Annotated in this window: 120 protein-coding genes, 1 tRNA gene and 1 pseudogene (1 of these 122 only partly in view); 94 read left to right on the forward strand and 28 right to left on the reverse strand. The window is 56.4% G+C overall.

The genetic code is table 11. From position 1 onward, the window contains the following. The first annotated feature begins 94 nt into the window (after positions 1-94). Complete coding sequence (locus tag EL26_RS07830; protein WP_038086435.1) at positions 95-538, forward strand: hypothetical protein; 444 nt, start codon at positions 95-97, stop codon at positions 536-538. A gap of 72 nt (positions 539-610) precedes the next feature. Here the strand turns inward: EL26_RS07830 and EL26_RS23575 are convergent, their stop codons facing one another. Beyond that, positions 611-1,252 (reverse strand): hypothetical protein, encoded by a 642-nt coding sequence (locus tag EL26_RS23575; RefSeq protein WP_052036126.1) that lies wholly within the window; start codon positions 1,250-1,252, stop codon positions 611-613. Positions 1,253-1,710: 458 nt separating this feature from the next. Between EL26_RS23575 and EL26_RS07840 the strand changes: the two genes are divergently transcribed. Further along, on the forward strand, positions 1,711-3,219 hold the full coding sequence (locus tag EL26_RS07840; RefSeq protein WP_038086438.1) for a malate:quinone oxidoreductase: 1,509 nt from the start codon (positions 1,711-1,713) through the stop codon (positions 3,217-3,219). A 57-nt stretch (positions 3,220-3,276) separates the two neighbouring features. Here EL26_RS07840 and EL26_RS25895 read toward each other — a convergent pair. Both EL26_RS25895 and EL26_RS25900 read right to left on the reverse strand, forming a co-directional pair. Then, positions 3,277-3,726, reverse strand: a pseudogene (locus EL26_RS25895) (RraA family protein); the annotation flags it as partial. 54 nt (positions 3,727-3,780) lie between these two features. Beyond that, positions 3,781-4,419, reverse strand: a complete 639-nt coding sequence (locus EL26_RS25900; RefSeq protein ID WP_052036127.1) for a lysoplasmalogenase — start codon at positions 4,417-4,419, stop codon at positions 3,781-3,783. 224 nt (positions 4,420-4,643) lie between these two features. Between EL26_RS25900 and EL26_RS07855 the strand changes: the two genes are divergently transcribed. The 5 genes from EL26_RS07855 (at position 4,644) to EL26_RS07875 (ending at position 8,274) form a co-directional block, all read left to right on the forward strand. Then, positions 4,644-5,111: a cupin domain-containing protein gene (locus EL26_RS07855; protein WP_162835158.1), complete on the forward strand. Its 468-nt coding sequence runs from the start codon at positions 4,644-4,646 to the stop codon at positions 5,109-5,111. A 64-nt stretch (positions 5,112-5,175) separates the two neighbouring features. Next, a complete protein-coding gene (locus EL26_RS24470) occupies positions 5,176-6,006 on the forward strand; it encodes a DUF4850 domain-containing protein (protein ID WP_161780679.1) in 831 nt (276 codons plus the stop codon). Between the two features lie 60 nt (positions 6,007-6,066). Continuing rightward, positions 6,067-6,531 (forward strand): hypothetical protein, encoded by a 465-nt coding sequence (locus EL26_RS07865; RefSeq protein ID WP_038086443.1) that lies wholly within the window; start codon positions 6,067-6,069, stop codon positions 6,529-6,531. A gap of 106 nt (positions 6,532-6,637) precedes the next feature. Beyond that, positions 6,638-7,231, forward strand: a complete 594-nt coding sequence (locus EL26_RS07870; protein WP_038086446.1) for a GNAT family N-acetyltransferase — start codon at positions 6,638-6,640, stop codon at positions 7,229-7,231. After that, positions 7,228-8,274, forward strand: coding sequence for a phosphotransferase enzyme family protein (locus tag EL26_RS07875; RefSeq protein ID WP_038086449.1), 1,047 nt, complete (start codon positions 7,228-7,230; stop codon positions 8,272-8,274). The genes EL26_RS07870 and EL26_RS07875 overlap by 4 nt, the downstream gene beginning before the upstream one ends. A 105-nt stretch (positions 8,275-8,379) precedes the next feature. On the opposite strand, the gene EL26_RS07880 is transcribed toward EL26_RS07875, so the two are convergent. Beyond that, positions 8,380-8,991: a transglutaminase-like domain-containing protein gene (locus EL26_RS07880; protein WP_038086452.1), complete on the reverse strand. Its 612-nt coding sequence runs from the start codon at positions 8,989-8,991 to the stop codon at positions 8,380-8,382. 126 nt (positions 8,992-9,117) lie between these two features. Here EL26_RS07880 and fumC point away from each other — a divergent pair, with 126 nt between their 5' ends. The 6 genes from fumC to EL26_RS07910 all read left to right on the forward strand — a co-directional run bounded on the left by fumC (position 9,118) and on the right by EL26_RS07910 (position 16,420). Then, the gene (gene fumC / locus EL26_RS07885; RefSeq protein WP_038086455.1) at positions 9,118-10,494 is read left to right on the forward strand and encodes a class II fumarate hydratase; all 1,377 of its coding nucleotides are present in this window, start codon (positions 9,118-9,120) and stop codon (positions 10,492-10,494) included. Positions 10,495-10,624: 130 nt separating this feature from the next. Continuing rightward, the gene (locus tag EL26_RS07890; protein ID WP_038086458.1) at positions 10,625-13,465 is read left to right on the forward strand and encodes a lipase/acyltransferase domain-containing protein; all 2,841 of its coding nucleotides are present in this window, start codon (positions 10,625-10,627) and stop codon (positions 13,463-13,465) included. Between the two features lie 76 nt (positions 13,466-13,541). Beyond that, a complete protein-coding gene (locus tag EL26_RS07895; protein ID WP_038086460.1) occupies positions 13,542-14,270 on the forward strand; it encodes a polysaccharide deacetylase family protein in 729 nt (242 codons plus the stop codon). A 102-nt stretch (positions 14,271-14,372) separates the two neighbouring features. Beyond that, a complete protein-coding gene (locus EL26_RS07900) occupies positions 14,373-15,113 on the forward strand; it encodes a glucosamine-6-phosphate deaminase (RefSeq protein ID WP_038086463.1) in 741 nt (246 codons plus the stop codon). Positions 15,114-15,183: 70 nt separating this feature from the next. Further along, a complete protein-coding gene (locus tag EL26_RS07905; RefSeq protein ID WP_038086465.1) occupies positions 15,184-15,720 on the forward strand; it encodes a GNAT family N-acetyltransferase in 537 nt (178 codons plus the stop codon). Positions 15,721-15,814: 94 nt separating this feature from the next. Beyond that, the gene (locus tag EL26_RS07910; RefSeq protein ID WP_038086468.1) at positions 15,815-16,420 is read left to right on the forward strand and encodes a nuclear transport factor 2 family protein; all 606 of its coding nucleotides are present in this window, start codon (positions 15,815-15,817) and stop codon (positions 16,418-16,420) included. Positions 16,421-16,495: 75 nt separating this feature from the next. On the opposite strand, the gene EL26_RS07915 is transcribed toward EL26_RS07910, so the two are convergent. Together EL26_RS07915 and EL26_RS07920 are read right to left on the reverse strand one after the other, a co-directional pair. Continuing rightward, the gene (locus EL26_RS07915) at positions 16,496-17,278 is read right to left on the reverse strand and encodes a C40 family peptidase (protein WP_052036128.1); all 783 of its coding nucleotides are present in this window, start codon (positions 17,276-17,278) and stop codon (positions 16,496-16,498) included. A gap of 105 nt (positions 17,279-17,383) precedes the next feature. After that, on the reverse strand, positions 17,384-18,361 hold the full coding sequence (locus EL26_RS07920) for an asparaginase (protein ID WP_152559204.1): 978 nt from the start codon (positions 18,359-18,361) through the stop codon (positions 17,384-17,386). Positions 18,362-18,490: 129 nt separating this feature from the next. Here EL26_RS07920 and EL26_RS07925 point away from each other — a divergent pair, with 129 nt between their 5' ends. The 4 genes from EL26_RS07925 to ypeB all read left to right on the forward strand — a co-directional run bounded on the left by EL26_RS07925 (position 18,491) and on the right by ypeB (position 21,690). Next, entirely contained in the window at positions 18,491-19,177 is a 687-nt protein-coding gene (locus tag EL26_RS07925; protein WP_052036129.1) for a PrsW family glutamic-type intramembrane protease, read from the forward strand. A 98-nt stretch (positions 19,178-19,275) separates the two neighbouring features. Continuing rightward, positions 19,276-19,440 carry a hypothetical protein gene (locus tag EL26_RS25805; protein ID WP_162835159.1) on the forward strand — a complete coding sequence of 55 codons (165 nt, stop codon included), beginning with the start codon at positions 19,276-19,278 and terminating at the stop codon, positions 19,438-19,440. Between the two features lie 120 nt (positions 19,441-19,560). After that, positions 19,561-20,340, forward strand: coding sequence for a spore cortex-lytic enzyme (gene sleB, locus EL26_RS07930; RefSeq protein WP_038086474.1), 780 nt, complete (start codon positions 19,561-19,563; stop codon positions 20,338-20,340). A 24-nt stretch (positions 20,341-20,364) separates the two neighbouring features. Beyond that, complete coding sequence (gene ypeB / locus EL26_RS07935) at positions 20,365-21,690, forward strand: germination protein YpeB (protein ID WP_038086477.1); 1,326 nt, start codon at positions 20,365-20,367, stop codon at positions 21,688-21,690. 133 nt (positions 21,691-21,823) lie between these two features. Here ypeB and EL26_RS07940 read toward each other — a convergent pair whose 3' ends face one another. Beyond that, positions 21,824-22,540, reverse strand: coding sequence for an N-acetylmuramoyl-L-alanine amidase (locus EL26_RS07940; RefSeq protein ID WP_052036130.1), 717 nt, complete (start codon positions 22,538-22,540; stop codon positions 21,824-21,826). A 158-nt stretch (positions 22,541-22,698) separates the two neighbouring features. Between EL26_RS07940 and EL26_RS07945 the strand changes: the two genes are divergently transcribed. The 12 genes from EL26_RS07945 (at position 22,699) to EL26_RS08000 (ending at position 38,992) form a co-directional block, all read left to right on the forward strand. Next, a complete protein-coding gene (locus tag EL26_RS07945) occupies positions 22,699-23,376 on the forward strand; it encodes a flagellar brake protein (protein ID WP_081857058.1) in 678 nt (225 codons plus the stop codon). Between the two features lie 68 nt (positions 23,377-23,444). Continuing rightward, positions 23,445-23,951 (forward strand): hypothetical protein, encoded by a 507-nt coding sequence (locus EL26_RS07950; protein ID WP_038086482.1) that lies wholly within the window; start codon positions 23,445-23,447, stop codon positions 23,949-23,951. Between the two features lie 178 nt (positions 23,952-24,129). Beyond that, entirely contained in the window at positions 24,130-24,810 is a 681-nt protein-coding gene (gene cmk / locus EL26_RS07955; protein ID WP_038086485.1) for a (d)CMP kinase, read from the forward strand. A gap of 14 nt (positions 24,811-24,824) precedes the next feature. After that, entirely contained in the window at positions 24,825-25,433 is a 609-nt protein-coding gene (locus EL26_RS07960; protein WP_038086488.1) for a lysophospholipid acyltransferase family protein, read from the forward strand. Between the two features lie 110 nt (positions 25,434-25,543). Then, on the forward strand, positions 25,544-26,758 hold the full coding sequence (gene rpsA / locus EL26_RS07965; RefSeq protein WP_038086491.1) for a 30S ribosomal protein S1: 1,215 nt from the start codon (positions 25,544-25,546) through the stop codon (positions 26,756-26,758). Positions 26,759-26,792: 34 nt separating this feature from the next. Then, positions 26,793-27,851: a type 2 isopentenyl-diphosphate Delta-isomerase gene (fni, locus tag EL26_RS07970; RefSeq protein WP_038086494.1), complete on the forward strand. Its 1,059-nt coding sequence runs from the start codon at positions 26,793-26,795 to the stop codon at positions 27,849-27,851. Positions 27,852-27,889: 38 nt separating this feature from the next. Further along, positions 27,890-28,603 (forward strand): DUF1028 domain-containing protein, encoded by a 714-nt coding sequence (locus EL26_RS07975; RefSeq protein ID WP_238546077.1) that lies wholly within the window; start codon positions 27,890-27,892, stop codon positions 28,601-28,603. 221 nt (positions 28,604-28,824) lie between these two features. Further along, on the forward strand, positions 28,825-30,468 hold the full coding sequence (locus EL26_RS07980; protein ID WP_238546078.1) for a hydroxysqualene dehydroxylase: 1,644 nt from the start codon (positions 28,825-28,827) through the stop codon (positions 30,466-30,468). 36 nt (positions 30,469-30,504) lie between these two features. After that, positions 30,505-35,835 (forward strand): AAA family ATPase, encoded by a 5,331-nt coding sequence (locus EL26_RS07985; RefSeq protein WP_038086496.1) that lies wholly within the window; start codon positions 30,505-30,507, stop codon positions 35,833-35,835. A 7-nt stretch (positions 35,836-35,842) separates the two neighbouring features. Continuing rightward, positions 35,843-37,519: a hypothetical protein gene (locus tag EL26_RS07990; RefSeq protein WP_152559205.1), complete on the forward strand. Its 1,677-nt coding sequence runs from the start codon at positions 35,843-35,845 to the stop codon at positions 37,517-37,519. Between the two features lie 8 nt (positions 37,520-37,527). Next, the gene (locus tag EL26_RS23580; protein ID WP_052036131.1) at positions 37,528-37,869 is read left to right on the forward strand and encodes a DUF3307 domain-containing protein; all 342 of its coding nucleotides are present in this window, start codon (positions 37,528-37,530) and stop codon (positions 37,867-37,869) included. A gap of 4 nt (positions 37,870-37,873) precedes the next feature. After that, positions 37,874-38,992, forward strand: a complete 1,119-nt coding sequence (locus tag EL26_RS08000; RefSeq protein ID WP_038086501.1) for an HD-GYP domain-containing protein — start codon at positions 37,874-37,876, stop codon at positions 38,990-38,992. Positions 38,993-39,030: 38 nt separating this feature from the next. Here the strand turns inward: EL26_RS08000 and EL26_RS08005 are convergent, their stop codons facing one another. Further along, positions 39,031-39,687 (reverse strand): HAD family hydrolase, encoded by a 657-nt coding sequence (locus EL26_RS08005; RefSeq protein WP_161780680.1) that lies wholly within the window; start codon positions 39,685-39,687, stop codon positions 39,031-39,033. Between the two features lie 35 nt (positions 39,688-39,722). On the opposite strand from EL26_RS08005, the gene EL26_RS08010 reads away from it, so the two are divergent. After that, the gene (locus EL26_RS08010) at positions 39,723-40,856 is read left to right on the forward strand and encodes a phosphotransferase enzyme family protein (RefSeq protein WP_038086506.1); all 1,134 of its coding nucleotides are present in this window, start codon (positions 39,723-39,725) and stop codon (positions 40,854-40,856) included. Positions 40,857-41,370: 514 nt separating this feature from the next. Here the strand turns inward: EL26_RS08010 and EL26_RS08015 are convergent. The 3 genes from EL26_RS08015 to EL26_RS08025 are packed head-to-tail and all read right to left on the reverse strand — an operon-like array spanning position 41,371 to position 44,486. Then, positions 41,371-41,805, reverse strand: coding sequence for a DUF4760 domain-containing protein (locus EL26_RS08015; RefSeq protein ID WP_238546079.1), 435 nt, complete (start codon positions 41,803-41,805; stop codon positions 41,371-41,373). 6 nt (positions 41,806-41,811) lie between these two features. After that, complete coding sequence (locus tag EL26_RS08020; RefSeq protein ID WP_038086509.1) at positions 41,812-43,065, reverse strand: MFS transporter; 1,254 nt, start codon at positions 43,063-43,065, stop codon at positions 41,812-41,814. Positions 43,066-43,124: 59 nt separating this feature from the next. Next, a complete protein-coding gene (locus EL26_RS08025) occupies positions 43,125-44,486 on the reverse strand; it encodes a coproporphyrinogen-III oxidase family protein (RefSeq protein WP_038086511.1) in 1,362 nt (453 codons plus the stop codon). A 278-nt stretch (positions 44,487-44,764) separates the two neighbouring features. On the opposite strand from EL26_RS08025, the gene EL26_RS08030 reads away from it, so the two are divergent. The 26 genes from EL26_RS08030 to EL26_RS08145 all read left to right on the forward strand — a co-directional run bounded on the left by EL26_RS08030 (position 44,765) and on the right by EL26_RS08145 (position 66,627). Continuing rightward, on the forward strand, positions 44,765-45,415 hold the full coding sequence (locus tag EL26_RS08030) for a hypothetical protein (protein WP_038086514.1): 651 nt from the start codon (positions 44,765-44,767) through the stop codon (positions 45,413-45,415). Beyond that, positions 45,408-46,304, forward strand: a complete 897-nt coding sequence (locus EL26_RS08035) for a YIEGIA family protein (RefSeq protein WP_038086518.1) — start codon at positions 45,408-45,410, stop codon at positions 46,302-46,304. The genes EL26_RS08030 and EL26_RS08035 overlap by 8 nt, the downstream gene beginning before the upstream one ends. A gap of 15 nt (positions 46,305-46,319) precedes the next feature. Beyond that, positions 46,320-46,514, forward strand: coding sequence for a capping complex subunit for YIEGIA (locus tag EL26_RS08040; RefSeq protein ID WP_052036132.1), 195 nt, complete (start codon positions 46,320-46,322; stop codon positions 46,512-46,514). Beyond that, positions 46,514-46,963: a DUF3189 family protein gene (locus tag EL26_RS08045; protein ID WP_038086521.1), complete on the forward strand. Its 450-nt coding sequence runs from the start codon at positions 46,514-46,516 to the stop codon at positions 46,961-46,963. Before EL26_RS08040 ends, EL26_RS08045 begins: the two co-directional genes overlap by 1 nt. A 10-nt stretch (positions 46,964-46,973) precedes the next feature. Next, positions 46,974-47,453, forward strand: a complete 480-nt coding sequence (locus EL26_RS08050) for a DUF3189 family protein (RefSeq protein WP_238546081.1) — start codon at positions 46,974-46,976, stop codon at positions 47,451-47,453. Between the two features lie 122 nt (positions 47,454-47,575). Then, entirely contained in the window at positions 47,576-48,913 is a 1,338-nt protein-coding gene (gene der / locus EL26_RS08055; RefSeq protein WP_038086526.1) for a ribosome biogenesis GTPase Der, read from the forward strand. Positions 48,914-48,962: 49 nt separating this feature from the next. Further along, the gene (locus EL26_RS08060) at positions 48,963-50,006 is read left to right on the forward strand and encodes an NAD(P)H-dependent glycerol-3-phosphate dehydrogenase (protein ID WP_038086530.1); all 1,044 of its coding nucleotides are present in this window, start codon (positions 48,963-48,965) and stop codon (positions 50,004-50,006) included. 77 nt (positions 50,007-50,083) lie between these two features. Next, on the forward strand, positions 50,084-50,464 hold the full coding sequence (gcvH, locus tag EL26_RS08065) for a glycine cleavage system protein GcvH (protein ID WP_038086532.1): 381 nt from the start codon (positions 50,084-50,086) through the stop codon (positions 50,462-50,464). A 21-nt stretch (positions 50,465-50,485) separates the two neighbouring features. Then, the gene (locus tag EL26_RS08070; RefSeq protein WP_038086535.1) at positions 50,486-51,313 is read left to right on the forward strand and encodes a lipoate--protein ligase family protein; all 828 of its coding nucleotides are present in this window, start codon (positions 50,486-50,488) and stop codon (positions 51,311-51,313) included. A 314-nt stretch (positions 51,314-51,627) separates the two neighbouring features. Next, positions 51,628-53,106, forward strand: coding sequence for a stage IV sporulation protein A (gene spoIVA / locus EL26_RS08075; RefSeq protein WP_038086538.1), 1,479 nt, complete (start codon positions 51,628-51,630; stop codon positions 53,104-53,106). Between the two features lie 140 nt (positions 53,107-53,246). Next, entirely contained in the window at positions 53,247-53,519 is a 273-nt protein-coding gene (locus EL26_RS08080; RefSeq protein WP_038086541.1) for an HU family DNA-binding protein, read from the forward strand. 143 nt (positions 53,520-53,662) lie between these two features. Continuing rightward, positions 53,663-55,252: an acetate--CoA ligase gene (locus EL26_RS08085; protein WP_038086545.1), complete on the forward strand. Its 1,590-nt coding sequence runs from the start codon at positions 53,663-53,665 to the stop codon at positions 55,250-55,252. Between the two features lie 47 nt (positions 55,253-55,299). Beyond that, positions 55,300-56,178 (forward strand): DUF1028 domain-containing protein, encoded by an 879-nt coding sequence (locus tag EL26_RS08090; protein WP_038086548.1) that lies wholly within the window; start codon positions 55,300-55,302, stop codon positions 56,176-56,178. A gap of 34 nt (positions 56,179-56,212) precedes the next feature. Continuing rightward, positions 56,213-57,544 (forward strand): hypothetical protein, encoded by a 1,332-nt coding sequence (locus tag EL26_RS08095; protein WP_152559206.1) that lies wholly within the window; start codon positions 56,213-56,215, stop codon positions 57,542-57,544. Between the two features lie 111 nt (positions 57,545-57,655). Beyond that, positions 57,656-58,423, forward strand: coding sequence for a fumarylacetoacetate hydrolase family protein (locus EL26_RS08100; protein WP_038086554.1), 768 nt, complete (start codon positions 57,656-57,658; stop codon positions 58,421-58,423). A gap of 85 nt (positions 58,424-58,508) precedes the next feature. After that, positions 58,509-58,730 (forward strand): hypothetical protein, encoded by a 222-nt coding sequence (locus EL26_RS25750; protein ID WP_038086557.1) that lies wholly within the window; start codon positions 58,509-58,511, stop codon positions 58,728-58,730. A 261-nt stretch (positions 58,731-58,991) separates the two neighbouring features. Further along, a tRNA-Pro gene (locus EL26_RS08110) sits at positions 58,992-59,068 on the forward strand. 161 nt (positions 59,069-59,229) lie between these two features. Continuing rightward, positions 59,230-60,270: a tyrosine-type recombinase/integrase gene (locus EL26_RS08115; RefSeq protein ID WP_038086560.1), complete on the forward strand. Its 1,041-nt coding sequence runs from the start codon at positions 59,230-59,232 to the stop codon at positions 60,268-60,270. 532 nt (positions 60,271-60,802) lie between these two features. Beyond that, complete coding sequence (locus tag EL26_RS24475; protein ID WP_081857061.1) at positions 60,803-61,516, forward strand: DNA primase family protein; 714 nt, start codon at positions 60,803-60,805, stop codon at positions 61,514-61,516. 110 nt (positions 61,517-61,626) lie between these two features. Beyond that, complete coding sequence (locus EL26_RS26665) at positions 61,627-61,878, forward strand: primase-like DNA-binding domain-containing protein (RefSeq protein ID WP_420802057.1); 252 nt, start codon at positions 61,627-61,629, stop codon at positions 61,876-61,878. Positions 61,879-62,426: 548 nt separating this feature from the next. Further along, positions 62,427-63,833 (forward strand): pre-toxin TG domain-containing protein, encoded by a 1,407-nt coding sequence (locus EL26_RS26170; protein WP_081857063.1) that lies wholly within the window; start codon positions 62,427-62,429, stop codon positions 63,831-63,833. An 11-nt stretch (positions 63,834-63,844) separates the two neighbouring features. Continuing rightward, positions 63,845-64,231 carry a CDI toxin immunity protein gene (locus EL26_RS08130; RefSeq protein WP_038086568.1) on the forward strand — a complete coding sequence of 129 codons (387 nt, stop codon included), beginning with the start codon at positions 63,845-63,847 and terminating at the stop codon, positions 64,229-64,231. Positions 64,232-64,356: 125 nt separating this feature from the next. Then, positions 64,357-64,629, forward strand: coding sequence for a transposase (locus tag EL26_RS08135; RefSeq protein WP_052036134.1), 273 nt, complete (start codon positions 64,357-64,359; stop codon positions 64,627-64,629). A gap of 47 nt (positions 64,630-64,676) precedes the next feature. After that, positions 64,677-65,003, forward strand: a complete 327-nt coding sequence (locus EL26_RS23590) for a helix-turn-helix domain-containing protein (RefSeq protein WP_161780682.1) — start codon at positions 64,677-64,679, stop codon at positions 65,001-65,003. A 21-nt stretch (positions 65,004-65,024) separates the two neighbouring features. Beyond that, positions 65,025-65,279, forward strand: a complete 255-nt coding sequence (locus EL26_RS26670) for a DDE-type integrase/transposase/recombinase (RefSeq protein WP_420802058.1) — start codon at positions 65,025-65,027, stop codon at positions 65,277-65,279. Positions 65,280-65,562: 283 nt separating this feature from the next. Beyond that, complete coding sequence (locus EL26_RS08145) at positions 65,563-66,627, forward strand: alpha/beta fold hydrolase (RefSeq protein WP_038086574.1); 1,065 nt, start codon at positions 65,563-65,565, stop codon at positions 66,625-66,627. A gap of 129 nt (positions 66,628-66,756) precedes the next feature. Here the strand turns inward: EL26_RS08145 and EL26_RS08150 are convergent, their stop codons facing one another. The 3 genes from EL26_RS08150 to EL26_RS26675 all read right to left on the reverse strand — a co-directional run bounded on the left by EL26_RS08150 (position 66,757) and on the right by EL26_RS26675 (position 68,189). Then, the gene (locus EL26_RS08150; protein ID WP_038086578.1) at positions 66,757-67,200 is read right to left on the reverse strand and encodes a protein-tyrosine phosphatase family protein; all 444 of its coding nucleotides are present in this window, start codon (positions 67,198-67,200) and stop codon (positions 66,757-66,759) included. A gap of 173 nt (positions 67,201-67,373) precedes the next feature. Continuing rightward, positions 67,374-67,808 carry a hypothetical protein gene (locus EL26_RS08155; protein WP_038086581.1) on the reverse strand — a complete coding sequence of 145 codons (435 nt, stop codon included), beginning with the start codon at positions 67,806-67,808 and terminating at the stop codon, positions 67,374-67,376. A gap of 228 nt (positions 67,809-68,036) precedes the next feature. After that, on the reverse strand, positions 68,037-68,189 hold the full coding sequence (locus EL26_RS26675) for an FDLD family class I lanthipeptide (RefSeq protein ID WP_420802056.1): 153 nt from the start codon (positions 68,187-68,189) through the stop codon (positions 68,037-68,039). A 297-nt stretch (positions 68,190-68,486) separates the two neighbouring features. Here EL26_RS26675 and EL26_RS08160 point away from each other — a divergent pair, with 297 nt between their 5' ends. The 10 genes from EL26_RS08160 (at position 68,487) to EL26_RS08205 (ending at position 75,056) form a co-directional block, all read left to right on the forward strand. Then, positions 68,487-68,756: a tautomerase family protein gene (locus EL26_RS08160; protein ID WP_038086585.1), complete on the forward strand. Its 270-nt coding sequence runs from the start codon at positions 68,487-68,489 to the stop codon at positions 68,754-68,756. Positions 68,757-68,781: 25 nt separating this feature from the next. Next, positions 68,782-69,114: a GNAT family N-acetyltransferase gene (locus EL26_RS08165; protein ID WP_052036137.1), complete on the forward strand. Its 333-nt coding sequence runs from the start codon at positions 68,782-68,784 to the stop codon at positions 69,112-69,114. A 61-nt stretch (positions 69,115-69,175) separates the two neighbouring features. Further along, a complete protein-coding gene (locus EL26_RS08170) occupies positions 69,176-70,015 on the forward strand; it encodes a hypothetical protein (RefSeq protein WP_038086587.1) in 840 nt (279 codons plus the stop codon). Positions 70,016-70,030: 15 nt separating this feature from the next. Further along, positions 70,031-70,330 carry a putative quinol monooxygenase gene (locus tag EL26_RS08175; RefSeq protein WP_038086589.1) on the forward strand — a complete coding sequence of 100 codons (300 nt, stop codon included), beginning with the start codon at positions 70,031-70,033 and terminating at the stop codon, positions 70,328-70,330. A gap of 187 nt (positions 70,331-70,517) precedes the next feature. Then, positions 70,518-71,369, forward strand: coding sequence for an RNA polymerase sigma factor (locus EL26_RS08180; RefSeq protein ID WP_052036138.1), 852 nt, complete (start codon positions 70,518-70,520; stop codon positions 71,367-71,369). Between the two features lie 29 nt (positions 71,370-71,398). Next, entirely contained in the window at positions 71,399-71,983 is a 585-nt protein-coding gene (gene clpP / locus EL26_RS08185) for an ATP-dependent Clp endopeptidase proteolytic subunit ClpP (protein WP_038086591.1), read from the forward strand. Between the two features lie 127 nt (positions 71,984-72,110). Then, the gene (locus tag EL26_RS08190) at positions 72,111-73,100 is read left to right on the forward strand and encodes an aromatic ring-hydroxylating oxygenase subunit alpha (RefSeq protein WP_038086593.1); all 990 of its coding nucleotides are present in this window, start codon (positions 72,111-72,113) and stop codon (positions 73,098-73,100) included. Between the two features lie 227 nt (positions 73,101-73,327). Next, entirely contained in the window at positions 73,328-73,534 is a 207-nt protein-coding gene (locus tag EL26_RS08195; protein ID WP_038086596.1) for a hypothetical protein, read from the forward strand. A gap of 22 nt (positions 73,535-73,556) precedes the next feature. Next, positions 73,557-73,907 (forward strand): spore coat protein, encoded by a 351-nt coding sequence (locus EL26_RS08200; RefSeq protein ID WP_038086599.1) that lies wholly within the window; start codon positions 73,557-73,559, stop codon positions 73,905-73,907. 12 nt (positions 73,908-73,919) lie between these two features. Further along, positions 73,920-75,056, forward strand: a complete 1,137-nt coding sequence (locus EL26_RS08205; RefSeq protein WP_038086602.1) for a zinc-dependent alcohol dehydrogenase — start codon at positions 73,920-73,922, stop codon at positions 75,054-75,056. On the opposite strand, the gene EL26_RS08210 is transcribed toward EL26_RS08205, so the two are convergent. Beyond that, positions 75,053-75,454 carry a hypothetical protein gene (locus EL26_RS08210; RefSeq protein WP_052036139.1) on the reverse strand — a complete coding sequence of 134 codons (402 nt, stop codon included), beginning with the start codon at positions 75,452-75,454 and terminating at the stop codon, positions 75,053-75,055. The two genes, EL26_RS08205 and EL26_RS08210, sit on opposite strands and share 4 nt — an antisense overlap. Beyond that, positions 75,451-75,777 (reverse strand): hypothetical protein, encoded by a 327-nt coding sequence (locus EL26_RS08215; protein WP_038086605.1) that lies wholly within the window; start codon positions 75,775-75,777, stop codon positions 75,451-75,453. Before EL26_RS08215 ends, EL26_RS08210 begins: the two co-directional genes overlap by 4 nt. A gap of 154 nt (positions 75,778-75,931) precedes the next feature. On the opposite strand from EL26_RS08215, the gene ylbJ reads away from it, so the two are divergent. Beyond that, the gene (gene ylbJ, locus EL26_RS08220) at positions 75,932-77,158 is read left to right on the forward strand and encodes a sporulation integral membrane protein YlbJ (RefSeq protein ID WP_052036140.1); all 1,227 of its coding nucleotides are present in this window, start codon (positions 75,932-75,934) and stop codon (positions 77,156-77,158) included. Positions 77,159-77,296: 138 nt separating this feature from the next. Beyond that, on the forward strand, positions 77,297-78,589 hold the full coding sequence (locus tag EL26_RS08225; RefSeq protein WP_152559211.1) for an NCS2 family permease: 1,293 nt from the start codon (positions 77,297-77,299) through the stop codon (positions 78,587-78,589). A 40-nt stretch (positions 78,590-78,629) separates the two neighbouring features. On the opposite strand, the gene EL26_RS08230 is transcribed toward EL26_RS08225, so the two are convergent. The 7 genes from EL26_RS08230 to EL26_RS08255 form a co-directional block, all read right to left on the reverse strand. Further along, positions 78,630-78,968, reverse strand: a complete 339-nt coding sequence (locus tag EL26_RS08230) for a hypothetical protein (protein ID WP_038086614.1) — start codon at positions 78,966-78,968, stop codon at positions 78,630-78,632. Positions 78,969-78,990: 22 nt separating this feature from the next. Next, the gene (locus EL26_RS23600) at positions 78,991-79,896 is read right to left on the reverse strand and encodes a class I SAM-dependent methyltransferase (RefSeq protein ID WP_052036141.1); all 906 of its coding nucleotides are present in this window, start codon (positions 79,894-79,896) and stop codon (positions 78,991-78,993) included. A 115-nt stretch (positions 79,897-80,011) separates the two neighbouring features. Continuing rightward, entirely contained in the window at positions 80,012-81,514 is a 1,503-nt protein-coding gene (locus tag EL26_RS08240; protein WP_038086617.1) for a M36 family metallopeptidase, read from the reverse strand. A 171-nt stretch (positions 81,515-81,685) separates the two neighbouring features. Then, complete coding sequence (locus tag EL26_RS08245) at positions 81,686-81,913, reverse strand: DUF378 domain-containing protein (RefSeq protein WP_038086620.1); 228 nt, start codon at positions 81,911-81,913, stop codon at positions 81,686-81,688. A 79-nt stretch (positions 81,914-81,992) separates the two neighbouring features. Continuing rightward, the gene (locus EL26_RS25395) at positions 81,993-82,133 is read right to left on the reverse strand and encodes a hypothetical protein (protein WP_161780683.1); all 141 of its coding nucleotides are present in this window, start codon (positions 82,131-82,133) and stop codon (positions 81,993-81,995) included. 72 nt (positions 82,134-82,205) lie between these two features. Next, positions 82,206-83,276 (reverse strand): tetraprenyl-beta-curcumene synthase family protein, encoded by a 1,071-nt coding sequence (locus tag EL26_RS08250; RefSeq protein WP_038086621.1) that lies wholly within the window; start codon positions 83,274-83,276, stop codon positions 82,206-82,208. Between the two features lie 195 nt (positions 83,277-83,471). After that, positions 83,472-84,332: a GNAT family N-acetyltransferase gene (locus tag EL26_RS08255; RefSeq protein WP_038086624.1), complete on the reverse strand. Its 861-nt coding sequence runs from the start codon at positions 84,330-84,332 to the stop codon at positions 83,472-83,474. Positions 84,333-84,443: 111 nt separating this feature from the next. Between EL26_RS08255 and EL26_RS08260 the strand changes: the two genes are divergently transcribed. After that, the gene (locus EL26_RS08260) at positions 84,444-85,139 is read left to right on the forward strand and encodes an SDR family oxidoreductase (protein ID WP_052036142.1); all 696 of its coding nucleotides are present in this window, start codon (positions 84,444-84,446) and stop codon (positions 85,137-85,139) included. Positions 85,140-85,212: 73 nt separating this feature from the next. On the opposite strand, the gene EL26_RS08265 is transcribed toward EL26_RS08260, so the two are convergent. Continuing rightward, positions 85,213-85,791, reverse strand: coding sequence for a flagellar brake protein (locus tag EL26_RS08265; RefSeq protein ID WP_038086627.1), 579 nt, complete (start codon positions 85,789-85,791; stop codon positions 85,213-85,215). 203 nt (positions 85,792-85,994) lie between these two features. Between EL26_RS08265 and mtrB the strand changes: the two genes are divergently transcribed. The 11 genes from mtrB (at position 85,995) to ndk (ending at position 95,966) form a co-directional block, all read left to right on the forward strand. Beyond that, positions 85,995-86,225: a trp RNA-binding attenuation protein MtrB gene (gene mtrB / locus EL26_RS08270; RefSeq protein WP_152559209.1), complete on the forward strand. Its 231-nt coding sequence runs from the start codon at positions 85,995-85,997 to the stop codon at positions 86,223-86,225. Between the two features lie 139 nt (positions 86,226-86,364). After that, positions 86,365-86,841 carry a hypothetical protein gene (locus tag EL26_RS08275; RefSeq protein ID WP_038086659.1) on the forward strand — a complete coding sequence of 159 codons (477 nt, stop codon included), beginning with the start codon at positions 86,365-86,367 and terminating at the stop codon, positions 86,839-86,841. Between the two features lie 111 nt (positions 86,842-86,952). Further along, positions 86,953-88,785 carry a molecular chaperone HtpG gene (gene htpG, locus EL26_RS08280; protein WP_038086662.1) on the forward strand — a complete coding sequence of 611 codons (1,833 nt, stop codon included), beginning with the start codon at positions 86,953-86,955 and terminating at the stop codon, positions 88,783-88,785. Positions 88,786-89,025: 240 nt separating this feature from the next. Further along, positions 89,026-89,919, forward strand: a complete 894-nt coding sequence (locus EL26_RS08285) for a heptaprenyl diphosphate synthase component 1 (RefSeq protein WP_161780684.1) — start codon at positions 89,026-89,028, stop codon at positions 89,917-89,919. 15 nt (positions 89,920-89,934) lie between these two features. After that, the gene (locus EL26_RS08290) at positions 89,935-90,660 is read left to right on the forward strand and encodes a demethylmenaquinone methyltransferase (RefSeq protein ID WP_038086665.1); all 726 of its coding nucleotides are present in this window, start codon (positions 89,935-89,937) and stop codon (positions 90,658-90,660) included. Between the two features lie 9 nt (positions 90,661-90,669). Continuing rightward, on the forward strand, positions 90,670-91,287 hold the full coding sequence (locus EL26_RS08295) for a UbiX family flavin prenyltransferase (protein WP_038086667.1): 618 nt from the start codon (positions 90,670-90,672) through the stop codon (positions 91,285-91,287). A 23-nt stretch (positions 91,288-91,310) separates the two neighbouring features. Next, positions 91,311-92,474 carry an aminofutalosine synthase MqnE gene (mqnE, locus tag EL26_RS08300; protein WP_052036143.1) on the forward strand — a complete coding sequence of 388 codons (1,164 nt, stop codon included), beginning with the start codon at positions 91,311-91,313 and terminating at the stop codon, positions 92,472-92,474. Position 92,475: 1 nt separating this feature from the next. Then, positions 92,476-93,318, forward strand: a complete 843-nt coding sequence (locus EL26_RS08305; protein ID WP_038086670.1) for a menaquinone biosynthetic enzyme MqnA/MqnD family protein — start codon at positions 92,476-92,478, stop codon at positions 93,316-93,318. Then, positions 93,315-94,409: a cyclic dehypoxanthinyl futalosine synthase gene (mqnC, locus tag EL26_RS08310; protein ID WP_081857067.1), complete on the forward strand. Its 1,095-nt coding sequence runs from the start codon at positions 93,315-93,317 to the stop codon at positions 94,407-94,409. Before EL26_RS08305 ends, mqnC begins: the two co-directional genes overlap by 4 nt. Before the next feature lie 12 nt (positions 94,410-94,421). Then, positions 94,422-95,387, forward strand: a complete 966-nt coding sequence (locus EL26_RS08315; protein WP_038086676.1) for a polyprenyl synthetase family protein — start codon at positions 94,422-94,424, stop codon at positions 95,385-95,387. Positions 95,388-95,519: 132 nt separating this feature from the next. Further along, the gene (gene ndk / locus EL26_RS08320) at positions 95,520-95,966 is read left to right on the forward strand and encodes a nucleoside-diphosphate kinase (RefSeq protein ID WP_038086678.1); all 447 of its coding nucleotides are present in this window, start codon (positions 95,520-95,522) and stop codon (positions 95,964-95,966) included. A gap of 68 nt (positions 95,967-96,034) precedes the next feature. On the opposite strand, the gene EL26_RS08325 is transcribed toward ndk, so the two are convergent. After that, entirely contained in the window at positions 96,035-96,952 is a 918-nt protein-coding gene (locus tag EL26_RS08325; protein ID WP_038086680.1) for a patatin-like phospholipase family protein, read from the reverse strand. 104 nt (positions 96,953-97,056) lie between these two features. Between EL26_RS08325 and EL26_RS08330 the strand changes: the two genes are divergently transcribed. After that, a complete protein-coding gene (locus EL26_RS08330; RefSeq protein ID WP_038086835.1) occupies positions 97,057-97,830 on the forward strand; it encodes a CheR family methyltransferase in 774 nt (257 codons plus the stop codon). A 401-nt stretch (positions 97,831-98,231) separates the two neighbouring features. Here the strand turns inward: EL26_RS08330 and EL26_RS08335 are convergent, their stop codons facing one another. Then, positions 98,232-98,582 carry a c-type cytochrome gene (locus EL26_RS08335; protein ID WP_052036144.1) on the reverse strand — a complete coding sequence of 117 codons (351 nt, stop codon included), beginning with the start codon at positions 98,580-98,582 and terminating at the stop codon, positions 98,232-98,234. A gap of 245 nt (positions 98,583-98,827) precedes the next feature. Between EL26_RS08335 and EL26_RS23605 the strand changes: the two genes are divergently transcribed. The 7 genes from EL26_RS23605 to EL26_RS08370 all read left to right on the forward strand — a co-directional run bounded on the left by EL26_RS23605 (position 98,828) and on the right by EL26_RS08370 (position 106,467). Then, on the forward strand, positions 98,828-103,468 hold the full coding sequence (locus EL26_RS23605; RefSeq protein WP_161780685.1) for a diguanylate cyclase: 4,641 nt from the start codon (positions 98,828-98,830) through the stop codon (positions 103,466-103,468). Positions 103,469-103,592: 124 nt separating this feature from the next. Continuing rightward, a complete protein-coding gene (locus tag EL26_RS08345) occupies positions 103,593-103,955 on the forward strand; it encodes a hypothetical protein (RefSeq protein WP_038086681.1) in 363 nt (120 codons plus the stop codon). Between the two features lie 34 nt (positions 103,956-103,989). Beyond that, positions 103,990-104,508, forward strand: coding sequence for a GNAT family N-acetyltransferase (locus tag EL26_RS08350; RefSeq protein ID WP_038086683.1), 519 nt, complete (start codon positions 103,990-103,992; stop codon positions 104,506-104,508). Continuing rightward, positions 104,505-104,945 (forward strand): OsmC family protein, encoded by a 441-nt coding sequence (locus EL26_RS08355; protein WP_038086685.1) that lies wholly within the window; start codon positions 104,505-104,507, stop codon positions 104,943-104,945. Before EL26_RS08350 ends, EL26_RS08355 begins: the two co-directional genes overlap by 4 nt. Beyond that, positions 104,942-105,148, forward strand: coding sequence for a hypothetical protein (locus EL26_RS08360; protein WP_038086688.1), 207 nt, complete (start codon positions 104,942-104,944; stop codon positions 105,146-105,148). The genes EL26_RS08355 and EL26_RS08360 overlap by 4 nt, the downstream gene beginning before the upstream one ends. 60 nt (positions 105,149-105,208) lie before the next feature. Then, positions 105,209-106,177 (forward strand): RluA family pseudouridine synthase, encoded by a 969-nt coding sequence (locus EL26_RS08365; RefSeq protein WP_038086691.1) that lies wholly within the window; start codon positions 105,209-105,211, stop codon positions 106,175-106,177. Between the two features lie 17 nt (positions 106,178-106,194). Beyond that, positions 106,195-106,467 carry a YuzB family protein gene (locus EL26_RS08370; protein ID WP_038086694.1) on the forward strand — a complete coding sequence of 91 codons (273 nt, stop codon included), beginning with the start codon at positions 106,195-106,197 and terminating at the stop codon, positions 106,465-106,467. Between the two features lie 76 nt (positions 106,468-106,543). Here the strand turns inward: EL26_RS08370 and pyrH are convergent, their stop codons facing one another. Together pyrH and EL26_RS08380 are read right to left on the reverse strand one after the other, a co-directional pair. After that, positions 106,544-107,287 carry a UMP kinase gene (gene pyrH, locus EL26_RS08375; RefSeq protein WP_338010853.1) on the reverse strand — a complete coding sequence of 248 codons (744 nt, stop codon included), beginning with the start codon at positions 107,285-107,287 and terminating at the stop codon, positions 106,544-106,546. A 166-nt stretch (positions 107,288-107,453) separates the two neighbouring features. Further along, positions 107,454-107,660 (reverse strand): hypothetical protein, encoded by a 207-nt coding sequence (locus tag EL26_RS08380; RefSeq protein WP_038086699.1) that lies wholly within the window; start codon positions 107,658-107,660, stop codon positions 107,454-107,456. A 128-nt stretch (positions 107,661-107,788) separates the two neighbouring features. On the opposite strand from EL26_RS08380, the gene EL26_RS08385 reads away from it, so the two are divergent. The 6 genes from EL26_RS08385 to aroB form a co-directional block, all read left to right on the forward strand. Next, a complete protein-coding gene (locus EL26_RS08385; protein WP_038086702.1) occupies positions 107,789-108,109 on the forward strand; it encodes a hypothetical protein in 321 nt (106 codons plus the stop codon). An 88-nt stretch (positions 108,110-108,197) separates the two neighbouring features. After that, entirely contained in the window at positions 108,198-109,274 is a 1,077-nt protein-coding gene (locus tag EL26_RS08390) for a zinc-binding metallopeptidase family protein (protein WP_238546080.1), read from the forward strand. Further along, positions 109,256-110,281: a M42 family metallopeptidase gene (locus EL26_RS08395; protein ID WP_038086711.1), complete on the forward strand. Its 1,026-nt coding sequence runs from the start codon at positions 109,256-109,258 to the stop codon at positions 110,279-110,281. The genes EL26_RS08390 and EL26_RS08395 overlap by 19 nt, the downstream gene beginning before the upstream one ends. Continuing rightward, positions 110,278-111,270: a M42 family metallopeptidase gene (locus EL26_RS08400; RefSeq protein ID WP_038086714.1), complete on the forward strand. Its 993-nt coding sequence runs from the start codon at positions 110,278-110,280 to the stop codon at positions 111,268-111,270. Before EL26_RS08395 ends, EL26_RS08400 begins: the two co-directional genes overlap by 4 nt. 105 nt (positions 111,271-111,375) lie before the next feature. Then, a complete protein-coding gene (aroC, locus tag EL26_RS08405; RefSeq protein WP_038086718.1) occupies positions 111,376-112,536 on the forward strand; it encodes a chorismate synthase in 1,161 nt (386 codons plus the stop codon). Beyond that, a protein-coding gene (gene aroB / locus EL26_RS08410) for a 3-dehydroquinate synthase (RefSeq protein ID WP_038086721.1) crosses the window boundary here: on the forward strand, positions 112,536-113,304 show its 5' portion. 323 nt of this gene lie beyond the right edge of the window; 769 of the gene's 1,092 nt are visible here — the first part of the coding sequence; it begins with the start codon at positions 112,536-112,538; its stop codon lies beyond the right edge, outside the window. The genes aroC and aroB overlap by 1 nt, the downstream gene beginning before the upstream one ends.

Consider the following 113,304-nt stretch of genomic DNA (forward strand, 5'->3'; position numbering starts at 1 on the left):
TACGAGTCCCACAACGATTGTCAAAGTGCCTTGCGAGTGATGCATGAGATGTGGTCATTCACTCAACAGAATCAATCCAGTAGATCGGACAAACATGGAGCGCGAGTACGGTCATGATTTGACAGTTGAATTGGACTTGGAGGAATTGATCAACCACCTCTCTCTGATTCGTGTGGTCTCGAATCTAAACAGTCGGGCAGAGGAAAGCCTGATCAACTACTGGGCATCGGATGATGGTGCTGTTTTTTTTGCAGACGCAAGGAGATATGTAGCGGATGCATTACGGATTGCACCACAAGGGCACCCGGAGAGAGGGAGGGCGTACAAAAACTTTGCGTACCTTCTGTTGGCACGAAATAAAACGAGTGCTGCCTGTGAGCTGATTAAGCGGGCAACGGAAATCTTCCGGCAAAACGGGCTTTTGGAACCGATTGACGAACTTCTAGAAATGCTCTCGACTCGAACGGAAACCGAGTGCAAGTTGTTGCAGGTTCGCATTGCAGCGGTGCTCAGAGAGATGGAAGCTGCGGGATTATAAGAGACATTGTGGGCTACCGTCCATTCCATAAAAAAGGGCAGAAACCGTCACTCGCGGTTCCTGCCCTTTGCATCAATCGGTGATTTCGTTGATCGCGTTGATCGTGAAGATCGGGTGTTGGTTCCCGTCTACATCCTGAACGAGCTGTTGGTCTTCGTCTGTATGTACAACTTCATTGATCCAGATTTCACCGCGCCCCACCATTACTCCACGGTCATTCACAAAGAGGTCTTCTGCTTTTTGGTTGATCAAAGCTGTTTTTACCCGAGTCGTCATGATTTCATCATATTGATTGAGAAACTCCTCTCGTGTTGCGTTCTTGTAATTTTTTCCCGAATCATTGACACGCAAAGGGAACCTCAATAAATCTGCTACGGCCTCGTGATTCTCTTCTTGAACCATCTGTTGTAACTTTTTGAAAAACGCTTCGAATTCCTTAGGGTAATAGATTCCCGCATCTCGGTAAGGATTGCCAGCACTGATGTCAGCTTCTTCCGGTGCATTTGCCGGGGGAAGGGTTGCAGAGGCGGGTGCTTTCGTCTTCGTATGGATTGGTACGTGGAAAGGATCATCGACCGGCACAGATGCTTCTATCGTATGTGTTGGACTCTGGGAAGGCAATAAATTCCAAGTGGCCACCCCGATAAAAATGACCCCAGCTACGAGCACCAGCGAAATAAAAAATCTACGTTTCGTTCTTTGTTTCCTCACCACGATGATCCGCTCCTCGAACTACTTTGATCTAGGATATCAAAAAATAGACGTTTCACGGGGTGTTTTCATTACACCAAGAAATTCCGCAGCACGATTTGTTTGCGGCGGTGCTTGAGAAACCTTGGTTTCCGCTCGGGAATACGAGGATTTTGCACTAAACAGTCGAAAAAGAACACTAGCATTCGCCTAACCGCCGTCAACAAACGCATAGAATTCTTGAGGAGCGGGCGATTCAATCCGCTCTTTGTTATTGTAGAGATAGAAAGATTTACGGGAAAAAATACTTTTTCCATATGCTGTAAAAATCATTTTCTATCTACGAAAATAGTGTTACACTATTACGAGGTTATAATTGATCCAGAAAAGGTGTGTTTCCAGGACGCGCCCTGGCTTGCTGTGTGCTGAGCAAGGACCGCCCGCCTCCTTTCTGTAAATCTTAATGTGTAAGGATGGTTAAAATGAGTGGACAAACTGGAACAGACGTAATCTTAATCGGTGCAGGGATCATGAGTGCGACGCTCGGCACTCTCCTGAAAGAACTGGTGCCGGACTGGAAAATTACCGTGTTTGAGAAGCTCGGAAGCGCTGGTGAAGAAAGTTCGAACGAATGGAACAACGCAGGGACAGGTCACGCGGCCCTGTGCGAGCTGAACTACACCGTCGAAAACCCGGATGGATCCATAGATATCACCAAAGCGATCAAAATCAACGAACAGTTCCAGCTGTCCAAGCAATTTTGGTCCTATCTGGTCAACCGCAACCTGATCCAAAACCCGAAGGACTTCATCATGCCGCTGCCCCATCTGAGCATGGTGCAAGGGGAAGAGAACGTCGCGTTTTTGAAAAAACGCTTCGAAGCACTCTCGAACAATCCCCTGTTCGAAGGGATGGAATTCTCCGATGAAACGGAAAAACTGAAAGAATGGATTCCGCTGATCATGAACGGTCGCGACTCGAACGACCCGATCGCGGCAACCAAAATCGATTCTGGTACAGACGTTAACTTTGGAGCTTTGACTCGCATCTTGTTCGATCACCTGAAGAAGCAAGATGTAGAGATGAAGTTTAAACATAGTGTAGATGATATTAAGCGTGCCGCCGACGGCTCGTGGGAATTGAAAGTGCGCAACGTCAACACCGGCGCGGTCGAACGCCACACGGCGAAGTTCGTGTTCATCGGCGGCGGCGGCGGCAGTCTGCCGTTGCTGCAAAAGTCGGGGATTCCGGAAAGCAAACACATCGGCGGGTTCCCGGTCAGCGGCCTCTTCATGGTGTGCAACAACCCGGAAGTTGTGGAGCAGCATCATGCGAAGGTCTACGGCAAAGCGAAAGTCGGCGCTCCGCCGATGTCGGTTCCGCACCTTGACACTCGTTACATCGACAACAAAAAATCGCTGCTGTTTGGCCCGTTTGCAGGCTTCTCTCCGAAGTTCTTGAAAACCGGCTCCATGTTTGACTTGTTGGGCTCCGTGAAGCCGAACAACGTCTTCACGATGCTGGCAGCCGGCGCGAAAAACGTTCCGCTGACCAAGTACCTGATCCAGCAGGTCATGCTGTCGAAGGAAAAGCGCATGGAAGAACTGCGCGAGTTCATCCCGAACGCCAAGAGCGAAGATTGGGATATCGTCGTTGCAGGCCAACGCGTACAGGTTATTAAAGACACGGCTGACGGCAAAGGAACGCTGCAATTCGGTACGGAAGTCGTCAGCGCGGCGGACGGCTCGATTGCGGCACTGCTCGGCGCATCTCCGGGTGCTTCGACAGCCGTTCACGTCATGCTTGAACTGATCAAGAAATGCTTCCCGCAAGAGCTCAAAGCATGGGAACCGAAGATCAGGGAAATGATCCCGTCTTACGGCGTGTCCCTGCTGAAGAACCCGGACCTGATCCGCGAACTTCATGCCTCCACGGCGAAGACGCTGGGTCTGAGCGAAGATTCTTCGTTGCAGACGGCAAGCGTGTCCTAAGAGATAAGATTCGGACGAAAAAACTCCCTTTTCCTGAGAGGAAAGGGAGTTTTTGTGTTACTTAGAGAGCATGTTGTCGATGCAGCGCAGGATCTCTTCGCGCTTGCCGGAGACCTTCGCGACGCGTTGCTCTTCCGACTTCATGCGCTCCAGCGCTTTTTCCAAAACTTCGTTCTCCATCGTCTGCGGGATGACGACGACACCGTCCGCATCGCCTACGATGAGGTCACCGGGGGAGATGGAAACACCGCCGCACGAAATCGGAACATGGAGTTCGCCCATCCCGGCTTTGCCGCAGGGGGCCACCGTGGTTCCTTTGCAGAAAACGGGGAAGTTCAGCGCTTTGCAGCCGCGAACATCGCGAATGACGCCATCGACGACGACGCCCGCGATGCCCAAGGTTTGCGCCATCCCAAGGATAAAGTCGCCGGTCATCGCTCGGTACATGTCGCCTTTGACGTCGACGACGAGGACATCGCCCGGTTGCGCTTCCCGAATGGCTTTGAGAAATAGCGAAATAGCATAGCTTGCTTTCGAGTTTTCGATAACGGGGACGTTCCATCAAGAAACAGACCACGCCAACAGAACCTGCGCCGCATAGTACGTCACCATCACCAGCACTTCAAACACCCGCGAACCCTTCACAAATCGATTCCACGCGAGCACGGAATCCGAGATCATAAACAGCACCGCTCCCGTGAAAATCCACGCGTCGCCCGACGTGGCGGCCCGCCAAACCATGCCGAGAATGACGAGGATGTAGCAGGCGACCGCCACGAGCAGACCCCGACCGCCGGAGCGCAAAACCCCTTTTGCCAGCAGAAAAAAATACACCGCTCCAAACGCGGCCAACACCCCCGCGACGATCCCCTGATGCTCCGCCAACCCCTGCAAGGAACCCCCGCGCCCCGGCGCAAAAGCCGCCATGTAACAAACATGCGCCGCAAAAAACGCAAGCAATCCCGAGAGAAACCTCTCCTTCGGCAGTACCAAAAAAACATCCCCCGCAAGCGACAGCACCAATCCCGCCAGCAACCACCGATCCAAGGCGTCTCCAAAATCCGCCCCGAGCACCGCCAGCAGGAGGATCACAACCATCGTTCCCGGCTTCCACCCATACCTCGCCTTCTCCCATCCACGCGCAATCGCCAGCAAATCCATCAACCCGCACGCCATCGCAACCGCTGTCAGTGCTAACATCTCCGAGTTGTCCCCTCTCGTTTAAATCGAAAACCGAAAATCTTCATTTCGATCATGAAACTTCTACACTCACACGCAAGAAGCCTTCCAAAAACCCCCACTCCAAAAACAAAAAAACACCACAGCCACATCCACGAAGACTCGTAACGGTGATCATTTTACTTTTTTGAAAAGTGTGAAATAATAGGGACTGATATTTCACTCGAAAGCGAGGACTTTCATACTTGGCAAACATCATGAACCTTCAAAACCTTCCCGGTGAATTCAGCGAACACTTCGACGACTTCATGGGCAAAATCAGCACGCTCTATCTCGGGGGAGCCGCAGGAAGTCAAAAAATCTACGTGAACATCGACCGCCTCGAACCCGGTGCGACCAGCACCGTCTATCACAGCCACTCGCTTCAGGAGGAGTTTTTTCTGATCTTGCAAGGCTCGGGGACGCTGCGCTGGAACGGGGAGGAGTATCCGGTGAAACAGGGCGACTTCATCGCGAAGCCTGCAGGACAAGGAATCGCGCATACGTTCCTCAACACCGGCGAGACCCTGTTGGAGATCCTCGACGTCGGCACGAACGAAATCGGCGACGTTGCGCACTACCCGGACGAGGATGTGTACTACCTCCGCGATCAAAAGCTGAAGTTTAAAGGGCAAGACGCCATCGACTTTGAAACGGAGCCGAATGCGAAGTAGGCAAACTTTTTCCTCGTCTTGCCAGTTTGTTACAGGCGCGGTATGCTGTTTCTGGAGGTATTCCATGAAGCAGTATTTACTCGCGCTTTTTACAATTGCTGTACTTTGTGCGGGCTGTTCGTCCAACGCGACGACGGCGTCCACCTCAACGCCCGCAAGGCCCGCGGCAACTCCCGCCTCTCAACCCAGCGACAATCCACCGTCCGCACCGGAAAAAACCGCACCGGCCCCAACCAACACCGACGTGGATCACGTTCTGCTCCTCGACGAGGAAAATACACCCACCGTTTTACCGCTCACGCCAGTCCCTGCCGAACACGCACTGGTCAGCGGCCAAGGAGTGCTCTCCCTGAAACCGCTCCAACCGATTTCCGCCATCCATTTCACCGTCCCGCCCGCTCTGGCAAATCAACTTGCGGCGTACTGGGTGAACGAGGGGGACAACGTGCACAGTTTGCTTTTTTTAGGTCCCAAGGGTTGGAACGTGCAGAAAGCCTCCTTCGCAACTGACGGCTCGATGAACATCCGTCTCGTGTCCCCGCAGGACCCGAAGCAATACCTGAATTTGCTTGGAGACGGCGGGTGCGCGGGTTGTGCGCTGCGCCATCTCGGGACGGTGTTCCCCAATCGCACAGCCGCCGCCAGCGAATTTGCAGGCCAACCGGTTGAGCTGGGGAACTTCCCGCACACCTACGCGATCACCCCAAGGGTCATGGCGATCTCGCTCGGAAGCGCGGAGGCGGGTTATGAAGCGAACGCCGTCGACCTCGACCGCACGGAGGACAACCAATACAGCTTCGACGTCGTCGAAATCAAAACGAAATCCACCGACCTCCCGCTGCAAACGGTGATTTTGAACTTCTACTGGCAAGAGAGCTACGGCATGAAATCTTGAAACTTTTTCCGAACTTCCCCGTATATACCAAGTAACACCGACTTCTCAAGGAGAACTGCCATGTTCGGAAAAAAACCAACTTCACCCGACCCGCAGCTGGAAAACAGCTTTACCTGCTCCTCGATGCTCATGGTCATCGTGTTGGCGGCGATGGAGCTCCTACATAATATCTACCAGAGCGATATCGACCAACTGCTGATGAAGTGGACGCACGCAGATCACGTGCCGTCTTACATTTCCATGATCGTCACCTTCGTGATCCTGGTTCTCATCGGGCTCCTGTTCGACCGTCAGCAAGACGTGGTGATCGAGGACGAGTACATCCAGATCGGCAACTCGCCGCTGCACTTCTACCGTACGGATGAAATCCGCGAAATCAAGCTCAAGGAAGGCCGGCTCACCATCTACACCCGTCGGCTGCGTTTCTTGACGTCGTACCACGTTCGAAAACCGCAACGCACCGCCGCGCACCGTTTACTCTGCGAGTGGGCGAACCAGCACGGCATCGTGTATAAGATCATGTAAAAACCGCCCTGCCACGAGAGCAGAGCGGTTTTTTCTATTGCCGAACAGGAAAAAATCCCCTATACTAGCGGAAACTCTTACCATTTATCCGAGAGAGGACGATCACATGACAACCAAACCTACACATCCGATCTTGATGGAATTTCCCGACCGCTTCGAAACGGAGCGACTGCTCGTGCGCTTGCCGCTGCCCGGCGACGGCAAAGAAGTCTATCAATCCATTCTGGAGAGCTTGGAAGAATTAAAACCGTGGATGCCCTTCGCGCATCTCGACCAGACGGAAGCAGACGTGGAGCTTAACATCCGGGAAGCGCACGTGAAGTTTTTGCAACGTTCGGACTTGCGCTTGCTGGCGTTTCATAAGGACACCGGCGAATTGGTGGTCAGCACCGGATTGCACCGTTTGGACTGGGAGGGGCGCCTATTTGAAATCGGCTATTGGGCACGCACCAAGTACGCAGGGCAGGGACTTGTCACGGAAGCGGTCCGCGGTCTGGAGGAGTTTGCGATCAGCCATTTGCAGGCGAACCGCCTCATGATCCGTTGCGACGAGCGCAATGTCCGCAGCGCGGCGGTGGCGGAGCGTCTCGGGTACACGCTGGAAGGCATCCTGCGCAACGAAAGCCTCGACATCGTGGACGGCAAGACGCTGACCAACACCAAAGTCTACGCGAAAGTACGAGGGCACGAATTCGCATGATGATGACGCTGGCGGGAATGGTGCGTTTTTTTGCAGCGACAGGGGAGGCGGGGCCGGATGCTGAGATGGTGCCGCAACTGCTGGAGCGCTGGGGGTATGACGCGGGCACGATTCGCTTCGTGCGCGCTTCGCAGAATGTTATCTTGAAGTTTCAGCGGGACGGGCAGGATTTCATCTTGCGCTTGAGCCACGAGAGCGAGCGAAGTTTGCAGGAGATCGAAGCGGAGTTGGCGTTCTTGAACTTCCTCGCCCAGCGGGATGTACCCGTTCATCAGCCGGTCGCATCAAAAGCAGGGCGTGAGATCGAGACTTGCGACAGCTCGCTCGGCGTGTTTCACGCGGTGGTGTTTACGTACTTGCACGGCGAGCATCCGGAGCTGGAAGACTTGGACGAAACCGGGTTCGCCCGCTGGGGAGCGGCAATGGGGCGTCTGCACCAAGTTGCAAGTCAATATGAAGCCGAGTGCGAACGCCTGCCGCGAGACGCTGACACCGATCAAGCCAAGACGGGTCGGCGCAAGACCTGCTTTGAGCAACTGGCGCTCGCCAAAGCTGCTTTGCCCGCTGAGGAAACGGCGGCGTTGCAAGAAGTGACCCGCCTCGAAACGTGGCTGCGCTCCCTCCCGCGCACCGACGACAACTTCGGCATGATCCACTTCGACTTCGAACTCGACAACCTGATCCGGCGCGAAGACGGGGAGTTGCAAATTCTCGACTTTGACGGCTGCTCCTGCAATTGGTTTGCCGCCGACATCGCGTTTGCTCTGCGCGACTTGTACGTCGCGGGCGCAGAAGCAGACGAGGAGGACCCGCGCATCCGCGCCTTCCTCCAAGGCTACCGTACGAAAAAAACACTCCTTCCCGCAGACGCCGCGCATCTCCCGATGTTTTTGCGCTTCCATCAACTGTTGATGTTCGCCAAATTGCTCGACGTCGTGCGCCTCGAATCCGGCCCGGAGTGGGCGATGAACTTGAAAGCCCGCTTGGAAGGCAAACTGCAAGCTCTGCGCGAGTGTTTTTCGCAGCGAGGAGCAAGCAAATAAAAAACCGCAATCGTCCTCTTCCTGGAGGCGAGCGGTTTTTTTCTTAGAATGCAGAGGGAGGCTGTGAACGTGCATTTTCATAGCGAACAGGACATCGTATTGACTCTATAAAGCGGCGGGCAGTCCGTGAAGGTACATCTCCAAACCGTTGCCGTCACGAAAGCTTTCCAACGTGTCGGTGATGGGAGCAGGGGGGACGGCGAAGTTGGTCTCATAGTCCACCTCGTCATAGATTTTGCGAACGGGGAAGGCGAGCTTCTCCTCGTCCAGCGAAAACCGGGCGTCCACTCCCGGTTTGTTTCCGCGCGCATCCAGACGAATCCACTTCTGATGTTCGCTCAGGTAGACGGTGTTCAGCGCATGCACGCAATGCCCGTCCTCCGGCTTGTCAAACAACGTCAGCCGCTGGTAGCAAAAACCCGACGGAATCCCCGCCGCCCGCAGGAGCGCCGCGAGCAGATGGGATTTGGCATAACAGATGCCGTGCCCGTTCTGAAGCACCTCCGACGCGGTCGCTTGCACATCGGTCGCTTGAATGTCCCACGAGTGTGCGATTCGATCCCGCACAAATTCATAGATGTCGCGCACGAGTTCCGTCTCGCTCTGCCCTGATTGAAGCTCTCGAACCAATTCCTGAATCGCGGCGTTGTCAAAATCAACGTACCGATCCGACTGCAAAAAGGCATCCATCGGCTCCGTGGTCTTCAGTTTGATCATGGCGCACCTCTCTTCAAACGATGTAGTAATGATACTTATTTTTGCATTTTTATGCAATGTGAGTTTTGACCGTACGAGAAATGGAAATCCTGAATCTGTTTGAGCAAACAGGAGGAGGACCCTCGCATGGACACCAGAATCGAAAGAGACACCCTTGGTGAAATACAAGTCCCGGCCGACAAACTCTGGGGCGCGCAAACGCAACGGAGCGTGGAAAACTTCCCGATCGGCACGGAACGGATGCCGATCGAAGTCATCCGCGCGTTCGCCATCCTCAAGCGCAGCGCCGCTCTCACCAACCGCAAACTCGGCAAACTCTCCCAAGAGAAAGCCGACGCCGTCGTTCGCTCTGCAGACGAAATTCTCGCCGGGCGGTGGGATGAGCACTTCCCGCTGGTCGTCTGGCAAACGGGCAGCGGCACCCAATCGAACATGAACGTCAACGAAGTGATCGCGCACCGCGGCAATCAACTGTTGGAGCAATCCGGCAGCGACGCCCGCCTGCACCCGAACGACGACGTCAACAGGTCGCAGAGTTCCAACGACACGTTTCCGACCGCGTTGCACATCGCCGGCGTGCTCGCCGTGGAAGACCGTCTGTTGCCCGCCCTGCAAAAGCTCAAAGCCACCCTCGATGCGAAAGCCAACCAATTCGCCAACCTGATCAAAATCGGACGCACCCACCTGCAAGACGCCACGCCGCTCACGCTCGGCCAAGAGATCTCCGGCTGGGCGCACATGCTGGAAAAAAGCGAGCGGATGATCTCCGACAGCGTGCGCTCGATGAAGGAACTCGCCATCGGCGGCACCGCCGTCGGCACGGGCCTCAACGCGCCGCCCGGGTTCGGAGACGCCGTCGCCGAAGAGATCAACCTCTATCTGAATCAATCGTTCTCCTCCGCCGTCAACAAGTTTCACGCGCTGACGTCCCACGACCAAGTCGTCTACACGCACGGCGCGCTCAAAGCGCTCGCCGCCGACTTGATGAAGATCGCCAACGACGTGCGCTGGCTGGCGAGCGGTCCGCGCAGCGGGATCGGCGAACTCACCATCCCCGCCAACGAGCCGGGCAGCTCGATCATGCCGGGAAAAGTCAATCCGACGCAAAGCGAAGCGATGACGATGGTCGTCACGCAAGTCATGGGCAACGACGCGACGATCGGGTTTGCGGCAAGCCTTGGCAATTTCGAACTCAACGTGTTCAAGCCGGTGATCATCTACAATTTCTTGCAAAGCGTCCGGCTGTTGGCGGACGCGATGATCACGTTCAACGACAAGTGCGCCGTCGGCATCGAGCCGAACGTCGAGCGCATCGAACACAACTTGCACAATTCCTTGATGCTCGTCACCGCGCTCAACCCGCACATCGGCTACGAAAACGCCGCCAAAATCGCCAAACTCGCCCACGCCGAAGGATTGACGCTCAAGGAAGCGGCGCTGCGGACCGGCTTGCTCACCGAAGCGGAATTTGATCAATACGTAAAGCCGGAAGACATGATCTAACCCCTGAACGAAAAATGAACGGGCTCTCGACGGGCTCGTTCTTTTTTTATCATTGGAACTTGATGTTTAAAATATTTAGATATATGCTAATGTCGTGACAAAAGGTAAACGAATAAAGGGAGGGAATTTCATGAAACTTGTACAGAAGCTTGCGTCATCGCTTCTGATCGCAGCCCTTGCGGTGTTGCCAGTGCAACTCAGCACCCCGTCGGCTGCGCAAGCGACGGTTTCAACAGAGACCGTGCAAGCGGTGCAAACGTTGCAAGCGCCCCAAACGGGGGAGACGGTTCCGGCGCAGACCGACACGCCGTTCACGATCCAAAGCGTGTTGGGCGCCCAAGGACGTGTGCAGGCGGTTTTTACCTACACGGGCACGTTGGAGAAAGGGCAGCAAGTGGAACTGGCGGTCTCCAAGCGCGGCAGCAAGCAAAGCGTCTATGAAGGCAAACTGAAAGCCACCGCCAAGACGCTGAAACTCGACGGCCTCGCCCCCGGCGACCTCTACAGCTTCAACGTCAAAATCACCGGCAAGAAAAAAGACACTCTGCCCGCGACCGAGTCTTACACCGGCGACCTCGTTGTCCAAGTGAAGCAGGACGCCAAGGGCAACGTCACCAACTCCAACTTGCAACTGAGTCGCGTGGAAGCGCATAGCTCGCTGAACCTCGCCGACGGGCAGGTGCAATCGCTCCTCTCCGTGTATGAAACCGAATCGAACAACACGTTCGGCACGGCGAACCGTGTGATCACGGGCGACGACATGTTCGGCAAGATCGACAGCTCCACGGACGTCGATTTCTATAAAGTCCAGTTCTACAACAACGGCATCGGCCGCTTCTGGTTGGGCGGCATCCCGACGGGGTGCGACTACGACCTCTATGTATACGACCAGAACTTCAACCAGATCGACTACTCGATGTGGGGCAGCAATTACGATGAAGTAATCACCGACTTGCCCGTGACGGCGAACCAATGGTACTACGTGAAAGTCGTCGGGTACAACAGCACTTATAACACTTCGAACTCTTACGATTTGCAAGTCACCGGCTCGACGACGCCGGCTTTGAATTCTGATTCTTATGAAAACAACAACACGTTCGACACGGCGGTGGCAGTCGGCAAGTCCGACACGATTTACGCCAACTTGCCGAGCGCGGCCGACGTGGACTACTACCGCATCTATGTGCCGCTGCGTTCGACGTTCGCGCTGAACTTGAGCAACCTCCCGACGGGCACCGACTACGACGTGGTACTGTACGACGCTTCGCAAAACTGGGTCGATTCCTCGATGAACTGGGGCACGGCACCCGAGTCGATCTCAGACACCCTGAACCCCGGCTATTACTACATCAAAGTCACGCCGTACAGCGGGTCGTCCACGTCGAACTACAAACTGGATCTCTCGACGAACACGATTCCGGTGATCCTCTTTCCGGGGATTGGCGGTACCGAACTGAACAACAATGGCAGCCTCACGTGGTTCGGCCTCTGGGACGCGCTGTTGATCAACGAGCCGATCAAGCACAACCTCTCGCTGAATCCCGCCTGCTCCGGCTGCACGGACGTCGTCGCCAAATATTCGGACGTTTCGATCTCGCCGGTGTCGAGCAACTACGGACTTGACGGCATCTCGTACGTCTCCAGCATCCATCTCAGCATGACGTCGTACTACAACGACATGATCAACGACCTCGTCAAAGCGGGCTATGTGCCGGGCAAGACGCTGTTCGGCTTCCCGTACGATTGGCGTCTCGACAACCACTGCCAAAACACCGCGCTCACCAATAAAATCAACGAAGCTCTGAACGCGTCGGGTGCCACGAAAGTGCAAGCGGTCGCGCACAGCATGGGCGGTCTCGTCGTGAAAGACTATCTCTTGAACCAAACGGGGATGGCGGGCAAGTTTGACCAAGTGACAACGCTCGGCACGCCGTACCTCGGCGCGGCGCTGGCTTCGAAAGCGCTGGCGCTTGGCGGATACAATTTCGGCGTGCCGATTCTCATGAACTCTACGGGCGAAGCGATCGCGCAAAACGCCCCGGCGGTCTACCAACTGGCACCGTCGAATGAATACAACAACCAAGTCAACGCCAAACTGGGTCGCTCCACGTACCAGTACATCGACATCCTCGGCCATGCCACGAATTACACGCACGCGCAATTGAACGCGAAATACCCGAACCAAGCGCTGGCCGCGCAAGCGGATCAGCGCCACAGCCAATGGGATACGTCGTATCCGGGCGTGACGCAATACCACATCGTCGGCGACACGGTCGACACGATCACCGCGTACAACTACTGGGAAATGAAAGACATCTTCCACTGGTTCTACTTGGAGTACGTCATGACCAAGGGAGACGGCACCGTTCCGTCGTTTTCGGCGATGAAACCGGGCTCTTCCGGCGCGTCGTTCTACTTCTCCGGCGCAGACCACATGGGCTTGGTGAAGGACGCCGCGACCCGCGCGCAAGTCCTGAACATCGTCAAAGGCACGCCGAACACTGTCGCAAGCGGCATCCGCACGTCCGCGTCGACCGGCGCGATGACGATGTTGACGGCGAATTCGCTGACGGCCGCTCCGACGAGTTTCAACAACATGACAGTCGAACTGACGAATCTCAAAGACAATTCCACCTCCGTCATCAAATTCCGCAGCGACGGCACAATCGACGACGAAAATTCCACGGCGGGCTTGATGGCGCAAGTGGCGCGTCTGGAGGACGGCACGAACAACTTGCAGTTTTTCATCAACAAGTACGACAACTACAGCATCGTCGTGAAAAGCACCGACGGCACCGAGTTTATCGTCGCCAAGTACGACCTCAACGACTCGGGCGCAAGCAACCGGTTCTCCTACGGCAAACTGCAAAACTTCGCGTCCGCGCCGCTGACGATCCGTCAAATCAACGGCAACACGATGATCTACCAAGGCAACACCTTGATTTCCGGGCAGCAACTGACCATCAAGTAAAGCAAATTTATCAGCTTGCCGTCATTGAATCCGAAGCCCTCCCGTGGTGTGATAAAGCCATGAGGAGGGTTTTTTGGTGAACAAGAAAAAAATCGGCATCATCTCGCTCTGTATCGTTCTGCTGCTCGCCATCTATTGCGTGACGACGTACAAACTGATGAATTCCCGCACCTATCAAGTGTTCGGCGAACTCGTCCCGCGCGTGGAAACTACGAAGAAAGTCGTTGCCCTCACGTTTGATGACGGCCCGAACCCCGAACACACCGGCGAGATTCTCAAGGAGCTGGACGCCAAAGGGGTGAAAGCGACGTTTTTTCTGATCGGGCAAGAGATCGAGAAGCATCCGGGCGAAGCGAAGCAGATCATCCAAGCCGGGCATGAGGTCGGCAATCACTCCTATTCGCACAACCGCATGATCTTCAAATCTCCGTCGTACCTCTCAAGCGAAGTGGAAAAAACGGATGCGCTCCTCCGCGACGCCGGGTATCAGGGCGACATTCTCTTCCGCCCGCCCAACGGGAAGAAACTGCTCTACCTGCCATACTACTTGAAGCAACACGACCGCACCACGATCATGTGGGACCTCGAACCGGACTCCTACGAAGACATCGCCTCGTCCGCCGACAAGATCGTCGACTACACCGTGCAGCACGTCCGACCGGGCTCGATCATCCTCTTGCACGCGATGTACGATTCCCGCGGCGAATCGATGAAAGCGATCCCCGGCATCATCTCCAAGCTGCAAGCGGAAGGGTATGAGTGTAAGACGGTTTCCGAATTGCTGAAAGCTGCGGATCGTCCGTAACGTCCGCAGCGCAGCCATTACTACCCTTACAACTATTAAATAGAACCCCGCATACGGTATACTGTGGATATCAAATCCAGCACGAGAGAAGGAGTGACTCTGATGGAAATCCAAGTAAATCCGACATGGGAAGAAGCCAGCCGTCACGCGGCCGACGTGATCGTGGAACTGCTTCGCCGCAAGCCGAACGCCGTGATTTGCTTTGCGACCGGCAACACGCCGAAGTTGATGTACCGCGAGTTGGTGCGCTGTGTGCGCGAGGGACGGGTATCGCTGGCCGACATCCGCGCGTTTGCCCTCGATGAACCCGGCACGGTCTCGGAAACGAACGTGCCGTTTTTTCGAGCGTTTTTGGACGAGCATGTGTATGAGCCGGGCGGTGTGCAGGACTTCCAGATCGACTCGCTGAATCCGCTGGCGGACGATCTGGACGCGGAGTGCCGCCGCTATCAAGCGGCGATTCGAGAGGCAGGCGGGTTCGATCTGGTGATTCTCGGCATCGGGCTCAACGGCCACCTCGCGTACAACGAACCCGGCAGTACGCGTTCTTCCCGCACCCGACGGGTGCAGTTGGCTCCGTCGACGTCGCAAGTGACCGCGGCGTACTACACGGGGGAGTCGGCGTTCGAGTGGGGCTTGACGGTGGGTCTTGCCGACATTCTCGATGCGAAACAACTGCTCGTGCTGGCAAACGGAGAAAGCAAAGCGGCGATCGTGCAACAGGCGTTGGAAGGCGCTGTGAGCGAACGGGTGCCGGCGTCGTTTTTACAAGAACACGGGGCGGTGCGGTGGTTTTTGGACCCGGCAGCCGCCTCACAATTGCGCGGAAAAACCCTCTCTTAGGAGAGGGTTTTTGAATAGCATGAAGGTGACGCACGAGCCAGCCTGCACAGCAGATTGAGGAGGGACCTTCATGCCAGCCAAACCGCGCAAGTCCAAACCGGCCCGCAACACGAAAGTCCAAGCCAAAACCAAAGCAAAACCCCGCGCTGAAAAAAAATCCCCGCCGCCCGTCTCGTTTCGCGAGTTAAAGCCGGGAGACGACGCGTTTTTGTTGCAAGTGACGCGGGAGACGATGGGGGAAGTGTTTGAAAAGTCGGTGGGCACCAAACTCACCGACCAGATGATCTTGCAGCAGATCAAATCGAGCGGCACGTCGCTGATCATCGAGCAAAACGGCCGCCCGATCGGCTACACCTCGTACACGGTCTACAAGCCCGGCACGATGTACTGGGGCGCGTTGGTGCTTGCCAAATCGGCGCAAGACCAAGGCATCGGTTCAGGCATCTGCCACGAGATGTTCGCGCACGCCAAGACCCTCGGTTGCCAAGTGATCCAAGGCCACGTGCAAGTGGAAAATACGGTCGCCGTCAAGTTTTGGAAGACGCACGGTTTTGAAATCGTCGGCGGCCCGACCCAAGGGTCGTATGAAATCGAAAAAAAACTTTAATGAATTGGATTTCCCCTCTTTCAATGTAACAATGTTTCATGTAAAATGAGTTGTAGAAGGACGCTACAATTTCAATGAGAGAGGGAGAAAACCCATGCATCCGAACAAGCAATTGTTGATCGATTTCTTTACCGCGATTCAGAACAACGATGTGCAAGCTCTGTCGGACTGCTACCATGAGAACGTACACGACTCGGACGACATTCTGGATGATCTCTACGGCGAAGACGCGCGCGCGATGTTGAACTGGGTGGTTTCCACCCGCGAGAGAGCCCGCGTGCTGGGCTTCCGCATCCTCGACGTAACCGAAACCCACGGCCGTGCCCGCTGGGAATTGGAATACCGCTCCGCACGCTCCGGCCGCTTGCGCCACCGCGAAATCGAATCGGAATTCCGCTTCGAGAACGGCAAGATCGTGTGGCACCACGACTACTTCGACTGGGGCCGTTGGGCGCGCCGGGCGTTCGGGCCGCACGGCACGTTCGTCTCCTGGCGTCCGATCGTCAACCGCGTCGAAGAGCGCGTGGAGCACGTGGTGGACTGCGTCGAAGATCGTGTGGAGCACGCGGTGGACCGCATCGACCGCAAAGTGCGCCGCGCCGTGGATCACTATCGACATAACTGGAACTACGGAATCGACATCAACGTAAACGGCAGAGAAATCCGCATCACAACGGGCAGAAGAAGATACGACAGATAGAGCATGGATACGCACAAGAAGAAAGACCGCAGGCATTCGCGCCGGCGGTCTTTTTTATCAAACGGGTTACGCGAATCAGTACACGCGCCGGGCGCCCCTGTAGTGCGGAGCCCAATAGCGGTTGGAAAGCGAGTAGACGTAGATGCCGCGCGAGTTGGTGGCGGAGATGAACTTATTATGCCCGATGTAAAATCCGACGTGCGAGATATGATGGCCGTTCTCCAGCGAGAAAAACACGAGATCCCCCGGCTGCAATTGCGATTTGTAGACGCGCTTGCCCATATTAAACATCTGATTTGCCGTGGCGCGCGGTATGTGCACGCCGAATTTGTGGAACATGAAGTAGACGAATCCGGAGCAGTCAAAGCCGCTCGGGTTGTCGCCGCCCCATTTATAACGGATGTGCATGTAGCGGTAGGAATCGTGGACCAAGCGGTGTTTCACCAACGCTCTCGACAACGCATGGCGCGTCGCCGGGCCGTATGTACCGGTGACCGGAACTCCGTAGGCGCGCTGGAAGCGTTTCACGGACGATTTGGTGTACCAGCCGTAATACCCGGTCGTCTGGTGCGGGTATTTAAAAAAACCAAGCACCGCCAAGTTGCGTTGCAGCTGCCGTACCGAAGGGCCGCGCTGCCCGTGATGCAGATTGTGCGCCGCTGCGGGAATCGCTTCATCGTCGCTGCTTTCCACTTCGCCCTTTTCAAAACCGGGCATGAATTCGCCGGCTTCCGCTTGTTCGGGCGAATCGACTTCCGGCTCAACAGCAGCCGTTGCCGCCCATGCGTTGCTTCCGCCGTCGAACAGGAGGGCGAGGGTCAGCAGCAGGCTGATCAGTGTTTTTTTCGTGCATTTCATGATGGCAGACCTCCTCGCTCCCTACGTTGCCCACCATCGTTTTTCAACATGCAGAAAAAAAGCCGGCAGCCACGCGGCGGTGGCAACCGGCTTGCAGATATGGTATCATTCGAGGTCGAAGTATTTGCTGAGTTCCTGCACGTCGTGTGTTTCCTTCAACGCGGTCATTAATTTGATGCGCGCTTTTTGCCCGTTCAGTCCGTTGGAGAACAGCACGCCGAGATCGAGCAGGTGTTTGCCTCCGCCTTCGTAGCCGTAGACGTCTTGCACGATGCCGTTGTAGCAACGGGAGACGAGCACGACGGGGATGTTTTCCGCCAGAGCGCGCTTGATGCCCGGCACTACGCCCGGCGGAACGTTCCCGGCGCCGAGCGCTTCGATCACCAAGCCCTTGGCTCCGTTGTCGAGCAGGCAGTTGATCAAGAGATCGTCCATCCCGACCGCCATCTTCAGCAGGCCGACTTCGGGGACGAGGTCGTGGACGGGGATGTGCGCGTGCGGTTTCGGGATGTGGCGAATCTGGACGGTGCGCTTGTCGAGGAAGCCGATCGGGCCGACCGTCGGGGATTGGAACGTGGCGACATTCGACGTGTGCGTTTTGGTGACAAAGCGCGCGGCGTGAATTTCGTCATTGAATACGACCAGAACGCCTTGGCCGACGGCGTCGGTGGAAGCGGCGGTACGGACGGAATTCAACAGATTCAGCGGGCCGTCCGCGCCCAGCTCATTGGACGAGCGCATCGCGCCGGTGACGATGACCGGCTTGCCCGGCGGGAGAATCAAGTCGAGGAAATACGCGGTTTCTTCCAACGTATCGGTGCCGTGCGTGATCACGAGCCCGTCCACATCGTCGCGCTGCAGGCGCGTGAGCACCGCTTGGCCCAACTCGCTCATCATCCGGGTCGTCAAATGCGGGCTCGGGACGTTGCTGAACGCTTCTACTGAAACGCGCGCGTATTCGGCGAGTTTCGGGACGGCTTGCGTCAGGTCGGCTGCGTTGGCGACGGGACGAACCGTCTGAGTTTCTTGGTCTTCGATCATGGCGATGGTGCCGCCGGTTGTCATCACAAGTATATGTTTCACGAATTTGTTCCACCTCTCGTGCGTTGCATACAGAACTTCTTTGGATATTATGCCCTGCTCTTGCACACTGTGTCAAAGCAGGAGTTTGCCCTGTCGGACAAGAATGTAGTCAATGGGGAGGGGTCTGCCTTGAACGTATTTCTTTTGATCGGGTGTGCAGTTGCACCTGCACTCGCCCTGTTGTCTTATTTTTATATTCGAGATCGATACGACACCGAGCCGCTTCGGCTGGTGGGGTTGTTGTTTTTTGTCGGGATGGTTTCGGCGTTGCCGGTGATGTACTTTGTTCATTGGGTCGATAACTATATGATTTCTCCGTATGCGCACACCTTCTTGGTGGTGGCCGTTGTGGAGGAGCTGTCGAAGTTTCTGCTGACCTATTGGTTTGCGGTTCGCCACCGTGAGTTTGACGAGGAGTATGACGGCATCGTGTACGCGGTCGCCGCGTCGCTCGGGTTTGCGACGGTGGAGAACATCATCAAAGTCCTCTCGCTCGGCTGGGACGCCGTGGCGTTTCGCACGCTGTTCACCGTGCCGGGTCATGCGCTGTTCGGCGTGATCATGGGCTATTATCTCGGCAAAGCGAAGTTTGCCGACACCTCCCGCAAGCGCTGGATCAACGGGCTCTTGGCGTTCGGTTCGCCGTGGTTGATTCACAGCACGTATGATTCGCTGCTGATCTCCAACCAGACCTGGCTGGTCGCGTTGACCGTGCCGTTTATGGTGGGGCTTTGGATCAACGGGCTGCGCAAAGTGCGGCAAGCGCAGGAGAGATCGCCTTTTAAACCGTTGGAAGAGAATGTGCGGGATGTATAATTCGACCGAGACGCGTGAAAACTGGTTGTCATCACTTCAATTTGAGCGGGAACTCTAGTCAGGGAGCGCAAACTCGCGATCAGTGGGAGGTTGACACCATGCCGGAACAAACGGACCGCGTCAAGGTTCACATTCGTTGCAAAAATTGCGGAGAGTCGTTCATCTTGCGCGGATCGCGCGACTTTCGCGGTCAGATCGACACAGGCTTCAAGCGTTGCTTGTGCGACAACGAGAACGCATTCGATATCGAAACCCTCGTCTAAGGACGAGAGAGGGAGAACCCCGGGGCTTGGGGGTCTCCCTTTTTTTTCCTTGGATAGTTCTCCCCCGCCGTCTCCACAATAAGACAAGGACACCGATTTCACACAGATGGAGGGGGTACTATGAGGAAAAAGTGGAGGTTGCTGGCGGCAGCGGTCACTGTGGCGACGGCCATGGCTTGTGTGGCGATCGAACCGAATCTGGAGCGTTCGGGCGCAAACACCTACCAGTCTGCGTTCACAACCCGCACGCTCGTCAAGGGCAGCACCGGTACCGACGTCCGTGAACTGCAAGGAAGATTGAAGTACATCGGCTACTATAAGGGCAAGATCGACGGAGCGTTCGGATGGGGTACATATTGGGCGGTCCGCAATTTTCAGTACAAGTTCGGCATGAAAATCGACGGCAAGGTCGGGCCGGCGACGCGCACCAAACTGGTGGCGGCTTCACGGGGATACAACCCGTACGCGCAAGGGCGGGCGGCGGCTTCCAAGCATACGGCGTCCGTCTCGTCCACGCCGACCGCTTCGTACGGCGGGCGCAACGTCTCGGCCAACGACATGAAACTGATTTCCAACGCCGTCTACGGCGAGTCGCGCGGCGAACCGTACGTCGGGCAAGTCGCGATCGCGGCGGTGATTTTGAACCGCTTGGAGAACCCGAACTTCCCGCACAACATTCCGGGCATCATCTTCCAGCCGGGCGCGTTCACTGCGGTGGCGGACGGCCAGATTTGGCTGTCCCCGAACGCCACGGCGAAGAAAGCGGTCAACGACGCGATGCGCGGCTGGGACCCGTCCAGCGGCGCGATCTACTACTTCAACCCGGCGACGGCCACGTCGAAATGGATCTGGTCGCGCCCGCAGATCAAACGAATCGGCCGCCACATCTTCTGCCGCTAGGGCTGGAAAGGAGGGAGTGTACGTATGTTTTCTCGAATCACATCGTTTGTCGTCGTCCTCGCGCTGGTGGTCGCCGGCTTCTGGGGCTACCGGGAACATCGCGAGAAACAGGCGTTGTTGGTAAAAGCGGAAAACCAGTACCAACGCGCGTTCCATACGCTGAGCGACAACATGAACTTGCTCCAAGACGAGCTCGGCAAGTCACTGGCAGTCAACTCCAAGCTGCAAGCGACCAACTCGCTTACGGAAGTGTGGCGCTTGTCGGCACAAGCGCGCAGCGATGTCGGCGAACTGCCGCTGTCGTTGATGCCGTTTAACAACACGATGAACTTCTTGAACGACGTCAGCAATTTTTCCTACCAAGTGGCGGTGCACAACGAAGGAAACAAGCCGCTGACCGACGATCAATGGAATACGCTGAACCAGATGTACACCCGCTCGAAGAACTTGGAGAAGCAATTGTCGGCGCTCCAATCGGCGGTCATTTCCAAAAACCTGCGCTGGATGGACGCCGAACTCGCCCTCGCGCAGACCGATAAGAAAACGGACAACGTGATCGTCGACGGCTTCAAGTCGATGGAGAAGCAGGTGAAAAGCGAAAAACCGCTCACGTTCGGACCGACTGTCACCGGGCTGCGCACGCGCAACGCCACGGATGAGAACAAACTCACAGGCAATCCGGTCGACGCCGACGGGGCGGCGCAAGCGGCGGCGAATTTCCTCGGCCTTCCGAACACCCAAGGAGTCGTCGCGCAGAAAAACGGCTCCGGCACGCCGTACTCTTCCTATTCTGTCACCGCCAAACTGCCGCAGGACGGGCAAGTGTATCTGACGGTGACGGCGAAGGGCGGCCACATCACGAACTACATGGACAACCGCGCTGTCGGCGATCCCCGTATCGACCTCGACCAAGCGGGCACGAAAGCGCTGGCGTACTTGAAGTCGAAGGGAATCACCGGGAACACGATCATCCGCACCGACCAATACGACAACGTAGGGGTGTTTGAGATCGTGCCGTCGACGAACGGCGTGTTGATCTACCCGGAGCGCACGACGGTGAAAGTGGCGCTCGATACCGGTTCTGTGGTCGGATTGGTGGCGCAGGACTATGCGTTCAACCAGAGCCCGAACCGCCGAATTCCGGCAGCGAAACTGACGGAAGCACAAGCGCGAAAGTTCGTGTCGCCGAAAGTGTCGATCCAAGAAACCAACCGCGCCATCATCCAAGACGAGTTAAACCGCGAGCAATTTTGCTACGAGTTCGTCGGGATCATGGACAACGACACGTACAAAATCTACATCAGCGCCGTCGACGGCAAGGAAGTCGGCGTGGAGAAGCTGAAGATGTAACGGGAAAAACGCATCCAAAGCGCGGCATCGTTTGCATGGGAAGCTGCGCTTTGCGAAATTGGTGCACGAGTGTTCATGCAAGTCGTTCTGTCAAAAGAGGGCTCCCTGCGGGGAACCCTCTTTTTGCGTGATTCTATTTGTTTTTTTGCAGCCAGCTGTCGAGGCCGTTGGCGATCGCCTCCGCCAGTTTTTTCTGATAGTCCGCCGTATTGAGCCTTGCCCGCTCGTCGGCGATGTTCAAGTACCCGCATTCGACGATGAGACTGGGGATTTCTTGGTTGCGCAAGAGATAATACTTCCCCGGCTTGGCGTCGCGCTTGGACATCTGCGGAATTTTATGCAGTTCCGACTGCACGGCGGCGGCGAGCTCGGCGGTGCCTTCGTTTTGCTCCGAATAAAAAACTTCCGCTCCTCCGCGCGTGGCGAGGGTGGAGTTGTTGATGTGCAGGGAAACGAACACCGTCGCTTGCTGAATCTCCGTCAACTCCAACCGCTTGTTAAGATCGGAGCGTTTCGACGAACTGCCTTTCGTCCCGGAATCGGCGTAATCGATATCGGAGTCCCGCGTCATCGCTGTGGGAATGCCGCGCGCTTGCAAAGCGGCTTGCAGTTGCTTGGCGATCGCCAGCGTGATGTCTTTTTCCAAAATTCCGTTCGACATGACCCCCGGGTCATATCCGCCGTGACCCGCGTCGATCATCACCAAGCCCGGCAGCGGAACGGTCGCCGTCTGCCGCCCGACCAGCGAATAGGAAGTTGCCGTAAACACCAGCAACAAGAGCAGGGGCAGGGTGATGCGACGAAACCGAGGCAGCCGCAAAGTATGAAAAAACGCGCGTTGTCGCTTCATGGAACCATGAACCTCCCCGACCACAGAGTTTTGTACACTCTATTCGGGGGTCGTCCGAAACATGCGGATGTTTGTCTCTCCGTCTCTGATAAGGTAGATACAAAGATGAAAATGTTATATACTTTTCATAGGTCGTTTCACCGGAGCGTGGTATTGATATGGCATTCCCAGTTATTGGGCAGAAAATTAACCTTGAAATTTCGGATGGTTATTACACCGGACGGTATTCGGCACGCGTGCAGGACATGGAGAAGACGAAAATTTTTATCGACATGCCGATCCGGCCCGAAGACAAACACCCGACAACACTTCCGGATCAGACAACCGTGATGGTCAAATACCGGGCGGCAGACGGCGCGCAGTGCGCGTTTGTCACCCAAGTCGTCGGTCGGGACAAGCGCAACATCGAGCTCTTGGCCTTGCAAAAACCGAAACTCGAAGACATACACCGCCAGCAGCGCCGCGAATTTTTGCGGGTGCCGTTTAATCTGGAGCTTGAACTGGTCTATCTGGACTCGATTTCGAAGAACATCATCACAGCCAAAGCGCGCGGGCATGATATCTCCGGCGGAGGCTTGGCGTTTATCATCCCGACCGACTTGCCGATGCAAGCCAACGACATCATCGGATTCCGTTTTCGCATGAACCTTGAAGGCAAGGGCTTCGACATCGTCGGCAAGGCGCGCGTCATTCGGATTTCGCCGCCGACCGACGCCGGCTACAAAACCGTGTCGCTGAAGTACTATGAATTGCAAGAGAACGACAGGCAGTTGATCGTGCAGTATTCTTTCAAACGCCAAATCGAGATGCGCGAGAAGGGCGTATTGGGAAGTTAGAGTTTGCGCTTCGAGTATGAAACCCTCGGGACTGGCATAGGATGAGATGTAACCGGGGGTGGTACAAGATGGAACAACGTCGGCGTCTTTCCTATGAAGAGCGCTTTTTGAAAGCTTACGGCAAGTTGGAGGGGCCGTTGGCCCGCATCGTGTTGCTTGGTTTTTTGCTGATTCTGGTCGCGCAGGTTCTGTTGGCGTTCCCGGGCGGGCGCCAGTTGCTTTCCATGACCGACCGGCTGGAGGGAGCCCGTCAAACCGGCAGCGTCATGCCGACGGCGGCGCAGGGCGAAGAGACTACGAAAGTCACGATCACCAACGTCGACCAACAGCAAGCGATGCCGAGCATTTGGGTCAAACTCAACGGCGTCCCTGTCGCCAATTTCTTGCAGCCGGAAGTCACTGTTCCCGTCAAGGACGGCGACCTCCTCACCGTCGATTCGTCGAGCGTGGAAGGGGTGTTCCGCTTCCAAGTCGACCACAACAACCCGAGCATTTCTTATCCGGTGCCGGGAACTCTCGTCGAATCCAACGAAGACCGGGCGGCGGAAGTCGGTCCGATTCACTTGATGAAATAGGGGCTTTTTGGTACTATCAATTAGAGAAATTCGAAATACAATTTAACAGTCGCGTCACACCGTCCTGAACTTGAGGATGTCTGAAGTACATACAGGTGCATCAAGCGGGCGACTGCCTGCTTTTTGTCTATTTGTAGCAACTTCAAACGTGTTGCGAGAGCGGGAGGCAATTGAACTCATGAACACATTACGCGTGGCTCTCGACGGTCCGGCCGGTGCGGGGAAAAGCACCGTCGCCAAGCGTGTCGCCGCTGCCCTCGGGGTAGCGTATGTCGATACGGGCGCGATGTACCGGGCGATCACTTGGAAGGCCTTGCAACGAGAAATTCCACTCCATGACGAAGCAGCGCTCACCGATTTGGCGAATTCCATCCGGATCGACTTCAAACCGCGTCCGGAAGGGCAAGCGGTTTTTGTGGACGGGGTTGAGGTGACAGACGCCATTCGAACGCTTGAAGTGACGAACAACGTCTCCGCCGTTTCCGCGGTTGCGGGCGTGCGGATTGCGATGGTCAACCTGCAGCGCGACATCGCGTCGCGCACGGGCGTATTGATGGACGGACGAGACATCGGGACCGTCGTTTTGCCCAACGCCGATGTGAAGATCTGGCTGACCGCTTCCGTGGAAGCGCGAGCGAACCGCCGCTATCAGGAGCTGCTCGGCAAGGGAGTGCAATGCGATCTCCAACAGATTCAAGACGACATTCAACGCCGCGATGAGTACGATGCATCGCGTGAACATTCGCCGATGGTGAAGGCAGAGGATGCGGTTGTGGTGGACACGACCGGCATGAGCGTCGACGAAGTGATTGCCAAGATTCAGTCGATCTGCACGTCTGCCCAAGCACAGAAGTCTTAGGAGCCGTCATATCCATGATGCTATATCGCCTATTTCGCTCGTTTTTTCGAGGGCTGTTGACCCTCACCAACCGATATGAATCGATTGGGCAAGAGAACATCCCGAAGTCCGGCGGCGTGATGCTTTGCTCCAATCATATCTCCAACTGGGACCCGATCTTGCTCGGGTGCGGGATGGAGCGGCAAGTTCATTTTATGGCCAAAGCAGAACTGTTTAAGATCCCGGTAGTCAAAAATCTGATCACCGCATGGGGCGCGTTCCCGGTCAACCGTGGCGCCGGCGACCGCCAGTCGTTGCGCACGGCGCTCAAAGTGCTGGAAGACGGGAAATGCATGGGGCTGTTTCCGGAAGGCCATCGCAGCAAGACCGGCGAACTCGGAGAAGGGCAGACGGGCGTGGCGTTTTTCGCCATGCGCTCCGACTGTGCCGTCGTTCCGATCGCCATCGTCGGCTCGTACAAACTCTTCCGCAAAATCCGCATCGTCTACGGCAAGCCGCTGGATCTCAGCAAGTACCGCGAAGGCAAGTCTTCCAAAGAAACGCTGGCTCTCGTGACCCAGGACATCATGAATGCGATCGACGAGTTGCGAAAAGCCAATCGTATGGAAGTGTCGAAGCGGTAACATACTAAGGGAGCGCATCTACACCTAGCAAGTTTTGGGATTGACTCTGAGTGACTTTACTTTGTTATAACCTGCGATTTAGGCTTCACCAAATAGAGGAGGTTGGAACAATGGTAGAAGAAATGAAAGATCTCGACCTGAACACGTTGCAACGAGGCGACATCGTCAAAGGCAAGATCACCAAGATCGAAGACGGTCAAGCACTCGTCGACGTCGGCTACAAGTATGACGGCGTAATCCCGATTGGCGAGCTCTCTGTTCTGCGCGTGGACAACGTGCGCGATGTTGTGGCTGAAGGCGACGAACTCGAACTGAAAGTCCTGCGCATCAACGACGACGAAGGCAAACTGATTCTCTCCAAGAAAGCCGTGGACAGCGTGAAGTCCTGGGACGAATTGGAGCGCAAGTACGAAGCGGGCGAAGTGCTCGAAGTCAAAGTTGCCGACGTGGTCAAAGGCGGTCTCGTCGTCGATCTCGGCGTGCGCGCGTTCATTCCGGCGTCGCTTGTGGAACGCCATTTCGTCGAAGATTTCAGCGATTACAAAGGCCGCACCCTGCGCGTCAAAATCGTGGAATTCGACCGCAACGACAACAAGATCATCCTCTCCGCGAAAGCTGTGCTCGACCAGGAGTTTGAATCGCAGAAGGAAGACCGCTTGAACGCGATCCAACCGGGTCAAGTCTTGACCGGCACGGTGCAGCGTCTGACCAACTTCGGCGCGTTTGTCGATCTGGGCGGCGTGGACGGTTTGGTACATATCTCCGAGATGGCGCACCATCGTGTGGACACCCCGGCAGACGTGGTCAAGGAAGGCGACACCGTCAACGTGAAAGTTCTGAAAGTCGATCCGTCGGCGGGACGGATCTCGCTGTCGATCAAAGCGGCCGCTCCGGGCCCGTGGTCGAACATCGGCGACAAGTTCCACGCGGGCGAGATCGTGACCGGCACGGTCAAGCGCCTCGTTTCCTTCGGCGCGTTTGTCGAGTTGCTGCCGGGCGTGGAAGGCCTCGTGCACATCTCGCAAATTGCCAACCGCCACGTGGCGACGGCAGACGAAGTGCTGGAAATCGGCCAAGAAGTCAAAGTCAAAGTCCTCGACGTCAACGAAGCGGAACAGCGCATCTCGCTGTCGATTCGCGAAGTCGAAGGCGGCGAGCGCGAACCGCGCGGTGACCGCGGAGATCGCGGCGGCGATCGTGGAGAACGCCGCGGCGGCGGACGCAACAACCGCGACCGAGCGCCGATGAACTATTCGACCCAAGACGAGGGCGAATCCGGCCTCGGGACGCTGGGCGACGTGTTCGGCGACTTGTTCAAGAAATAAGAGAAGAGAAGTGTTAGAGAAGTGAGGGAGAGACGTGTCCATTGAACAGCGCAAGTTGGACCATGTGCGATATGCCTTGGAGTTGAATCCGAGCCTGCACAACGGCTTTTCGGATTTGAGGTTCGTACACCGCGCGTTGCCGGACTTCGATCTGGCGGACGTCACCCTCGCGACCACCCTCGGCGGACTGAGTCTCAGTTCGCCTCTTTTGATTAACGCGATGACAGGTGGCGCGGGGGAAACGGAAGAGATCAACCGGAACTTGGCAATAGCGGCCAAGCGCACGGGCTTGGCGATGGCGGTCGGATCGCAACGCGCTGCCTTGAAAGACCCGTCGCTTGTGCGCACGTATGCCGTCGTGCGCGAAGTCAATCCGGACGGCGTCGTGATCGGAAATTTAGGAGCGGGCGCCACGTTGGAAGACGCGCAGCGCGCGGTCGACATGCTCGGCGCAAACTTCCTGCAACTGCATCTGAACGCGGCGCAGGAGCTGACGATGCCGGAGGGCGACCGCTCTTTCCGAGGCATCTTGGAGAGCATCCAAGAGGTGGTCGAAGGGCTGTCCGTTCCGGTGATCGTCAAGGAAGTCGGAAACGGCATGTCGACGGAAACGTTCCGCAAACTAGCCGACGCCGGCGTGCGCATCGTCGACGTGGCGGGGATGGGCGGGACGAACTTCGTCTCGATTGAGAACCGCCGCCGCACCGGGCTTCGCTTTACGGAGTTGGAGCGGGAGTGGGGCCAAACCACCGCCGTCTCGCTGCTCGAAGCGCAGCCGCACGTCTTCCAGTTCGACTTGATCGGCTCCGGCGGCGTGCAGACGGCGCTCGACGCCGCGAAATGCTTGGCGCTCGGGGCGAAAGCGGTCGGCGTCGCCGGCGCGATCTTGCGCCCGATGATGGAGTACGGCGTGGACACCGCCGTCGAGATCATCGAGCACTGGCAAGAGGAACTGCGCGTGATCTTCACGTTGCAAGCCTGCCGCTGCGTCAAAGAATTGCGCGAACGTCCGCTGATCGTGCGCGGAGAGACGGCGGAATGGGCGCGTCTGCGCGGCATCGACCTCGAACGAATCGCAAGGCGCGGGCTCTAGAGTGTGTTAGAACGTGCAGAGGAAAGGGGACGTCTCGCGTGGAACTCAACACTTTCTCCATCGTCGCCCGCGATCCGATGACCGGACGGTTTGGGATCGCCGTGACGACCAAGGCGTTTGCCGTCGGCTCGCTGTGCCCGTTTGCCAGAGCCGGTGTCGGCGCGATTGCGACGCAAGCGCGGGTGAACCCGACTTTGGGGCCGAAGGGCTTGCGCTTGCTGGAGCACGGGTTGTCGGCGGAAGAGACGCTGGAACAACTGCTCGCCGAAGACCCCGGCCGCCGATACCGGCAGCTCGGCATCGTGGACAAATACGGCCACGCCGCCGCGTACACGGGCGAAGAAACCAACGCTTGGACGGGACACGTCGTCGGAGATCACTTCACCGTGCAAGGCAACTTGCTGACCGGACCGGAAGTCGTGCAAGGCGTCGCCGCGACGTTTTCGGCGTCGACGGCTCCGTTTGAAGAGCGATTGATTCAAGCGTTGGAAGCGGGGCAGCACGCGGGCGGCGACAAACGGGGCAAGCAATCGGCCGCTCTGCTCGTCGTCGACACGGAGGACTTTCCCTACGTGGACATCCGCGTGGACGACAACCCCGAACCGCTCAAGGAACTCCGACGCCTCTACGACATTCACAAAAACGGCTTGCTCTCCGTCTACCGCGAGTGGGTGGAAGGCGTTCGCTCCGGCACGATTCCGAAGGGCGTCGCCAAACCGGATGAGCCGTCACAGGATCAGCCAAAAAGCTGACAGGTCAAATGACTTGTCAGCTTTTTTTCTTGTTACTTTTGTCGTCGGCGCAAGTGAAGATGTGTGGTATTATAAGTACGACATGCAATTTAATTCTAACAAAACGATGGTTGTATCTTCCCTAACGAATTACTTAGGGGCCAACTGAATTTGAAGTAAATTGTAAGCCTTTCAATCATAGACAGAATGTGTTTTACACGGGGAAAGGGTGCAGAAAGCAGATGGACATGCAGAAACAGGTTGTAATTTTAGGCGGCGGCGTTGCCGGGATGACGGCGGCCCATGAATTGATGGAGCGCGGCTTCCGCGTCACGGTGTATGAGTTCAAAGGCATCCCCGGCGGCAAAGCGCGCTCGATTCCCAAGAAGGGCACCGGCACCGGCCGCCGTGCAGATTTGCCGGGCGAACACGGCTTCCGGTTCTTCCCCGGCTTCTACCGACACGTTCCGGACACGATGAAGCGCATCCCGTTTGGGCAAAACGCCAACGGCGTGTTCGACAACCTCGTCTACGCCACCCGCACGGCGACGTTGCGGGACAACCTCCCGATGGTGGTGTCGCTCGACAACTTCCCGCGCAATCTCACCGATATGAAATTGATGCTCCGCTCGCTGTTTGACAACAACATGGGATTGACCCTCTCCGATATCGACAACCTCGTTCATAAAACCTGGCAAATGCTCACCTCGTGCGACGAACGCAAAACCGAGGAGTATGAAAAAGTTCCGTGGTGGCAGTTCGTCAACGCCGAGCAACAAACCGAGGCGTTCCAACACTTCATGACCGCCGCCACCCGCGTGCTCGTCGCCGCGAAATCCCGCGAAGCGAGCGCCAAGACGATCGGCAACGTGTTTGCTCAGCTTTGCGTCGACTTGATGACGCCGGGCGTCGGCGACGACCGTCTGCTCAACGGCCCGACCAACGACGTTTGGATTGAGCCGTGGCTGAACTACTTGCGCGAGGGCGGCGTGGAATACCACATGAACGCCGAAGTCAAGCAGATCCACTGCGAGAACGGCGAAATCACCGGCGTCACGATTTCGCAAAACGGGCAGGAATTCATCGCGCAGGGCGATTACTACGTCTCGGCGCTTCCGGTGGAGATCATGGCGCAGAAGCTCACCGACGAGATGCTGCTCGCCGACCCGACGCTCCACTACATCAAGCAACTGGCAAGCTCCGTCGCGTGGATGAACGGCATCCAGTACTTCTTGACGGAAGACTTGCCCGTCGTGCACGGACATCTGCTGTTCATGGACGCACCGTGGGCGTTGACCGCCGTCTCGCAAGCGCAGTTCTGGCCGGACTTCCCGATGAGCCAGTTTGGCGACGGACACGTCAAGGGGATTCTCTCTGTGGACGTATCCGATTGGGAGACCCCCGGCGTGCTCTATGGAAAAACCGCGATGGAATGCACCGCCGAAGAGATCAAAAACGAAGTCTGGGAACAGATGAAGCGGTCGATCAACCAAAACGGAGACTTGCTGCGCGATGAGATGCTCCACGACTGGTTCCTCGACCCGGACATTCAGTTTGAAAACCCGGCGGGGCAGGTGGAAACCAACCTCGAACCGCTGCTCGTCAACAAAGCGGGCACGTGGGACCAGCGCCCGGACTCGTATACTCAGATTCGGAACTTCTTCCTCGCGTCCGACTATGTGCGCACGAACACGGACCTCGCGACGATGGAAGGCGCGAACGAAGCGGCGCGCCGCGCGGTGAACTCGATTTTGAACCGTGCGGGATCGAACGCCGAGCCGTGCGAGATTTTTACGATGTACGAACCGGATTTGTTTGCGATCTTCCGTCACCATGACCGCAAGCGCTTCAACGAAGGGCTGCCGTGGGACGGGAAGTTTTTCTAGGGAGGGCCGGCTCCCGGACTGCGAGGTGAGGCATTTTTGTTTCGGATCGGCAACTATGAAGTGTTGGAACCCTTGTCGGAGGGGAAGCACACCGTCGTGTACCGCGGTCTGCATCCCGTGACGCAAAAGCGCGTCATCCTCAAAGCGCTCAAAGCGGAGTATCCCCCGAACGACGAGATCGTCCGCTTGAAGCGGGAGTATGAGATCACCCGCGAGGTGGAAAGCGAGGGCATCGTGCGGCCGTTGGGGTTGGAGCCGTACGGCAACGGCTTCGTGCTCGTGCTGGAAGATGTCGGAGGCGACTCGCTGCATCGCCTGCTCACCTATCAAACGATCGATCACCTGACGTTTCTCAAAGTGGCGATCCGCGTCACGGAAGCGCTGGGACGTCTGCACCAACAGCGCATCATTCACAAAGACCTCAAACCGCACAACTTGATCGCCAACTTGCACACCGGCGTCGTCCAGATCACCGACTTCGGCATCGCGTCCCGCTTGTCCACGGAGCGCCAAGAGTTGATCAACCCCGATCAACTGGAAGGGACGCTGCTGTACATGTCGCCGGAGCAAACCGGTCGGATGAACCGGATGATCGATTACCGGACGGACATCTATTCGTTGGGCGTGACGTTTTACGAACTGCTGACGGGCCACGTGCCGTTTTCGGCGACCGACCCGCTGGAGCTCGTCCATTGCCACATCGCCAAAAACGCCACTGCCCCGCATCTCGTCGACCCGTCGGTTCCGAAAGCTCTCTCCGACATCGTCATGCGCTGCCTCGCCAAGAACGCGGAAGACCGCTACCAGAGCGCGTACGGGCTGAAGCGCGACTTCGAAGAGTGTCTGCGCCAACTGGAAGAGACGGGAACTCTCGTGGAATTTCCGATCGGGGAGCGCGACAAATCGGAGATCTTCCAGATTCCCGAGAAGCTCTACGGGCGCGGGGACTCGTTGCAGACGCTGTTCACGGTGTTCAACCGCGTCACGCAAGGCACGCGGGAACTGTTGCTCGTCACCGGGCCTTCGGGGATCGGCAAATCGTTTTTTGTCCATGAAATTCATCGGATGGTGGCGCGGGAGAATGGGTTTTTCCTCACGGGCAAGTTTGACCAGTTCAAGCGGCACATCCCGTACCACGCGCTGATTCAAGCGTTGCGCCAACTGGTCCACCAGTTGCTGACGGAAAGCGAAGAGAGCGTGCGGGAGTGGCGGGAGCGGATCTTGGGGGCGCTTGGGTCGAACGGCTCCGTCATGGTGGAAGTCATGCCGGAGTTGGAGTTGATCATCGGCAAACAGCCGCCCGCTCCGATCTTGCCGCCGACGGAGACGCAGAACCGCTTCCAATACACGATGGAGAAGTTTATCACCGTGTTTACGGGACAGGAGCACCCGTTGGTGCTGTTCCTGGACGATTTGCAGTGGGCGGATTCGGCGACGTTGACCCTGTTTGAGCTGTTCTTGGAAGACCCGGCGACGTCGCATCTGCTGTTGATCGGCGCCTACCGCGACAACGAAGTGACGGCGGCCGACCGGCTGATGGCGATGGTCGAAGAGCTGCGCCGCCGCCAGCGCAACACGATCTCGTTCGTCCGGCTGCAGCAGCTCGACGAAGAGAACGTTCGCCGGTTGGTCGCCGACACGTTCCAATGCGAACTCGAAGAAAGTACGCCGCTCGCGGAATTGGTGTACCGGAAAACCAACGGCAACCCGTTTTTCGTCAAGCAATTCCTGCAAAGCCTCTACACGCAAAAAAAAGTCCAGTTCGATTCCGCAGCGGGCGGCTGGACATGGAATCTCGACGCCATCCGTGACATGGGCATCACCGACAACGTCGTCGAGTTCATGCTGGAGAAGATTCGGCAACTGCCGAAGCACACGCAAGAACTCTTGAGCGCGGCGGCTTGCATCGGCAGCACGTTTGAATTGCACACGCTGCTCGAAGTGGTCGGCTGGCACCCGAAGGACGCATCGCAAAGCTTGTGGAACGCGCTGGAGGAAGGCTTTGTCGTCCCGGTCGGCACCGCGTACAAGCTGTTGTTCAGCATGTGGCAAGACGAAACGGATATGCCGCCCGCAGGCGTTGCCCGCGTGTCGTTTAAGTTTTTGCACGACCGCGTCCAGCAAATCGCGTACTCGCTGATCCCGGAAGCGAATCTGCCGGACGTGCACTTGCGCATCGGCCGGATCATGCTCCGTCAAAAAGGCAACGACGAGATGGAAGAGAGCCTGTTTGAGATGACGAATCACTTGAACGTCGGGTCTCAACTGTTGAACACACGGGAAGAGAAGTTGATGCTGATGCGGCTGAACTTGCTCGCCGGACGGCGCGCCAAAGCTTCGACCGCGTACGAGCCCGCGCTGAAATACCTGCGGCACGGCGTCGACTTGCTTCCGGAGCATCCGTGGAAGACCGACTACGCGCTTTCGCAAGAGCTCTACGTGGAGCTTTCCGAAGTGGAGTACCTCTGCGGCAATTTCGAGACGGCGGAGACGTTGTTTGACTATATCTTGGCGAACGTCCGCACGAAATTGGAGAAAGCCAACGTCTACAACATCAAAGCGATGCTCTACATCAACCAAGAGCGCTATGAAGACGCCACGCGCATCTGCGCGGACGGCCTGCAGCTGCTCGGCATGAAATTGCCGGAGCGTGCGGGACGCGTGCGGATCTTGGCGGCGCTGCTGAAGTCGAAGTGGTTGCTGCGCGGGCGCACGACCGCCGATCTGATGAACATGCCGGTCGCCGTCGATCCGCACCACAACTCGATCATGCGGCTCTTGATCAACCACATCACCGCCACGTACTTTGTCGACCAACAGTACTTCGCGTTTCTCAACGTCACCAACTTGGAGTTCACGCTGAAGAACGGCAACTCGATCGGCTCCGGGCTCTCGTACGGCGGGTACGGGATGATGCTCGGCTCGCTGTTCGGCGATTACGAAAAAGGCTATGAGTTCGGGCGGTTGGCCGTGCAAATCCACGAACGGATCGAGTACGACCTGTTAAAAGGGCAGGCGTACTTCGGGTTCGCCACGTTCATCTCGCACTGGACGCGTCCGCTGCGGGAAGGGATGGAGTCCCTGCGTGCCGGGTTCCAATGCTCCATCGAGTCCGGCGACAAAGTCTACGCCGTCTACAACTGCACGAGTTTGCTGCACTTCTTGATGATCGCGGGCACGCCGTTTGACGAGATGCACGAGGCTGTTCACAAGTACGAAGACATCATCCTCCGCGCCAAAGTCGAGATGACGAACAACAACTTCCGCGTCATCCGCTCGTTCCTCGCCCGCATGAAAGGGGAGGGGGATGACGGGTTCGACTACGCCGAACACATCCGCTATTGCCGGGAGAAGGGAGACCTCTTCCAACTCGGCTTCACTCTGCATTACCAACTTCGCGCCGCCTACTTGCTCGGCAACTACCGAGAGGCGGTGGAAGCGGCCGAAGCGTTTGAGGGCGTGATCGCAGGGTCGCTTGGGCAAGTGCAATTGCCGGATCATTCCCTTTTTTACTCGTTGACGCTGACCGAGTTGTATGAAGAAGCTTCTCCTTCAGAGCGACGCGGATTCCGCCGCCTCTTGAAAAACCATCTGAAAAAACTGCGCAAGTGGGCGAAGACGGCTCCGGAGAACAACTACGGCAAAGCCAAACTGCTCGAAGCGGAAATCTCGCGTCTGGTCGGCAATCTGCCCCACGCGATGGACGCGTACGAAGAAGCGGTGCAGCATGCCGCCAAGCAAGGCTTCCTGCCGATTGCCGCCATCGCCAACGAGTTGGCCGCGAAGTTCTACTTGAAACTCGGCAAGGAACGCATCGCCAAAACGTACTTGCTGGAAGCACGCTACACCTACCAGAAGTGGGGCGCGGCGGAAAAAGTCCGCCTGCTCGACCGCGCGTACCCGGAATGGCTGACCGTCGCCAAGCACGAAGCGGACAGCCGATTGGAAATCGCGGCGACCGCTCGTTCCGTCTCCACGACCGGCGGGCACAGCGCGCAGCAGATCGACTTGCAAACGGTGCTCAAAGCGTCGCGGGCGATCTCCGGCGAGATCGTGCTCGGCAACCTCTTGGAGAACATGATCCAGATCGTCGCCGAAAACGCCGGCGCCCAAAAAGCCTGCTTGCTGATCGAGCGCGACGGCGAATTGTTGCTGCAAGCGCTGAAGGAGCCGGGCCGTGAGCAGGTGACCGTCTTGCAGGAGTTGCCGATTCAGCAATGCCCGGACCTCGCCGCCACGGTCGTGCAATACGTGCGGCGGATGCGGGAGCCGGTCGTGCTGCATGACGCGACCCGCGAAGAGATGTTCGCGAAGGACCCGTACATCCTGGAACACCGTCCGGCGTCGATTTTCTGCATGCCGATCCTCAACCAAGGCAAGCGCGTCGGCCTGCTCTACTTGGAGAACAACTTGACCACGCACGCGTTTACCGAAGGGCGTCTCGCGCTGATGGAACTGCTCTCTTCGCAGATTGCCGTCTCGCTGCAAAACGCCGAACTCTACCACCACCAAGTGCAACTCAACCTCGCGTACGGCAAATTCGTGCCGCACCAGTTCTTGCGCTTCCTTGAAAAAAACTCCATCCTCGACGTGCAGTTGGGCGACCACGTTCAAACCAACATGTCGATCATGTTTGCCGACATCCGCTCGTTCACCACGATGTCGGAGAAGATGACGCCGGAAGAGAATTTCGAATTCCTCAACGACTACCTGCGCCACATGGAAGCGCCGATCATCGAGAACCGCGGGTTTATCGACAAGTTTATCGGCGACTCGATCATGGCGTTGTTTGACAAGGGTGCCGACGACGCGCTGCGGGCGGCGATTGAGATGCTGCGCCAACTTGAGATTTTTAACGGAGAGCGGGCAGCCTTGGGCCTTGCGCCCATCGAGATCGGGATCGGCTTGAACTCCGGCCGGATGATGCTCGGGACGCTCGGCGGACACCATCGAATGGATTCCACCGTCATCTCCGACGCCGTCAACCTCGCCTCGCGCATGGAGGATTTGACGAAGATCTACAGCGTTCCGATCTTGATCAGCGAGCACACGTACGTGCGGCTGGTCGACCCGGATCGCTATTGCATCCGCATCCTCGACCGGGTGCGGGTCAAGGGGAAAAGCGAGCCGGTTTCGGTGTATGAAGTGTTTGATGCCGACCTGCCGGAGATCCGTGACGCCAAGTTGGCGACGAAGGCGGTTTTTGAACAGGCGTATGAGAGCTTTCAGCAGGGAGAGTACCAAGCGGCGCAAGAATTGTTTGCGGACTGCTTGCGTCAAAATCTCCACGATAAGACGGCCGCCGCGTACATCCAGCGTTGCGAGCGGCTGATCAATCAAACAGAAACAGAACCGACTCAGGGGTGAGTTCAAGGTGATAGAGGCAACGGTACGAGATCGCGCGATCTCCTTGATCAACGGGACGAAGTTTCGCGCCGCGCTGGCGACGGAGGGCGAGTCCTATTGGTACAAATACTTCCTCCGTGCGGGCGAAGCGGTGGAAATCGAACTGAGCGAAATTCCGCGCGGCGTCGCGTACGACCTTGAAGTGTACGACGAGGCGGGGAACTGCATCTACGGCACCGTGCCGCTGTTCGGGTGCGTGCGGTTTGCGTCCTATGAAGCGGGCGTGGACGGCGAGATCTACCTGCGCGTGCGGGCGGAGGAGGGGTGTGACCCGAACCGCGAGTTCGCGCTGCATGTCGACCGCTACAAATCGATCGGCGGCATCCTGACCGGCGACAACAAGCTCTGCGCCTTCGACGGCCCGTACCGCATCGGAGGCAGCGATCTGGTGATCGCGCCGGGCGCGGTGCTGGACATCGAAGCGGGTACGATCATAAACGTCCGCAGCCAGAGCGCCCTGCGCGTGTTGAGCGGCGGCACGCTGAATCTGCTGGGCACCGCCGCCCAGCCGGTCGTGATTCTCGGAGCGAGCGCCGGAGGAGAGGCGGGGCTCTGGAAAGAGCTGCAAGCCGCCGAGGAATCCCGCATCACACGGCAGTTCGTGACGATCTACTACGACCAAGCCGAAACTCATGAGACGCCGCCGCCGGGGCACGTGATCAACATCTTGCCCTCGGAGCGTCCGGCGTTGATTCGCCAGTGGTATCAGTTGGCGTCTCCCTACCTCTCCACGATCTTCGACGGCGTGGAGCGCACCGGCAAATGGTACGACCCGTGGAGCATCAAAAAACGCGACCTCTACTTCGGCATGGATGTCGAAATGTTCGCCCAGTGGGAGTACGACAGCGGGCGGGTGTGCGACGAGCGCTTTCGTGCGGGGAAGACGAACTATTGGGAGTACGTCAACGCCGGATTCTTGCACGACATCTTGCTGGCGCGCCAGTGTGTCGACAACGACGAACCGGCGCCGCACTTTCGCATCCAGCGCTTGATGGACTACTTGCGCCACGGCAAGTCGTGGCAAGAAAAACACGGCGTGCTGAAATCGACGCACATCTTGCCGAACCTGGAGGACGCGCTGGAAGAAGAGACGGAGTTGCACAGTCATCTCAAAGAGATGAGCACGCTGTTTTGGTGGTCGCACAACACCTCGATCGTCTACTGGGATCACTTGGCGCGGGAGATGGGCTTGCACGCGCAAGAAGAGCATGATGAGAATCTGTTCGTCAACGGCGTGATCATCCGCTTGCACTTTTCCAGCGACTTGCCGTACGAATTCTTAAGCTTTGGCAACCAGATGCCGCCGGTCGGCATGATCGGGGTGTTCCTGAATCACGGGCCGTTTAAATACCCGGATTGTTACCCGGCCCCGCCCGCTCCTCCGGCACCCGAGGACACGTTGGACCCTCATGACGAGACAACCGTCGGCCTGATCAAGACCTACTTTGACATCTTGCTCCACGACGGCACGAACCCGGTCTATACCTGGTGGCTGCCGACGCCGGCCGACCGCGAAGCGCGGAGGATTCTGGAGACGACAGGGCTCCAACCCGATTCCTCACTGGACGATTGGAAGCGGGAATTCGTTGATCCGGCAATCCAGACGTTGCACGAAATTCAGGAGAAGTATCTAAAAAGTGAGTAGGTGATTTCATGGATTGGCTGATCGGCCATCTCGTGGGTGACTACCTTCTGCAGAACGACTGGATGGCGCTGAACAAGAAAAAAAAATCATGGCGAGGCGAGTTGGCGTGCAACGTGCACTGTGTGTTGTGGACGCTCAGCGTCCTTTTGTTCACGGGCTGGTGGGATTGGCGGCATGCGCTGTTGGTCTACTTGTCCCACTACATCTTGGATCGCTCGCCGCTCATCAAGATCATCGTCAATTTCATCAACATCGGCAAGCCGCAACCGTGGGTGTACATCATGTATGACAACACGCTGCACTTGCTGTTCCTCTATTTGATCGACAAATTCGTACCGTTCACGGGGTGAGAGAATGTTACGCCCAGAAGACATGCTGAAGGTCATCTTCGGCTATACCGCACGCATTGCCAACGAGCGCAAGTTAGACAACATCCTCTTGCTCATGGCCGACATGGGACGAGAGATGATTCAAGCGGACCGCTGCACGCTGTGGCTGCTCGACCGCGAATCGAACGAACTGCGCACGCGCGTGGCGCACAACGTCAGCGAGATGCGCATCCCGGCGAATTCCGGTCTCGTCGGGCACACGATCTTGACCGGGCAGTCGGTGATCATCGAGGACGCCTACCGCGACGCCCGCTTCAACCAAGAAGTGGACAAAGCCACCGGATACCGCACCAAATCGATTCTCGTCATCCCGATTCGCGACAGTGAGGGCGAGATCATGGGCGCTTTTCAAGCGATCAACAAAACCACGCCGGAGGCGGTGTTCGAGCCGCGCGACATCGAGTTTTTGACGCTCGCGGCGTACTACTCCGGCAAGTCGCTGGAAGCGGCGATGCTCGCCAACGAAATCGAAGAAACACAGCGTGAGATTATCTTCGTGATGGGCGAGGTGGGAGAGACCCGCTCCAAAGAGACGGGCTACCACGTCAAGCGCGTCGCGGAGTATTCCAAGATCCTCGCGCTGGGGTACGGCTTGAGTGAAGAGGAAGCCGATCTGATCAAGACCGCCTCGCCGATGCACGACATCGGCAAAGTCGCGATCCCCGACTCGATTTTGAAAAAACCGGGGAGGCTGACTCCGGAAGAATTCGAGCATATGAAGCAGCATACGACCATCGGCTACAACCTGATGAAAAACTCCAAGCGCCGCATCTTGAAAGCGGCGGCGACGATCGCGCTGCAGCACCATGAGCGATGGAACGGCACCGGCTACCCGTACGGTCTCAAAGAGGGCGAAATCCATCTCTACGGCCGCATCACCGCCGTCGCCGACGTGTTTGACGCCCTCGGCAGCGAACGCGTGTATAAAAAGGCGTGGGAGCTCGACCGCATTCTGGAACTGTTCCGCGAAGAGCGCGGTCAGCACTTCGACCCGGACCTGGTTGATATATTCTTCGAGAACCTCGACAAATTTGTGGAGATCAAGGAAACCTACCAAGACGAAGGCGTACCGCTTGAACTATAAAAAAGCCAGTCTCGCGAATCCCGTGAGACTGGCTTTTTTTACAACAGGTGCAGGAGTTCGGGCAGCGATTGAATTTCGTGATCGGCAGGCTTAAGCTCTTCGATCCACGCCACCGAGTTCGGGAACCACACGGTCTTCATTCCGGCTTGCCGCGCGCCGTCGATGTCGTTGCGGGGGTGATCGCCGACGAAGAGGCACCGATTCGCCGGCACGCCCAACCGCTCGGCGGCAAGGTGAAACAGCGCCGGGTCGGGCTTGCGGAGACCCTCTGCTTCGGAGATCAGCACCGCGTCCACGAGGTCGGTCAACCCGAGCACGGAGATCCCCAGCGATTGCATCTCCGTCAGACCGTTCGTGACGATGCCGAGCTTGAGCCCTCGTTCCCGCAACGTGGCCAGCGTTTCGACCAGACCCGGAAATCCTTGCGCGAACCGGTTGCAACGGCTGTAGTACTCGTCGATCAGCGATTCGGCGGACAACTCGCGCACGTCGAACTCTTCCAATAATTGGCGGTATACGATAGACTTATGGACGTATCCAAACGCGTCCAATTCCCAGAAACGGGCTTGGAGCGTCTCCACGGGCACATGTGCCCACGCCCCCGGCCAGCGGGCGTGCTGGTCTTGCAAAAACAACCGCACCGACCGACTGCGGTCGAGCAGCGTCTCGTCCAGATCAAACAAAACAGCTTGCACCACAACGTTCACCTCACACACAGGAGTTTGATGTTATGAAAAACCTGCTTGCCAAGCACTACGGACTGCTTAACGCGGACATCTCGCGTCTCCCGCTCGGAGCGGTCAACCGCAACTTCCTCGTCCACGCCGAGGGACAAGCGTATGTACTCAAGCAATATGCAACGGCGAGCTACACCCCCGAGCATATCGCACACACCTGCGACGTGCAATTCCAATTGAGAGAGGCAGGACTTCCTGTACCGGAAATCCTGCGGAACAAAGCAGGAGAGTGGATTACGCCGATTGAAGCCGAGCTTCCCGTTTCGCAAACGATGCGAAACCGAGCGGGAGAGGGGAATGCAACGGGGGTCGAAGCGGTGAGGAGTCCATCGCACGAGACGGAAGGGAGTCCATCCGCCGGGACGGGCTTTCTCGTCCTGAGCCGTTTCGTATCGGGTGAACACCAACTGCGCGGGAGCATCTCCGAGAAAGCCGCGTACAACAGCGGCGTCCTGCTCGCCCGTCTGCACGAGCAGATGTCCGCCATGCCGAACGCGAAGCCGTTTGCCATGAAGCCGCTCCAAGACGCTCTGCGCGACACGGAGAGCCTGCTGCACAGAGCGGAGCAGGTGCGCCGCCGCAGCGCCGTGGACGAAACCGCCTGCGCCGTCCTGCGCTATAAACTCCAAGCCATGAAGCAACTCGAAGACCTCTCCGCCGTCTCGGAAAAACTGCCCGCCCAATGGGTGCACGGCGACTACCACGAAGTCAACCTGCTCTTCACCCCGGAACAGGAAGTTGCCGCCGTGTTCGACTTTGACAACTTGCGCTGCATGCCGCGGGGCCTGGAATTCATGCGGTCGCTCTCCTTGATGTTCTCCAGCGGGCCGCGCGGACTCGAAGAGGGCGCGTATGCGTTTTTTGAAGGATATGCACGATACACGAACGACCTCACCGAAGCGGAACTCGCGCTCTACGTCCCCTTGCGCCGCTACTACGCGCTCACCCGCCACTGGCCGATTCAGCAGCGTTACGAAACCCCGGACTTGTACGACGAACGCTGGGACAAATTCATCACACCGCCGTCCGACTGGTGGGAAGTCCACGGGAAAACGGTTACAGAACGACTTCTGCACATCTGGGCCCGTTGTCAGCGAAAAACCCTTGACGGAGAAACGAGCTTTTGATATATTCATCCCTGTCGTCATTTTTCGACAGATTGGATTTCCGCCACTCTCGTTTCATCGCTTCCCGTATTTAACCCGGGAAGATGACCATAGATTTCCCCGTATCCAGCCCTGGGCGTCCACCGCTCAGGGCTTTTTGATTTGAAAAAAAAGTTTTGGATTTGTTTGTGGCGGAGTAATAAAGCAAACACTCTGTAAATAAATATTGAAACATGAACGACGAGAGGGGGTGCCCCGATGAGCAAATGGATCTCTGTTGAGCCGCTGTGGATCGCCGTTGAACCGCTGTGGATTCCGATTGACGCCGATACCGTCTGAGACAAGTGAACGGAAGGCGCACAACTCTTAGGGGGTGAATTCAGTGAGCAAATGGATCTCCGTTGAACCGCTTTGGATCGCAGTTGAGCCGCTTTGGCTCCCGGTGGTGCCGGTGGCTGAATAAGTCCCCTGCAAAAAACCTATGAACATAACGCGAGGCCGTGGGAGATTCCCCGGCCTCTTTTTTGTTGCTTTTTTAGTTGCGGCGGCGGTAGGGAAGGTCCGGCACGATGTCCGGACCTTTCGTTTTTTCGATCCAATCGAGTTCCGCCATCGCGAGGTATTCGAAGTTCTCGGCGACGTGTTTGTCGCCGTGCGCCCGGATGCTTTGGATGATCGGGTAGCAGGCGAGGTAGAACTGGTTGATGTACCAGACGTCAAACAGCAGATCGGGATGCACCAGTCCGTTTTTGAACAGGGTGCCGGTCATCTCGAAGAAGCGGTAGACCCGGTAGAAGTGCCGGTTCTCCGGCGACGTCTCCGGGTAGAGCTCGCGAAACTCCTCGATGCTTGCCGCTTTCATTTCATGCAGCAACCATTGGCGGGACGCGTACATCGCGTCCGATTCAAACTCTTGGTACAGCTTCAACAGCAGGTCGGCGTCTTGCAACATCGGGCGGTCAACAGCCACGTGAGGTCATCCTCCAATCGAGATGTCAGCTGAGGTTTCGGCTTGCAGCCGGGAGAGGCGGGATTTCAGGTAGAAGATCAAAGCGAGCGTCGAGACGGCGAGGATCACCGTCAGCAGTTTGCCCCCTTGCGAGATCGGGAGCAGGTCGCTGATCGCCGAGAACAGCGGCAGGGAAATTCCGTAGGCGAGGCGCGACATCGACATCCACGACGCGTAGACGCGGCCGCGAATCGAGGTGTCGGAGAACGTCAGCAGCGACGTTTCGGTGACGATGTTCACGCCGGACTGGAAGATGTTCGTCAAGAGCAGCAACGCCAAGAACAGCGGCCAGTTGTGGATCGAGAACGTCACGCCAAGCCCGATGCCGTACAGGATGTTGAACGGGAAGTAGATTTTGAAAAAAGCCGAGTCGTCAAACGGTTGTTTTTTGAAATAGCGCTTGATAAAAAACGCCCCGATGATGTAGGCGATCGCCGTGATCGAATAGCCGATCCCGATGCCGGTGTTGCCCGCTTGCAGCTCGTTCAAGATGTACAGCGAGAAGAGGATGTACACATAGCCCAAGCAGAAGTCGCGCCAGAACTGGAGATTGTAGACGGCGACCAGCTGCGGGCGGTTTTTGACATAGACGATGCCTTCCTTGACTTGTTGCAGGTAGGGCACGCGGGCTTTGACTTCGGTCGGATTCGCCGTCGAGTAGCGGATGAACAAGATGCAGACGGCGGAGAACAGGTAGGAGACGGCGTCGTACCAGAGCACGGAGTACGGCCCGATCCAGTCGGCGACAAACCCTCCGAGCGCCGTGGCGACCGCCATCGCGACGGAGTTCAGCAGCGCGAATGACGAGGTGGCTTGCACGATCTTCTCCTTGCCGACCAACTCCGGCATCATCACGGCGCGGGCGGGGGCGAACATCGCGGACACCAGCGCCGAGAGCGAGATGAACAGGTAGACGAGCCAGATGTTTTGCATCCACGCGCCGAGGATCACCCCGGCGGAGAACACGAAGCGCAGGACGTCGGCGGTGATCATGATTTTTTTCTTGTTCCAGCGGTCGACGAACGGCCCGAGGATGATCCCGCCGAACAGCACGGGGAGGACGCTGGCGATAAACATGCCGCCGACGGCGCTGGCGTGCGGGTAGAGATTGTACGTCACGCCGATCAACGCGATCGTTTTGAACCAGTCGCCAAACAGTGACACCAGTTGTCCGAGGTAGAGAAGCGTGAAGTTGCGATTGGCAAACAGTGAAGACTTCATGGGCGAGCCTCCATTCAAAGAGACCGCCAGGGTCGCTGGCGGTCGCAAGTTTATGAAGCTTAGGAGAGCGAGATCAGGTCGTTCGATTCAAACCACTGACGATCTTGCTGCGTGCGCTCCACATAGCGGTTGTAGTACACGAGTTGGTCGTCCGGAATCAAGTCGATCATCATGTTCAAGTAGAACTTCTTGCCTTCCTCCGTCATGACCAGATCGTTGCCGTCGCGCGCGATCAGGCCCTGTTGCTCGAAACGGTTCAGCTTCTCGAAGTAATCCGGGGCGAGGCCGAGCGTGTTCAAGTAGTCCTGCGAAATGCGCATGACTTTCGGGAAGAAGATCAGCGCGCGCTCCTTGGCATGGTATTCAAACGCGGTACGGATCGGCAGACGGCCGGCCTCGACGGCGGCGATGTACTTGTCGAGTTCGACTTCGTTGTTGTGCGACAGGCCGGAGAGCGAGGAGGAAGCGGAGAGGCCGCAGCCGATGTATTCATCCTCATAACGGCCGTAGATCGTCTCGCCGAACATGAAGCGGTTGTAGCGCGCATCCTTGCGGGTGAACGTGTAGACGTACGTTTGGTCGTAGCCGTTGTCGCGCAGGTAGTTCACGGCAAACTGTTGGAGCGCCAGTTTGTCGTCGGCGTTCGGCGGCATCTCGATCTTGCCGTTTTTCATCATGTTCAAGAAGCCCTTGGACGTGACGAGGTACTCCAGCGGATAAGCGTCGACAGAGGTCGTCGCCAGCTGCTTCGCTTGGTAGAGGTCTTGCTCCAAGCGTTCGAGCGTTTGGCCCGGCAGTTGATAGAGCAGGTCCATGTTGTGCGCTTTGAAGTACTTCTCGCCGAGATCGCGGGTGCGCAGGATCTCATCGTAACTCGCCGTCAAGTTGAAGATTCTGCGGTATTCCGGATCAAACGTCTGCACGCCAAACGAGATGCGGTTGACGCCGACGGCGTGCATCGCCTGCAACTTGTCTTCGGTCGCCGATTTCGCTTCCACTTCGAACGACCATTCGCAGTCGGAGGCGAGCGTGAAGTTCGCGTGGATGGCGCGGCCGAGCTGTTCGATTTGCGCCGGAGTCAGCACCGACGGGGTGCCGCCGCCGAAGTAGATCGAGGAGAGTTCAAAGCCTTTGATGTACTCGGTGTTGCCGACCATCGCCAATTCCTTCGCCAGCGCGTCCACGTAGGGCTGGAGTTTGTCTTGGTAGTTGGTCGAGCGGATGAACGGGCAGAACGTGCAGATCGTGTCGCAGAACGGGATGTGCACGTACAAGGCCTTCTTGCCGTTCGGGTTGGACTTCGTGGAGAGGAACTGAGAAGCCCGCGGCTCGGCGTTCTCCAGCGAGCCGTCCCCTTGGAACGGATAGAGGTAGTTCCACATCGTCGGAAGTTTTTTGTACGAGGTCTCGTGATTTGCCATCTGAGAAGTTCGCCCCTTGTCAGGATGAAAATATCATCCTCTTTTTATGTTTGTCAATTATAAATAGTATAAATTTAATGAGATGTATTGGTTTACCTCTATCACCCCTTTGATTTGTTAGCGAGTATTTCATCCCATCTACTCTTAACGATACGCTGAAATCAAATAAACATGTTTTGAATTTTTCGGAGTCCTGAAGAGAATTTGGTATAGCTCCCAAACCAAGCGGCAAAACTGAACTCAGGCATTGTCTGTTTTTTCTTGAGGAGGGTTTGCCTATGAATCCGGGCGTACAAGCGAACATCATCACGCTCGTGCTGATCATCCTCGTCCTGAGCGGATGGGGAGAGCGGGTGTTGCGCGACGCCAACATCTCGCCGCGCACCGCTGCCGTCGGGCTTTTGCTGTATGTATTGGCGGACGGGTTTTCGATCACGTTGCCGCAGGACGTGCATCTCGACGCCGCCGGTTTGCTGTTGCCGCTCTGTCTGACGGCGCTCGCCATGCGGGCCGGTCCAAACGCGGGAGCCCGCGTGTCGTGGTGGATCGGCTGTTTGACGATCTCGTCCGTCACCGTCGTGCTGATGACGTTGGTGCCGCTCGACCCGGCGTTTTTTCCGCTGGAAGGGCCGGCGCTGTATCCGGTCGCGGCGGCGTTGGTTTCGGTCGTCTCCGTGCGGCGTCCGTTTTTCGCCGTTTCGATGGCGGTGATGGGGTTGGCGCTCGGGACGGTGATCGACCCGTGGCTGCACGCGCGCGTCGATGTGCACACGTATCTGTTTGGCGGGCGGGAGATGCAGGACTGGATGGCGTTTGCCGCGATGGGCGTGCTGTTGACGCACTATCCGTACAACGCGGCCGTCCGGCTGCTCACCCGCTTCATCCGCCTGATTTTCAAACGACGAGAGGAGGGCCCGGAGAGTGTCTGAGTTTACGCGAATCATCTTCGTCGGCTCGGTGATGGGGATCATCTGCCGGATGTGGCTGTTGCGCACCGATTATCGCCAGTATCCGACGTATCCGCACGGCAAGATCATTCACCTGGCCTTGGGCGTGATCGCATCTGGGCTTGGCTCGGTGCTTGTCGCCACGCTGCTCGATAAAAACTACACCGCCGTCACTTTCTTGACGCTCGCCGCCCAACAGTTTCGCGACGTGCGCAACATGGAGCGGCAGATGCTGACCAACGTGGACGAACTGGAGTTGGTGCCGCGCGGTTTGACGTACATTGAAGGCATCGCGATGGCGTTTGAAGGGCGCAATTACCTCGTGATCGCCACTGCGTTTTTTACCGGGATCGCCACGCACTTTTGGCATTGGTACGGCGGGGGGCTGGTCGGCATCGTCTGCATCGTCATCGCCGTCAAGTACATGGCGGGGCGCACGATCGCGTTTATCGGCAACGTGCGCGAAGGGCAGGTGCGCTTTGAAGGGCCGAACCTGTTTGTCGACGACATTTTGATCTACAACACCGGTCTCAAAGACACGCAGCAAAAAATTCTCAAGCACGGCGTCGGTTTGATCTTGGAGCCGAAAAATGCCAACGCCACCGTGACGTTCTCAAACCTCGGGCAGCGCCAAGCGATTTTGCACGACGTCGCCACGATTCTCGGCGTCTACCGGGACAGCGGCGAACCGTCGCTCGTGCCGCTCTCCAAGCGCGACCTCGATTCCGGCCGGCTGGCGATCTTCCTGCTGCCGCTCGACCGCGATGTGGAAAAAGCCAAAGCGATCGTCCGCCGCGCGCCGGTGCTTGAGAACGCGTACCGCCGTCCGCTCAAACTGACGGGCAAGGTGAAGCCCGATCACCACTTGTAAGGAGGTCTGACCGCGATGTCCCAAACTGCTCTGACCAACGTTATTCTCGCGCTCGTCACCACGAAGAAGGACAGCGTGGGCGGCTCCTGTCCGATCTTCTACTGCACCGACGACGACGATTTGCAAAAAACCTCGCTTTATTTGGAAAAAATCCTCGACGCCATGGCGCATGAAGTCAAACCGGGCGTCATGATGATGGTGAAGCACTGATGAAACACCGCGTGTACTACGATCCCGGACGCGGATACGCCGCTCTGCTTGCCGCCGCGATGCGGTTGGAGCTGTTGCCAAGCGACGTGTTGCCGACGCCTGTACATCTGCAAAACTTCTTGCAAGACCACGCTCGCTTGGAGCCGCCGGGACAGGTGAACCTGCTCGGCGAGCGAGGGGAGGAGCGCGTGTACTGGTGCGGGCTTGGCCGGGCGGAGATCGTGTGCATCCGGACGTGGCGGCACTTTTTGCATCTGTACGGGGAGCGGCAGGCCGATTATTTTTTTTACCGGGTGCCGTTGCCAAAGCCGTTTCGCTGGAGGCGGGGGGAGCGCTTGCTCGCTGTGCCCGGCAAGCGCGAGCGGGGCCGGGAGTTGCTCGCGCGCGCGGCGGTTCGCGAGTATGCGCGGTTTCAAAATGTGCTGATGACCGATTGGCAGGAGGGATGAACGCTTGCACGTGATCTACTACTGTTACGGCAGCGCTCATTCGTCCGTGATCTCCGCCGCCATCCACCTCGGGCGTTTGCCGATCGACCGCGTGCCGACCAAGCAGGAGATTTTGGGGCTTGCCGATTACGACCAAGTGGAGTCGTGGCAGATCGGGACGCTATTTTTCAAAGGGCATGACGAGTTTGGCAATCCGGTGTACACGCTGGGGCTGGGCGGCGAGCAGGCGACGGCAAAGCTTGCGTTGGTGTCGTTTCTTGAGCAGGCGGGGCTTGATACGCGGGATTTGTTTTTCAATCAGGCTCTGCCGCACATCAACCGCTATGCGAAGATCGGCGGGGCGCTTTCTCGGCGGTATGGATTCGTGAAGTTCGGCCGCCCGCTCTCGGCGTACGGCATCCGGCGCAACTACGGCGATCTGGTGTCGTTTGTCCAAAAAGTCAAGCGCGAAGAAGTGCGGCGCATGCGCGGGACAGCGGGCCGGAATTGACTTCGAGCGATAACTATTGCATAATGAATAGCTGATTGTAGACAGGAAAATTTTTCTCTGTGCTGCACAGATTTTGAGTTGATATTGCGACTTGATAGAGAAGAAAGGCAGGGAATGAACTCATGCCGGCACCGATTGTTGCGATCGTAGGACGCCCGAACGTGGGCAAATCGACGCTGTTTAACCGACTCGCGGGAGAGCGTATCTCCATCGTCGAGGACAAACCGGGGATTACCCGTGACCGAATCTACTCCTCTGCGGAATGGTTGGATCACAAGTTTCGTATTATAGATACCGGCGGGATCGAGGTGGGGGACGAGGACGAAATCCTCTTCCGCATCCGCGAGCAAGCCGAGCTGGCGATGGACGAAGCGAACGTCATCATCTTCCTCGTCGACGGCCAGGACGGGGTGACACCCGCCGACCAAGAAGTGGCGCAGATTCTGTACCGCACGCGCAAACCGGTCGTGCTTGCCGTCAACAAGCTCGACAACCCGAAGATGATGCTGCAAAACACGTATGACTTCTATGAACTGGGCTTTGGCGAGCCGTTTGGCATCTCGTCTTCGCACGGCACCGGCTTGGGCGACATGCTCGACGAAGTGGCGAAGCACTTCCCGGACGAGTACGACGCGACGTATTCCGAAGACACGATCAAAGTCTCGCTGATCGGCCGCCCGAACGTCGGCAAATCGTCGCTCGTCAACGCGCTGCTCGGCGAAGAGCGCGTCATGGTCTCCGATATCGCGGGCACGACGCGCGATGCGGTCGACACCGTGTTCACCCGCGAAGGTCAGGACTTCGTCTTGATCGACACCGCCGGGATGCGCAAGCGCGGCAAAGTGTACGAATCCACCGAGCGCTACTCGGTGATGCGCGCCATGTCGGCGATTGAGCGAAGCGACGTCTGTCTGCTCGTCATCAACGCGGAAGAAGGCATCATCGAACAGGACAAGCGCATCGTCGGCTACGCGTTGGAAGCGGGCCGCGCCGTCATCTTCCTCGTCAACAAGTGGGACTTGCTGGAGAAGGACGACAAGACCTCGATCAACTTCGAAAAAGCGATTCGCAAGGAATTCCCGTTCATGCCGTGGGCGCCGATCCTGTTCGTTTCCGCCGAGACGAAACAGCGGGTGCACAAGATCTTGGAGCTGGTGCAAACCGTGGCGGAAAGCCACTCCATGCGCATCCCGACTTCGACGGTCAACACGATCATCGAAGACGCGGTCACGATGGTGGCGCCGCCGACCGACAAAGGTCGTCGTCTGCGCGTGTATTACGCGACGCAAGTAGCGGTGCGCCCGCCGTCGTTCGCCGTTTTTGTCAATGATCCGGAACTGATGCACTTCTCGTATGAACGCTATCTGGAGAACAAACTGCGCGACGCGTTCGGTTTTGAAGGCACTCCGCTGCGCGTCTTCACCCGCAAGCGGGCGCAGAAGGACGAAGACAGACGCTAAGCCGGCTAGACACGTCTCTCCGGGAGAGGGAGACGAAGGGGGAGATCGTATGACGCAAGAAGTCGCTGTGATCGGCGCCGGCTCGTTCGGCACGGCGCTGGCACAAGTCTTGGCGGACAAGGGTTGCCTCGTGGACCTCTACGCCCGTCGCGAGGAACAAGTCCGCGAAATCAACGAGAACCGCACCAATTCCCGCTATCTGCCGGATGTCATGCTGCACGCGGGCATTCGTGCGTCGTCTGATCTGCAAGCCGTCTTGCGCGGCAAACGATTTGTGTTGCTCGTCATGCCGTCCTCAGCGTTTCGGGACACGCTGCAAGCGATTCGTCCGCATCTCGATCCGCAAGCGTACGTCGCGCACGCGACCAAGGGCTTCGACATCGAGACCGGGCAGCGCATGTCCGAATTGATGGAGGAAGAGCTGTACGAACACGACCGCTTGAAGTTTGCGGTGCTCACCGGTCCTTCGCACGCGGAGGAGTTGTCGCTGCGCATCCCGACCACCGTCGTCGTGGCGAGTCGCGCCCGCGAAACGGCGGAAGCGTTTCAAGACCTGCTGATGACGTCGTACTTCCGGCTCTACACCAACCCGGACGTGGTCGGCACGGAACTGGGCGGCTCGTTAAAAAACATCATCGCGCTCGGCGTCGGATTTGCCGACGGGCTGGGATTTGGCGACAACGCCAAAGCGGCGCTGATGACGCGGGGGCTCACGGAGATCACCCGTCTCGGCCTGCAACTGGGGGCGGCGCAGTTGACGTTCGGCGGTTTGTCGGGCGTCGGCGACTTGATCGCCACCTGCACGTCGAAGCACAGCCGGAACTGGCGGGCGGGTTTTGCGCTCGGGCAGGGCAAGAGCCTCGACCACGTGCTGCACGAGATGGGCATGGTCGTCGAGGGCGTGCGCGCGACCAAGGGCGCGTATAAAATCGCGCAGCAAACCGGCGTGGACATGCCGATCACCACGGCGATCTACCAAGTGCTGTTTGAAGGCAAATCGCCGAAGACCGCCGTCGAGGACTTGATGGGCCGCCGCCGCATCCACGAGATGGAAGAAGTGGCGGAAGCGATCTCGATGGATTGGGAGCAGTGAGTTGTAGGAGTCTGCCTTCAATGGTACAATTGTGGAGGCATGGAAACATTTATCGTCAGGCTTAGGAGGAATCATTCGTGAGCAACGTACCGAGCAATTTGAAGTACAGCCGTGAACATGAGTGGGTCAAAGTTGAAGGCAACCGCGTCACCATCGGGATCACCGATTTTGCGCAATCCGAACTCGGGGACATCGTGTTCGTCGAGCTCCCGGAAGCGGGCGCAGAGCTGACCGCCAACGCAACTTTCGGCACCGTCGAGTCCGTGAAAACGGTATCCGACCTGTACGCACCGGTCTCCGGCACCATCGTGGAAGTGAACACGGCACTGGTCGATTCCCCGGAGAAAGTCAACGAAGCTCCGTACGAAGACGGCTGGATGGTCGTCCTCGAACTCAAGGACGCTTCCGAACTGGACAGCCTGTTGGACGCAGACGCGTACTCCGAGCACATTCAGTAAGGGTTCCAAGGATCAAACGAAATGGAAACTTGGCGCCTCTTACATACGGGATTTTCAGATCCGGCCGTCAACATGGCGGTCGATGAGGCGATTCTGCATGCGAACAGTCGGGGGCTCGTGCCCCCGACCGTTCGTTTTTATGGGTGGAATCCGCCGACGTTGTCGATCGGCTACTTCCAGCGGGCAACCAAGGAAGTCGATTTTGACGCCTTGCGCGCGCAGGGGCTCGGCTTCGTGCGCCGTCCGACCGGCGGGCGTGCCGTGCTGCATGACAAAGAACTCACCTACAGCGTGGTCGTGCCGGAGTCGCATCCGATGATGCCGTCCTCCGTCAACGAATCGTACCGCGTGCTCTCGATGGGCCTCTTGGAAGGCTTCCGCGAGCTCGGCTTCTCCGCCGAGATGGTCTCGCTTGCCGACGAAGAGGAGAAGAAAAAATTCGAGACGATGGGCTCGGCGGCGTGCTTCGATTCGCCGTCGTGGTACGAACTCGTCGTTGAGGGCCGCAAAGTGGCGGGCAGCGCCCAAGTGCGCCAACTGCACACGATCCTCCAGCACGGCTCGATCTTGCTCGATATGGACGTGGTGCAGCTGTTCTCCGTGCTGTACTTCTCGTCGGAGCGCACCCGCGAGCGAATGGTGCGCATGTTCCGCGACAAAGCCGTCTCCATGAAAGACCTCGGACGCGACGTTTCGTACGAGGAAGCGATGGCGGCGTTCACCAAGGGCTTCGAGCGGGGCCTCGGCATCCGTCTGGAGCCGTCCGGCCTCACGCCGGAAGAGCAGGCGCATGTCGACGAACTGGTCGCCGAGAAATACGGCACGGAAAGCTGGAATTTTAAAAAATAACAGGGCATAGGATGACATTCGGGTAGCGATGAGGCTCCCGGATGTTTTTTTTTGTTTTTTTGACGGGGGCTTGTTCTACTCTTGCGCACAGGCTCATAGAGTACTAACAACAAGACCCCTACTGGATGTCGCAAACTCCTCGCAGGTGGACATCCGGCGACATAAAGCACAGCCGCCGCCATATACATGTACTGTCCTGCTGGAAGAGTTTAAGACTATCGGGTTTCCGATAGAGCGACCGCTGTCCAGGGGAGGGGATCGGTAGAAGGGGTTCGCGTACCAAGTTACGCCGATCACGCTAAGGAGGGAACAGAGTGGAAAAGTTCGACATCTTTAAAGACATTGCGGAACGGACGGGAGGCGACATCTATCTGGGCGTCGTCGGTCCGGTTCGAACCGGGAAATCGACCTTTATCAAGAAATTTATGGAGCAGATCGTCCTTCCGAACATCAAGGAAGAGGCGGACCGCGTACGCGCGACCGATGAATTGCCCCAGTCCGCAGCGGGTCGCACCATCATGACCACAGAACCGAAATTCATCCCGAACCAAGCGGTGGAAATCGCCGTTGCGGAGGGCTTGGAAATCAACGTCCGCCTCGTGGATTGCGTCGGCTACTGCGTCGACGGCGCCCGCGGGTACGAAGACGAAAACGGACCGCGCATGGTGAGCACCCCGTGGTTTGACGAGCCGGTGCCGTTCCAAGAAGCGGCGGAAGTCGGCACGCGCAAAGTCATCGCCGACCACTCCACCCTCGGCCTCGTCGTCACCACCGACGGCTCGATTGCGGAAATTCCGCGCGACAACTACATCGAAGCGGAAGAGCGCGTCATCTCCGAGCTCAAGGAACTCGGCAAGCCGTTCGTGATCGTCATCAACTCCGTCGAGCCGACCTCCGCGCGCTGCGAAGGGTTGCGCCAAGAGCTGATGGAGAAGTACGACATTCCGGTGCTGGCGCTCTCCGTTCAGCAGCTCAACCAAGAGGACATCATGAACGTCCTCCGCGAGGCGCTGTACGAATTCCCGGTCCACGAAGTCAACGTCAACCTGCCGAGCTGGGTCATGGTGCTGGACCAAGACCACTGGCTGCGCGCAAACTTCGAAGACTGCGTGAAGGAAACGGTCAAGGACATCCGCCGTCTGCGCGACATCGACCGCGTCGTCGGACACTTCTCCGAGTACGAGTTCGTCTCCCGCGCGGCGCTCGCCAACATGGACATGGGCCACGGGGTTGCCGACATCGACTTGATCGCGCCGGATGAACTGTACGACCAAGTGCTGACCGAAGTCGTCGGAGTGGAAATCGGCGGCAAAGATCACCTCTTGCAACTCATGAAAGACTTCACCTACGCGAAACGCGAGTACGATAAAGTGGCGGAGGCGCTGCGCATGGTCAAGATGACCGGCTACGGCATCGCGCCGCCGGTGCTCGAAGAGATGACCCTCGACGAGCCGGAACTGATCCGCCAAGGCTCACGCTTCGGTGTCCGCCTGAAAGCGACCGCGCCGTCGATCCACATGATCCGCGTGGACGTCGAATCGGAATTCGCGCCGATCGTCGGCACCGAGAAACAGTCGGAAGAGCTGGTGCGCTACCTGATGCAAGACTTTGAGGAAGATCCGCTGAAGATCTGGGATTCCGACATCTTCGGCAAGTCTCTGGCTGCGATCGTTCGCGAAGGCATCTCCGCGAAGCTGTCGATGATGCCGGAGAACGCGCAATACAAGCTCAAAGAAACGCTGGAACGCATCATCAACGAAGGCAGCGGCGGTCTGATCGCGATCATTCTGTAGTCCTAACAAGCAGGTCGAATTTTCACGAAAAGTCAGGTCTTTTGACCTGACTTTTTCATTTTCCTTGTATTTCTTGGTCTCTGTGGTATAATCAGCCTAGATTTGGGCAATAAGAGGTACTAGCTAGAGGAGGTGAGGTCATGAACAAAACGGATCTGATCAACCTGGTGTCCGAAAAAGCCGAACTGACGAAGAAGGACGCGGGCAACGCAGTGGACGCCGTCTTCGATGCAATCGTCGAGGCCCTCGCCAACGGTGACAAGGTGCAACTGATCGGCTTTGGGAACTTTGAAGTTCGCGAACGTTCCGCTCGCAAAGGTCGCAACCCGCAAACCGGCGAAGAGATCGAAATCGCGGCTTCCAAGACTCCGGCATTCAAACCGGGCAAGCAATTCAAGGATTCGATCAAGTAGGAATCCACATGATACATAAGGGAAAAGAGTCCGCACAATTGCGTGACTCTTTTTTTGTCTGGGAGGAAATCTTCCACAAACTGTGGAATAGTTCTGACAGAACCAGAACTTAAGAACTTAACCGTTCAAGGAGGAATCCAGCCATGTCCCAACTCACCCTGAACATTCCGACCCATTACAATTTTTCAGCCCAAATCGACGAATATGCTTCGTCTCATCCCGATCAACTCGCGGTCTATTGGGAGAACGAATCCGGAGATGTACATACGTTGACGTATGCAGAACTGCGCGCCCGCTCTGCACAATGGGCGAACGCGCTGACGGCACAAGGCATCACCCGCGGCGACAAAGTCCTCGTGCTGGTGCCGCGCCTCGTCGATACCTATCCGATCTACCTCGGCCTGATGAAAGTCGGCGCCGTCGTCATGCCGGGTTCGGAGATGCTCCGCACCAAGGACATTCAATACCGCGTCAACCATGCCGGAGCGAAAGCGGTGGTCGCGCATGTGAACATCATCGGCGAAGTCGAGCCGATGCGCGGGCAGTGCCCGTCTCTGACCACATTGATTTCCGTCGGCGGCGAGCAGGACGGCTGGCTCTCCTATGAATCGTTGATCGACGGCCAAGAAACCGCCTTCACGCCGGTGGAGACGCGTTCCGACGAGATGATGTTCCTCTCCTACACGTCCGGCACGACCGGCGGCCCCAAGGGCGTCATCCACACGCACGGCTGGCCGTATGTGCACCAGCGCATCGCGGCGACGTATTGGTTTGACGTGCAAGAGGGCGAGATGGCATGGGCGACAGCAGGTCCGGGCTGGGCGAAATGGGTGTGGAGCCCGTTTGTCGGGGTGCTTGGCAAAGGCGGTACGGCGTTTGTGTACGCGGGGCGTTTTTCGGCGGAGAAGTATCTGGAGTTGCTCGCGAAGCACCCGATTTCCGTGCTCTGCGCAACGCCGACCGAATACCGCATGATCGCCAAAGTGGACGGCCTTGAGCGTTTCAAATTGAAAGCCCTGCGCTCCGCATGCTCGGCAGGCGAACCGCTGAACCGCGAAGTGATCGACACGATGGAAAAACACTTCGGCTTGACGGTGCGCGACGGCTACGGCCAAACGGAGAACTCGCTGCTCGTCGGCAACTTCGTCGGCGGCACTGTGCGCGCGGGCTCAATGGGCGTGCCGTGTCCGGGTGTACGCGTCGCCATTATTGACGAGGATGGAAAGGAAGTCCCGCAAGGTCAAGTCGGCGACATCGCCGTGGACCGCACCGCGCCGGTGCTGTTCAAGGGGTACTTGAACGACCCGGAGCGCACGGCGAAAGCGCATCGCGGGGATTGGTACATCACCGGCGACCAAGGCAAAATGGACGAGGACGGCTACATCTGGTTTGAAGGCCGCGCCGACGACATCATCATCTCGTCAGGCTATACGATCGGGCCGTTTGAAGTCGAGGACGCGCTCGTGCAGCACCCGGACGTCGCGGAGTGCGCCGCCGTCTCGTCGCCGGACCCGGACCGCGGGGCGATCGTCAAAGCGTTCGTCGTGCTCAAGCGCCCGGAGTTGGCGGGTGAAGCGAAAGTGCGCGAACTGCAAGAGCATGTCAAAAACTTAACCGCGCCGTACAAGTATCCGCGTGAAATTGATTTTGTCGAGTCCCTGCCGAAGACGACCTCCGGCAAGATTCGCCGTGTGGAACTGCGCGCTGCGGAAAAAGCGAAGAAGAACAACTAAGAAGCAAAATTAGAGCGAAGAAGCACAAGTAGGAGGAAGCCATAGTCATGATCATCGTTCCGAACAACAGACTCGTACACACCTTCTCCATCGTCGCCTGCGATCCGAAAACGGGCGAGATGGGCGTTGCGGTGGCATCAAAATTCCTCGCCGTGGGCTCGATTGTGCCGTGGGCGCAAGCAAACGTCGGCGCTATCGCCACGCAGTCGTGGGCGAACACCGGATTTGGCCCGGACGGTTTGCGCATGCTGTCGGAAGGCAAGACGGCGCAAGAGACCCTGGAAGCACTGATCAAGGACGATCCGGGTTATCGTCAGCGCCAACTCGGCATCGTCGACAAACACGGCAACGCGGCGGCGTATACCGGCGTCGACTGCCATGATTGGGCGGGACAAGTGACAGGCGAAGGCTACAGCTGCCAAGGCAACCTGTTGACCGGGCCGGAAGTGGTCGACGCGATGAGCATCGCGTTCCAATATGCCAAGGGCGATCTCGCAGACCGCCTCCTGACCGCGCTGGTGGCAGGAGATGAAGCGGGCGGTGACAAGCGCGGACGCCAAGGGGCAGCGCTGTACGTTGTGAAGGAAAAAGGCTCCTACGACGGCTTCATCGACCGCTACGTCGACTTGCGCGTCGACGACAACGAGCACCCGATTCGCGAGCTGAAGCGCCTGCTCGGTCTGCACCGTCTGTACTTGGGCGAAACCGACCCGAACAAACTGCGTCCGATCGCGGGCGACACTCTGCAAGAGCTCGTCACGCACTTGATTCGCTTCGACTACCTGCCGACGGGCGAATACAGCTCCTACACCGAGCAAGTCAAAAAAGCTCTTCACGACTATTGTGCCGTTGAGAACTTCGATACGCGCTGGCGGGAAGACGATCAGATCGACGAAGAGATCCTCGTGTTTATGCGCGGCAAGTAGGATCGTGGTATCATGAAGAGAAGGAGGGAGATGCATGACTCGCAATTTAGTACGCAGTATGACCGTGCTTCTCTTGGTTTCCCTTCTCTTCCTCGGGGGGGCCCGCGCGGAGGCGAAGGGTTCGGCTGTCGCGGAATACACCGATCCGGACGGGATGACCGTCAAGAGTTTTTCGCCGAGTTGGAAAGACACGGCGAAACTGAAGGCCCTGCATGACGAACTGTACCAGAACGTGCACGGAGACGAGATCAAGCTGTTGAACGAGATCGACATCTACGACGACTATCCGCAAGGAGACGGCGTGGCGGGCCAATATATTTTTTCTACCATCGCTTCGGTGTTGCCGATCAAGCAGAAGATGCAGCCCGGCAAAATCGAGCTCTACGGCGGGCAGGAGCACCAAACCGTCGCATCGTTTGCCCATACGCTCAGTCACGAATATGGTCACCATGTAACCCATTACTATACGCTGTTGCAAGACGGCTTCCCGCTGACCGACGAAAGCAAGTGGAAAGACACGACCTATGCCCGCATGCGCGGGCTTTCCCATGACTCCCGCGTGGCGGTGGACGGCGTCGATCACCGCTGGCAGATCGCTGAGATCGCGGCGGAGGATTACGTGCAGCTGTTCGGTTCACCGAACGCCCACGCGCCGACCGAGTTTGCCTCCCGTGTGGAGCAAGCGCTCCAAGGCAAAGAGCCGTCCGCGATGTCGTGGAGCGCTTCCATGTACAACATCCAGCCGCAAGAGAACCTCTCGTTGCCGCTGGCCAGCCAAGTGCCGGGGCTGTACGAATGGCTGCACAAGCTGATGACAGGCACGGACGGAAGCTACAAACCGCCGGGCCAGCCCGTGCTGAACCTTGCGTCCTACACGAAACAGGGCGATGTCGGGTATCAGTTGCAGTTCACGTGGCATGCCGAGAACGAACCGAAGAACGTTCAATACACGCTCGTGACCTACACCGACAGCGACTTGCTCGCCGAGCCGATCGTCACGCGCGAGGCCGGGCAGAAACACGAAGTCCGCTACGGCCCCGTTGTCACGCGTCGAGGGGCGTACATCTACACGTATCAAGAGCCGTCCGCCAAGGGCGTGAGGCACTTCAAACTCTACGCGTTCGGCGACAACGGCTGGGTGTCGGAATCGCCGGTCTTGACGGTGGACATGAACAACCCGTCGTCCGTGCAAGTCGAGACCAAGGACAAGATCACACCGGTCGCGCGTCCGGCCGTCCCGGAGATGAAGGACGAGCCGGTGTTTGATTTCAAAGTGGGCAACGGCAGATGGTTGGAAGGGTTGGTCGGCGGTTTGAAGAGCGCGATCGACTCGATCACCTCGTTCCTGCGTTCGGTGTTGAGCTAGGCCGACACTCGACTCGGTGTGCGCAGGCGGGGAAATGGACGAGCATTTCCGAGGCAATGAGAAAAAGCGCGAGATTCTACAAGGGTTTGTCAAATGGAGGAGAAATTCGTTATGAGCCGCAAATACGTCCGATTTGAAGCAGCAGGCGCCGTTCGTTTCGGCGTCCTCGAAGGCGAAACCATCCACGAGTTGGCGGGGAACTTCCTGACCACCGAAGAACAAACCGGCGAGACGTTTGAGCTCTCCGGCGTGCGTCTGCTCGCGCCGACCGCGCCGTCGAAAGTGATGTGCATCGGACTGAACTACAAAGCCCACGCCGCAGAGCGCAACAAAAAAGTCCCGGACGAGCCGATGCTGTTCTTGAAGCCGGCGTCTGCGGTGATCGGCACGGGGGACGAGATCGTGTACCCGTCGATTGCGAAGAACGTGGACTTTGAAGGCGAGCTCGCGGTCGTGATCGGCAAGCGGACCCGCAACGTGAGCGTCGAGGAGGCGCGTGACGCGATTTTTGGCGTGACGGTGATGAACGATGTCTCGGAGCGCTATTACCAAGACCGTGACGGCCAGTGGGGGCGTGCGAAGGGCTTTGACACGTTCGCGCCGATCGGACCGTGCGTGGTGACGGGATTGAAGTATCAGGATCTGCACATCGAGACGAAAGTGAACGGCGACGTGAAGCAGTCGTCGCGCACGTCCGACATGATCTTCACGGTGGACGAGTTGGTATCGTTCTGCTCGCAAGTGATGACGCTTGAGCCGGGCGACATCTTGACCACCGGCACTCCGGAGGGCGTCGGCCCGATCCAGCCGGGCGACCGGATTGAGATGACGATCGAAGGCGTCGGGACGCTGGTGAACACGGTGCGTGCGCAGTCCTGATTTGGGAAGTGAATTCGGGCGAATGGCTAGGTCAAATGCGGCGGGTGATTCATCTACTGTAGCAACAACAGTGGAGGTGTTTTCTGTGGGAAAATCGAAACGCAAAGGCAAACATCATCACCAGAATGAAGTGATCTGCCCGCCGCAGTACGTGTATCACGATTTCTGCACGCAGCGTGTCGTAAAGCACATTCACCCGATTGTGAACATCCACCGAGAACACATTCAGTACGTGCCGAAACATGAGTTCCGCCCGACCAACCGCAAGGAAGTCGTCGACCCCGGCTATCGTCCGTTCTGCTGCTGAGGTATTTGAAGGAGGAAAAAACGTCTCTGCCTGCGGGCGGGGGCGTTTTTTTCGTAGGGTTTGGAGGCGGGCATTGGGGCTTGTGCGCTCAGGTGGAGAATTTGCGTGAGATCGCGAGTTCGGGGGAGGTGAGGTGGGCTCCTCGGGGAATTTGTTTTGTTTTAGTGGAAAGATTTTACCCTGCACACTTGCAAAGTCGTCTGGAGTTCGGTATACTCAATCTTGCCTGAACGACATGGCAGATAACAACTGAAACAACTTCGGAATATAGCGCAGCCTGGTAGCGCGCACCCTTGGGGTGGGTGAGGTCGTGGGTTCGAATCCCGCTATTCCGACCATATGAGTTGTAAGCGCACTGGGACTAGGTTCTGGTGCGTTTTTTCGTGTAGAGAGATGAGTGTAAAATTGTCGCAAGGGTGCGGTTCTGTGTGATGCAGGGGTTCGCTCCTTACAACGCCATTCCATTTGGGAAATCGACCATTTGGGAGGCGTTTTTTTTATGGCTGACAAGAGAACAGGCAGAAGGCCGAAGTTTGAGCGGAAGGCTGAAAAGACACCGAAGACGTTAGAAGAACTGTTTCAGGTGTTCTATGATGCCAAGGTATCCGAAGGGGTGTCAAAGCGGACTTTGGAGACGTACAGGGAGAATTTCAGGTTTCTGTGTGACTACCTCGACAGAGTTGAGTTATCACATTACATTGCTAATGTGGATGCGGAACTCCTTAGACGTTATCAGTCGTGGATGCTCACCGCAAAGTTGCGTTTTGATGGGCATGAACACAAGTCTGAGAAGGAAAAAACAGTAGGGCTCTCTCCTGTCACAGTCAACACGAGAACGAAAAACCTACGTACCATGTTCCGATTTCTCCGGACTGAGGGGTTGATCGAAGTCGATCCGTGGGAGCATGTGAGAAAGGTAGAAGAGCCTGAGATAGAGATCAAGGTTCTGAGCATTGAACAGCTTCAGAAGCTCCTACAGGCTCCTAATCAGCGCAGTTATGCAGGATTCCGAGACTTTGTACTCATGAACGTATTGATCGACGGATTCATGCGGATCAACGAAGCTGTGTCCTTGCAGATCAGTGACATTGATTTCGATCTTGAAATGGTGTCCCTCCGAGCAGAAGTCACCAAGACGAAACGCTTTCGTATGGTTCCTTTGCAGAAAAGCACAATGAAACTTTTGAAGGAACTGATTAACGAGAGCGAGGAGTTTGGGAGCGATTACGTATTCCTTACGAACTATGGCGATCCACTTACGGCAAACCAGTATCGTCACAGACTCAAAGAACACGCAAAAATTGCAGGAGTCAGTGTGAGGGTTCATCCACACCTGTTCAGGCATACCGCAGCGACGATCTTTCTTGAGCAAGGCGGGGAAGTTAGGCACTTGGCGAAGATTCTAGGACATGCAGACTTGCGAATGGTGATGCGGTATACGCACCTATCCAACAAGTCAATCAAGAGCCAGCATGAGCGGTTTACACCGTTGAATGTAGTGGTAGGCAAGCTACAAAAGGATCGGAAAACGATGAAGTAGTCATAGGGAGGGAGGGTCAAATACGACCCTCTCTTTTTTGTTCTGTTGCAATAAAGTACGCATTTTATTGAATTTTAAATAAATTGAAATATTTTAGTAATGCATGATATTTCTCGATTGAGTGAGGAGATTTTACGCAAATGACCTTCTTTGACTTTGACCAATTTTGATCTTTTGGAAAGTGTTTGCTAGATTAGGGATAGAAACTTCGACCCACATAGAGCGGCGGAGATTTCTGCAAGGAGCGAACGACACAATATTGTGTAGCAACTATACTATTATTGAAGTGGATATTATTTGAAGCATTATGATTCTCGTTCGACCATCAACTATCGCCATAATTCTCAGCCACGGTTCGTCCGTAAGAAATATTTTCGAGACGGAGCATTCGTGCCTACGCTTTTAGGTCGTGACATTTTGAGCCAGCAACATGTATTCGTGCTGGATTCGACTCTTTACCGCTATGATCATGGGGTCTACAAGCCTGACGGTGAAGTCAAATTGAAGGAGTTGGCCACAATCCTGCTTGGTGATGAATACAAGCAAGCGCGAGTCGAATGAAGTAATTCAATGGATCATGACGACATGCCGCCTCAGTGACGAACAACAGGTGAATCCTGACGATGGGATTTTGAATGTTGCGAATGGGTTGCTAAACTGGAAGACGGGTCAACTTTCTGCTCATACTCCTGATCGCCTAAGCACCATCCAACTTCCAGTTCATTATGACTCCAAAGCGACCAACGAGACAGTCATGAATTTCATCCAGTCTGTCGTACCAAATGACACAGTGGATACGATTTTTGAAATGATCGGCTACTGCCTAACGACACATTCTCGATACGAGAAAGCGTTATTGTTGATCGGATCAGGCGGTAATGGGAAAAGCACATTCATCAATATGCTGTCCGGCCTGTGTGGTTTCTCTAATATCTCTTCTGTATCACTTCATTCTCTTGAGTCAAACCGCTTTATGATGGCTCAGTTACGAGATAAACTAGTCAATACATTTTCCGATCTACCAAGAAATCAACTCCCGAATTCCCGCAATTTCAAAGGGATCGTATCTGGAGATTTGATGACAGCCGAGGACAAAGGAAAACCGCATTTCAGTTCCGACCCTACTCCAAATTGGTTTTTAGCACGAATGAGCTTCCAAGGAGTGCGGATACAACGCAGGGGTTTTATCGTCGTTGGATCATCGTCCCATTTGAGAAAAAGTTCAAGTCTGGTGAATCAGATGTGAATTTGTTTGCCAAGTTGACAAGCCCACAAGCCTTGTCTACGCTCCTCAACTATGCGATTCAAGGGTTAAGACGATTAGAGCAAAACAATGGATTTACTGAGTCAGAAACGATGAAAAATGCTTTGCAGCAGTACCGGCTGGAGAACGACAATGTTGTGAATTTCATTCAGCAATGTTGCGTAGTGAATGAATCAGAATCGATGCTTAAAACCCATTTGATGAAATCCTACCAGCGTTGGTGCGAGGAGTCAGGGTTTAAAGCATATGTTCTACAAACGAGTTCAAGCGCAATGCAGTATCCGAGAGTCGCAAGTCAAAGGCGATCCTTGTCATCGTTGGCATGGAATCAACCTTCTCGATAGCATGAGTTCATGAATTGGAACATGAGTTCCCAAGAAGATATGTACGGATTAATAGTTTTATTTACTTTTATTTAATGTGATTGGTTCATAAGTTCATAACTTTTCTCTATTCAGTGGGAAAATGGAAGAGAGAAAATAATATAGAACTGCTTCCAAAATTTGAACTTTTGAACTTATGTACCGCCTCGAAAAATTCAGGAAATCATGAAGCTAAAGTTTTGTACCTTTCATGTACCAAGTTGTGTACCGATTGGGGAGTGGCATATTGCTACTCTCCTTTTTTCGCTCTCTATATGCCTTTCTAAGCGATTTTTATATACAAGTGGTAGATGTATCCCCCTCGTTCACTTTTTCGTTGTGAGGCAAATTAGAGACGAAATATTTACCGTAAAACTACAATTTAATAGGAAGTGTGTTAGAGTGGCAAACGCCGCTCTTATTTTTTAGTTAATGCAAATTGTAACTGATGATGTTTCCTAGTGAAAATGCGGAATTGCGAAAGTAGTGTAATGAATATAAAATAAAAATAACTGAAACGAGGTGAATTGATGCTACAGGCAGACCCTTATGCTCTTCGCTATGCTGCCTCACGATTTTCTGTAGGAGCAAATGAGCTTCGATCTAATGCGACTCGACTGGTAGGACGAAAATCGGAACTTGTCTCTACTGGATGGAAAGGGACAGCTTCTCAAACTTTTGGTGCACAAGTGGAATCCCATGTAACCCACTTGAGAAAAAATGCCGATGTTTTGGAGAATGCAGCTACGGTGTTGAACAGCCTTGCTACCCATATGGATCATATCCTGGAACTTCGAAGGCAAGCACAACAGTATGAGATGGCAAGTTGGGAATATAGCGGAGATTCCCAAGACGATCTCCACCATCGGCAGAACTTAGCACGACAGGCAGCACATCTACGCCAACAGGCAGATTGGGAAGCAAACCAAGCGGATTCGGTAGCAAAAGGTCAGTTGGGTCAGATCATGTCGATGCTTCCTAATGTAATAAACAACGGAAGTCATGGGACTGGAAGTTCTGTTGAACTTGACGACCTACCGGAACCAATGAGGAGTTATTACTTGCGACATCCTGAACTTCGTGAGGCTGATTCAGTTTCGGAAGTTGTAGGTAAGTCTTCATGGGCAAGCGTCAAAAAGGTCGATGAAACTTCTATTCAGCAAGATAAGGAATTGAGATCCCGCTTACTAGCATTACTAAAACAGTTGACTAAAAAGGAAAGAATGGGTTGGTGGGATGAAAGTACCGATCAAATAGTGTTTCAAAAAGACTATGGAGATATGCCTACGGAAGAGTTGAAGGCTCAGATTTTTGCCCGTCTATATAAAATGCAAGGAGAAACAAATTCAACGGAAGACGAAATACAAGCCTTTTATGAGAGCGTTTCAATGGGAGCAGATTTTATCCCTGTTGTTGGAAATCTGAAAAGTCTTGTGGAGGCTTCAACTGGTCGAGATTATATAACAGGTGATGACCTTACTTGGGTTGAGAGAGGCTTTTCACTTGCAGGAGTTGTTGGTGGAGGGTTCATTAAATTAGGTGGCAAGTCAATCAAAACAGATAAGGGACTCAAATACATCTACGAAATAGCTAGAGGGCTACACGCTAGCGTAGAGGTAGGGCGTGAGGTGACTCTACCTCGAGTGGAGACATACGAACAAGCAAGAAACCTAGCGTTGGAGCTTGTCGGTGATTTAGGCCCCGATGCCAAATCGGTTATAGGGACTTTAGATAAAAGTCAAGGATATGGTAAAGTCATTGGTAGAAGATCGGAAGATGGGAAAGTGTTGTGGAGATTGGATTACGACCCGATAAAAGGAATGCACATTAATATTGAAGACTATCGTGAAGGGAAAGGGGAAAAAGCCATCAAACTCTGTATACCATTTGATGGAAATGAGGACACCTTTATCTCGTTATTAAAGCATTTAAATTAGGAGGAATGGATATGACTTTGTTTGAGGAGTGTGTTGAGGCATTAGGGGAATCGGTTACAGTATTGTCTCACGAAGATTCTCGAAAAGTGATCTTGAGGCTGCAAGAGTTGTTCCCGATCACCTTCTATGGAAGGATTGATTGGGATCAAGTGAAACAAAAGGTACCAGTTAAAACGATGGGCGATATCATTGATCAAGTCGTAGATTTCGAGTCCACTGTATATCTTATCTGGAGTGACGCTTCATTTCCAGTTCTGAAAACAGAGTTAGCTGACATGATCTTAAACAGGGATGATGTTCTCTGTGTATCATCGGATATATGGGTATTGAGTGTGGAAGAAGATTATGTCATTGAATTCTATCACGAAGGCGAAGTGACAGTTGGTTTGATAGGTTGAAGTTTGTTCCGAATTAATAACTGTATCATGTAGTTTCTATTAAGCCCCGAAATCATTTTTGAGCTTCAAAGCCTTATCCGATACAATGGAACTATCGGAGGGGATCATCGTGAATCAAAGAAGCCATGGAAGTTGGAAACGCAGCTCAAGTGGCACGCCGGCATGAAATCACCGCAAACATGGTTTATCGCTGGATGAAGCAGTCCAAGCACCAGGACTTCAAACAGGCTCGACCGGAAGCTAAGAAAGTGGCACCGTTTACTCCGAGTATGGAAGAGTATCGAGCCATCGAAGAAGAAAACGATAAATTGAAAAGGATCTTGGGTGAAAAAGACCTTGAAATCGAGATCCTGCGTGACCTTGTAAAAAAGGTCGACCCAACCTATCGCAGAAGATAGAAGTCGCCGACAAATGGATCGGGTTGGGATATCCGGTACGCACCGTCTTGCGTATTGTCGGTGTTTTAGAAGCCACGTGGTATGCCCGTAAGAAGCGGGAAGAACAGGGCGAAAAACCGAAGGTTTATAGTGGAGGTCGTCCGCAACCGGGTTATTCGCTGACCAGTGGGAAAAAACGGATTAGTGATGAGCAGATCAAAGAGTGGCTGTTGGAAGCAGTAGCTGGTGACGGGAATGCGTATGGATACCGCAAGTTGACAGTCCATTTGCAACGGGAGAAAAGCCTCATCATCAACAAGAAAAAAGTCTATCGACTCTGCCAAGAACTTGAGCTACTTCGTCCACAACGTCAAGTGAAGACCAAGTATCCTTGAAAGATCGCAGGAAACCGCGAAATAACAGCTCCCAATCAACTATGGGAAACGGATGTGAAGTATGGGTATATCGAGGGAGAACAGCGATTCTTCTTTCTGCTCTCAATTCTAGACGTATGCGACCGCGCCGTCATCGACTATTACATCGGGACAAGGTGTGAGGCAAAAGACGCTGTTGAGCTGTTGCAACGGGCTTTATGGAAGCGAAATCAGTTTGGGGAAGACCAGCGCCCTGTCATTCGGACAGATCAGGGCAGGTTCAACCGTTGGTTGTAAAGCTGTAAAGTGATAAAGTTCTGAGCTAAAAAAGCATAGCTGCGAGAATAAGAGGATAAGGTTGCTCAACTCAAGATTTAGGGTGTTGAACCGATCCCGCTATTCCGACCAGATGTGAAGAAACGCGTCAGAACTAGGTTCTGGCGCGTTTTTTGTTTTTCGAGCTGAGCCTGAAGCGCCGCAGGTCTTACCTATCTCGCGCCGATCAGTACCCGGTAACTTGTGTGTAACGACTTCCGAGTACGATAGATACATCATCATGAGAATTAGGGGAGTTGGCACCATGCTCGTTGTGAAAAAACGTTTCGCCGTTCAGCAATTTCGATTCGAAACGGGTGTCACGTTGCCGGTTGAAATCGGATATGAGACCTACGGCACTCTGAATGAAGATCGCTCGAATGCGATATTGATCTGCCATTATTTTAGCGGTACCAGTCATAGCGGGGGATCGGGGTATTTAGAAGATCCCGACGAACGTACGGCAGCAACCCTTCGTCCTGGATGGTGGGAGTCGTTGATCGGACCGGGAAAAGCCTTTGATACGGATCGCTTTTTTCTCATCTCGTCCGACGTGATCTGCAATTTACATCCGAGAAATCCCTACGTCGTAACCACCGGGCCGGCCACGATCGATCCGCAAACAGGGGAACCGTACGGGATGTCCTTTCCACAGGTGACGATTCGGGATTTCGTACAGATCCAGCGGCAGTTGCTCGATTTCTTAGGCGTGGAAACCTTGTACTGTGCGGCGGGGCCCTCGATGGGCGGCATGCAAGCTCTGCAATGGGCGGTTGAGTATCCGGAACGGGTGCGTAAAGTGATTGCGGTGATCACGACTGGGCAAACTTCAGCCTATACCTCCGTGATGCCCTTGCAGATCGGGATCGATGCTATTGCTCAATCCCCGCAGAGTGGCCTTCTGCTCGCCTCCAAAGCACTGACGATCCAGAGCGACAACAAGTTAGCCGATACTGTCTGGAGGGAGAATGCTTCCACTTCTATGCCGTACCAAACAGCGATCGAGGAGGCGATCCGCAAAAACATCGTGGATGCGGACCCCTTGCATTGGCTCTATTTGGCTCGTGCCTGCCAAACTTTTTCCTTGCAACAAGGGTTTGACTCTTTACAAGAAGCACTGTCACGTATCCAAGCAGATGTGCTCCTGATCCCCTGTGACACAGACCGCTTGTTCCCGCCGGAGGAGAGTCGCTGCCTGCTGGAGCAATTGAGAAAAGCAGGTAAGAACGCGGAGTATTACGAATTCTCTTCTCAACGCGGCCATTACGCCGGTGTTTTGGAAGGGGAAAAAATAGCCGAACCTATTCGAGAATACCTCCTTCGGTCATGAATGCAAAACCAATCAGCAATCCGCGTTTCGATCTTGCGGGAGTACGCTCTTAAGGTCGTGCGTTCGGGTGTCAGAACTAAGTTCTGGCGCGTTTTTGTTTTTTCGGTCATGGAGGACGGTGCTGATTTGCTAAAACCCAATCCTCAGAAACCGTTCATACTCGCGCAAGACGGCAACGAATTGACGCCGTGGGGAGAGCTGTGGACGAATGCTCCGGACCTTATCGAGGGCTTGTTGATAGGGCAAGCGGCACAGTCGCATGTACAAGGCGGTCATGAAGTAACCAAGTCGATTCCGACCGGCGACGTCGTGAACGTACACGGTGTGCCCTTGTGCCAACCAAGCGACCGTCTGTTCCACATAGGGGATCAGTTCTTGGAGCGAAGTGTGCTCTTTGTCAGCCAGCTTATAGTGTTGCATGAGCAATTGAGGATACTGTGAGGGCGGATTGTCGGGTTTTTCGCGGATGTTGACGATCGCATCCACGTGCAAGTATTGCAACTGCTTCCATCCTTTTGCGTCCGGTCGTGGCCCTGCATACAGTTTTCCGGGGATGAACTCTGAGTACTCCATGTTCTCATTGTCCTTTCCTCATCAAGTCGGATCATTTTTGTATATGCAGGGTTCGGTTGATTTGAGTTGTGATCCTCTAAATTCGACTTGCAGCAAAAAGCCCTCGTTGTCATTTTGACACGAGGGCTTTTGCGGGCAAGCATAGACCAACCGACAGGCTGGTCTTGTTTCAATTACTTACGTTCGATGACTTTCCCGCTGAAATTCACAGGACCCACGACTTGCGCGGTTGCGTTGGCCGTTGCGTTTTCGACGGTCAGCGTGTACCGGTGAGCACCGGAGCGCACGTTCAAGTCGATCGCTTGGAACGCAATGGTGTAGAATTGTTCAGATCCAGCCGATTCGACACCTTGCTGCGTGCGGAAGATCTCGGCGCCGTCTCGGAACACCCGGAAGACCAGTTGTGCGATGTTGGTAACGCCTTTGACCCCGACGGTCGCGAGGAGTTCCACCGTGTTGCGACGGTTGCTTTCACGCGGTACGGTCAGCGTGATCGCAGCCAAACGCAACCGGCGCGGCGAGTGCGGGATCGTCGTGGTGCGGGTCGATGTTCTGCTTCGCGGTTGAACGGCTTTGTAGTCAAGAATTCGTACGTTCTTTTTAATCATGAAATATCACCTCCGCAGGTAGCATACGGAGCAGAAGGGAATTTTGATTGGACAAGTGGTGCGGGGCCGCAAAAAATAGAGCTTCGCACAGGAATCGTGCGAAGCTCCAGAATGCTGGTAACGGTGCTTCGAAGAAACGTGTCAGGACTTCGGTCTTGGCGCGTTTTGCGTGTTGAAAAGAGAAAGCCATCACCCGTTCAGAAAAAAACAGGTGATGGCTTGTTTACACTACCAGCAGCCGGAAATCGTGCACAAACAGGACCCTGTGTACTCTTCCTTCCTTTTCACTTGATTCATCGAGTTGGGCGACTCTACCTGAACGTCAAGATCAAACATGTTTTCCATTGGGGAACTACCTCCTAAAGGGTTCTGATTGTTCATTCCAAGGATGCATCTCACAGATGTGTAGGCAGATGCAAGTGTTAATCCATTTGTGACATTCACCTTGAACACAGAGTATCATTTGTTTTAATTAATTTCAATATTTGATGCATAAATAATTCTAAGTTCCCGACGGGCGGTCAGAGGATTACCTGCTCTCCATACAAGCGTTTCGAACTGAGCATCAATTTATCCGGATTCATATCGGTGTTCTTCATTTGGGTGGTAATTCATTCCATCTACAGGTATCATAGGTTTAGAAAAATAATTCGAATGAACGCTGCAAAGAGGACCACCATGCCGTTTACACGAGTGTCGATCTTGAAAGGAAAGTCTTCCGAATATAAAAAAGCGCTTCTTTCAAATGTGTACTTGGCGATGCGTGAGACGTTCAACGTGCCGGAAGATGATCTTGTTATGGTGATTCACGAGCATGAGCCGGATGGATTCCTGTATAGCGGGAATTATTTGAATATTGATCACGCGGAGAACGTTTTCATCAATCTCGTGGAGTCCCCGAAGGAGAATGGGTCGTTTGGGAATGGTGTCGCACAATATGCGGAGTAATTTCGTTTTATCAGAATGATGAAGAATGGAGGGGCCTTATGTACTCGCTCACTACGAGGGCGCCGCTGCAGGACAGTTGGAACTGCAAGTCAAGCAGGTCGAGGGGAGGGAAGTAGGATACGTCAGCATCATGTACCTCGTTCCCGAACTCCGCGGACAAGGCATCAGCCAGCAGATGTGGGACTACGCGGAGTCCTTTTTCCGCAGGCTCGGGATGGCAGAGTATCAATTGAAAGTGGACGTCGGAAACGAGAGAGCGAAGCGTTTTTACTTAAAATCGGGAATGGAAGTGCTCGGGGAGGAACCGAACTCCATGGGAGACCCTTGCTATCGGTTGGCGAAAAAGCTGTTTTACTAAAAAAATAACTCTTCACATAACCATGTTATACTAGAAACAGGAAAGGTGAGGAGGATGCTCCATGCGCCATGTTCAGAAAACCGGGAAACCTAGTAAGTCCCGCACGACAGCCGACCGCCGTGTCGGGGGTGAATCCTCTGCGCCGATCTTGCAGCGGGCGTTGCAAAATCCAGCGTCCTTGACCCCGGCGCGGGTCATGCAATTGCAACGCGCCCTCGGCAACCAAGCCGTGCAACGGATGTTGGCGGGGATGCGAAGCCAACAGCAAACGTCCGAACAACCGCCCGCGCAGATGTTGATCCGCAACGGCGTTGCCGCGAACAAAGGGTATGTGGTTGACGACCCGGAAGACATCAGCGAGAATCCTGCCGGGAAGTTAACCCGCAATGACGAAGACGACGACAAAATGGGCGGAACCGTTTCCTTCGGCGCTCTTTGCGATCTCGGGTACGGCACGAGCATGTACGCCGAGATCGTGGACTGGAACCACATGCCGGTGGGCTCCGCTCCGTCGGTGAAACCGGATTGGTACCCGCCGTCGAACACTCCCTACTGGACGAGTTACATGGTGCAGGGGCATCTCCTCAACGACAACGTGGGCGGACCGGGGAACGACATGCGCAACTTGGCCCCGATCACCAAAACGGCCAATGGCGCACATGAACGCTTGGTGGAAAGCAAAGTAAAAACGATGACCATCGACGATGGAGAAAACATCGCCTATATGGTCACGGTTCGTCCCGGCCCGCCGAAGAGAAGCAAATTCTCGAACTTTTTCGCCACGTACCCAAGCAAAGAGTACGACGACGAATTTGACAAGTTGCCGGCTGGATTTGATTGCGTGGCTTTTGACGGCGAGGGCAAGAAAGTCGTCGATCAATATATTGAAAACGAAGAGTAAACAGGAGGATGCTTGATGGCTTATGGAATGTATGTGAAATTCACGACGCAAGCCGGAACTCGCGACGAACTCGTCCGCTTGTTGGTCGACGCGGCGGACTCGATGAATCACGTGGAAGGCTGCCAGGTGTACATCGTCAACGTCTCGGAGACGGAACCCGATACGATCTGGGTCACCGAAGTCTGGAGAGACGCAGCGGCTCATGCGGATTCCCTCAAGTTGGAGGCCACGCAGTCGTTGATTCAGCAAGCAAGGCCTTACATAGCGGGAATCGAGCAAATTCCCTTGGTTCCGGTTGGCGGCAAGGGGCTCTAATCGATTTCGGAACAGAAAAGGCAAGCGGCGTCAGACCTCACAGGCTCTGGCGCTTTTTTTCATTTCCCTCGCGCTCCCAACCGTTGGTATGTAAGAATAGAAATGACACAACTTCCCCGTACCCCCGTATCTTTTCGAGCTTCCCGTTCGTTTTCTAAATAGAACCGTCTCAAAGGAGGCGATCACAATGTCCATCCAGCCACACACTCCCGTTTTGGAACAGCAGCTCGAAACCGCCCGGCCCGTGTTGCTGCGGTACTGTCAGAAGCTGACAGGGTCGCGATGGGAGGCGGAAGACTTGGTGCAGGATACGTTTTTGAAGGCGTGGGCGCAGTTGCAGCGTCCGCATGAGAACCATCGGGCGCTGCTGTTTCGCATCGCCAAGAATGCGTGGATCGACAAGTGCCGCAAGCGCAATCGTTCGAAGGTATGTTCGTTGACGGAAGAGGCGCAGCACACGGACGACGTTGAAAAAAACGCCCTTGGCACCAGCGTCTTCCAAGACCCGACTTTGCTGCTCGACGCGATGGGGCGTTTGCTGCAGGCGCTCTCCCCGTTGCAGACGGCCGTTTTGCTGCTGCGCGACGTGTTTGAGTACTCCAACCTCGAAGTCGCGGGCATGATCGGCACCACGGAGGGGGCGGTCAAATCGCTGCTCCACCGCGCGAGACGCAATCTCGCGAGCGTGCAGGACGATGAGCATGCAGAGCTGGATCAAACCCAAGCGGAACGCCAAGCTCAGAAAGCCACGCTCAATGCGTACCTCGAAGCGTTCCGCACGGCCAACGCCGCAGGTCTCGTGGCGCTCGCGCAAAACAACGTCATCCATCCGGTGCACGCGCTCAATACCCTTTGGGCTCAAAACCGGCACAGCAAAGTCAACGGAACAGCACAAGCCAACGGCATTGGCAACGAACACGCAAGCGCAAATGGAACTGCCAACACGAATCTTCACGGTATCACCAACACAAATTTCAATCCCAACCTGCGCCCGCGCGCGCGCAAAACCCAACCGGCGCTACTTCTGCTCTGCGCCTAATTCTCAACCCCCTTGGAGGTGGAGCGGCTATGAACCTCATGCCGTACGTTATCGAACAGACCACTCGCGGCGAACGTTCCTATGATATTTTTTCCCGCTTGTTGAAAGACCGCATCGTCTTGATCGGCTCCCCAATCGACGACCAACTCGCCAACTCCGTGATCGCGCAACTGCTGTTTCTCGCCAGCGACGACCCGACCAAGGACATTCAGGTCTACATCAATTCCCCCGGCGGCTCCGTCACCGCCGGGTTCGCGATCTACGACACGATGAAGCTGATCAAACCGGATGTCTCCACGATCTGTGTCGGCATGGCGGCAAGTTTTGGCGCGCTGCTGCTCACCGCCGGCACCAAGGGCAAGCGCTTCGCTTTGCCGAACAGCGAAGTGATGATCCACCAGCCGCACAACTTCGGCGGGGGCATCCGCGGGCAGGCGACCGATATCCAGATTCACGCCGACTGGATCTTAAAGTCCAAGCGAAAAATCAACGAAGTCCTCGCGGCCCACACCGGCCAACCTCTGGAAAAAATCGAACGGGACACCGACCGCGACTTCTTCCTCTCCGCCGACGAAGCCAAAGAGTACGGCCTCATCGACAACGTGCTCACCTAAAACCGCAAACGGACAGCCGCTCCCCGCCAGTGCAGGAGCGGCTGTTTTTTTTATGTGAGGGTGCACATAATGCCTGGTTGTCATGTATAATATTTGTACAAACATTTGATAAGAAAGGGTGAACTGCATGTCTCACAAACCGGAAAGCTTCCCCAGCGACGAAACGGTGTTCCCGCTCCAATGGTACGCCGTCGCCTGGTCGCGCGATCTCCAAAACAAGCCCATGAAGCGCAAACTCGCGGGCCGAGACTTCGTCCTCTTTCGTGACGACAACGGGCAAGTCCGCTGTGTCCAAGCCTATTGCCCGCATCGCGGCGCCGACCTGTCGCTGGGAGCGTGCCAAGGAGGCGCGCTGCAATGCCCCTATCACGGCTGGGAATTCGCAGGAGACGGTCAATGCCTCTCGATTCCGTCGCAACCGAACCGTCCGATCCCGGAGTTTGCGCACAACGCCGCGTTTCCCGTCATGGAGCAGGCGCAGTTGATCTGGGTCTATCCGGAACGCCTGCACGCGGGCCAAACTCTTCCGAATCTGCAGCTCTTCCCGGAGCTGTCCGACCCGAACTTTGTGCTGACTCCGTTTGGTACCACGTGGCAGGCACACGTGACGCGGGCGGTCGAGAGCGTCCTCGACGTGGCACACCTCGCGTTCGTTCATAAAAAAACAATCGGCCGCTCCTTGGCCGCGGAAATCGCAAACTTGGAATTCACCGCCGAGGGGGATTCGATCAAGATCCGCAACGGCGGCGGTTTGCTGGAATACCTCTACCCGCAACACTGGATCCTCAAGCCCTCATCGCCGGGGAAAAACCAATTTATCCAATACGTCACGTTCACGCCCGTCGACCGCGAAGAGACGGCGTTGTTCGGTTTGGCGGGACGGACGTTTGCCAAAAGGATCCCGGGCATGAACCTGCTGTTTGGACGTTACAGCAACAAAGTGCTGCAAGAAGACCAAGCGATCGTCGAAAGCCAACACCCGCGCCCGATCCCGGAAGCGTTGCGCATGGAAGCGCACGTCGCCGCAGACGCACCGCAAGTGCGGTTTCGGCAACGGTGGTTTGAGTTTTTGACAGGGGACGAGGCGAGAGTGCACGTGAAGGAATCGCAAAGGTGAGTGTGGAAATATCAGGTATTCGTTCATGAGAGATGTGGTGCGAAAACAGCGACGCCCGCATCCTCTACGAATTGGGCGCGTTGCCCAAAGAGACGCACGACGTATATTGAGAGTGCCAAGAGCATGCCCGATTGCGGCGTGCTCTTTTTTTGCTGTACATGAACCTCATTCCCAAGGGTAAAACTACCACCCGTGGAGTTTAACAAGGAAAGAGGAAGGTGAACCCGATGGCTCAATCCTATTTGGCCGTTCACGAAGCGATGGAGATCCACGAACTCCTGAACTTCAAAACCGTGTGCACCCTGAAATCCAAGATGATGCAAGGTTTGGTTCGCGACGAAGAGTTGCGGACGTTGCTGGAGCAAGACGTTGCCGCTTCTATTCTCCAACTGCAAGAACTGCAAGCGATCCTCGGCACTACCAAATTCCAATAACCCTTGATGAGGTGAGGCACACATGCAAACCGACGATCTCGCAAATTACATGGACTTGTTGCCCCTCGCCGATCCGACCGTTGCCATGGATTTCCTCCTCACCGCGAAAACCGGCGTGCGCAACCTCTCCATCGCCGTCACGGAAATCGGCAACCCGGAAGCCAAAGCGGTCGTCCGCAAACATCTCGACCAAGCGGTCCTCCTGCACGAGCAGATTTCTCAACTGATGATGAGCAAAGGCTGGTTGCATCCCTATGATCCGAACACCCAGTTCCAACTCGATCAAACCAGCGCCACCGCTGTGCTGAAAATTGCCAACTTGAAACTGTGGCCGGAGAAGTTCGAACGCGCGAACCCGGATATGCAGGCATAAGGAGGAGCCCCCATGAAGGCCGTTACTTACCAAGGCATGAAAACCGTGGAAGTCAAGGACGTTCCCGATCCGAAGTTGGAAAAATCGGATGACGTCATCGTTCGCATCACCTCCTCGGCGATTTGCGGGTCCGATTTGCATCTGGTGCACGGATTGGTGGCAAACTTTCCGAGAGGCTACATCATCGGGCACGAACCGGTCGGAATCGTCGAAGAAGTCGGACCCGAGGTCACGAAAGTCAAAAAAGGCGACCTCGTCATCGTCCCGTTCAACGTCGCGTGCGGCAATTGCTGGTACTGCAACCATGACCTGACCTCCCAATGCGACAACTCGAACCCGCACGGCGATTCAGGAGCGTACTTCGGCTATTCCGAAACGTTTGGCGGGTATCCCGGCGGCCAAGCGGAGTACATGCGCGTTCCGTACGGAAACTTCACGCCGTTTAAAGTTCCGGAGAGCAACGAAGTCCCGCATGAACATCTGTCGGTCATCGCGGATGCCCTGTCCACCGCGTACTGGTCGGTCGACAATGCCGGCGTCAAAAACGGCGACACCGTCATCGTGCTCGGCTGCGGCCCTGTCGGTCTCTTCGCGCAGAAATTCTGCTGGCTCAAAGGCGCCAAACGCGTCATCGCCGTCGACTACGTGGACTACCGCCTGCAACACGCCAAACGCACCAACAACGTCGAGATCGTCTCCCTTGAACAGGAAGCCAACATCGGCAACCACCTCAAAGAAATCACCAAGGGCGGCGCGGACGTCGTCATCGATTGCGTCGGGATGGACGGCAAATACTCGCCGCTCGAACTGGTCGCCACCGCTTTGAAGATGCAAGGCGGCACGATGGGAGCGCTCGTCATCGCCACCCAAGCGGTGCGCAAGGGAGGCACGATCCAAGTCACCGGTGTGTACGGAACCCGTTACAACGGCTTCCCGCTCGGCGACATCATGAACCGCAACGTCACGCTGACCACTGGCCAAGCGCCTGTCATCCCGATCATGCCGAAGATGTACGAATTGGTGGCATCAGGCAAAGTCGACCCGGGAACGGTCGTCTCCCACGTCTTGCCGCTCTCGGAAGCTTCCAAGGGATACACCATGTTCGACGAACGAACAGAGGGTTGCATCAAAGTCGTCCTCAAACCCTAAAGCTTGTACGTGATGACGTGGAAGAAGTCCATCACGAACTCGATGCCGACCGCCACGGCCGACCATCCCAGAATGTAGAAGACCGTCCGCAGTCCGCGAATCTCCCACCGCTCATACAGCGCGATAAAAAAATACCCAAACGGCGCGTAGAAAAAGTAGGTGGCCAAGTCCATCAAGCAATACCTGGGCGAATCGTTCACATCGTAATAATCTAACGACCCTCCGCCAAACGTGAAGTCATAAAACTTTGACACCGTAAACGACCACACGCACAACAGCAGCACGATTTGCGACGGAAGGCGTTTGGGCGTCAACCAGAGCACGAGGTAGACGACCGTCAAGCCGATGTGGAGAAACCATTCGTTCTCGTCAAACTTCTCGATGGCAAACACGTTCACGGCACCTGCACCTCGCTCTTGGAGAAGGTCAACCGGAACCAGATCAGCAAGAGAGCATCGAGCAGCAGGTAGAGATAGTAGGTCACCAAACTGTCGATCAGATCCCAGTGTGGGAACGTAAACGATTGGAAGTGAACGCAAAGGGCTTCGATGCCCCACATCACCCATCCGTAGCCGATCAGCAAGGCGGCTCGAAGGAGGGGTTTTTTCCGGAGGAGAAAGCTGTCGACGCACAGCAAGGGCACCAACCGCACGAGGGGGGGGACAGAACAGCGAGCAACAGCCACGAGATGAAAAAAAGCAGTGCGATCACCATCTGACATCTCCCCCTCCTTAGAGGTACGTTTTCCCTTTTTGCCTCTTCGTATGAAAAAGGACGCGGTACGAACGGACAACCGGAGGCTTGTTCTGTCTGCGGCCCCATCGCGCATAAAATTCATTGATTGAGTTCGAAGACGTGGGCGTGGGGGTTTCAAGATGAGAGTCGCAGCCTTGTTTCGAAACAGCGTGTGGGCAGGTCTCTTGCTGCTCTTGGCTTTGATGATGGTGGGCAATTTGCAGTTGGTGTTTGAAGCGGGATTGCAAGGTTTGAAGATCTGGTGGGACATCGTCTTCCCTGCGGTGTTTCCGGTCTTGGTGCTGTCTGAATTCATGGTCGGGCTTGGCATCGTGCATTTCTTGGGCGTGCTCTTGGAGCCGATCATGCGCCCGTTGTTTCGCGTGCCGGGCTCGGGCGGGTTCGCGATGGCGATGGGCTTTATCTCGTCGTATCCGGTCGGCGCGCGGTTGGCGGCACTCCTGCGCAGCGAGAAGTTGGTGACGCGTCCGGAGGGCGAGCGCTTGCTTTGCATCGCCAGCACGGCCGACCCGATGTTTATCTTGGTGGCGATCTCCGTCGGCGTGTTTCAAGATGCGACGCTTGGCGTGGTGATCGCCGCGGCGAATTTTGCCGGCGCGATTCTGCTGGGGTTCCTGCTGCGCTTTCACGAGCCGCGCGGTGAAAGCTCCGCCCCGGTCAAGGATCAGAAAAAATCCCTGCTCCTGCGCGCGTTCCACCGCATGCACGAAGCGCAGATCCAAGAGAAACGCCGGATGATGGAATTGCTCTCCGATGCGGTGACCAACGCGTTTCAGACGCTGTTTGGCATCGGGGCGTTTATGATCGTTTTTTCCGTGGTGATTCGGTTTGTTTCCACGGGGTCGTTGTCGGACCTGTTGACCGCGCCGCTGGCGTGGACGCTCTCGATGCTGCACTTGCCCCAAGCGCTGGCGCATTCGTTTGTCGTCGGGTTTTTGGAAGTGACGCAGAGCATGCGCGCGATCGCCGACGCTGTCGGACCGGACATGAAATCGAAGATCGTCGTCGCGTCCGCGCTGGTCGCGTGGGGCGGGATTTCCGTGCACATGCAGGTCGCTTCGATCATCGCGCCGACCGACATTCGCTACAAACCGTACTTCCTCTATAAGATCGTCCACGCGGTGCTCGCCGCCGTGCTGGCGTTTTTCCTGTGGGAGCCGTTGCGCGGGGCGGCGGTGAGGACGGATGAGGCCGTTTCCGTTTTTGCACCGTTGCCGCAGCCGGCGGTGGATTCGGGATGGGCGTTCCTGTACGGCTGGCACTTGGGGTTGATCGGGTTGGTGATCGGCGGGTTTGTGCTGATGGCGGGTGCGGTGAAAGTTCTTTCGAGGCTTCGGATTTTCTGATCGCATGCGTCGAGTTGTTTTCTGTTTACCCCTTGCCTAAGCTGTGCTAAAATGTCATCGTGGATCTTTGTACAGATTTCGGGTACACTGCATTGCACGGGTGGGTCGAGGGTTATGAACTAGAGGAGAAGGAGTATGTTGCTAAACTTGTTTCAACGGGTGTTTAGGTTGCGTGAACACGAAACCACGTTGAAAACCGAAGTGTTGGCAGGCATGACGTCGTTCTTCACCATTGTATATATCGTAGCGGTCAACTCTGCGATTCTCGCCGATGCCGGAATTCCGCTGGCGGGCGGGGTGCTTGCGACCGTGTTGACGGCGTGTTTTGGATGCCTGCTGATGGGCTTCTATGCGAACGCGCCGTTGATGCTGGTGCCGGGCATGGGAGTCAACGCGTTTTTCGTGTATACCATCGTAAATTCGATGGGGCTCTCGTGGCAAGAAGGGTTGGCGGCGGTGTTCCTGTCGGGCGTGCTGTTCGCGATCACGGCGTTCACGCGTTTGGCCGGCTGGCTGTCGGACGCGATCCCGCAATCGCTCAAAGAAGCGATCACGGTGGGCATCGGCATTCTGCTGACCTTCATCGGGTTGCAGAAGGGTTCGATCGTCGCGCCGAGCTCCACGACGTTCGTCCAGATGGGTCACTTGAGTTCGCCGGAAGCGTTGGTCACGATCTTGACGCTGGTGATCACGTTGGTGTTGTTCTTCCGCAACGTCAAGGGCGCGTTTCTGCTGTCGATCTTGGTCGGCACGGGGCTGGGCTGGGCGTTTGGGCTGGTGCATCCGGGTCAATCGTCGGCGGCGTCGTCCGCTTCGATTCTGGACGGATTCTCGGTGATCGGGGCGCTTTCGTTCGGCAAGATCGGCTCGCTGTCGTTCTGGATGGCGACGTTCTCGCTGACGATGATCCTCGTGTTTGAGAACATGGGGATTCTGAGCGGTTTCGTGCCGGAGGAGAAGTTTAAGCGATCGTTCCAATCCAACGCGATTTCGGTGATCTCGTCCGGCTTCTTCGGCACGAGTCCGACGGTCACCACCGTCGAGAACGCGGCAGGGTTGGCGGCGGGCGGCAAGACCGGACTGACCGCGTTGACGGCCGGCGTGCTGTTTTTGGTGTCGCTGTTCTTCCTGCCGTTCATTCAGATGATCCCGGGCTGCGCGATTGCGCCGGTGTTGATCGTGATCGGCGGGCTGATGATCCAAAACGTGACCCGCGTGAAGTTTCACGACATCACCGAGGGCTTCCCGTCGTTCCTGATCATCGCGCTGATTCCGCTGACGTACAGCATCGCGGACGGCATCGCTTTCGGATTCATCGCGTACCCGGTGCTCAAACTCGCACTGGGCCGCACCAAGGAAATCCGCTTGCCGGTGGTCATCATCGCCGGACTGTTTTTGGTGAACTTGGTCTTGAATGCGTTGGGTGTGTAAGACAAAGGCTCTTCCTCTGTTGAGGAAGAGCCTTTTTCATTCAAGAACGCGGATTCGGCGGGAGGTGTTTGACGATCTCCTGCCATTCTTGCCACTGACCGTAGGCGTTCCAAATCACGAACGCCAGCAGAACGAAGAACGCGATCAGCCCGACGAAACGGGCGGCGGATGTTTTGCGGACCACTTCGACTTTGTATTGCGAATTGCAGTCGCCGCAGTAGCGCTTCGGCATCGCATCTTCCGTTTCAAACGTATGCTGGCAGGGCGTGCAGGTCAGTTTTTTCCGAGGCCCTTTGCCGAGCAAACTGAGGACCAGCACGATGCACGCCAGAGCAAAGATCATGAGCGGCGCTTGAAAGTACATCGCCATATTCGTCATCTTCCATCCACACTCCTACAAGTTAACTGGGTTTGCGCGCGGCCGCCACCAAGGAGATGCCCGCTTCCCAATCATAGAGCGGGTTCTCCAAGATCCAGCGGTGGCGGGCGAGGGAGAGGGACTGCAGTTCCTCAAGCTCCGTCGACGTCAGCACGAAGTTCTCCCGCCCGCGCAATTCTTCCAGCGCTTGGCGCTCCGCTTCATACTGCGCCGTTCGCAACGCCTGCCGTTCTTGCGCGTACCGGGCATCGTCCGGCGCGTGGCAGTAGCCCCACGCGTTCAACTGCAAACCTTCCAACCCAAAAGACCCCAGGAGCGCCAGCAGTGCAGGAGCCGGAAATTTTTCACTGCCGATCGTACCGCGCGGGACGAGATGTTCCGCCGCCCACGTTTCCACAGACTCCCGCAGTTCGCGATACCGAGCGGCTCCCGGATAACTCTCAAACTCCGGCAGTACATTTACGCCGTCAAACACGATCCCCGTGCGGCCCGTGACCGCTTCGATCACGGAAATCGAACCGCCGGGGCGGCAGACGCGGATCATCTCCGCCACGGCTTTCTGCGGGTCGGTCAGCACGCCGATGCCCGTGTACGACGTCACCGCGTCAAAACTCCCGTCTGCAAACGGCAGCTCATACGCGCTGCCGACCACATACTCCACGTCTTGCAGACCTTCCCGCGCCGCGTTCTCCTGCGCACGTTGCACAAAACGCGGGTCGAGGTCCAACCCTGTCACCGAGCCGCCCGGCGTCAACCCTTGCGCGAGATAGGGAGCAAACGTCCCCGGCCCGCAGCCGACTTCCAACACGCGCATGCCCGGCGTCAACTGCATGTACGCCATCAACTGCGTCCGCCATTCCGGACGAAACCGCCAGCGGCGCGAAGCTTCCAAACTTTCAATCGATTGCACCCAACGAAACTCGCTCACGAAAAAACCTCCTCGCAAACAGGTTCCAACATCTTACCAAGAATAGTAGATTTTGTAAATGAAAAAAAGACTGCCTCCCCGAAGGAAAGCAGTCTTTTCGTCATGTTCAAAAAACTTACAGGCCGCGAGCTGCCCAGATCGAGGTGATTTGGGACAGGTGGGAGCCGCCGTACAGCGCTTGGTCAGCCGCTTTGATCGCTGCAACGCCGTCCTTGAACCCGGAGTTCGGGGTGAGGGAGAAGTGCGATTGCAAGATGATTTTGGTTGCCACGTCACGGCCGAATGCCTGCGCCATGTCGTATTCGCCGTGCGACCAGATCTCGCCGTCGTCATGCACTTCGCCGTCCATGTTGGTCGGGTATTTTTTGGAGGTGTCCAGTCGACGCAGGGTCGGCGGGGTGGAGGAAGAGTAGGAAGTTGCGTCCCACTCGCCGATCAGAGCTTTGAAAGCCGTGTTCGGAACGAGCGCATCTTCGTACGTTGCGCCCATGAAGTCGCCGAAGCCTTCGCCCATCGCGCCGCCTTCTTCGGTTGCACCGAAGCCCGGGACTTGGTTGTCTTGGATGGAGTGGCCGTACTCGTGCGCGATGATGCCTGCATCCTCTGCATCGTCAACGCCGCCGGTGCCGAAGGTCAGGTCCTTGGTGGACGGGGAGTACCAAGAGTTGTCTTGGGTGGTGCCGTTCGGTTTTACAGAGATCGCACGGTTGTTGATGTTCAAGAAACCAAGCGATTGGATGTACCGTTGGACGGTGTCGATGTGGTAGTACGCCATCACGTCTTCGAAAGAACCGGAGGAACGGGTGTAGTTAAAGGTGTTGGTCGAGGAGTAGGTGTTCACTTTCGACGTGATGTTGACGTACTGACCTTTCAGGTAGCCGGAGCCGTCCAGACCTTGCAGGGTGACCGATTTCAATTGGTTGGTCAGCGCCGTGGAGTCTTTGTTATTATTATCGGTCAGGCCGGTTGCGTTGCCTTGGGTGCGAACCGGGTTCGGGTTGAAGACTTTACCGGTGCCGTTTACGTGTTGGTGCAGGTCGCGCTTCTTGAGAACTTTGCCGTTCTCCGCATGCACGAACGATTCCACTTCGGATTCGCCGCTGTGGGTGACGACTTTGTACGCCGGTACTGCTTGGCCGTTTTCGAAGATGTAGCCGAACACGCGGGAGTTCATCGCGGACGGAGCGTCGGTAGCGTTCAGAGCGGCGAGTGCTTTTTGTTCAGCCGCGTTTTCGCCGATTTTCTTGGAAACCGGTTGAGCGGTGAGGTTCGGAACGTAGTCGGAAGCGATCAGGAGAGCTTGTCCCGCGTTGTCGAGGGTGACTGTGACTTGATGCGTGAACAGTTCTGCGCCGTTTACCGTTTGTTGGTAACGGACGACGGTGCCGCCCAGGGTGTTGACCGTGCTTACGTATTGCAGGTCAGAGAGGTCCGACTTGAAGCCGTACTTCGCTGCTTGTGCTTGCAGAGCGTTGCTTGCCGCGGTTTGTGCATCCACCGATTTTTGAGCTGCCGGAGCAACAGACGGGGTGCCGGTTTCTGCAAAAGCAGCCGGAACCAAAGTGGTCATCATAACAGCGGTTGCGATTGCGGCGGTGAGGAAAGATTTGCGTTTCATTGTGACGCCTCCCTTTTTTATATTTCGTAAATAATCGTACAACTCTATGTACAAAATTGCAAGACTTTTTATCAAAATTACATCAGTACACGTAAAAACTTATTTCAAAAAACGAAAAAACCCTCACAACCACAAGGGTTGCGAGGGCTTTTCAGGACTTTGTACCTACCTTCAGCGTATTTCTTCGCGGTCGTCACGCCCGCCCAATGCATACAGTCTGAAGCAGTACAGACCGGCGATCCCGACGATCGTGTAGATGATGCGGCTGAGCCAGGAGTCTGCACCGCCGAACAGGGCAGCGACCAGGTCCCATTGGAACAGGCCGACCAACAGCCAGTTCAGAGCCCCGACGATCACAAGAGTCAAGGCAATTTTATCCCAAGACGTAATCCGGTTCATGGAGAGCCCTCCTTTCTGCCTACCGACGTACTAGTAGAATCTGAAAAAGCACGTCCGTTTATGACAGGAAAATGGTTCCTTAACGCGGCCCGTCCCGGTTCAGATCGATCTCTTCTTGCTTGGGGTTCTCCGTCGGCAGGTAGCCTTTGGCGTACTCGTACGTCAAAACTTCCTGGGTCTCTCCTTGGTTCGTTGGTTCGGGGCCGTGTTTGATCGACATGCCGAAACGCCTCCTCTGGAATGGCAACAGATATGCAACAGACGGAGGTAGTATTTGCAGCCGCAAACCCTTTTAAAACGAGTCGTAGCGCTTGCGGTAGTAGCGGCTGACCCAGTGGAACAGCGAAGCGATGCGCCCCATGCTCTCCGTCAGCTCCAGCACAAATTCGCGGTGCGGCGAGTCTCCGAGCACTTTGGCGTCGGAGAAGTACATGCCGACCAAGCCCTGCAAGACCAAGCGGTGGAAGCGCGGGCTCGGCATGTCGTCGATCGCTTGCAGAGAGCGCGACGCAAACGCGCGGATGCGGGCGTACGCCTGCTCCTGCGACTCGTAATACGCGACGAAATTCAAGTCGCCGCCCTCCAAGTCTTCTTCTTGGTCGATAAAGTAATCGAGCAAGATGTGCAGCCCGCCGATCCACGGGAAGTAAGCGTGCAAGATGCGCTGCACGTCCACCGCCGTCAACGTCTCGTCGCTGGCGGCGAGAAAGAGCATGAACATTCCGAGTGTCGAACCGGTCGCTGCCGAAAATTCATACCACGTCAATTCGGAAAAAACCGCACTGTGCCCGGCAAACCAATTCTGCAAGCGGGGTTCCCGCTCTTCCACGCGGACGTGCTTGTGCACTTGCAGGTCGCAGTAGAGGCCGACCAACTGCAACACGCCGTCTTGGACGAGCGGGTATTGCGGCAGAGAAGCGATGCACTCCCGGCAAGCGGTTACCAGGGACTGGAGGTAGCCGCCGTCGTTTTTTTCTAAGCGGTGGGCGTAGTAGTCGTGGAGGTCGCCGTTTTGCGTGACCGCGTCGAGCATCGCTTGATGGAGCTGGCGGAAGTCGGCGGGATCAAGCGACGTGCTGCGGTCGCAGAGGTTGTCGAGATAGTCGGAGATCGTCTGAAACGCGACGATCAGCTTCACGAGTGTATGTAGATGCTTCGGATCGGCCGCCGTGGCGTAGACGGTGCCGCCGTCGGCGTGGAAGCGTTTGGTCGTCAAACTCATCAGGGCTTGGCGCTGCAATTCCGGGTCGGGAATCGACGCTGCGCGGTCGTGCCAATGTTTCAATTCGCGGGCCGATGCGGGAAGCACGTCGCGAAAACTGCGGCGCAAGAGGGTGAAAGGGGTTTCCGGGGGTCTGATCATGCGAACGTGTTGCCTCCTCACTCATGCAATTCTATTTCGATCCTACACGAATTTCCGAGAATGGTACAGCCTCCAAGACGTGAACAAAAAACAAACAGCCCTCGTCCGCGAGCGGCGCAACGGGGGCTGTTTTGGACAGGCACAAGGGTTATTCAGCGCGCATTCGGCGAGCACGGCTTGCAGTTCGTCGTGGTGTCAGGCGCGGTAGTAGCGGTACTCGGCGGCGATGTCGAAGCCGCAGGTCTGGTAGAGATGCAAGCCGCGCTCGTTCTCGGTCACGACGTCGAGCTCGATCTCGCGGCGGCCTTCGCTTCGCAGCATCTGCACCGTGTCGGTGAGAATCTGCCGGCCGAGGCCTTGGCCTTGGAAGCGGGGGAGCAAGGCGAATCCGAACACCGCCGCGTGGCCGTCACGCTCCCGTTGCACGCGAATCCCGCCGACGGGCTCGCCGTCAAGCCGCGCGAGATACGACATGCGGTCCGGCGTGTTGGTGTTTTGCAGCAAGAGGCGCGTGTTTTCTTTGGAATCGCCGAATCCTTGCGACAGGCAGATGACGAGCGCGTCGAGATCATCGGGAGTGGATACCGGACGCAACTGCAAGTGCTCGTTTCGCGCAAACGCCTGCGGTTCGCGGGCGAAGCTCATCCCGAACTCCGCTTCGTGAAACACGCAGCCCATGCGTTCCATCACAGCCGTTCCCGACAGCGAACGTCCGGGGACGACGAAGAGAACGTCTTGGATGCCGCGTTGCTGCATCGCTTCCCGCGCCCTCTCCAGCATGGCACGGAACACCCCTTGGCGGCGGAAGTCCGGATGCACCATCGCGATGACTTCCGCCGTCTTCCCGTCAAACGTGTAAAAACAAAGGTAGCCGACCAGCGCTTCTCCCGCGCGGCAGACCACATCCCAAATCCCGTCTGTCGGGCGGTTGGCAAGCGATTTGACGCCGGCCCGCACTTCGATTTGCTCGGCGTCGTTGCACCGTTGTTCCAATTGTGCGATCTCTTCGATTTCGTGAGGCTGAAACACAGAAGGGAGTGTCATCGTGACTTTCATATCTTGGGAAAAACCCCTTTCTTGGTCAAGACACCGGAATTTACACCTGTTATAATGACTACATGAGAGAATTCGGGTGCTTCAGACCCGTTTGGAAAGCGAGGAACCAGCATGGCACGTCAATTGGCGGGGCAGACCGCCATCGTGACCGGGGCGAGCCGGGGGATCGGCCGCGCCATCGTGCGCGCGTGTTTGGAGATGGGCATCAACGTCGTCGCCGTGGCGCGCAACGAATACGGTCTGGAGCGGCTCCAAGAGGAGATGCGCGTCGGCAAGCGTTTGCTCGCCGTCGCGTGCGACATCCGCGATCAACTCGAAGTGGAGCGGCTGTTTGAAGTCGCCTGCGACCGCTTCGGCTCCATCGAGATCGTGATCAACAACGCCGGCGTCGGCTTCTTCGCTCCGATTGAAGAGTACGACGAAGCGATGCTGGACGAAATCTTAGACACCAATCTCAAAGCGGTGTTTCACATGTGCCGCGCTGCGTTTGTACATATGAAGCGGGGCGGGGGAGGCCAGATCGTCAACATCGCGGCTCTTCTTGGACACGTTGCAGAACCGTTTGCGTCGGCGTACTGCGCCAGCAAGTGGGGCGTGCTCGGGCTGACGGAAGCGCTGCGCCTCGAAGGCAGCCCGCACGGAATCCGCGTCGCCTCCGTCTCGCCCGGCACCACGCAAACCGATTTCGGCGGCATCCCGTCGTCTCAGAAAGGGCAAGCCCTGCGCCCGGAGACGGTTGCGGAAGCGGTGACCTACTTGCTGACACAGGGCGACGACGCCAAGATGACGCAGGTCGTGCTCCGCTAACGTCAGGCTGAAGTCCGGCCCATTTTCAAAAAAAAGCCCCAGTGCCGCATGGCTCCGGGGCTTTTTGGAGATCTTATGCTTCGTTCATGGCGTCCTTGACTTGCTCGTAGCGGATCAGATACTGTTCGAGGTTGCGCTGCAGGTCGGGGGTCAGCACGAATTCGAGACCGAATTCGAACACGCCTTCCTTGAGCTGCACGCGGCGCACGATGCCTTTGCCGGTGAAGTGGCTTTGCGAGCCCAGCGTGAAATCGAGCTCCATGCCTTCTTCGATGTACTTATCCGATTGGAAGCGCAGACCGCCCGCCGAGATGTCCATGACGGTGGCGCTGAGTTCGTTTTTGTCGACTTTGACTTTGGCAGGCAGATTGACATCGTAGCGCTGGTGCTGACGACGGTTCAACAAAGACGTGTCGCGGCTCGGTTTGATCATGAGAATCCGTTCGTCGATCGTCCCGATCACTGTGGATTGGAACGTGAGGATGCCGTTTCTATGGTAGATGGTTGCCGTCACAGGGTCGCCGATCGTGAAGTTGGAATCGGCCGGGAACACGACATCGAACAGTTCGCCTTGCTCCAGAAACACTTGCCCCATATTGGAATAATTGGTCGAACTGACGAGAATGTTTGCTCCTTCGAAAATGCTGCTCATTGTATTTCTCCTCTCCGCTTATTCGCCGGATAAATCATCGGCAACGAATAAGGTAGCCATTATTTATTATAATAGCGCAATTGATTAAACTTGGAAATGACCTTGCTTCGGATTTCTGAAGTTTTTGCGGTTGCGGAGGGGATTTGCCCGTCTGCCACCCGTTTGGTATACTAGGTACGTACTGGAAGAAGGCGGGGATACGGATGGATAAGGACAACATGCAACTCAACGAATACATCGTCATCAAAGCCCACGACAACGGCGTCCAAGTGATCGGTTTGACGCGCGGGCAAGACACTCGGTTTCACCATGCCGAGAAATTGGACCGCGGCGAAGTGCTGATCGCGCAATTTACGGAGCACACGTCGGCCGTGAAAGTGCGCGGCAAAGCCACGGTGATGACCCGTCACGGCGTCATTGAATCCGGCGACTGAGGACGGAAGGCACTGCGTGAACTTCAAATGGATGCACCAGAGGAACAGCCGCTTGCGGACCTGTTCCTTTTTTCCATTCCCGAAAGTGGCGTAAGGAATGGGACAGGCGCATAGGATGGTGAAAAAGGAGGGAGCCGAAATGTCCAAAGGCATGCTGATCGCGCTCTGCCTCTCCATCGTGCTGGCCCTCTCGCTGTCGTGGTTGCCGGACACGGGCGTGCTTCAGCGCTTCGGAAGCGTTGGGAACGCGGAGAGCTCGGAGACTGCCAAGCCCGTGATGAAAATGGACGGCGTGGTCAACGAACTTGACGCGCTCGGGTTGACCGGGCGCATGCAGAAAGTGATCTGGGAGCAGAACAAACTCACCGTCTGGATGTCGGTGCCGCCGGCAAGCCTCGCAAGCGTCCATCCGTGGCAAGACGCTTGCAAGATCGCCTCGCGCTTTTTGGCAGACACTCCGCTGTACCAAGCGGTCGACGTGAAAGTGGTGTCGAGCGACAAACCGGACGTGGTGGAGTTTACGGTCCACAGCGACGCAGATGAGATGGCGCGGGCCCCGAAGCCCGGGACGCCGGAATTCGACGCTTTTGTGAAACAAAAAATGGCGCGGGGGTGACCCGTGCTTTTTTTATTGACATGTAAATAGTGGAATGCTATAAAAAGGATGTTGGCACTCGATGTATGAGAGTGCTAACAAGACTATTTTAGAGACACGAGGAGAATGAACATGGAAAAAAAGCAGTTTCAAGCGGAATCCAAACGACTGCTGGAAATGATGATCAACTCCATCTATACGCAAAAGGAAATTTTTCTTCGCGAGTTGATCTCCAACGCGAGCGACGCCATCGATAAAATCTATTACAAAGCGTTGACCGATTCGTCGCTGACGTTCGATCAAGACTCCTATTTCATTAAAGTAACGCCCGATCGGGAAGCCCGCACGCTGACGATTCGCGACACCGGCATCGGCATGACGCAAGAGGAACTGGAAAACAACCTCGGCGTGATCGCCAAGAGCGGCTCGCTTGCGTTTAAGAAGGAGCACGAAGCCAAGGACGGTCACGATCTGATCGGTCAATTCGGCGTCGGCTTCTATTCGGCGTTCATGGTGGCGGACGTCGTCACCGTCATCACCCGCGCTGTCGGACATGAGCAAGGCTATAAGTGGGAATCGACCGGCACGGAAGGCTACACCATCGAACCGTGGGACGTTGCGGAGACCGGCACGGAAATCACTTTGAAGATCAAGGACAACACCGAAGACGAAACGTACGACGAATACCTCGAAACGTACCGCCTGAAAGCCCTGATCAAAAAATACTCCGACTTCATCCGCTACCCGATCAAGATGGACGGGACCGACGGGGAAGAGCAAACCCTCAACTCGATGGTGCCGATCTGGCGCAAGAACAAAAGCGAATTGACTCAAGAAGATTACGAGAAATTCTACGCGGAGAAGCACTACGGCTTCGACAAACCGCTTAAACACATTCACCTGAGCGTGGAAGGGGCGGTCACCTACCGCTCGATCCTGTTTATTCCGGAGACGATTCCGTTTGATTATTATTCCAAGGAATTTGAGAAGGGCTTGGAGCTCTATTCGAACGGCGTCTTGATCATGGAGAAGTGCTCCGACCTGCTGCCGGACCATTTCTCGTTTGTCAAAGGGATGGTCGACTCGGAAAGCCTGTCGCTGAACATCTCCCGCGAGATGCTCCAGCATGACCGCCAATTGAAACTGATCGCCAAAAACATCGCCGGCAAGATCAAAAGCGGTCTGCAAAGCCTGCTCAAAGACGAGCGGGAGAAGTACGAGACGTTCTACAAGTCGTTCGGCCGCCAATTGAAGTTCGGCGTGTACAGCGACTTCGGGGCGCACAAAGACCAACTGCAAGACCTGCTGATGTTCCACTCCTCCAAGGAGCAAAAGCTCGTCACGCTTGACGAATACGTGTCGAGAATGCCGGAAGAGCAAAAGTACATCTACTACGCAACCGGCGATTCCATCGAGCGCATCGAGAAACTGCCGCAGACGGAACTCGTTACGGACAAAGGCTATGAACTGCTCTACTTCACCGACGACATCGACGAGTTCGCCATCAAGATGCTGATGAAGTACCAAGACAAGGAATTCAAAAACGTCTCCAGCGGCGACCTCGGCATCGACGCGGACGACGCGCAAACGGAAGAAGAGCAGCAGGAGAACCAAGACCTGTTCGACTACATGAAGTCGCAGCTCGAAGGCAAAGTGACGAGCGTAAAAGCGTCGAAACGCCTCAAAAAACACCCGGTCTGCCTGTCCACCGAGGGCGACGTCACCATCGAGATGGAGAAGATCTTGAACGCGATGCCGAACAACCCGAGCGTCAAAGCGGACAAGGTCTTGGAAATCAACCCGCAGCACGAGGTGTTCCACTCGCTGAAAGCCGCGTTTGAAACAGACAAGGACAAATTGAACCTCTATACCGCCCTGCTGTACAACCAAGCGCTGTTGATTGAAGGGTTGCCGATCGAAGATCCGGTCAACTTCACCAACGACATCTGCAAGATCATGGTTTGACGGAAAGATGGCCGCCAATCTTTGCGATTGGCGGTTTTTTGCGTGTGTTTTTTACTAAAAAGGGCTCTGCTGACAAAGCCTACGAGAAGAACTGTTTCAACGTGTTGCGCTCCAATCATCATTTTGGGTGGTGCAGGACGGAGAGTGTAATGTTATACTAATTCTCGATGCAACAGTTTTGCTACAGAAATGTTGTTTTTTCTATGTAAGGGAGTCCGTCCCTAGTAGGAGTTGGAAATGGTGCAAGTACAACATAGAACTGATCTGCAACCGGGTACAGAACGGGAAATCCGCACGAAGATCTACAACGAGATGGATCACGCGTATCTCACGCGCTGGATACAAGCCCCGGTGCTGGAATCGCTTCAGTTGATCCTCGCGTCGGCGATTGCAAGCGCGGCGTCGCTGACAGCCGCGGAGCGCGAGCGAATCGTCGCGACGTTGATGCTGATCTATCACGGGTTGGCTGTGCACGATGACATTGAGGAATACACCGCCCGCGAGGACGAGCGCTATCGTCAGCTCGGCGTATTGGCGGGCGTCTACTATTCAAGTAAATACTACCGTCTTCTGGCGGAAGCGGGTCAGATCGAACTGATGGGCTCGTTTGCGCGCGCCATTCAGGCGATCAATGAGGCCAAAGCGGAACTCGAACGGGATACGTCCGATTTCACGATGACGCCGGGCCGTTGGTTGGAGTTGCAAGAGAGCATTCACGGCGCGCTGCTGCACGCGCTGCGCCGGACGTATGCGGCCGACCAGCCGCATTGGGACGACATCGTCACGCATCTGGTGCGGGCCGCCCTCTACGCCAAAGCCTGGCAAGAGAAACCTGCTTTGCCGGTCACGCGCACGCTAGCGAATCTCACGCTGTGGCAACAGGCGAACAGCGAAGAGCGCAAATGGTGGAAGCAATTGGTTGCCGGGAAAGTTTCCGATCTCAATCGTCTCTTGTCCCTCCATGTGAAATATGGCACATCTTCAACTCTCTTCCAGCACGCCGAGGATGAAATCGGGACGGTCGAACACGCGGTGTTGCTGGCCGATGTTCCGGGGCTCTTGGAAGAGTTGCGCACGGTGTTTGACCAACTGACAGAAGTTCGACCGATCGCGCGGCTCGGCGAAGAAGCGTAAGGAGAGCACAACTTTATGGATAAAGCGAACTTTCAGAGCAAGGAAGAAAAAGTCCATTACGTGTTTGAACATATCGCCAAACGCTATGACTTGATGAACTCGCTCCTCTCAGCCGGGTTCCACAAGCGTTGGCGCAAGATTACGATGCGCAAGATGAACGTGCAGCCGGGTCAATCGGCGATCGACGTGTGCAGCGGCACCGGCGATTGGGCGATTTCGCTGGCTCAAGCCGTCGGGCCGACCGGCAAAGTGGTCGGTCTCGACTTCTCGCAGGAGATGCTTCGCTACTCCTACCCCAAAATCGAAGCGGCGGGCGTGCAGAAGCAGACGTCGATGATTCACGGCAACGCGATGGAGTTGCCGTACGAAGACAACACGTTCCACTTCGCGACCAACGGCTTTGCGCTGCGCAACGTGCCGGACGTCCGCACCGTGCTCGCGGAGATGAAGCGGGTGGTCAAGCCGGGCGGCCTCGTCGTGGCGCTGGAATTGAATAAGCCGGTCTGGAAACCGTTCCGGGCTTTGTACTTTTTCTATTTTTACAAGATTTTGCCAATCATTGGCAACCTGGCATCCCGAGATGGCATCTCGTATTCGTGGTTGCCTGAATCACTGACCCACTTCCCGGATCAGCAAGCTTTGAAAAATATCTTCGAAGACGTCGGCCTTGAGGACGTGCAAGTCACAAACTTTTTCGGCGGGATTTGCGCGCTGCACATCGGTCGCAAGCCGCAAGCATAGGAGTACCCTATGAATCGCAAAAAAGAAATTGTCGTCGGAATGACCGGGGCGTCGGGGGCGGTCTACGCGATTCGCCTCGTACAGGAACTTTGCCAAAACGACGCCTACCGCGTTCACCTCGTGCTGACGGACGCCGTCTACCAAGTGTTCAATCTGGAGATGGGCTGGCCGGTGCCGCACGGGGAACGCGATTCGATTCCCAAGTGGTTCGGCGTGCCGGAATCGGCGGATTTGCATGTGCACGCCCCGCGCGATTACGGCGCGCCGATCGCCAGCGGCTCGCACTTGACGCAAGGGATGATCGTCATCCCCTGCTCGATGGGCACGTTGTCCGCCATCGCAAGCGGAGCGTCTGACAACTTGTTGGAACGGGCGGCCGACACGCATCTCAAGGAAGGGCGGCCGTTGATTCTCGTGCCGCGCGAGACGCCTTTTAACAAAATCCATCTGAAAAATATGCTCGCCTGCGCCGAAGCCGGCGCACGGATCGTGCCGGCCATGCCGGGGTTTTACCACCGTCCGGAGACGATGGAAGACTTGATCGATTTCGTGGTGGGGAAAGCGCTGGACGCGCTCGGCGTCGAGCATTCCCTGTTCCGCCGCTGGGGAGACCGGGAGCAGGAGTAAGACGGGGGAGGAGAGAGGTTTTTATGGAAATCATCGGTGCGAACCACCCATTGGCCGACATTTGGGCCAAAGTACAACGCGAAGAACGACTGACGTTTGAGGACGGGGTGCGCCTTATGAACTCGAACGATCTGGCTTCGCTTGGCTACATGGCGAACTATGTTCGTGAGAAAAAACACGGCGCGAAAACCTTCTTCAACACCAACCGTCACATCAATCCGACGAACATCTGTCAGACGTTGTGCGATTTCTGCGCGTTCGGCGTCCGCATGAAAGACCCGAAAGCGTATACGATGACGATGGAAGAGATCGAGCACCGCATCGACATGATCACGCCGGACGCGACGGAAGTGCATATCGTCGGCGGGAACAACCCGTCTCTGAAACTGGAGTATTACGAAGACATCTTGCGCGCGGTGAAGCGCAAGCGCCCGGACCTGCACATCAAAGCGTTCACCGGCGTTGAGATCGACCACTTCACGCGCGTCAACAAACTGAGCGTCGCCGAAGTGCTCGACCGATTGATCGACGCGGGTCTGGAATCGATGCCGGGCGGCGGCGCGGAGATTTTCGCAGAAGAACCGCGCTCGATCATCTGCGACCACAAAACCACGGCGGAGCGCTGGTTGGAAGTGCACGAATACGTGCACAAGCGCGGGTTGCGCACCAACTGCACGATGCTGTACAACCACGTGGAAACCACGGAGCACCGCATCGACCACATGATGCGTCTGCGCGATCTGCAAGACCGCACCGGCGGCTTCCAGACGTTCATCCCGCTTTCTTGGCACCCGGACAACACCGAGTTGATCAAGAAGTACCCGCATCTCGGCTGGTCGACCGGCTATGACGACCTGCGCGTGATCGCGGTTGCCCGCCTGTTCTTTGACAACATCGACCACATCAAAACTTATTGGATGCAAGTCGGGGAAGCGGTTGCGCAAACCGCGCTGTGGTTCGGCGCCGACGACCTCGACGGCAACGTGGTGGAAGAGAAGATCTACCATGCAGCGGGCTCGAAAAACTCGCAAGGCATGACCAAACTCGATCTGGTGCGCTTGATCCGCGAAGCGGGTCGCCAACCGGTCGAACGCGATACGCTGTACAACGTGGTGAACACGGAATTCCCGGAGACCGCTGTTGAGATCAACGCAAGCAACGACGTGGAAGAACTGACGGTGCTCTAAGATGAGCAAGCTCCTCGCGGACACCTTGCGCATCGGGCAAATCAAGTTCACCAACGCGCTTCCGATCTGTCATTTTATCGACCGCAACAGCGCGACACATCGGTTTTTTCCCGGAGCGCCCGCCGAATTGAATCGGTGGTTGGCGCGCGGGGAGATTGACGCCGGTCTCGTCTCTTCGTTTGCGTATGCCCAGTTGGCGGATGACTTTGTCGCGTTGCGCGGCTTGTCCGTGTCTTCGCGCGGGCCGGTGGGCTCGATCTTTCTGTTTAGCAAGCGGCCGATCGAAGAGTTGAGCGGCTGCCGCGTGTCGCTGACGTCGCACTCGGCTTCGAGTGTGAGTTTGTTGCGCATCTTGCTGGGCGAAATCGGCGTCACCGACGTTTCGTACGTGACGGAGGAGCCGGATTTGCAGACGATGCTGCAGCGGTCGGAAGCGGCTCTGTTGATCGCCGATCACGCGCTGGAAGGGTCGGTGCGCGATCACGGACTGCTGACGTACGATCTGGGCGAGGAATGGTACACGCGCACGGGGCATTCGATGACGTTTGCCGTGTGTGCCGTTCCAAAGCGGATGGTGGAAGAGAACCCGGAAAAAGCTCGGGCGATTCAAGCGTTGTTCTTGGAAGGCAAGCGCAAGGGCTATGCCGACATGGAGTCGGTGATCGGCGCCGCGATGGAGAGGATGGGCCAGACGCGAGCGTTCTGGCGCGATTACTTTGGCAAACTGATACACGATTTGGATGAGGAGTTGGCGGTTGGCGCCAATGCCTACTTTGACGCCGCATACCGTCATGGACTCTTGGCCAAACCGGTCAAGCTTGAATTGTGGGGTGACGAATCATGAGTATGGTAAACACGAAAACCACGAAGTTGGATGAAGTGTTGGATAAAGCGTTGCAGGGCGAACGTCTGACCTTGGAAGACGGTCTGGTGTTGTACGACAGCCAAGATCTGATCAAGCTCGGATGGGCGGCGAACGAGATTCGCAAAAAGCACAATCCGGAGAACATGGCGACGTTCGTCATCAACCGCAACATCAACTACACCAACGTCTGCGATACGTATTGCCGTTTCTGCGCGTTCTACCGCGGGGAGAAATCTCCGGACGCGTACCTGCTGACGGATGAAGTGATTTTTGACAAGATCCAAGAACTGGTCGATTTGGGCGGCACGGAAGTGCTGATGCAAGGCGGCACCCATCCGGGCCTGCCGTTCTCGTACTACACCGACCTCTTGCGCAAGATCAAAGCGAAATTCCCGAACATCACGATGCACTCGTTCTCGGCGGCGGAGATCTGGAAGATGGTCGAAGTCTCGAACGGGCTGTCGCTGGAGCAAGTGTTGCGCGAACTGCAAGCGGCGGGTCTTGATTCGCTGCCGGGCGGGGGTGCTGAAATCCTCGACGACCGCACCCGTCTGCGCATCTCGAAGCTCAAGGAATCCTGGACGAAATGGATGGACGTGCACGACGTGGCACAGCGCCTCGGCATGAACACCACGGCGACGATGGTCATCGGCTTTGGCGAAACGCACGAAGAGCGCCTCTTGCACTTCCTGCGCGTGCGCGAGCAGCAAGACAAAACCGGCAAGTTTACGGCGTTTATCTCCTGGACGTACCAGCCGGACAACACCGCGCTCAAAGGCACCCGCGCCACGGCGGTGGAGTACCTCAAGAACACCGCGATCTCGCGGATCATGATCGACAACGTCAAAAACTTCCAAGCTTCCTGGGTCACGATGGGGCAGAAGATCGGCCAGATGGCGCTGGAGTTCGGGTGCAACGACATGGGCTCGACGATGCTCGAAGAGAACGTCGTCGCCGCAGCCGGCGCCCACAACCGCATGAACACGCAAGAGTTGATCGATGTCATCCAAGACACCGGTCGCGTGGCGGCGCAACGCGATACGCAATACAACATTCTGAAAGTTTTCTAAGGTGGATTTTTGATGAAGTTGATGGACATCTATTTTTCGCTCAAATCGGATATTGACGTGGTGGAGCGGCGGTTGCACGACGAAGTGCACACGCCGCAACGCAACCTCAAAAAAGCTTCCACCCATCTGCTCAAAGCAGGGGGCAAGCGTATTCGACCCATTTTTGTCTTGCTCGCGGGCAAGTTTGGGAATTATGATGTCGATCGACTGGCGAAGGTCGCAACTGCACTCGAGTTGATGCATATGGCATCTCTCGTGCACGACGATGTCATCGACGACGCTGCGTTGCGGCGGGGAGCCCCGACCGTGAAATCCGAGTGGGGCAACCGGATGGCAATGTACGCGGGCGATTTCATTTTTGCCCGTTCTCTGGTCTTGTTGTCTGAAGTGCCGAATGTACAAGTCCATCAACTTCTGTCGAAGTCGATCGTCTCGATGTGTGAAGGCGAGATCGAACAGATTCGCGACTTTTACAATGTCGATCAGAACTTGCGCACGTACTTGCGCCGTATCAAGCGCAAAACGGCGTTGCTGCTGTCGGTGTCGACGACGCTCGGCGCGATGGTCGCCGAGTGCAAACGGGAGACGGTGCATGCTCTGGAGCGCTTCGGCTATTATGCCGGGATGGCGTTCCAGATCATCGACGACATCCTCGACCTGACCGCCACGCCGAAGAAGCTCGGCAAACCGGTCGGCAACGACTTGCGCCAAGGCAACTTGACGCTGCCTGTGCTGTACGCGCTCCAGCACTCGCCGGAGCGCGACGTGCTGCGGGCGAACATCCACCGCGACATGACGGAAACAGAAGCGCAGGAAGCGATCCGCATCGTGCGGTCGTCCGGCGGCCTGGAGTATGCGCACCGGATGGCCGACCGCTACATGGAGAAGTGCCTGCATGCGTTGACGAAGCTCCCGCAGATGGAAGCGACCCGCCAGTTGACGGCGATTGCGCATTTCATCAACGAACGCGACCACTAAGGGTGGTCGCGTTTTTTACACGCGTTTTTTACAGACGTTGACTTGCTTCTCAGAGGCTCCCTTGGTAAAATGGACAAGGATTGTCACAACGACAAGCACAAAGTGATACATAACGAAGGAGTGTTTAACCCAATGGCAGTTGAAAGAACTTTCCTCATGGTCAAACCGGACGGCGTACAACGCGGTCTGATCGGTGAAATCGTTTCCCGTTTCGAGAAGAAGGGCTTCAAGCTCATCAACGCGAAACTGATCCAAGTTTCCGAAGAGCTCGCGAAAGCTCACTACGCGGAACTTTCCGACAAGCCGTTCTTCGGCGAACTGACCGGCTTCATCACCTCTTCGCCGGTCTTCGGCATGGTTTGGGAAGGCGAGAACGTCATCTCCACCGCTCGTGCGATGATGGGCGCGACCAACCCGGCAAGCGCTGCACCGGGCACCATCCGCAACGACTACGCGATCTCCGTCGGCATGAACATCATCCACGGTTCCGACTCCCCGGAAAACGCAGAGCGCGAAATCGGCCTCTGGTTCGGCGGCGAAACCCTCTCCTACGACAAAGCGATCAACAAGTGGATCTAATCCGCTGAATGACGAAGAGCCTGTATCCGCACGCGCGGGTACAGGCTTTTTTTGATGCGGTGTTTTTTTCAAGAGGTCGGGGTGTTGAGGTATTCTCTGAGTTTGGGCAGCGCTTCAAGGGCGGCTTCGCGCCCTGCTTGGATGCAGTATTCGATCTTGTCAAACGATGTCCAGCCGACATCTTGAACGTCGGGCGAGATCGAGAACAGTTTGTCGTCTTGCAGCTGCAACGCCGTCAATTCGGTCACGAGGATATCCCAACTGCGCATAAACACGTCAAAAAACGTCCGCACAGTACTTTGCTCCATCCCGGCGCGCAGCAAGTCGACGACGATGACGCGGTCGCAGCCGGCTTGAAACAGCAGGTCGGCGGGGATGTTCGTGCGGATGGCACCGTCGATGAGCGTGCGGTCGTTGATCCTGCGCGGCGTGAAGATGCCCGGCATCGAGCAGGACGCCCGCACGCAGGCGGCTTTCAACTGCAGATCGGTACCGATTTCTTGGAACACCGTCGACGGCATCTCGTACTCGGCGCGAGGGGACCAGCCTTCTGTGAACACGACCGCTTCGGTGCTGATCAAGTCGACGGCGGTGATGAACAGGGGAATCGGTTTGTGCGACGGAGAGAGGGTGAAGAGTTTGCTGAGGTAGCGCTCGAAGTTGATGCCGCGGATGAAGCCGTTGGGCATCAGGCGCGTGACGTCCTTATACAGACCGAAAAAATACAGCGGCAAGACGCCGAGGAAGCGCAGCGTCCCCCAGACGTTGGTCGACCAATCGACGAGTTGACGGCCTGGAAAGGACGTTGCGATCATGCGCAACGTGTGCGGAGAGAGCCCGTGGGCGTAGAGAGACGCCACGACGCTGCCGGCGCTCGCCCCGGAGATCATGTCCGGTTTGATGCCCGCTTCATGCAAAACTTCCAAAACACCGACGTGGGCGGCTCCTCGCAAGGTGCCGCCGCTCAAAGCCAAACCTAATTTCATGTCGAAATCATCTCCTAAGCAGGAAATTCGACAAACGGCGCGAAAAAACATAACGATGATGAGGATGCCTGTTGGATAGGTAAGGGGGAAAGAGAATGGCTGTGTTGGACGATTTCGACCTCTTTATGGAGAATATTTACAAATACACGAACATCGACCTCAAGAAATACAAACGGCCGCAAATGCAGCGCCGCTTGACAGCGCTCCGTGACAAGCAGGGCTTTGCCGATTTCAAGTCGTACTTTGAAGCGCTGCAGAAGAATCAAGCGTTGTTCCACGAATTTCTGGACCGCATGACGATCAACGTGTCGGAGTTTTTCCGCAACCCGAACCGTTGGGAAGTCGTGGAGAAGCGCTTGGTGCCGGAAGTGCTCAAGAAACAGAAGAAGATCAAAGTGTGGAGCGCGGCCTGCTCCACCGGGGAAGAGCCGTACACCTTGGTGATGATCTTGAACCAGTTCTTGCCGTTTCATGAGATCAAAGTTCTGGCGAGCGACATCGACGAGGGCGCGATTGCCCGCGCCAAGAAGGGTGTGTACCACCAACGGTCGCTGCAATTCGTGCCGCCGGCCTATGTGAACAAGTATTTCAAGCCTCTTGACAACCAACAGTACGCCGTCTCGGACGAGGTTAAGAAATGCGTGACGTTCAAAAAGCACAATTTGCTTGAAGAACCGTTTGAGAACGATTTTGATCTGATTATATGTCGGAATGTGATCATCTACTTCACCGAACAGGCAAAAGATCTGCTGTATATGAAGTTTTCAAACGCCTTGAAACCGGGCGGCGTGTTGTTTGTCGGCTCGACGGAACAGATTTTCAACCCGCAGTCGTTCCACTTTTCGACGTACGATACGTTTTTTTACCAGCGCCTGTAGCAGAAAGGAGCCGCCTTTTGTCGAGAGGCGGCTTTTTTGTGTATTCCCATGCGAATTACCTATTTACAAACGCGGTCGTACCGTCTAGAATTAGAAAGGGAGCGGGGGATTAAGTAACCGGTCAAACTTGACTTGGCAGTATTAATACTCACCGCCCGCAGAGACAGAACCCCATACATAAAATCGGGGTCGGGAGGCTTTTCCACAAAATATTAGAAGCCGCAGCTACGAACCTGACTACGTTAAACCAACATACCCCACGAGAAGAGGCGGTCCTTTGCGGATCGCCTCTTTTCCATATGGGACGTGAAGATCAGATGCGCAAGATTCTGAAATAAAAAAAGGATTCGTGCAAACGAGGTTTGCAGGAATCCTTTCTCCTGGGTTCATGTGAGGAGAACTTACTTCTGGTCGCCGAGGGATGCGATGTACTTCGCAACCGCTTCGACTTGTTTGTCGTTTTTGAGGCCGCCGCCGCCCATCGGGGGCATTTTGCCGTTGACGCCGTCGTGGATGATCTGTGCGATGGTTTCTTCGGTCAGAAGTTGACCGCGCTCATGCAGGTTCGGGCCAACGTCGCCCTTGAGGTCCTTGCCGTGGCACGCTGCGCAGTTTTGGGAGACCAATTTCTTCGCATCGATGGTCACTTCTTCCTTCGGATGAACGACGGTTTCCGAATACGCTGCGAAACCGCTGAATGCAACGCCCAGAACGAACAGGCTGAGGATAATGATAATACCGCGAAAACTCATTGCTCACACTCCTTCCTATCTGTACTAGCCTATTTTACCATGTCGACAGAAAAAACCGTACACTTGATTTTTTGATAACTTGTGTCCAAAATCGTACAGTTGGTAAAATTGGGCTGGTGTCATTTGGAAAACTCAGTTTATTCGGAACAAGAAGTGTAAGATTATCACCCTACTATATGACTTTTATTAATCTTTGTGTTAAGATTAAGATAGATAGACTGTATCGGAGAATGGATGTGATTTTCATGACAGAGCGGAAGGCCACAGTTGCAGAGTCTCGTTACACCGTCGTCGACAAGCTCTCCGGCAGCAGTTATTTTGGGGATTTGTACCGCGGCTATGACGAGGAGACGGGACACGCCGTGCAGATTTTGAGACTTCCTGCACACTTGGTCTCGTTTATCGGTCATGAGCAGATTCAATTGCGGGCTGATCTGTTCCAACAGGACCCGGACTTGCCGATGCTTCGAATTCTAGACGTGTTCAGTACGCCCGAAGGCAGTTCGGTGGTCTACGAAGCGCCTGCCGGGTCTCGACCGCTGTTGCATGATCTGGACGGGGAATCTCTCACCGGGATGATCGAAGTGTTCAAGAAGATCTGCGATGCGGTTGCGCAGTTGCACAGCCGCACGATGTGGCACGGAGCGCTCGCTCCGGAGCATATCTGGGTGCTGCCGGACGGCAGTGTCAAGTTGATGACGATGTTGACCGATCAGCCCCTTTCGCTGTATAACGCGTCCGGGCCGTCGGAGTCCTTGCAGTTTTTTGCCCCGGAATTGATGACGATGAGCCCGTTTGACGCGCGCACCGACATTTACAACTTGGGCGTGTTGTTCTATTACTTGCTGACCGACACGTTCCCGTTCTCTCATGAGGAGGGGACGCTCTATCCGCCGTCGCGCTTCAACCAACACATCCCGCCGCAACTGGACCGCATGGTGCTGAAGATGATCAACCAGCGTCCGACGAAACGCTTCCAGTGGGTCGGGCAGATCATCGAGGAACTGAGCCGGACGCTGGGCCGTCATGAAGCGGTGGCGGAGTTTGACCATCCGGCGTACGGCGCGGAGCATCTGTTCTCGCCGGAATTCACGGGCCGCATCGAAGAAGTGGCGCAACTGTCGCTGTTCTATGAGCGCCAAATTCAGGGCGGACGCAATTCGCTGTTGATCACCGGCAAGCGCGGGGTCGGACGCAAGCGTCTGATCTACGAAGTGTCCGGCCGCTACATGTTCAAGATGTCCGGCGTCTCCGTCGATTGCAGCGGCGTTGCCGGCGCAACGATTGAAGACTTGGCGGTGCGCCTCTTGATGATCTGCTTCGGCGTTCCGAAACTGGAGCGCGTCGGTCAACAATATGTGCGCCCGCTTGCGAAGATCATCTCGCGGATCGCGTTTGAATACCGCGACATGCTCGTGGGCGACACCGAGGTTGCGTCCACGTCCGTGCGAGTCGGCACGGCCGAGGGCGACCGCTTGGAGCCGGACGCGCTGTTGCTGGAGTTTTTCACCCAAGTCATCGAAGTGACGGCAGAGCCGTTTGTGTTGGAGTTGTACAACGTCAACCAACTCGACGCCGAGACGATTCAGTTTTTCAAGAAGCTGCTCAACAACGAAACGCTGATGATTGGCATCATCGGTGTCGCGGAAGAAGAGTCGCCGCTGTTGTCCGAATTGTTCCAAGAGCGCATGCACTTGCACAATTTGCCGGCACACCAGATACGCGAGTGTGTGCTGTCGCGTTTCGGGGAAGCGAGTTTCCTGAGCGATGAGTTTATCGAGTGGTTGATCCACCATTCGGACGACATCTTGGGACAAGCGTTGCAGTTGGTGGAGTACTTGGTGAACACGAAGCAGCTCTACCTCCAGCGCTACGTGTGGCACATGGAGGCGCCGTCCGTCGAGCAACTGAACATTCCGGAATCGATGGAGTCGCTGATCATGTACCGCTTGGAGGCGCTGCACGAGCAGGCGAAGCGGGTTTGCCAGGTGTTGTCGCTGTTCAAGGGCGCTTTCGTCGTCGAAGCGGCCGCCAAAGTTGTCGGCATCTTATCGGTGCAAGAGTTGACGCAGATCTTGCATCGGTTGGCGGAGCAGGGGTTGTTGCTTCAAACGCACAACTACTACCGCTTCCCGTCGGCAAACGTTCGCCAGCATGTCTACCAGTCGATTCCGTCCGAAATCCGCCAAGAGATGCACCACGCCTTGGGGCACCGCTTGCTGGAGGTCGGATCGCTCGAATATATGGAGATTGCGTATCAATTGGAGTGCGGCGGGGAGTGGCAACCGGCGATCGCCTGCTATGTGCTGGGCGCGCGACGGTGTTTCTTCCGGAATCTGCTGCTCGATGCGCAAGCGCAAATCCGCAAAGCGATCGGACTGTACGATCATCTGACGGACCGCACCTGCCCGAACTCGCTGTACCATTATCTGGCGAGGTTGTTGAAGCTCTCCGGCTCGCTGTCGGAAGCAAGCGACGTGCAGGAGGAGTTGTACAAGCGCACCGGCAACGTCCGCTCGCTCGTCAACATGACGATGAACCGTATCAACATCGGCGCTTATCACCGCGTGGAGCCGTACGTGCAATACATGGAACAACTGGTGCGTGAAGGCAAGCAACCGCATAAAGTCCAGCAGTCGCTGATGGTCATTCTCGGCATGTATTATATTGAGACGGAAAGCAACTACTCCTACATTCGCGATCTGGAAGACTACCAGCAGAAAAACAGTTCCATCCTGCGCGAAGAGATGAACATCAAGGACTACGTGACATGGCTGTACAACCTGCAAGTGCTGTTGACGTACGTGCCGGGCATCACGTGGGAGCACCGCGCCCGCTATCTGCACGAAGCGGCGACGCTCGCGGAGCATCACAGCTTCCGTCAGTTGCTCGTCGGCATCTACAACTGCATGGCGATCGGCTTCCAAGAGTACGATCCGCTGAAAGCGAAGGACTACTACTTGCAATCGGCCGACCTCGCCGCCAATTTGGGTGACAAGTCCAAAGAAGCGATCGCCTACATCAACTTGATTGAAATCTACCGGATGCTCGGCGACATGTACCACTCGCACCGCTACATCGAAAAAGCCCGCGAGACCGGCACGCTCGTCAACAAGGGCGATGACACGTACCTGTTGCAAAACGAGATCGAGCATTTCCTGTTCATTGAAGACTACGACAAAGCCGAGCAAGTCATCAAGAAGATGACCCTCACCGCCAAGATCAACGGCCAGCAGAAGATGCGCGACACGGCGTGGCTGTTCTGGTTCCAAATCTACTGCGAGCGCGGCGACCGCCGCCGCATCGACCGGATGTGGCCGATCATCCAGCAGATTTGCCAAACGCGCAAATTCGAGTCGGAACTGCAATTCCTGCGGGCGCGCTACCGGATCGTCTACCGCGAGTACAACGCGGTCATCGAGGAATTCCTGCCGCTCGTCGAAGAGCCGGACGTGCCCAACGAAGTGCGGATCAAGCGCTACATGTTGCTGCTCGAAGCGATGCTGCAAGCGGGGCGCTGGCATGAAGGGTTGGAGATGGGACAGCGCGTGCAGCAGCTGATCCACAACACCGGCTATGTCGGGTTCCTGGCGCGGGCGCACTTCTACTTGGGGCGTCTGTTCCAGTTGACGCACCAATTCGTGCAAGCGAATTTGAATTACAAGCGCGCTTTGATGTGGTACCGCAAGCTCAACCAGCAAGGGCGTTTGACCGAGATCGACCGCTACATGCGCCAAACCAACTTGGAGATGGTGCGGGCGGCCGATGCGATCACCGACCGGATGCTGCGCGACGTGCAAGGCCACGACCCGGCGGCCGGCGTCAAGATCGCCGAGGGCGGCGGGCGTTTGAAGGACTGGGCGCGCGCCATCGTCAAGGAGCGCCAAGAGATGATCGACACGCTGACCGACAACGAAATCCTGCTCGATGCGATTCGCCGGGTTTCTTCGTCGATCATGGTCAAAACCGTTTGTGAAAACTTGGCGGCGGTCGTGTTTGAGAACCTCTTGCTCGACCAAATTCACTTGAGCATCAAGATCAGCGACGGGCGGGTTGAACAGGTGCACCTGAACGAGCAATTGCAGGAAATCCCGTTCACCGAAGGCAGCGAAGTGGAGAAAGTGTTCCAAAGCGTGCTGGAAGTCGAGCGTCCGGTGGAGATGGAAGGCACGATGTCGTACCTCTACGGCATTCCGGTCTTCTCGCACGACCAACAAGTCATCGCCGTGATGTGCTTGGAGAAGATGTCGTTGCAAACGCCGTTCACCGTGCGGGACAAGCGTTTCATCACGATGCTGGCTCAGTTGGTTTCGTCCAACGTCGAAAACGCCATCCTCTACGAAGTGATGATCACCGACAACTTGACGGGCCTCTACCAGCGCAACTACTTTATGAAGCGTCTGAACGAGGAATTTACGAAGATCATGCGCTACGGCATCGACCTGTCGTTCCTGATGATCGACCTCGACGATTTCTCGAAAGTCAACAACCGCTACGGGCACAACGAGGGCGACCGCGTGTTGCGCGCCGTGGCGCAAGTGTTGCAGCGCTCCGTGCGCAACGTCGACATCGTCGGTCGCTTTGGCGGCGAGGAGTTGGTCGTCATCTTGCCGAACACCAACGGCTCGGCGGCGCGCATCGTTGCCGAACGGATTCTGAACAACCTGCGCGCCCTGCCGATTGAGGGCAACCGCTACCAGATCACCGCGTCGATCGGCGTGGCTTCGCACGACCTCGACCGCCCGGAAGACGTGCTCGACTTGATCGAGAAAGCCGACCAAGCGGAGACGTTTGCCAAGCGCAGCGGCAAAAACCGCGTGGTCTGCCACTGGGAGATGGTGCAGATGCAACAGAATCAACCGCAGAACCCCTCGCAATCGCACTGAGGACCAAGACCATGCCCAAACTTCGGGTATGGTCTTTTTTTCCTTGCCGCACACTAGGCACAGGGACTTCTGACGGGAAAGGAGTGGACGCACCGTGAAGAGCCGGGAAACAAGACCCCGGGTGATGGATGAGCACTATGGCAAACGGCTCGGTTTTTTGAAAAAACTGCACCGCTATTACAGCGAGAAAACGGACGAAGAGCTGCTCTACATTCGGGCGCAGTTGGTGCGCGAACAGCATATGCTCGGCAACGTGGCGCTGCTTGCGTCGACGACCCCGATCGTGTTTTTGATTTTCGGCGCGCAGTTGGGCAAGTACTTTCCGCACGATTCCGTGTCGTGGGTGGTGGCGGTGGTCGTCTGCATCTTGATCATCGTCTGGTCGATCAACCACAACTTTCGAAAAAAATCCCGTGTCCACCTCGACCTGTTTCTCATCGAGGAGATCCAAAAGCAACGTTCCCAAAAATCCCAGCGTCCTGTATAATTGAATGGATATACGGGGAAGGGAGCGTGAGCGCATGCAGACAACGAGAACCTGGTCCGTGCGTCCGCTGACGATGGCCGACGTGCCGTCGCTTTTGGAGTGGTACAACGACGAAGAGTTGCACTACATTGCCAATTCGCGGGCGTTTATTCCGTACACGCTTGACGAATTGCTGACCTACTGGAAGAAGAAAGTCAACCGGGAATACGCGCAGTATTTCGTGATTGAGCATAACGGAGAGCTGATCGGCCGCTGCGGGTTGAAAGGCACCGTACAGAGCATGGACGAAGTGGAATACTCCGTCTTGATCGCCCGCCGCTCGCTGTTTGGCAAGGGCATGGGCACGGAGATCACGAAGCATCTGTTGGACGTGGCGTTTTCCAATCCGCAGGTGCAGCGCGTGAAGCTCCATGTGCGCAAGGACAACGAGCGCGCGGTGCGCTGCTACGTCAAAGCCGGCTACCAAAGCGTGCATGCGTTCACGCAAAACGGCGTGCCCACCGTGCAGATGCAAGTGGAACGCAGCGAGTGGGAGAGGAGGATGTTGGGATGAAAGTACAAATCGATTGGCAAGGCAAGCGCAAATTCCATGCGGTCGGCGGGTCGGGACATCCGGTGACGATGGACGCCAAAGCGGACATCGGCGGCGAAGATTCCGGCGCGCGCCCGATGGAGCTCCTGTTGATGGGGCTTGGCGGTTGCACCGGCATCGACATCGCGATGATCTTGGAGAAGATGCGCCTGACGGTGGACGAGTTCTCGATGGAAGTGCACGGCGACCGCGCCGAGGAGATGCCGCAACGCTTCACCGACATCACCTTGCACTATGTGCTGAAAGGTCCGGATTTGACGCCGGAGAAAGTCGAGCGCGCCATCGTGCTCTCCAAAGACAAGTATTGCTCGGCGTCGGCGTCGCTCAATGCGAACTTGCGCGTTACGTTTGAAGTGAACGGCGAACTTTATGCAGTTGGAGGAAGTCAAACGCAATGAAGACGATCAAATGCACGGATTGCTATGAAGAGAATCTCGTAACCGAACAGCGCTGCACCCGCTGCGGCCGTCTCTTGGACGACGCCCGCCGCGAGCAGACGCGCGACCACTTTGAGTGGCAGCACCACGATGCGCCGAACACGATTGTGCAACGGAGCAAGGGCGGCGGTCGGAACGCGGAGAAGAAAAACACCGTTTGGTAAGCAACACAGGACACCCGCGCCGGAGGGCCCGGGTGTTTTTTTCAGAGGAGCGAATGATGGATGAGCGATGAATTGGCGAGGCTTGTGATCGGGGAAGACTTGGCGGGGAGAATGGTGCGGGACGTGCTGGTCCAGCGGTTGGAGATGTCGCGAAAACTGATTCGCAAACTGGTCGAAGGACAAGGCGTGCGCGTCAACGGCGAGCATGTGTGGCTGACGTGGCGTTTGAAGCAGGGCGACGAACTGCGTTTGGTCTTGCCCGCCGAGGAATCGGAAGAGATCTTGCCGGAGCCGATCCCGTTTGCGCGGGTGTACGAAGACGACGACGTGCTCGTGGTCGACAAAGCGGCGGGGCTGATCGTGCACCCGACGACGGGGCACTGGACGGGGACGCTGGCGAACGGCGTGGTGTACGACTGGAGAGAGCGCGGCGTGACCGCACGGTTTCGCCCGGTGCACCGGATCGACCGCTACACGTCGGGGCTGATCGTGATTGCCAAAAACCACTACGCGCACAAATTGCTCGGCGAGCAGATGAAGGAGCGCAAGATCGAGCGCTTGTACGAAGCGGTGATCCACGGCGTGATGGAAGAAGCGCGCGGGCTGGTCGACGCGCCGATCGAGCGCTCCGATGAGGACCGCCGGGTGCGCGTCGTGCGCAAGGAAGGCCAAGACGCGCGGACGGCCTACCGCGTGCTGGAGCGCTATCCGTTTGCAGAGGCGAGGCCGGAAGAGTTCATCGTCGTGCCGGGCGGACAGATCAAGCCGGGCGCGACGCGTGTGGAGTTGAAGCTGTTCACGGGCCGCACGCATCAGATTCGCGTACATATGAAACATTTGGGGCACCCGTTGTTCGGAGATGCCATGTATTATGAAGGAGACGATTCAGAGTGGATCGAGCGGCAGGCGCTGCATGCCAAGCTGCTCGGGTTTGAGCATCCGCGCACCAAGGAGTGGCTGCGGTTCGTTTCGCCGTTGCCGGCCGACATGGAGCAACTGGTGGAGCGTCTGCGCCGCCGAGGTGAGTAAGGGGAGGAGGATGAGGCATGGAAGCGACCGAGAAACGGTTTACGATCGAAGTGTGTTCGAGCAACCAGTTCCTCGATGACATCGAGACGGTGGACTGGTTGATCGCAACCTACCCGGAAGTCGCCATCGAGCCGGCCGACTGCTTGGACCGGTGCGGCATCTGCATCCGCTATGCGTATGTGGTGATCAACGACGACTTCCTGTACGCACACAGCGTGCCGGAGTTGAAAGAGAAGATCGTCGGTTATCTCGACAGCCATCGCGCGGGTCGGGAAGATGCGCAGAAGTAGTTTTTACAGGGGCAGAAAAAAGACACAACCCGCGAGCGAGGAATCTCTCCGGGGTGTGTCTTTTTTGATAATTGGATTAGAGGATGCGGGTGGTCGTGTGCGGCGCCACATAGGTGCCGACGTTGTGGCCGAGCAGGATCTTCTCCATCGTGCCGGAGGAGTCGATGTCGAAGATGTGCAGCGGCAGGTGGTAGTCGCGGGCGAGCAAGAGCGCCGCTTGGTCCATCACTTTGAGGTTGTTGGCGACGACGTCCTCGTAGGAGATCGTTTCGTAACAGCGGGCGGCGGGTTCGAGCTTCGGATCGGCGGTGAAGATGCCGTTGACGCCGTGCTTTGCGACGAGGATGGCGTCGCAGCGCAATTCCAGCGCCCGTTGCACGGCGGGATAATCGGTGGAGACATAGGGCTGTCCGGTGCCCCCGGCGAGGATGAGCAGATAGCCTTTTTCCAAGTGGTGGAGGGCGCGCAGGCGGATGTACGGCTCCGCGATCGAGTTCATCTCAAACGCCGAGAGCACGCGGATTTCATACGCGGAGCGGGCTTTGAGCACGGAGCGCAGCATCAGCGAGTTGAGCACCGTTCCCATCACGCCGATGTTGTCCGCTTCCGCTCGCTCAATGCCCCAATTGTCCGCCACGTTCCCGCGAAAGATGTTGCCGCCGCCGATCACCACCGCCACTTCCACGCCGAGGTTGGCGACGGACAGCACTTCGCGGGTGAGATGTTCGAGCGCGTCTGAGTCAAATCCAAACTCCTTGCTCCCGGCGACCGCCGCGCCGCTCAGTTTGATCAGAACGCGGTTGTATCGTCTGTTCTCCAACGAACTTCCTCCCATCTGTACGGGTTGCTGCGCAGGTTCTTCGGAGAAAGATATGAGGGGGAGGGTGTTTTTTTGCGAAGTTTTCGTAGAAGTTCTTTTATTTAATGAAAAAAAAGCATCCGGCCGCCGCTGTGTCACAGTTCAGGGGGGCCGGATGCTTTCTTTTTTAATGCATCATCTTTTCCGCGACTTCCACCAACTGCAAGGGCGAGATCATGCCGGTGTCGTAATCGCCTTGGAGCACCCGGTATTGGTCGGCGAAGCTCTGCGCGCTGTGCAGATGGTCGCTTTCGGGGTAGCCGTAGCCTTTGACCAGGAACCCCTTGGCTTCCAGATAGTGAATGGCTTTGTTGATGTTCATCTTGGCTTCCATGAGGTATCCCTGCCTTTCCAGAGGGTAGTATGCACAGCGGTGGAAGTTCTTAGTCGAGTTGACGAAGATTCCGACGATTGGTAGAATGTACGTATTGTTTGGGACACGTGCAGAGGGGATGGATGGAGATGCTTACGTTCTTGATCGTCGCGGCTGTAGTGTATTTGTTGTACTACGGAGGGGTTCGCTTGCAAGTGCGCGCGCACCTGACCGGGCAGGCGATGTTGGACGTTCTCGGTTATGCATCCATGCTGTCGGCCGGTATGGCGGTGGGCATCTACGGCACGTTGGCTCTCGCGGCACAACTGGCTCCTGAAGCCGAAGGTTTGTTGCTCAGCCTCATCTCAACCGCTGTCTCGATTGCGGTCGGTGAGTTTTTGTATGCCCGCAGTTTCCGCTTGTCCTTGCAATTGTTGGCACCGCTGCGCTCCGAGAAAAGCAAGCGGTAGTCCTGGACCCATACATAAGAGTCCGGAACGGCAGACACACTTGTGCTGACCGTTCTTTTTTCATCTATTTCCAGAAGGGGTTGAGATCTTGAGCGACCTGAACATTCGCGCTGTGATGAAGGCGCTGCTCGCCGATCATGGTGTCTCCGGACACGAAGACGGCATCGCCCGCCGGTTCTCGGAAGCGCTTGCACACTTTACCTCCGATATTCGCATCGACAAGATCGGCAATTTGATCGCCCGCATCGAGGGCGACGGTCCGGCTCCGCGTCCGAGCATCATGCTCGCCGCGCACATGGACGAGATCGGTCTGATGGTCACGAAAATCGAACGGGGCGGTTTCCTGCGCGTGACCAACGTGGGCGGCGTCGACCCGCGTTCGCAAGTGGCGCAGGAAGTGCTCGTGCACGGACGGAACGGCAGCTATGTCGGCATCGTCGGCTCCAAGCCGCCGCACTTGACCTCGCAAGCGGAACGCGGCAAAGCCGCACCGCTTCCCGATCTGTTCATCGACCTCGGCATGCCGGAAGAGACGGTGCGCGAACTCGTGCGCATCGGCGACACCGTGACGATCCGCCGGGAGCCGATTCAACTGCAATACGACCGCATCGCCGCGAAATCGGTGGACAACCGCGCCAGCATGGTGGTGGTGCTGGAATGCCTCGCCGAACTGAAGCGCCTCAAAGTCGGCGTGGACGTCTACGCGGTCGGCACCGTCCAAGAAGAGCGCGGCCGCATCGGAGCGGGTCCTGCGACGTTCGGCGTCAACCCGGACATGGGGATCGCCATCGACGTGACGTTCGGCGAATACGCGGGAGCTCCGGCAGACGGAGCGTTTCCGCTCGACGGAGGCCCGACGATCCTGTTCGGCCCGAACTCCCATCAGAAGATCACGAAGGGTCTGGCGGAGACGGCAGAGCGTCTGAACATGCCGTACGCGTACGAATACATCCAATCGGACAGCGGCACAGACGCGCATCTGATGCAGATTCAACGCGGCGGGATCGCGACCGGTCTGGTCTCGATTCCGGTGAAGAACATGCACACGTCGGTGGAGACGGTCTGCTACCGCGACATCGAGCGCGCGGGGAAACTGCTCGCCCATTTTATCGCCGGAATTGACCGGGCGTATGTGGAGGGATTGTCTTGCTACTTAAACGACTGACCGAAGCGGTCGGCCCGTCCGGCTTCGAAGATGAAATCCGCCAAGTGATTTACGAAGAGATCAAGGACTATGCCGACCAGATCTACACCGACCCGATGGGCAACTTGATCGCGGAGAAGCACGGCACCCGTCCGGGACCGAAAGTGCTGCTCTGCGCGCATATGGACGAAGTGTCGCTGATGATCGCCGCGATCGACCCCGACGGGATGATCCAGTTCCGCCACATCGGCGGCATCGACGACCGCATCCTCGTCGCCAAGCAAGTGTTGATCGGCAAAAACCGCATCTCCGGCGTCATCGGCTCCAAACCGGCGCACCATCAAACGGCCGAAGAACGCCGCAAGCCGATCCCGCTCGACGAACTGCGCATCGACATCGGCGCATCGTCGCGGGAAGAGGCGCTGCGCTGCGTAAAGCCGGGCGACTTTGCCGTTTTTGCCACGAAGTACGAAGAGATCGGCGTGCGCCGCGCGAAGTCGAAGTCGTTTGACGACCGCGTCGGCTGTGCCGTCCTGGTCGAGACGATCAAGAAAAACTTCGACATCCCGGTCGTGTTCGGGTTTGCCGTCCAAGAAGAGATCGGCTTGCGCGGGGCGGGACCGCTCGCGTATCGCGTGCAACCGGACATCGCGCTGGTTTTGGAAGGGACGCTCGCGTCCGACATTCCGGGCACCGTCCCGCACGGACGCGCCACGGAGCTGGGCAAGGGTCCGGCGATCTCGCTGATGGACTCCGGCTCGGTACACAACCGCAAATTCATTGACCACATGCAGGAGGTGGCGGAGGAATCCGGCATTCCGTACCAGTTCCGCAACACGATTGCGGGCGGCAACGACGCCGGCCGCATCCACATCTCGCGCACCGGCGTGCTCTCGGGCGTCGTTTCGGTGCCGACGCGCTACATCCACGCGCCGTCGCAAATGATCTCGCTCGACGATTATGAGAACACCATTTTGCTCGTAGAGAAGTTTCTGCAGAGCGTAGAGCAAGGAGGACTCACCTCATGAAGGAACTGTTGACCCGCCTCTCGGAAGCCTGCGGTCCGTGGGGCCGTGAAGAGAAGGTACGTGAAATTCTCAAGGCGGCGGTCGAGCCTTATGCGGACGATATCCAAGTCGACGTGCTCGGCAACTTGATCGTCACGAAAAAAGGAACGGGAGACTCTCGCAAACAGCTGCTCCTCGTCGCGCACATGGACGAAGAGGGCCTGCTCGTCAACCACATCGAAGACAACGGCTACCTGCGCATCCAAGGTCAACTGGAACCGGCGTACCTCGTCGGCCAGCGCATCGAGTTCCCGAACGGCACGATCGGCATCGTGCATGCGGAGAGCGCGGGCAGTCCGGGCGACTTGACGTTCTTCGGCCTGTTTGTCGACATCGGCGCAACGACGGCGGAACAAGCGAAGCAACGGGTGCGCCTCGGCGACATCGGGACGCTGTCGCATACGGTGCTGGAGTTGACCGAGAACAAACTGGTCGGCAAAGCGATGGACAACCGCGCGGGCTGCGCGGCGGCGGTCGAAGTGCTGAAGAACCTCGGCTCGCAAGCGCACGACGTCACCGTGGTGTTCTCCACGCAGGACGGCGTCGGCAACCGCGGGATCAAACCGGCGGGCTTCGGCCTGGAACCGGACTTCGCACTCGTCCTCGACACAGTGCGTACGGGCGACACGCCGGGCGCAGGCCGTTTGGAAGTCAAACTCGGCGACGGCGTCGCGGTGAAGCTGATCGACAAAAACTACATCGTTCCGCCGCGCGTCAAACATTTCCTGTTTGACCTAGCCGAAGCGAACAACATCCCGTACCAACTCGAAGTGCTCCAAGAAGGCTCGAACGACGCGGGCGCTCTGTTGACCCTGCGCGACGGCGTGCCGACCGGCGGTCTTTCGATCCCCGTTCGCTACTCCAACACGACCTCGGAGATGGTCGACCTCCACGACGTGCAAGCGGCGGCGGATTTGGCTTTGCAAACCCTCACGAACTACAGCTTGTAAAAATAGCCAAACGGCGCTCTTGTCGAAAACGAGAGCGCCGTTTTATAATGGACACTAAATTACCATGCTTTAAAGCGCGACAGTGTAGGAGAGGAGCCGAGAGAGATGACGTTGAGATACTTAACAGCGGGAGAATCGCACGGTCCGGCGTTGACCGCGATCGTGGAGGGGCTGCCGAGCAATTTGCAGCTGGAGATTGAGTTGATAAACCAACAACTGTGGCGGAGACAACAGGGGTACGGACGCGGAGGTCGGATGAAGATCGAAACCGACCGCGCGGACATCTTGAGCGGCGTGCGCTTCGGCAAGACGATGGGCACACCGGTCGCGATGACGATTCACAACAAAGACTGGAGAAACTGGTCGGAGAAGATGGCGATTGAAGGCGAGCCGCATGAGAGCGTCGTGGAAATCACCAAACCGCGCCCCGGCCATGCCGATCTCGCCGGCGCTTTGAAATACAACCAAGAGGACATCCGCAACGTGTTGGAGCGGGCGAGCGCGCGCAACACCGCGACGATGGTGGCGGTGGGTTCGATCGCCCGTCAACTGCTGAAGCGCTTCGGCATCGACGTGTACGGTCATGTCGTGGAGCTCGGGCAGATCAAAGTTGAGAAGTTTGAAGGCACGTTTGCGGAGATCGCCGAGCGCGCCGAGAAATCGGAAGTGCGCGTCGCCGACCCGGAAGTCGAGCAGGAGATCATCGCTTCCATCGACCAAGCCAAGGCGGACGGCAACACGTTGGGCGGGATCTTCGAAGTGATCGTGACGGGCCTCCCGATCGGTCTCGGTTCCTACTCGCACCCGGACCGCAAGTTGGACGGGCGTCTGGCACAAGCGGTCATGAGCATCCAAGCGATCAAGGGCGTGGAAATCGGCCTCGGCTTTGAAGCGGCGCGCCGTCCGGGCTCGCAAGTGCATGACGAAATCAACTTCCGCGGGGGCGAGTACTACCGTCCGACCAACCGCGCCGGGGGGTTGGAGGGCGGCGTGACCAACGGCCAGCCGCTGATCGTGCGCGGCGCGATGAAGCCGATCCCGACGCTCTACAAGCCGTTGGAATCGGTCGACATGCGCACGAAGGAGCCGTATCGCGCAACGATCGAGCGCTCCGACGTCTGTGCCGTGCCGGCCGCGTGCGTCGTCGGCGAAGCGATGGTGGCGTGGGTGGTCGCCCAAGCGTTTCTGGAGAAATTCGGCGGCGACTCGGTTGAAGAGATCGAGCGCAACCTCGCCGGCTACAAGCAACAGATCGGTGACCGCTGATGATTCGCGAACGGGTGGAAGTGACGGGGCGTCCGTACGACATCGTGATCGGCCCCGACGTGTTGGCGCGGACAGGGGCGTTTTTGCAGGAACTCGGAGTGAAGACCTCCTCGAAGCATTTGGTGATCACCGATGAGAACGTCGCCAGCAAACCGCATTTGGAAAAAGTGACCGCTTCGCTTGCCGGACTCGGGTACGAGTTTGACGTGTACGTCATCCCGCCGGGCGAAGGGTCGAAGTCGCTGGAGCGGGCGTCAGAAGCGTATGAAGTCGCCTACCGCGCCGGACTTGACCGCCGTTCGGTGATCTTGGCGCTCGGCGGCGGGGTCGTCGGCGACTTTGCGGGGTTCATCGCCGCGACGTACTTGCGCGGCATCGATTTCGTGCAGCTCCCGACGACGCTGCTCGCTCACGACAGCGCCGTCGGCGGCAAAGTCGCCGTCAACCTCGCGCATGCCAAAAACATGATCGGCGCGTTCCACCAGCCGCTGGCGGTGCTCTACGACACCGAAGCGCTCAAGACGCTGCCGTTGCGCGAATTGCGCTCGGGGCTGGCGGAAGCGATCAAGCACGGGCTGATTCGGGATGAGGAACTTTTTACTTGGATCTTGGAGCATGTCGAAGCGATCTTGCGCGTGGAGGACGCGGTGATGGCGGAATTGCTCGCCCGCTCGTGCCGGGTGAAATCGTCGGTCGTCGCCGAAGACGAGCGCGAGAACGGCGTGCGCGCGATTTTGAACTTCGGGCATACGATCGGACATGCGGTGG

This window comes from Tumebacillus flagellatus, assembly GCF_000714935.1.
Classification (GTDB): Bacteria; Bacillota; Bacilli; order Tumebacillales; family Tumebacillaceae; genus Tumebacillus; species Tumebacillus flagellatus.

What these genes read in the sequence shown, in the direction of transcription:
- EL26_RS08255 (WP_038086624.1), bottom strand. Translation starts at nt 84,332, where the DNA reads ATGAAAGTCACGATGACACTCCCTTCTGTGTTTCAGCCTCACGAAATC.
- EL26_RS08130 (WP_038086568.1), top strand. Translation starts at nt 63,845, where the DNA reads ATGACTTTGTTTGAGGAGTGTGTTGAGGCATTAGGGGAATCGGTTACA.
- EL26_RS07840 (WP_038086438.1), top strand. Translation starts at nt 1,711, where the DNA reads ATGAGTGGACAAACTGGAACAGACGTAATCTTAATCGGTGCAGGGATC.
- EL26_RS08350 (WP_038086683.1), top strand. Translation starts at nt 103,990, where the DNA reads ATGCAGACAACGAGAACCTGGTCCGTGCGTCCGCTGACGATGGCCGAC.
- sleB (WP_038086474.1), top strand. Translation starts at nt 19,561, where the DNA reads ATGAGGAAAAAGTGGAGGTTGCTGGCGGCAGCGGTCACTGTGGCGACG.
- EL26_RS07940 (WP_052036130.1), bottom strand. Translation starts at nt 22,540, where the DNA reads ATGAAGCGACAACGCGCGTTTTTTCATACTTTGCGGCTGCCTCGGTTT.
- EL26_RS08195 (WP_038086596.1), top strand. Translation starts at nt 73,328, where the DNA reads ATGGCTCAATCCTATTTGGCCGTTCACGAAGCGATGGAGATCCACGAA.
- EL26_RS08165 (WP_052036137.1), top strand. Translation starts at nt 68,782, where the DNA reads ATGGAGGGGCCTTATGTACTCGCTCACTACGAGGGCGCCGCTGCAGGA.
- EL26_RS25395 (WP_161780683.1), bottom strand. Translation starts at nt 82,133, where the DNA reads ATGTCGATCAAACACGGCCCCGAACCAACGAACCAAGGAGAGACCCAG.
- EL26_RS08150 (WP_038086578.1), bottom strand. Translation starts at nt 67,200, where the DNA reads ATGGAGTACTCAGAGTTCATCCCCGGAAAACTGTATGCAGGGCCACGA.
- EL26_RS08115 (WP_038086560.1), top strand. Translation starts at nt 59,230, where the DNA reads ATGGCTGACAAGAGAACAGGCAGAAGGCCGAAGTTTGAGCGGAAGGCT.
- EL26_RS08265 (WP_038086627.1), bottom strand. Translation starts at nt 85,791, where the DNA reads ATGAGCAGCATTTTCGAAGGAGCAAACATTCTCGTCAGTTCGACCAAT.
- EL26_RS26665 (WP_420802057.1), top strand. Translation starts at nt 61,627, where the DNA reads ATGAAAAATGCTTTGCAGCAGTACCGGCTGGAGAACGACAATGTTGTG.
- aroC (WP_038086718.1), top strand. Translation starts at nt 111,376, where the DNA reads ATGACGTTGAGATACTTAACAGCGGGAGAATCGCACGGTCCGGCGTTG.
- EL26_RS08245 (WP_038086620.1), bottom strand. Translation starts at nt 81,913, where the DNA reads ATGAACCGGATTACGTCTTGGGATAAAATTGCCTTGACTCTTGTGATC.
- EL26_RS08175 (WP_038086589.1), top strand. Translation starts at nt 70,031, where the DNA reads ATGGCTTATGGAATGTATGTGAAATTCACGACGCAAGCCGGAACTCGC.
- EL26_RS08190 (WP_038086593.1), top strand. Translation starts at nt 72,111, where the DNA reads ATGTCTCACAAACCGGAAAGCTTCCCCAGCGACGAAACGGTGTTCCCG.
- EL26_RS08240 (WP_038086617.1), bottom strand. Translation starts at nt 81,514, where the DNA reads ATGAAACGCAAATCTTTCCTCACCGCCGCAATCGCAACCGCTGTTATG.
- cmk (WP_038086485.1), top strand. Translation starts at nt 24,130, where the DNA reads ATGAACACATTACGCGTGGCTCTCGACGGTCCGGCCGGTGCGGGGAAA.
- mtrB (WP_152559209.1), top strand. Translation starts at nt 85,995, where the DNA reads ATGGATAAGGACAACATGCAACTCAACGAATACATCGTCATCAAAGCC.
- EL26_RS08025 (WP_038086511.1), bottom strand. Translation starts at nt 44,486, where the DNA reads ATGGCAAATCACGAGACCTCGTACAAAAAACTTCCGACGATGTGGAAC.
- ndk (WP_038086678.1), top strand. Translation starts at nt 95,520, where the DNA reads ATGGCAGTTGAAAGAACTTTCCTCATGGTCAAACCGGACGGCGTACAA.
- EL26_RS08145 (WP_038086574.1), top strand. Translation starts at nt 65,563, where the DNA reads ATGCTCGTTGTGAAAAAACGTTTCGCCGTTCAGCAATTTCGATTCGAA.
- EL26_RS08400 (WP_038086714.1), top strand. Translation starts at nt 110,278, where the DNA reads ATGAAGGAACTGTTGACCCGCCTCTCGGAAGCCTGCGGTCCGTGGGGC.
- EL26_RS08000 (WP_038086501.1), top strand. Translation starts at nt 37,874, where the DNA reads ATGTTACGCCCAGAAGACATGCTGAAGGTCATCTTCGGCTATACCGCA.
- mqnC (WP_081857067.1), top strand. Translation starts at nt 93,315, where the DNA reads ATGAGTATGGTAAACACGAAAACCACGAAGTTGGATGAAGTGTTGGAT.
- EL26_RS08230 (WP_038086614.1), bottom strand. Translation starts at nt 78,968, where the DNA reads ATGACGAATATGGCGATGTACTTTCAAGCGCCGCTCATGATCTTTGCT.
- EL26_RS07960 (WP_038086488.1), top strand. Translation starts at nt 24,825, where the DNA reads ATGATGCTATATCGCCTATTTCGCTCGTTTTTTCGAGGGCTGTTGACC.
- EL26_RS07830 (WP_038086435.1), top strand. Translation starts at nt 95, where the DNA reads ATGGAGCGCGAGTACGGTCATGATTTGACAGTTGAATTGGACTTGGAG.
- EL26_RS07870 (WP_038086446.1), top strand. Translation starts at nt 6,638, where the DNA reads ATGACAACCAAACCTACACATCCGATCTTGATGGAATTTCCCGACCGC.
- EL26_RS08290 (WP_038086665.1), top strand. Translation starts at nt 89,935, where the DNA reads ATGGATAAAGCGAACTTTCAGAGCAAGGAAGAAAAAGTCCATTACGTG.
- EL26_RS08030 (WP_038086514.1), top strand. Translation starts at nt 44,765, where the DNA reads ATGAATCCGGGCGTACAAGCGAACATCATCACGCTCGTGCTGATCATC.
- EL26_RS23580 (WP_052036131.1), top strand. Translation starts at nt 37,528, where the DNA reads ATGGATTGGCTGATCGGCCATCTCGTGGGTGACTACCTTCTGCAGAAC.
- htpG (WP_038086662.1), top strand. Translation starts at nt 86,953, where the DNA reads ATGGAAAAAAAGCAGTTTCAAGCGGAATCCAAACGACTGCTGGAAATG.
- EL26_RS08370 (WP_038086694.1), top strand. Translation starts at nt 106,195, where the DNA reads ATGGAAGCGACCGAGAAACGGTTTACGATCGAAGTGTGTTCGAGCAAC.
- EL26_RS07890 (WP_038086458.1), top strand. Translation starts at nt 10,625, where the DNA reads ATGAAACTTGTACAGAAGCTTGCGTCATCGCTTCTGATCGCAGCCCTT.
- EL26_RS08260 (WP_052036142.1), top strand. Translation starts at nt 84,444, where the DNA reads ATGGCACGTCAATTGGCGGGGCAGACCGCCATCGTGACCGGGGCGAGC.
- EL26_RS07905 (WP_038086465.1), top strand. Translation starts at nt 15,184, where the DNA reads ATGCCAGCCAAACCGCGCAAGTCCAAACCGGCCCGCAACACGAAAGTC.
- EL26_RS24475 (WP_081857061.1), top strand. Translation starts at nt 60,803, where the DNA reads ATGAATACAAGCAAGCGCGAGTCGAATGAAGTAATTCAATGGATCATG.
- clpP (WP_038086591.1), top strand. Translation starts at nt 71,399, where the DNA reads ATGAACCTCATGCCGTACGTTATCGAACAGACCACTCGCGGCGAACGT.
- EL26_RS08305 (WP_038086670.1), top strand. Translation starts at nt 92,476, where the DNA reads ATGAGCAAGCTCCTCGCGGACACCTTGCGCATCGGGCAAATCAAGTTC.
- EL26_RS08345 (WP_038086681.1), top strand. Translation starts at nt 103,593, where the DNA reads ATGGATGAGCACTATGGCAAACGGCTCGGTTTTTTGAAAAAACTGCAC.
- EL26_RS08315 (WP_038086676.1), top strand. Translation starts at nt 94,422, where the DNA reads ATGAAGTTGATGGACATCTATTTTTCGCTCAAATCGGATATTGACGTG.
- EL26_RS08020 (WP_038086509.1), bottom strand. Translation starts at nt 43,065, where the DNA reads ATGAAGTCTTCACTGTTTGCCAATCGCAACTTCACGCTTCTCTACCTC.
- EL26_RS07980 (WP_238546078.1), top strand. Translation starts at nt 28,825, where the DNA reads ATGGACATGCAGAAACAGGTTGTAATTTTAGGCGGCGGCGTTGCCGGG.
- EL26_RS08170 (WP_038086587.1), top strand. Translation starts at nt 69,176, where the DNA reads ATGCGCCATGTTCAGAAAACCGGGAAACCTAGTAAGTCCCGCACGACA.
- EL26_RS08045 (WP_038086521.1), top strand. Translation starts at nt 46,514, where the DNA reads ATGAAACACCGCGTGTACTACGATCCCGGACGCGGATACGCCGCTCTG.
- EL26_RS26675 (WP_420802056.1), bottom strand. Translation starts at nt 68,189, where the DNA reads ATGAACAATCAGAACCCTTTAGGAGGTAGTTCCCCAATGGAAAACATG.
- EL26_RS23605 (WP_161780685.1), top strand. Translation starts at nt 98,828, where the DNA reads ATGACAGAGCGGAAGGCCACAGTTGCAGAGTCTCGTTACACCGTCGTC.
- EL26_RS08215 (WP_038086605.1), bottom strand. Translation starts at nt 75,777, where the DNA reads ATGTCAGATGGTGATCGCACTGCTTTTTTTCATCTCGTGGCTGTTGCT.
- EL26_RS08070 (WP_038086535.1), top strand. Translation starts at nt 50,486, where the DNA reads ATGGAAACTTGGCGCCTCTTACATACGGGATTTTCAGATCCGGCCGTC.
- EL26_RS25805 (WP_162835159.1), top strand. Translation starts at nt 19,276, where the DNA reads ATGCCGGAACAAACGGACCGCGTCAAGGTTCACATTCGTTGCAAAAAT.
- EL26_RS07950 (WP_038086482.1), top strand. Translation starts at nt 23,445, where the DNA reads ATGGAACAACGTCGGCGTCTTTCCTATGAAGAGCGCTTTTTGAAAGCT.
- EL26_RS08335 (WP_052036144.1), bottom strand. Translation starts at nt 98,582, where the DNA reads ATGAGTTTTCGCGGTATTATCATTATCCTCAGCCTGTTCGTTCTGGGC.
- EL26_RS25900 (WP_052036127.1), bottom strand. Translation starts at nt 4,419, where the DNA reads ATGTTAGCACTGACAGCGGTTGCGATGGCGTGCGGGTTGATGGATTTG.
- rpsA (WP_038086491.1), top strand. Translation starts at nt 25,544, where the DNA reads ATGGTAGAAGAAATGAAAGATCTCGACCTGAACACGTTGCAACGAGGC.
- der (WP_038086526.1), top strand. Translation starts at nt 47,576, where the DNA reads ATGCCGGCACCGATTGTTGCGATCGTAGGACGCCCGAACGTGGGCAAA.
- EL26_RS24470 (WP_161780679.1), top strand. Translation starts at nt 5,176, where the DNA reads ATGAAGCAGTATTTACTCGCGCTTTTTACAATTGCTGTACTTTGTGCG.
- EL26_RS08080 (WP_038086541.1), top strand. Translation starts at nt 53,247, where the DNA reads ATGAACAAAACGGATCTGATCAACCTGGTGTCCGAAAAAGCCGAACTG.
- EL26_RS08360 (WP_038086688.1), top strand. Translation starts at nt 104,942, where the DNA reads ATGAAGACGATCAAATGCACGGATTGCTATGAAGAGAATCTCGTAACC.
- EL26_RS08135 (WP_052036134.1), top strand. Translation starts at nt 64,357, where the DNA reads ATGGAAGTTGGAAACGCAGCTCAAGTGGCACGCCGGCATGAAATCACC.
- EL26_RS08385 (WP_038086702.1), top strand. Translation starts at nt 107,789, where the DNA reads ATGCTTACGTTCTTGATCGTCGCGGCTGTAGTGTATTTGTTGTACTAC.
- EL26_RS08205 (WP_038086602.1), top strand. Translation starts at nt 73,920, where the DNA reads ATGAAGGCCGTTACTTACCAAGGCATGAAAACCGTGGAAGTCAAGGAC.
- fumC (WP_038086455.1), top strand. Translation starts at nt 9,118, where the DNA reads ATGGACACCAGAATCGAAAGAGACACCCTTGGTGAAATACAAGTCCCG.
- EL26_RS08355 (WP_038086685.1), top strand. Translation starts at nt 104,505, where the DNA reads ATGAAAGTACAAATCGATTGGCAAGGCAAGCGCAAATTCCATGCGGTC.
- EL26_RS07880 (WP_038086452.1), bottom strand. Translation starts at nt 8,991, where the DNA reads ATGATCAAACTGAAGACCACGGAGCCGATGGATGCCTTTTTGCAGTCG.
- ylbJ (WP_052036140.1), top strand. Translation starts at nt 75,932, where the DNA reads ATGAGAGTCGCAGCCTTGTTTCGAAACAGCGTGTGGGCAGGTCTCTTG.
- EL26_RS07915 (WP_052036128.1), bottom strand. Translation starts at nt 17,278, where the DNA reads ATGAAATGCACGAAAAAAACACTGATCAGCCTGCTGCTGACCCTCGCC.
- EL26_RS08200 (WP_038086599.1), top strand. Translation starts at nt 73,557, where the DNA reads ATGCAAACCGACGATCTCGCAAATTACATGGACTTGTTGCCCCTCGCC.
- EL26_RS08160 (WP_038086585.1), top strand. Translation starts at nt 68,487, where the DNA reads ATGCCGTTTACACGAGTGTCGATCTTGAAAGGAAAGTCTTCCGAATAT.
- EL26_RS07875 (WP_038086449.1), top strand. Translation starts at nt 7,228, where the DNA reads ATGATGATGACGCTGGCGGGAATGGTGCGTTTTTTTGCAGCGACAGGG.
- EL26_RS08085 (WP_038086545.1), top strand. Translation starts at nt 53,663, where the DNA reads ATGTCCCAACTCACCCTGAACATTCCGACCCATTACAATTTTTCAGCC.
- EL26_RS08325 (WP_038086680.1), bottom strand. Translation starts at nt 96,952, where the DNA reads ATGAAATTAGGTTTGGCTTTGAGCGGCGGCACCTTGCGAGGAGCCGCC.
- EL26_RS07910 (WP_038086468.1), top strand. Translation starts at nt 15,815, where the DNA reads ATGCATCCGAACAAGCAATTGTTGATCGATTTCTTTACCGCGATTCAG.
- EL26_RS07900 (WP_038086463.1), top strand. Translation starts at nt 14,373, where the DNA reads ATGGAAATCCAAGTAAATCCGACATGGGAAGAAGCCAGCCGTCACGCG.
- EL26_RS08100 (WP_038086554.1), top strand. Translation starts at nt 57,656, where the DNA reads ATGAGCCGCAAATACGTCCGATTTGAAGCAGCAGGCGCCGTTCGTTTC.
- EL26_RS08180 (WP_052036138.1), top strand. Translation starts at nt 70,518, where the DNA reads ATGTCCATCCAGCCACACACTCCCGTTTTGGAACAGCAGCTCGAAACC.
- EL26_RS07945 (WP_081857058.1), top strand. Translation starts at nt 22,699, where the DNA reads ATGGCATTCCCAGTTATTGGGCAGAAAATTAACCTTGAAATTTCGGAT.
- EL26_RS08365 (WP_038086691.1), top strand. Translation starts at nt 105,209, where the DNA reads ATGAGCGATGAATTGGCGAGGCTTGTGATCGGGGAAGACTTGGCGGGG.
- EL26_RS08010 (WP_038086506.1), top strand. Translation starts at nt 39,723, where the DNA reads ATGAAAAACCTGCTTGCCAAGCACTACGGACTGCTTAACGCGGACATC.
- EL26_RS08040 (WP_052036132.1), top strand. Translation starts at nt 46,320, where the DNA reads ATGTCCCAAACTGCTCTGACCAACGTTATTCTCGCGCTCGTCACCACG.
- EL26_RS07865 (WP_038086443.1), top strand. Translation starts at nt 6,067, where the DNA reads ATGTTCGGAAAAAAACCAACTTCACCCGACCCGCAGCTGGAAAACAGC.
- ypeB (WP_038086477.1), top strand. Translation starts at nt 20,365, where the DNA reads ATGTTTTCTCGAATCACATCGTTTGTCGTCGTCCTCGCGCTGGTGGTC.
- EL26_RS08155 (WP_038086581.1), bottom strand. Translation starts at nt 67,808, where the DNA reads ATGATTAAAAAGAACGTACGAATTCTTGACTACAAAGCCGTTCAACCG.
- mqnE (WP_052036143.1), top strand. Translation starts at nt 91,311, where the DNA reads ATGGAAATCATCGGTGCGAACCACCCATTGGCCGACATTTGGGCCAAA.
- EL26_RS08275 (WP_038086659.1), top strand. Translation starts at nt 86,365, where the DNA reads ATGTCCAAAGGCATGCTGATCGCGCTCTGCCTCTCCATCGTGCTGGCC.
- EL26_RS08250 (WP_038086621.1), bottom strand. Translation starts at nt 83,276, where the DNA reads ATGATCAGACCCCCGGAAACCCCTTTCACCCTCTTGCGCCGCAGTTTT.
- EL26_RS26170 (WP_081857063.1), top strand. Translation starts at nt 62,427, where the DNA reads ATGCTACAGGCAGACCCTTATGCTCTTCGCTATGCTGCCTCACGATTT.
- EL26_RS08380 (WP_038086699.1), bottom strand. Translation starts at nt 107,660, where the DNA reads ATGGAAGCCAAGATGAACATCAACAAAGCCATTCACTATCTGGAAGCC.
- EL26_RS08295 (WP_038086667.1), top strand. Translation starts at nt 90,670, where the DNA reads ATGAATCGCAAAAAAGAAATTGTCGTCGGAATGACCGGGGCGTCGGGG.
- EL26_RS08090 (WP_038086548.1), top strand. Translation starts at nt 55,300, where the DNA reads ATGATCATCGTTCCGAACAACAGACTCGTACACACCTTCTCCATCGTC.
- EL26_RS08095 (WP_152559206.1), top strand. Translation starts at nt 56,213, where the DNA reads ATGACTCGCAATTTAGTACGCAGTATGACCGTGCTTCTCTTGGTTTCC.
- EL26_RS08060 (WP_038086530.1), top strand. Translation starts at nt 48,963, where the DNA reads ATGACGCAAGAAGTCGCTGTGATCGGCGCCGGCTCGTTCGGCACGGCG.